The sequence below is a fragment of the Dyadobacter sp. BE31 genome (genome assembly GCF_031457695.1).
GTDB lineage: Bacteria > Bacteroidota > Bacteroidia > Cytophagales > Spirosomataceae > Dyadobacter.
This window is the reverse complement of sequence record NZ_JAVDXA010000001.1, coordinates 1-115,343: the sequence shown is the minus strand read 5'-3', so window position 1 is coordinate 115,343 and position 115,343 is coordinate 1. Positions and strand designations below refer to the sequence as shown.

The 115,343-nt window shown below is 49.6% G+C and carries 85 protein-coding genes and 1 pseudogene (1 of these 86 running past the window's edge); 46 read left to right on the top strand and 40 right to left on the bottom strand.

The window, feature by feature from the left end:
• Positions 1 to 741: the 3' portion of an alpha/beta hydrolase-fold protein gene (locus J2Y43_RS00430; RefSeq protein WP_309981765.1), read on the top strand. 300 nt of this gene lie to the left of the window's left edge; only the last 741 of its 1,041 coding nucleotides appear in the window; its start codon lies off the left edge, out of view; its stop codon occupies positions 739 to 741.
• Between the two features lie 15 nt (positions 742 to 756).
• Here the strand turns inward: J2Y43_RS00430 and J2Y43_RS00425 are convergent, their stop codons facing one another.
• From J2Y43_RS00425 to J2Y43_RS00405, 5 genes are all read right to left on the bottom strand, one after another.
• A complete protein-coding gene (locus J2Y43_RS00425) occupies positions 757 to 1,260 on the bottom strand; it encodes a PH domain-containing protein (RefSeq protein ID WP_309981766.1) in 504 nt (167 codons plus the stop codon).
• 141 nt (positions 1,261 to 1,401) lie between these two features.
• Positions 1,402 to 1,893 carry a T9SS type A sorting domain-containing protein gene (locus tag J2Y43_RS00420; RefSeq protein ID WP_309981767.1) on the bottom strand — a complete coding sequence of 164 codons (492 nt, stop codon included), beginning with the start codon at positions 1,891 to 1,893 and terminating at the stop codon, positions 1,402 to 1,404.
• 25 nt (positions 1,894 to 1,918) lie between these two features.
• Positions 1,919 to 5,110 carry a M4 family metallopeptidase gene (locus J2Y43_RS00415; protein WP_309981768.1) on the bottom strand — a complete coding sequence of 1,064 codons (3,192 nt, stop codon included), beginning with the start codon at positions 5,108 to 5,110 and terminating at the stop codon, positions 1,919 to 1,921.
• Between the two features lie 34 nt (positions 5,111 to 5,144).
• The gene (locus J2Y43_RS00410; RefSeq protein ID WP_309981769.1) at positions 5,145 to 8,318 is read right to left on the bottom strand and encodes a M4 family metallopeptidase; all 3,174 of its coding nucleotides are present in this window, start codon (positions 8,316 to 8,318) and stop codon (positions 5,145 to 5,147) included.
• Positions 8,319 to 8,343: 25 nt separating this feature from the next.
• On the bottom strand, positions 8,344 to 11,538 hold the full coding sequence (locus tag J2Y43_RS00405; RefSeq protein ID WP_309981770.1) for a M4 family metallopeptidase: 3,195 nt from the start codon (positions 11,536 to 11,538) through the stop codon (positions 8,344 to 8,346).
• A gap of 236 nt (positions 11,539 to 11,774) precedes the next feature.
• Here J2Y43_RS00405 and J2Y43_RS00400 point away from each other — a divergent pair, with 236 nt between their 5' ends.
• Positions 11,775 to 12,104: a helix-turn-helix transcriptional regulator gene (locus tag J2Y43_RS00400; RefSeq protein WP_309981771.1), complete on the top strand. Its 330-nt coding sequence runs from the start codon at positions 11,775 to 11,777 to the stop codon at positions 12,102 to 12,104.
• A 24-nt stretch (positions 12,105 to 12,128) separates the two neighbouring features.
• On the opposite strand, the gene J2Y43_RS00395 is transcribed toward J2Y43_RS00400, so the two are convergent.
• From J2Y43_RS00395 to J2Y43_RS00385, 3 genes are all read right to left on the bottom strand, one after another.
• On the bottom strand, positions 12,129 to 14,483 hold the full coding sequence (locus tag J2Y43_RS00395) for an ABC transporter permease (RefSeq protein WP_309981772.1): 2,355 nt from the start codon (positions 14,481 to 14,483) through the stop codon (positions 12,129 to 12,131).
• Positions 14,484 to 14,635: 152 nt separating this feature from the next.
• On the bottom strand, positions 14,636 to 17,137 hold the full coding sequence (locus J2Y43_RS00390) for an alpha-L-fucosidase (protein ID WP_309981773.1): 2,502 nt from the start codon (positions 17,135 to 17,137) through the stop codon (positions 14,636 to 14,638).
• Between the two features lie 120 nt (positions 17,138 to 17,257).
• On the bottom strand, positions 17,258 to 19,681 hold the full coding sequence (locus J2Y43_RS00385; RefSeq protein WP_309981774.1) for a TonB-dependent receptor: 2,424 nt from the start codon (positions 19,679 to 19,681) through the stop codon (positions 17,258 to 17,260).
• A 204-nt stretch (positions 19,682 to 19,885) separates the two neighbouring features.
• Between J2Y43_RS00385 and J2Y43_RS00380 the strand changes: the two genes are divergently transcribed.
• The 11 genes from J2Y43_RS00380 to J2Y43_RS00330 all read left to right on the top strand — a co-directional run bounded on the left by J2Y43_RS00380 (position 19,886) and on the right by J2Y43_RS00330 (position 41,331).
• Positions 19,886 to 21,082 (top strand): DUF5005 domain-containing protein, encoded by a 1,197-nt coding sequence (locus tag J2Y43_RS00380; RefSeq protein ID WP_309981775.1) that lies wholly within the window; start codon positions 19,886 to 19,888, stop codon positions 21,080 to 21,082.
• A 2-nt stretch (positions 21,083 to 21,084) separates the two neighbouring features.
• Positions 21,085 to 22,836 carry a class I mannose-6-phosphate isomerase gene (locus J2Y43_RS00375; protein WP_309981776.1) on the top strand — a complete coding sequence of 584 codons (1,752 nt, stop codon included), beginning with the start codon at positions 21,085 to 21,087 and terminating at the stop codon, positions 22,834 to 22,836.
• Positions 22,837 to 22,859: 23 nt separating this feature from the next.
• Positions 22,860 to 25,523 carry a hypothetical protein gene (locus J2Y43_RS00370; RefSeq protein WP_309981777.1) on the top strand — a complete coding sequence of 888 codons (2,664 nt, stop codon included), beginning with the start codon at positions 22,860 to 22,862 and terminating at the stop codon, positions 25,521 to 25,523.
• A gap of 102 nt (positions 25,524 to 25,625) precedes the next feature.
• Positions 25,626 to 26,357 (top strand): GntR family transcriptional regulator, encoded by a 732-nt coding sequence (locus J2Y43_RS00365; protein WP_223406884.1) that lies wholly within the window; start codon positions 25,626 to 25,628, stop codon positions 26,355 to 26,357.
• Positions 26,358 to 26,937: 580 nt separating this feature from the next.
• Positions 26,938 to 30,123, top strand: a complete 3,186-nt coding sequence (locus tag J2Y43_RS00360; protein WP_309981778.1) for a TonB-dependent receptor — start codon at positions 26,938 to 26,940, stop codon at positions 30,121 to 30,123.
• 42 nt (positions 30,124 to 30,165) lie between these two features.
• Positions 30,166 to 31,992, top strand: a complete 1,827-nt coding sequence (locus tag J2Y43_RS00355) for a RagB/SusD family nutrient uptake outer membrane protein (RefSeq protein ID WP_309981779.1) — start codon at positions 30,166 to 30,168, stop codon at positions 31,990 to 31,992.
• A gap of 412 nt (positions 31,993 to 32,404) precedes the next feature.
• A complete protein-coding gene (locus J2Y43_RS00350) occupies positions 32,405 to 33,682 on the top strand; it encodes an ROK family protein (protein ID WP_309981780.1) in 1,278 nt (425 codons plus the stop codon).
• A 43-nt stretch (positions 33,683 to 33,725) separates the two neighbouring features.
• Complete coding sequence (locus J2Y43_RS00345) at positions 33,726 to 35,135, top strand: sugar porter family MFS transporter (RefSeq protein WP_309981781.1); 1,410 nt, start codon at positions 33,726 to 33,728, stop codon at positions 35,133 to 35,135.
• Positions 35,136 to 35,153: 18 nt separating this feature from the next.
• On the top strand, positions 35,154 to 37,475 hold the full coding sequence (locus tag J2Y43_RS00340; RefSeq protein WP_309981782.1) for a PSD1 and planctomycete cytochrome C domain-containing protein: 2,322 nt from the start codon (positions 35,154 to 35,156) through the stop codon (positions 37,473 to 37,475).
• Between the two features lie 213 nt (positions 37,476 to 37,688).
• The gene (locus J2Y43_RS00335) at positions 37,689 to 39,149 is read left to right on the top strand and encodes a DUF1501 domain-containing protein (protein WP_309981783.1); all 1,461 of its coding nucleotides are present in this window, start codon (positions 37,689 to 37,691) and stop codon (positions 39,147 to 39,149) included.
• Positions 39,150 to 39,168: 19 nt separating this feature from the next.
• Complete coding sequence (locus J2Y43_RS00330; protein WP_309981784.1) at positions 39,169 to 41,331, top strand: FN3 associated domain-containing protein; 2,163 nt, start codon at positions 39,169 to 39,171, stop codon at positions 41,329 to 41,331.
• A gap of 129 nt (positions 41,332 to 41,460) precedes the next feature.
• Here the strand turns inward: J2Y43_RS00330 and J2Y43_RS00325 are convergent, their stop codons facing one another.
• From J2Y43_RS00325 to J2Y43_RS00305, 5 genes are all read right to left on the bottom strand, one after another.
• Positions 41,461 to 43,743, bottom strand: a complete 2,283-nt coding sequence (locus tag J2Y43_RS00325; RefSeq protein ID WP_309981785.1) for a hypothetical protein — start codon at positions 43,741 to 43,743, stop codon at positions 41,461 to 41,463.
• A gap of 110 nt (positions 43,744 to 43,853) precedes the next feature.
• A complete protein-coding gene (locus tag J2Y43_RS00320) occupies positions 43,854 to 45,659 on the bottom strand; it encodes a RagB/SusD family nutrient uptake outer membrane protein (protein WP_309981786.1) in 1,806 nt (601 codons plus the stop codon).
• Positions 45,660 to 45,680: 21 nt separating this feature from the next.
• Positions 45,681 to 49,196, bottom strand: coding sequence for a TonB-dependent receptor (locus J2Y43_RS00315; RefSeq protein WP_309981787.1), 3,516 nt, complete (start codon positions 49,194 to 49,196; stop codon positions 45,681 to 45,683).
• A gap of 73 nt (positions 49,197 to 49,269) precedes the next feature.
• Positions 49,270 to 50,274 carry a FecR domain-containing protein gene (locus J2Y43_RS00310; protein WP_309981788.1) on the bottom strand — a complete coding sequence of 335 codons (1,005 nt, stop codon included), beginning with the start codon at positions 50,272 to 50,274 and terminating at the stop codon, positions 49,270 to 49,272.
• 45 nt (positions 50,275 to 50,319) lie between these two features.
• Positions 50,320 to 50,988 carry a sigma-70 family RNA polymerase sigma factor gene (locus J2Y43_RS00305; protein ID WP_309981789.1) on the bottom strand — a complete coding sequence of 223 codons (669 nt, stop codon included), beginning with the start codon at positions 50,986 to 50,988 and terminating at the stop codon, positions 50,320 to 50,322.
• 495 nt (positions 50,989 to 51,483) lie between these two features.
• Between J2Y43_RS00305 and J2Y43_RS00300 the strand changes: the two genes are divergently transcribed.
• Together J2Y43_RS00300 and J2Y43_RS00295 are read left to right on the top strand one after the other, a co-directional pair.
• Positions 51,484 to 52,506, top strand: a complete 1,023-nt coding sequence (locus tag J2Y43_RS00300; protein WP_309981790.1) for a hypothetical protein — start codon at positions 51,484 to 51,486, stop codon at positions 52,504 to 52,506.
• A gap of 187 nt (positions 52,507 to 52,693) precedes the next feature.
• On the top strand, positions 52,694 to 54,886 hold the full coding sequence (locus J2Y43_RS00295; RefSeq protein WP_309981791.1) for a catalase: 2,193 nt from the start codon (positions 52,694 to 52,696) through the stop codon (positions 54,884 to 54,886).
• A gap of 54 nt (positions 54,887 to 54,940) precedes the next feature.
• Here the strand turns inward: J2Y43_RS00295 and J2Y43_RS00290 are convergent, their stop codons facing one another.
• From J2Y43_RS00290 to J2Y43_RS00270, 5 genes are all read right to left on the bottom strand, one after another.
• Positions 54,941 to 55,420 carry an ankyrin repeat domain-containing protein gene (locus J2Y43_RS00290; protein ID WP_309981792.1) on the bottom strand — a complete coding sequence of 160 codons (480 nt, stop codon included), beginning with the start codon at positions 55,418 to 55,420 and terminating at the stop codon, positions 54,941 to 54,943.
• Positions 55,421 to 55,424: 4 nt separating this feature from the next.
• Positions 55,425 to 56,222 carry an SDR family oxidoreductase gene (locus tag J2Y43_RS00285; RefSeq protein ID WP_309981793.1) on the bottom strand — a complete coding sequence of 266 codons (798 nt, stop codon included), beginning with the start codon at positions 56,220 to 56,222 and terminating at the stop codon, positions 55,425 to 55,427.
• Between the two features lie 81 nt (positions 56,223 to 56,303).
• Positions 56,304 to 57,305 carry a glycosyltransferase family 9 protein gene (locus tag J2Y43_RS00280; RefSeq protein WP_309981794.1) on the bottom strand — a complete coding sequence of 334 codons (1,002 nt, stop codon included), beginning with the start codon at positions 57,303 to 57,305 and terminating at the stop codon, positions 56,304 to 56,306.
• Complete coding sequence (locus tag J2Y43_RS00275) at positions 57,302 to 58,285, bottom strand: glycosyltransferase (protein WP_309981795.1); 984 nt, start codon at positions 58,283 to 58,285, stop codon at positions 57,302 to 57,304. The genes J2Y43_RS00280 and J2Y43_RS00275 overlap by 4 nt, the downstream gene beginning before the upstream one ends.
• The gene (locus tag J2Y43_RS00270) at positions 58,282 to 60,000 is read right to left on the bottom strand and encodes a carbamoyltransferase C-terminal domain-containing protein (RefSeq protein WP_309981796.1); all 1,719 of its coding nucleotides are present in this window, start codon (positions 59,998 to 60,000) and stop codon (positions 58,282 to 58,284) included. Before J2Y43_RS00270 ends, J2Y43_RS00275 begins: the two co-directional genes overlap by 4 nt.
• 136 nt (positions 60,001 to 60,136) lie before the next feature.
• On the opposite strand from J2Y43_RS00270, the gene J2Y43_RS00265 reads away from it, so the two are divergent.
• The 4 genes from J2Y43_RS00265 to J2Y43_RS00250 are packed head-to-tail and all read left to right on the top strand — an operon-like array spanning position 60,137 to position 64,192.
• Positions 60,137 to 61,231, top strand: a complete 1,095-nt coding sequence (locus J2Y43_RS00265; RefSeq protein WP_309981797.1) for a glycosyltransferase — start codon at positions 60,137 to 60,139, stop codon at positions 61,229 to 61,231.
• The gene (locus J2Y43_RS00260) at positions 61,203 to 62,534 is read left to right on the top strand and encodes a glycosyltransferase (RefSeq protein WP_309981798.1); all 1,332 of its coding nucleotides are present in this window, start codon (positions 61,203 to 61,205) and stop codon (positions 62,532 to 62,534) included. The genes J2Y43_RS00265 and J2Y43_RS00260 overlap by 29 nt, the downstream gene beginning before the upstream one ends.
• Positions 62,518 to 63,096 carry an HAD family hydrolase gene (locus tag J2Y43_RS00255; RefSeq protein ID WP_309981799.1) on the top strand — a complete coding sequence of 193 codons (579 nt, stop codon included), beginning with the start codon at positions 62,518 to 62,520 and terminating at the stop codon, positions 63,094 to 63,096. Before J2Y43_RS00260 ends, J2Y43_RS00255 begins: the two co-directional genes overlap by 17 nt.
• A complete protein-coding gene (locus tag J2Y43_RS00250) occupies positions 63,083 to 64,192 on the top strand; it encodes a glycosyltransferase family 9 protein (protein ID WP_309981800.1) in 1,110 nt (369 codons plus the stop codon). Before J2Y43_RS00255 ends, J2Y43_RS00250 begins: the two co-directional genes overlap by 14 nt.
• Here J2Y43_RS00250 and J2Y43_RS00245 read toward each other — a convergent pair.
• The 3 genes from J2Y43_RS00245 to J2Y43_RS00235 form a co-directional block, all read right to left on the bottom strand.
• Positions 64,143 to 65,651, bottom strand: a complete 1,509-nt coding sequence (locus J2Y43_RS00245) for an MFS transporter (protein ID WP_309981801.1) — start codon at positions 65,649 to 65,651, stop codon at positions 64,143 to 64,145. The two genes, J2Y43_RS00250 and J2Y43_RS00245, sit on opposite strands and share 50 nt — an antisense overlap.
• Positions 65,652 to 65,763: 112 nt before the next feature.
• On the bottom strand, positions 65,764 to 66,228 hold the full coding sequence (locus tag J2Y43_RS00240) for an SRPBCC domain-containing protein (RefSeq protein ID WP_309981802.1): 465 nt from the start codon (positions 66,226 to 66,228) through the stop codon (positions 65,764 to 65,766).
• 884 nt (positions 66,229 to 67,112) lie between these two features.
• The gene (locus tag J2Y43_RS00235) at positions 67,113 to 67,460 is read right to left on the bottom strand and encodes a hypothetical protein (RefSeq protein WP_309981803.1); all 348 of its coding nucleotides are present in this window, start codon (positions 67,458 to 67,460) and stop codon (positions 67,113 to 67,115) included.
• A gap of 175 nt (positions 67,461 to 67,635) precedes the next feature.
• On the opposite strand from J2Y43_RS00235, the gene J2Y43_RS00230 reads away from it, so the two are divergent.
• The 20 genes from J2Y43_RS00230 (at position 67,636) to J2Y43_RS00135 (ending at position 90,333) form a co-directional block, all read left to right on the top strand.
• On the top strand, positions 67,636 to 70,848 hold the full coding sequence (locus J2Y43_RS00230; protein ID WP_309981804.1) for a TonB-dependent receptor: 3,213 nt from the start codon (positions 67,636 to 67,638) through the stop codon (positions 70,846 to 70,848).
• A gap of 13 nt (positions 70,849 to 70,861) precedes the next feature.
• Positions 70,862 to 72,340, top strand: a complete 1,479-nt coding sequence (locus J2Y43_RS00225; RefSeq protein ID WP_309981805.1) for a RagB/SusD family nutrient uptake outer membrane protein — start codon at positions 70,862 to 70,864, stop codon at positions 72,338 to 72,340.
• Between the two features lie 41 nt (positions 72,341 to 72,381).
• The gene (locus J2Y43_RS00220; protein WP_309981806.1) at positions 72,382 to 73,146 is read left to right on the top strand and encodes a phytanoyl-CoA dioxygenase family protein; all 765 of its coding nucleotides are present in this window, start codon (positions 72,382 to 72,384) and stop codon (positions 73,144 to 73,146) included.
• 33 nt (positions 73,147 to 73,179) lie between these two features.
• On the top strand, positions 73,180 to 74,238 hold the full coding sequence (locus tag J2Y43_RS00215; protein ID WP_309981807.1) for a hypothetical protein: 1,059 nt from the start codon (positions 73,180 to 73,182) through the stop codon (positions 74,236 to 74,238).
• 54 nt (positions 74,239 to 74,292) lie between these two features.
• Positions 74,293 to 75,552 (top strand): MFS transporter, encoded by a 1,260-nt coding sequence (locus J2Y43_RS00210; protein WP_309981808.1) that lies wholly within the window; start codon positions 74,293 to 74,295, stop codon positions 75,550 to 75,552.
• A gap of 41 nt (positions 75,553 to 75,593) precedes the next feature.
• Complete coding sequence (locus J2Y43_RS00205; protein WP_309981809.1) at positions 75,594 to 76,748, top strand: sialidase family protein; 1,155 nt, start codon at positions 75,594 to 75,596, stop codon at positions 76,746 to 76,748.
• 37 nt (positions 76,749 to 76,785) lie between these two features.
• Positions 76,786 to 77,997: a sialidase family protein gene (locus J2Y43_RS00200; protein WP_309981810.1), complete on the top strand. Its 1,212-nt coding sequence runs from the start codon at positions 76,786 to 76,788 to the stop codon at positions 77,995 to 77,997.
• 25 nt (positions 77,998 to 78,022) lie between these two features.
• On the top strand, positions 78,023 to 78,724 hold the full coding sequence (locus tag J2Y43_RS00195) for a GDSL-type esterase/lipase family protein (protein WP_309981811.1): 702 nt from the start codon (positions 78,023 to 78,025) through the stop codon (positions 78,722 to 78,724).
• A gap of 12 nt (positions 78,725 to 78,736) precedes the next feature.
• Entirely contained in the window at positions 78,737 to 79,525 is a 789-nt protein-coding gene (locus tag J2Y43_RS00190) for an SDR family oxidoreductase (protein WP_309981812.1), read from the top strand.
• Positions 79,526 to 79,577: 52 nt separating this feature from the next.
• A complete protein-coding gene (locus J2Y43_RS00185; protein ID WP_146151564.1) occupies positions 79,578 to 80,501 on the top strand; it encodes a hypothetical protein in 924 nt (307 codons plus the stop codon).
• Between the two features lie 93 nt (positions 80,502 to 80,594).
• Positions 80,595 to 81,401, top strand: a complete 807-nt coding sequence (locus J2Y43_RS00180; protein ID WP_309981813.1) for an aldolase/citrate lyase family protein — start codon at positions 80,595 to 80,597, stop codon at positions 81,399 to 81,401.
• A gap of 29 nt (positions 81,402 to 81,430) precedes the next feature.
• Complete coding sequence (locus tag J2Y43_RS00175) at positions 81,431 to 82,384, top strand: aldo/keto reductase (RefSeq protein WP_309981814.1); 954 nt, start codon at positions 81,431 to 81,433, stop codon at positions 82,382 to 82,384.
• Between the two features lie 7 nt (positions 82,385 to 82,391).
• Complete coding sequence (locus J2Y43_RS00170) at positions 82,392 to 83,285, top strand: Gfo/Idh/MocA family oxidoreductase (protein WP_309981815.1); 894 nt, start codon at positions 82,392 to 82,394, stop codon at positions 83,283 to 83,285.
• Between the two features lie 53 nt (positions 83,286 to 83,338).
• Positions 83,339 to 84,118 (top strand): SDR family oxidoreductase, encoded by a 780-nt coding sequence (locus J2Y43_RS00165; protein ID WP_106596586.1) that lies wholly within the window; start codon positions 83,339 to 83,341, stop codon positions 84,116 to 84,118.
• A gap of 111 nt (positions 84,119 to 84,229) precedes the next feature.
• Positions 84,230 to 84,613, top strand: coding sequence for a Rid family detoxifying hydrolase (locus tag J2Y43_RS00160; RefSeq protein ID WP_106596585.1), 384 nt, complete (start codon positions 84,230 to 84,232; stop codon positions 84,611 to 84,613).
• Between the two features lie 11 nt (positions 84,614 to 84,624).
• A complete protein-coding gene (locus J2Y43_RS00155) occupies positions 84,625 to 85,608 on the top strand; it encodes a 3-hydroxyacyl-CoA dehydrogenase family protein (protein ID WP_309981816.1) in 984 nt (327 codons plus the stop codon).
• Positions 85,605 to 86,903, top strand: coding sequence for an aspartate aminotransferase family protein (locus J2Y43_RS00150; protein ID WP_309981817.1), 1,299 nt, complete (start codon positions 85,605 to 85,607; stop codon positions 86,901 to 86,903). Before J2Y43_RS00155 ends, J2Y43_RS00150 begins: the two co-directional genes overlap by 4 nt.
• A gap of 43 nt (positions 86,904 to 86,946) precedes the next feature.
• Entirely contained in the window at positions 86,947 to 87,822 is an 876-nt protein-coding gene (locus J2Y43_RS00145) for a 3-hydroxyacyl-CoA dehydrogenase family protein (protein ID WP_229211009.1), read from the top strand.
• A gap of 6 nt (positions 87,823 to 87,828) precedes the next feature.
• Entirely contained in the window at positions 87,829 to 88,914 is a 1,086-nt protein-coding gene (locus tag J2Y43_RS00140) for a membrane dipeptidase (protein WP_309981818.1), read from the top strand.
• A 54-nt stretch (positions 88,915 to 88,968) separates the two neighbouring features.
• The gene (locus J2Y43_RS00135) at positions 88,969 to 90,333 is read left to right on the top strand and encodes a hypothetical protein (RefSeq protein ID WP_309981819.1); all 1,365 of its coding nucleotides are present in this window, start codon (positions 88,969 to 88,971) and stop codon (positions 90,331 to 90,333) included.
• Positions 90,334 to 90,373: 40 nt separating this feature from the next.
• Here the strand turns inward: J2Y43_RS00135 and J2Y43_RS00130 are convergent, their stop codons facing one another.
• From J2Y43_RS00130 to J2Y43_RS00120, 3 genes are all read right to left on the bottom strand, one after another.
• Positions 90,374 to 91,243, bottom strand: coding sequence for an AraC family transcriptional regulator (locus J2Y43_RS00130; protein WP_106596580.1), 870 nt, complete (start codon positions 91,241 to 91,243; stop codon positions 90,374 to 90,376).
• 464 nt (positions 91,244 to 91,707) lie between these two features.
• Positions 91,708 to 92,265, bottom strand: a complete 558-nt coding sequence (locus J2Y43_RS00125; protein WP_309981820.1) for an antirestriction protein ArdA — start codon at positions 92,263 to 92,265, stop codon at positions 91,708 to 91,710.
• A 406-nt stretch (positions 92,266 to 92,671) separates the two neighbouring features.
• Positions 92,672 to 92,908 (bottom strand): helix-turn-helix transcriptional regulator, encoded by a 237-nt coding sequence (locus J2Y43_RS00120; protein ID WP_309981821.1) that lies wholly within the window; start codon positions 92,906 to 92,908, stop codon positions 92,672 to 92,674.
• A 115-nt stretch (positions 92,909 to 93,023) separates the two neighbouring features.
• On the opposite strand from J2Y43_RS00120, the gene J2Y43_RS00115 reads away from it, so the two are divergent.
• Positions 93,024 to 93,815, top strand: a complete 792-nt coding sequence (locus J2Y43_RS00115) for a sigma-70 family RNA polymerase sigma factor (protein WP_309981822.1) — start codon at positions 93,024 to 93,026, stop codon at positions 93,813 to 93,815.
• A 3-nt stretch (positions 93,816 to 93,818) separates the two neighbouring features.
• Entirely contained in the window at positions 93,819 to 94,910 is a 1,092-nt protein-coding gene (locus J2Y43_RS00110) for a hypothetical protein (protein ID WP_309981823.1), read from the top strand.
• 162 nt (positions 94,911 to 95,072) lie between these two features.
• Here the strand turns inward: J2Y43_RS00110 and J2Y43_RS00105 are convergent, their stop codons facing one another.
• From J2Y43_RS00105 to J2Y43_RS00065, 9 genes are all read right to left on the bottom strand, one after another.
• Complete coding sequence (locus J2Y43_RS00105) at positions 95,073 to 95,546, bottom strand: hypothetical protein (protein WP_309981824.1); 474 nt, start codon at positions 95,544 to 95,546, stop codon at positions 95,073 to 95,075.
• A gap of 55 nt (positions 95,547 to 95,601) precedes the next feature.
• Positions 95,602 to 96,447 carry a relaxase/mobilization nuclease domain-containing protein gene (locus J2Y43_RS00100; RefSeq protein ID WP_309981825.1) on the bottom strand — a complete coding sequence of 282 codons (846 nt, stop codon included), beginning with the start codon at positions 96,445 to 96,447 and terminating at the stop codon, positions 95,602 to 95,604.
• Positions 96,444 to 97,103, bottom strand: coding sequence for a plasmid mobilization protein (locus J2Y43_RS00095; protein WP_309981826.1), 660 nt, complete (start codon positions 97,101 to 97,103; stop codon positions 96,444 to 96,446). The genes J2Y43_RS00100 and J2Y43_RS00095 overlap by 4 nt, the downstream gene beginning before the upstream one ends.
• 262 nt (positions 97,104 to 97,365) lie before the next feature.
• A complete protein-coding gene (locus J2Y43_RS00090; RefSeq protein WP_309981827.1) occupies positions 97,366 to 97,890 on the bottom strand; it encodes a hypothetical protein in 525 nt (174 codons plus the stop codon).
• Complete coding sequence (locus tag J2Y43_RS00085; RefSeq protein WP_309981828.1) at positions 97,883 to 98,581, bottom strand: hypothetical protein; 699 nt, start codon at positions 98,579 to 98,581, stop codon at positions 97,883 to 97,885. The genes J2Y43_RS00090 and J2Y43_RS00085 overlap by 8 nt, the downstream gene beginning before the upstream one ends.
• Entirely contained in the window at positions 98,578 to 98,949 is a 372-nt protein-coding gene (locus J2Y43_RS00080; RefSeq protein WP_309981829.1) for a hypothetical protein, read from the bottom strand. The genes J2Y43_RS00085 and J2Y43_RS00080 overlap by 4 nt, the downstream gene beginning before the upstream one ends.
• Positions 98,936 to 99,259: a hypothetical protein gene (locus tag J2Y43_RS00075; RefSeq protein WP_309981830.1), complete on the bottom strand. Its 324-nt coding sequence runs from the start codon at positions 99,257 to 99,259 to the stop codon at positions 98,936 to 98,938. The genes J2Y43_RS00080 and J2Y43_RS00075 overlap by 14 nt, the downstream gene beginning before the upstream one ends.
• A complete protein-coding gene (locus tag J2Y43_RS00070; RefSeq protein ID WP_309981831.1) occupies positions 99,256 to 99,525 on the bottom strand; it encodes a helix-turn-helix domain-containing protein in 270 nt (89 codons plus the stop codon). The genes J2Y43_RS00075 and J2Y43_RS00070 overlap by 4 nt, the downstream gene beginning before the upstream one ends.
• 106 nt (positions 99,526 to 99,631) lie before the next feature.
• The gene (locus J2Y43_RS00065; RefSeq protein ID WP_309981832.1) at positions 99,632 to 100,390 is read right to left on the bottom strand and encodes a hypothetical protein; all 759 of its coding nucleotides are present in this window, start codon (positions 100,388 to 100,390) and stop codon (positions 99,632 to 99,634) included.
• A 175-nt stretch (positions 100,391 to 100,565) separates the two neighbouring features.
• Between J2Y43_RS00065 and J2Y43_RS00060 the strand changes: the two genes are divergently transcribed.
• Positions 100,566 to 100,757 carry a hypothetical protein gene (locus J2Y43_RS00060; protein WP_309981833.1) on the top strand — a complete coding sequence of 64 codons (192 nt, stop codon included), beginning with the start codon at positions 100,566 to 100,568 and terminating at the stop codon, positions 100,755 to 100,757.
• 511 nt (positions 100,758 to 101,268) lie between these two features.
• Here the strand turns inward: J2Y43_RS00060 and J2Y43_RS00055 are convergent.
• The 5 genes from J2Y43_RS00055 to J2Y43_RS00035 all read right to left on the bottom strand — a co-directional run bounded on the left by J2Y43_RS00055 (position 101,269) and on the right by J2Y43_RS00035 (position 107,359).
• Positions 101,269 to 102,282: a hypothetical protein gene (locus J2Y43_RS00055; RefSeq protein WP_309981834.1), complete on the bottom strand. Its 1,014-nt coding sequence runs from the start codon at positions 102,280 to 102,282 to the stop codon at positions 101,269 to 101,271.
• A 30-nt stretch (positions 102,283 to 102,312) separates the two neighbouring features.
• Positions 102,313 to 104,061, bottom strand: a complete 1,749-nt coding sequence (locus J2Y43_RS00050) for a galactosyltransferase-related protein (protein WP_309981835.1) — start codon at positions 104,059 to 104,061, stop codon at positions 102,313 to 102,315.
• Between the two features lie 11 nt (positions 104,062 to 104,072).
• On the bottom strand, positions 104,073 to 105,191 hold the full coding sequence (locus J2Y43_RS00045) for a TlpA disulfide reductase family protein (RefSeq protein WP_309981836.1): 1,119 nt from the start codon (positions 105,189 to 105,191) through the stop codon (positions 104,073 to 104,075).
• A gap of 172 nt (positions 105,192 to 105,363) precedes the next feature.
• On the bottom strand, positions 105,364 to 105,636 hold the full coding sequence (locus J2Y43_RS00040) for a hypothetical protein (protein WP_310226367.1): 273 nt from the start codon (positions 105,634 to 105,636) through the stop codon (positions 105,364 to 105,366).
• Between the two features lie 34 nt (positions 105,637 to 105,670).
• Complete coding sequence (locus tag J2Y43_RS00035; RefSeq protein WP_309981837.1) at positions 105,671 to 107,359, bottom strand: vitamin K epoxide reductase family protein; 1,689 nt, start codon at positions 107,357 to 107,359, stop codon at positions 105,671 to 105,673.
• A gap of 384 nt (positions 107,360 to 107,743) precedes the next feature.
• Between J2Y43_RS00035 and J2Y43_RS00030 the strand changes: the two genes are divergently transcribed.
• The 4 genes from J2Y43_RS00030 to J2Y43_RS00015 all read left to right on the top strand — a co-directional run bounded on the left by J2Y43_RS00030 (position 107,744) and on the right by J2Y43_RS00015 (position 113,607).
• Positions 107,744 to 110,149 carry a peptidase domain-containing ABC transporter gene (locus J2Y43_RS00030; RefSeq protein ID WP_309981838.1) on the top strand — a complete coding sequence of 802 codons (2,406 nt, stop codon included), beginning with the start codon at positions 107,744 to 107,746 and terminating at the stop codon, positions 110,147 to 110,149.
• Between the two features lie 55 nt (positions 110,150 to 110,204).
• Positions 110,205 to 111,500, top strand: a complete 1,296-nt coding sequence (locus J2Y43_RS00025; RefSeq protein WP_309981839.1) for an HlyD family efflux transporter periplasmic adaptor subunit — start codon at positions 110,205 to 110,207, stop codon at positions 111,498 to 111,500.
• A 140-nt stretch (positions 111,501 to 111,640) separates the two neighbouring features.
• Positions 111,641 to 112,735, top strand: a complete 1,095-nt coding sequence (locus J2Y43_RS00020; protein ID WP_309981840.1) for a glycosyltransferase family A protein — start codon at positions 111,641 to 111,643, stop codon at positions 112,733 to 112,735.
• Positions 112,732 to 113,607, top strand: a complete 876-nt coding sequence (locus J2Y43_RS00015; protein ID WP_309981841.1) for a hypothetical protein — start codon at positions 112,732 to 112,734, stop codon at positions 113,605 to 113,607. The genes J2Y43_RS00020 and J2Y43_RS00015 overlap by 4 nt, the downstream gene beginning before the upstream one ends.
• Positions 113,608 to 113,861: 254 nt before the next feature.
• Here J2Y43_RS00015 and J2Y43_RS00010 read toward each other — a convergent pair whose 3' ends face one another.
• Together J2Y43_RS00010 and J2Y43_RS00005 are read right to left on the bottom strand one after the other, a co-directional pair.
• Positions 113,862 to 114,215 (bottom strand): hypothetical protein, encoded by a 354-nt coding sequence (locus J2Y43_RS00010; RefSeq protein WP_309981842.1) that lies wholly within the window; start codon positions 114,213 to 114,215, stop codon positions 113,862 to 113,864.
• A gap of 67 nt (positions 114,216 to 114,282) precedes the next feature.
• Positions 114,283 to 114,897 (bottom strand): annotated as a pseudogene (locus J2Y43_RS00005) (recombinase family protein).
• Between the last annotated feature and the right edge of the window lie 446 nt (positions 114,898 to 115,343).

Genomic DNA, 115,343 nt, shown 5'->3' with positions numbered 1-115,343 from the left:
AAGGTGTTTAGCGCTGGTCAGGCACAGGAGATGATCATCGTTACGCCCAACGCATTGACGCGCGCGGGCGGCAGTTATTATTCCAATTCCATTACGGCGGGGAACTGGGAGGATTTTGTTTCCAAAGAACTTGTTGCCTACGTCGACCAGCATTACCGCACGATTGCCATAGCGGCAAGCCGCGGCCTGGCCGGGCATTCGATGGGTGGCTACGGCACGATCCGTATCGGCGAGCGGCACCCCGAAATATTTTCGAGTATTTACCTGCTGAGCCCTTGCTGTCTGGCGCCGGGCAACGCACGTTCTGCCGAAGCATTGGCTAAAATAGAGGCAGTGAAAACACCTGAGGATATTGCAAAAGCCGACTTTATGACGAAAGTCGCCCTGGCTTATGCCTCGGCATGGTCGCCCAATCCGTTGCGTCCGCCGTTCTATACCGACGCAATCGTTGAAAATGGAAAGCTGAATCCTGCCCTGGAAATCAAATGGAACGCCAATATGTCGCTTCCAAGCATAGATCAGTACATCACCAATTTAAAGCAAATGAAGGGCATCGGTTTCGATGCCGGCGACCGGGATCAGCCGATTGCTTCCAATATCAAAATCCTGCATCAGGTGCTGGATAACTACAAGATCGAGCACTCCTACGAAGAATACCAGGGTGATCACATCAACAAAATAGGCGAGCGGATCGAGACGAAGATGCTGCCGTTTTTTTCGAAGAATCTGGCAACAAAATAATCGAAACGGTTCCGGTTAATTGATCACCCGCGCGACAGGGCTCAATTCGTTCGTGAAAGAGTCGATATCGTCCGGCGAGAGTAGGATTGTCTTTTTGTTAGCGGTTTTAATCAATACTAAATGGTCGCGGCGGGTGATGAACCAGACCATCCTGCCATAGACTGAGTTGTAAAAATAGCCGTAATAGCCCCATAATCCGCCGACACCGAAAGTACGGATCGTGAATTGCAGGTCCTTTTTTTCAATTACCTGAACCGATTCCAGCTTTTCCCTTGCATAACGGACAGTATTGATAGGACGGTGGATAATCAACTCATGCTCCGTGATCGTGTAACCGGTTGGTCGGTAAGCATATGCCGAGCCATAGGTGATTGCGAGAATGGCGCTCGTGATAATGAGGCCCGTTTGCTCACCCCTGGTAAAGGTCTGCAATTCATAAATCAGAATCCCTGCAAACAGAATGGTGATCGCTGTGGTGATAATTTTAGTTGTGTTGTCGAGTGAAGCGCTGTATTTCATGACTGGCAGGTAGGAAGTTGATTATGCCTAAATTTAAGCAATTGACGCCAGTAATTTCCCTCATCGACCGGAGATTCAAACAGAAGCCAACTGTGCAGTGGCTTCTGTTTGAGTAACCAGAGTAAGTTGTAAAATATAAAGCTACTCCACGACCAGTTTCTCCACAGCCCTGGATTCGCCAGACTCCGCTTTCAGAATGTAAACACCCTGCCGAAGCGAAGCGATATTCAATGTGCGTTCTGACGATTCCAGGCGATCGCTTTGCATCGAATTCCCGTTGCGGTCGAGTATCTGTACATCAACAGGGTATTTCCAGCTTCCTTTCAAATTAAGCCGCACCTCTTTGGAAGCGGGATTTGGAAATACCGTCAGGCTGGTAGTCGGCTCGGTTACTTCGCTATCCACTTCTTTTTTTTTGCTGGAGTAGACAAATGCGACGACCTTGCCTTTCAATGCAGGTTTGGTCAGATCTACACTGGCTACGTGCTTGCCCGATGCGTCAACGGCAGTGAGGAAATCGCCGTTGCGGTTGATGGTTAGTGCTTTTGTATTGTACCGGAATTGTTGCGCATGAACAGCCAGCGAGCCGGTCGATAGAAGGCAGGTAGTCAGCAACAGTTGTGAGATTTTCATAGCAAGTTAGTTTAGTTATTAATATTTATTTGATATCCAGGATTATATCCGCGAACTGAAACCCTTCCTTCCACTCGTCGAAGTTTGAACCGGGGTTGAAGATATCGAACGTGATAATGTGGTTTAAGACGACTGTTTGCCCGTTGAGCAATACAGAGAAGCGGGGCTGATCGAGCGGGTAATAGGTGTTGGGCGGGAAAATCTTGGCCAGTTTGAGTCTGAGCTTGTACTTCCCTTGTGGTTTGTTGCTGCCGGCCATAATTACCCCTGAAGTCTCAGAATCGACAAGGAGTTTTGTTACCTGCATGCCATTCGGGTCCAGAAGCGCAAGTACATTGCCATTGGGGTCGAAAAGCTCGACTCCCAACTCATAATTGGACGTTCCATAAGCAGGAGGAATCGAGAATGCATCCGGGTCGTTGCGGAAGCCTTTCAGTTCGGCGGTGAAGTTGACCAGGTTGGGTGGCTGGGGCTGATTTATACTGCCCGAGCCGACGGCTGAAAAGAAGGTCGTTGGGAGCAGTAATGCAGGACATGAGGATGAATTCCTGACTGTTACTGTATAATTTTTCCCATTTGTGAGCGTACCCGGCGGTACTGGCATGGAATGGGCAGTTGTCGGTTTGTTGTCGAAGCCAGCAACCGGAATTCCGGAGCCTGCATCCTTGATGGTAACCAGATAGTTGCTGCCCGCAGCAAATGACTCGCTTGCAAACCATTCCACCTTAAAATCTTTGGTGGGGTCAACCTTGCCTAAGTCGCCCGGAAAGAATACTGCGGGATGATCGGGACATATGACGTACTCGAATGGTAGTGAAAGTGCTGTTTTCGCACCGAGCGGATTAACGGCCAGTACCCTTGCTTTTAAGCCTTGCAGATCGTTAAATATCAGTGGATCCTGGACGAACAATAGAAAATTCTTGCCTTGAGAAGTGAAAATTGATGTGAGCCCGGATGTTTTTTTGGTAAGGTGTAGTTCGAAGTGGTCAACTGTATTCATATTGAGCGTCCCGCTTGTCCATTCAAAACCTGCTGCGGCAAAGTTCTTAAATGGAAAGGTAGTTCCGTTAGCTGGGGACTTCATCGCCGGTAATGCCGCGGTTTCATCGATTTTGACCCGCCATACATTGCTGCAAACGCCAAAGACGAGATTGTTTTTGGGAAGTACGCGTATGAAGAGATTGGTCTGGTTCGGTAATGGTGGAAAAAGCAGGATAGTACTGGCTGCATTTCCGGGTAGGTTGACAGACGAGACAATGTCGGAGAAAGCATTGTCCTTCGCGACTTCCACTACAAAACCGGTTGCTCCCGGTACCGGGTCCCAGCTGACTAACCGCCCCAGGCTTCCAATGGGTGTCGGTGGATCGTTGAGTTTTTGCGTTTTGGCCTGTATGACGGATGTTGAAGGTGTTGATGTATTCACTATTAACGGCTTGGACAAAACCCCATAATTGCTTTGAAGTACAGGCTTATCCTTCCTTTTCGCCGCAACGCGAGCATAGTAGGTTTGGCCGATGGCCAGTGTCGCGTTGATATGCCCGGTTTCCGTGAAATTACCGGTATGCGGCGCATATCCTTCGTAGACAACAGAATTAAAGAACGCGTCGTTGGCAACCTGTATCAGGTAAAGCTCCGCATCTTTCTCCGACTTCCAGGTAAGTTCCGGATACCAGGGTTCTACATAGGTGGAAGTGGTTGAGGGCCAGAACTCGACCCGCTTATCGGCCAGTTTGAAGACATGTGTGGGGCTAAACTGTTGATAGATTTTGCAAAGCGGATTCAACCCTTTGCAAAAGTTGGCATCGGCCTGGGTGATTTTTGCTCTTACATATACCGTTTCATGCGGGCGAAAATAGCCGCTGGTGCTGCCTTTGTAAAATACGCCCCCGCCTGGTTTGAAAAATGTATCGAAGCTGCTCACTTTGTATACCTGCGGGCTGGTAAAGGCATAATCCGAAGCCATTTGCACTTCTACTTCCTTAACGCGTGGGTCATTGTCCCAGGAAAAATTAACTTTCACGGCAGGCCATGGCTCGATGTTGGAAGATGCATTGGCCGGATAAATGGAAAAGAATGGCAGGTTGTTGTCGCAAACGCCTACCGCACACCAGGCTTTTTCAACTGCTTGGTACTCAGTGGAATTTAAGCCGTATAATTGTTTCGCTGCATCAAGTGTGAACGCCTTAAATGCCGGGTAGTCGGAATAGGCTTTTATTTTGGGTATGGCATCCCAGATGATTTGAATCGCTTTTTCTATGCCAATACCGGTCAGGTTGCTGTATTGATATCCCAAATCATTAGTGGCCGGGCCCGCAAAACCAGAGGATAGAAGATAAAACCATTTTGTCACAACACCAGATCCTGCACCGACATTGTAGTTATCTGAGCAGCCAATGTCGAAATATTGGCCTTTGTAGGTGTCAGCCCACTTACCTGATTTCGGGTCTCTTAGATCAACCTTTTTAAAAAAAAACTCCTCCATTCGGAACCAATTATAATTTTGCGGCGTCGACTGCAATACTTTGTTCTTGACGTAAATCCCAAATATATCGGCAAGACCTTCGTCGATAGACCGGTATTCTGTACAAAGACTAGGTAAAGAGGTGATGTTACTCCTATGCATCATGACAGCATGACTGAATTCATGGGCTGCCACATCAACAGAGCAAAACAAAGGAGTATTTTGCTGTACACTTTTACCAAAAACGAAGTATTTGTTATTGACGTCAGCAGAATAGTAGGCGTAAGAATATTCCGGATACTGCGTTTCATCTGAATTTTCAATAGACACTTTAATTGGGTCTATCCCGATCGCATCCAACCCCTTCCAGCCAAATCTTTGATCAAAGATTTTCATCGCCGTCTCGAACCCGTACAGTAGTTGAGCCGCTTCTGTACTGAGGTAGGGAGTCGGATTATCAGAATACATATTGTCATAAGGAAATTTGTCCTCGAACGTGACAGTCGAGCCATTGTCCGTTCCGGACAGCCAGATGGGTGAAAAACCGTTTTCGGATAATGTCTGGAGCCGGTAGATTTTTTCGCTTTGCGGATCTGGATTGACAGTGTGTTCCAGTACTCGCATCGTCTGCATTCCCTGATAATAAGTCATGATCGTTTTGTCGACATTTTTGGGGTTGTGCAGATTTTGGGATGATGCTGTATAGTGAACTAACAGTGAGAAGGTCCATATTAAAATGCGTCGTAAATTTTTCATAATGATAGTGTTGTGTGAAATATTGGAATAAAAATCACTTTACATTGAGAATGATATCGCCAAACTGAAATCCGACCTTCCATTCATGGGAAAAAGAATTAGGATCGGCAAAATTTGCGGTAATGACATGCGGGTTAACCTGTGGTTGGCCATTGAGAAATACCGAAAAGCGTGGCTGATCGAATGGATAGTAAAGCAGCGGATTGAAAATGTCCTTCATCTTAAGCCTTAGCTTGTACTCACCCTGAGGTTTGTTAGAGGCCTGCATAATCACACCAGAGTTTTCGGAGTCCACTAAAAGTTGTGTAACCTGGTTGCCATTCGGATCGACGAGGGCAAGTAGGTTGCCATCGGGATCGATCAATTCAATACCCAGGACGTAATCCGAGGTTTCCCAGGAGAATGCGTCGACGTCGTTTCGAAAACCTTTCAACTCAATGGTAAAATTGACCAGCTTGGGCGGTTGCGGTTGGTTGGAGCCCGAGCTTATTGCCGAGAAGACATTTTCGGATAGCGGGATCCCCGCACACGAGGCTGTGTTTTTCACTGATACGGAGAATTTTTTACCATTGGTGAGCGTGCCTGCGGGTACGAGCATTGAGGTGGTTGTCGTGGGTTTGTTACTGAACCCGGGGATGGGTATGCCTGTCGTCGCGTCTTTGAGCGTGACCAGATAAGTGGTGTTCGGATCGAAAAGGCTATGCTTCCATTGAACATTGAAGTCCAGCAGCGCATCGACCACGCCAGTTTGATCACCGGGGAAAAGTACCTCTGGATGGTCAGGACAGATATTGTAATCAAAAGTGGCCGAGAACCCCGACTTGGCACCGTGCGGACCGACGCCTCGTATTCGAACCTGGATTCCCATTTTGTCGTCAAACATAAATGGATCCTTCAACGTGAAATCGAATCCCTGAGTAGAGAAAATCGAGGTGAGGCCGAAGGTTTTTTCAGTAGCCCATACCTCGAAGTGATCAACCATATTCATATTCAGTGTGCCTCCTTTCCATCCGAAAACCGCAAGGAAATTTCTGAATGGGAAATCGGTGCCATTTGCAGGGCTTTTCATCGCCGGAGCCATGGCATTTTCATCGGTTTTAATACGCCACACATTGTTACAGAGCCCGAAAGCGGAACCTTTTTGAGGTAGCACCTGCACGAACAGCTCTGTTTGATCCGGCAATGAGGGCAGGAGAAATTCGATCGTATTGATATTGCCAAGTACTGTTTGAGACCGGACGATATTGGTAAAAGCGGCATCCTTTGCAACCTGAATAACATAGCTGGTTGCACCGGGATAAGCGTACCAGGTCACCCAGAAACCAAGACTGGATACCAGTTTAGCGGGATCATTGGGCGCCTGATTTAGTGCTTGGAAAATCGAAGTTTGCGGCGTCGCGCCATGAAGTTGGATGACGTCCGACCAGGCTCCATAGTTCTTATTGATTTTAATAAAGTCCAGCCGCTCCGCCCTGACCCGCGTGTAGTAGTCGTGCCCCGCTTCCAGAATTGTATTTATTTCGCCATTTTCAGTGAAATTTCCGGTATGCGATACAACCTCATCGTAGATCAGGTTGTTGAATGCATTGTCGGTAGCAACCTGGATTCTGTAACGATCCGAATCGTCGACGGATTTCCACCTGAGCTTGGGTTTATCCCAGGGATTAACGACCCTGGACAGACTATTGTTCGGCCAGAATTCAATTTTCTGGTCTTTCAGCGTGAATGCGTGTGCAGGGCCGAATTGTTGAAAATATATACAGAGAGGGTTGAGACCCTTGCAAAAGTTCGGGTCGGCCTTCGTGATTTTTGCTCTCGCGTAAACCTTCTCTCCGGGATGGTAGTAGCCGTCAAAGGTCGCATAATTAGTCAGCAGCCCATTTGGATCGACAATCATGGAGAAGTTGTCAACGGTTACGGTTTGCAGGTTTTCGGAAAAGTCATACTTGGTGGATAACTGAAATTGCCATTCTTTCACCATGGCACCTGGCCAGGTTATGTGGCCATTTACCTGCGGCCATGGATTTGCGGAGTTAGTAGCATTTGCTGGATACATCGTGAAGCCGACTGGATTGTTGTCGCAAACTCCGACAGCACACCACGCATTCGCTACGGCAACGTACTCAGTGGAATGCAGGCCGTAGAGCTTTTCGGCAGCTTGAAGTGTGAATGTTCGAAATGCAGGATAATCTGAGTAAGTTTTTAAGAGCGGGATAGCATTCCATACGATCTGGATAGCTTTTTCCGGCCCGACACCTGACAGATTGGAATAACCATAACCTAGGTCATTATATGCACTGCCCAGGGAACCATCGCTTAATAGGACAAACCATTTTTCTGCAACACCGGCTCCGGGATGTGGGTTATAATTTTCATCACAAACGTTTACATAATATTGGCCGTTGTAAGTGTCTGCGAACTGATGATTTTTTGGGGTCGAAAAGTCTTCCGCTGCTTTAAATTGTTCAGCAAATAGCCAGTTAAATTTTTTTGGGTCGCTTTTCTCGATGAAGTTTTCGAAATAAATGCCAAATATATCGGCAATCCCTTCGTGCAGGGTATTGAATTCCGAACACGTAAAGTCATCAGAAAACATGATACCCGTTTTGTAGAGTATTACGCCGTGGGTAAATTCATGTCCAATCATTTCCAGAACATTGGTGAAAGGGGCTGGGTTGGATAGGCTTCGCAGAAAAACAAAATGCTCATTACCGGTATCCTCGGCGAACCAGCCATTATTTTTGCCGGGGACTTGTTCGTCGTCCCCGTCCTTCATGAATATTTTAATCGGAATTGCGCCGGCTCCATCGATCCCCTTCCAGCCAAACCGCTGGCCAAACGCCTTCATAACTTCCTGAAAGCCGTAAAATGTCTGCACAGCTTCTGAACTTAGGTGGGGAGTCGGATTATTATCGTACACATTGTCAAATGGTACTTTATCTTCAAAAAACACCTCACTGCCGTTATCAACTCCTTTCAGTATGATTTCAGGATAGTCGTTTTCGGGTAATGTTTGTAGTCGGTAAATTTTTGCGCTTTGCGGGTCAGCATTGACAGTATATTCCAGTGCTCGAAAAGTTTGCTGTCCATCGAAAAAACTTGTAGCAGTCCTATCGACATTTTGGGCATTGTACAGGTTTTGAGAAAGCACTATATGCCGCAGCAAGAGGAGAAAAACTCCCAACAAGAGACAACGCGAATTTTTCATAATGGATAGTATTGTGTTGGTGATGTTACTTTATATCTAAATTGATATCAGCAAACTGGAATCCGATTGACCACTCGTTGAAAATTGAACTAGGATTGGCAAAATCGACTGTAATGACATGGGGATTTACAATGGGCTGTCCATTGAGAAATACCGAAAATCGCGGTTGATCAAACGGATAGTAAAGCAGCGGATTGAAAATGTCTTTCATCTTAAGCCTTAGCTTGTACTTACCCTGGGGTTTGTTAGAGGCCTGCATAATCACACCAGAGTTTTCGGAGTCGACCAAAAGTTCTGTAATCTGGGTGAGATTGGGATCAACAAGAGCAAGCACGTTACCATCGGGATCGATCAGTTCAATACCCAGGACATAATCCGAAGTTTCCCAGGAGAATGCGTCGACGTCGTTTCGAAAACCTTTCAACTCAATGGTAAAATTGACCAGCTTGGGCGGTTGCGGTTGGTTGGAGCCCGAGCTTATTGCCGAGAAGACATTTTCTGACAATAGGATCCCCGCACACGAGGCTGCGTTTTTCACTGATACGGAGAATTTTTTACCATTGGTGAGCGTCCCTGCGGGTACGAGCATCGAGGTGGTTGTCGTGGGTTTGTTACTGAACCCGGGGATGGGTATGCCTGTCGTCGCGTCTTTGAGCGTGACGAGATAAGTGGTGTTCGGATCGAAAAGGCTATGCTTCCATTGAACATTGAAGTCCAGTAGCGCGTCGACCACGCCAGTTTGATCACCGGGGAAAAGCACCTCGGGATGGTCAGGACAAATTTGATAGCTGAATGAAGGCGATAATGCGGATTTTGCCCCCAGCGGTCCAACGGCCAACACCGCTACCTCAAAACCCGGTTTGTTAGTAAAGAGTGATGGATCCATCAGGCCCATACTGAAACTCGGATCCAGTGTTGCGAAGATGGAAACAGCGTTGGAAGGTTTCTTCTTAAAATGTAATTCGAAATGATGCACCAGACCCATATTGAGGGCGCCGGCCTTCCACTCGAATGCAACGAGAAAAGCGTTGAAAGGGAAAGCGGTGCCGTCTGCTGGTGATTTCATCAGTGGGGTAGCAGTGGCTGCCTTGGTTTTCACATGCCACGTATTGTCGCAAATGCCAAATTGAGGGCCGTTCTGCGGCAATACCCGAACCGATAGGTAAGACAAATCAGGTAGTGAAGGTAATTCGATTAAAGCGGTGGTCAGATTGCCGGCAACGGTTTTTGTACGGATAATATTCTGAAACGCATCGTCGGTAGCAATTTGAATCACATAATGACTCGCACCCGGATAAGAATACCACCCCACCCAGAATCCCAGACTGCTAACCTCGGTAGCCGGGTCGCCCGGTTTTTGATTCAGAGCTTGAAGGACCGAAGTTTTGGGAACTGAGACTTTGATCTCCTCAATTTTGGACGATGCGCCGTAGTTGTTTATTAAATAGGGCGTGTTGAACCGCTTTGCCTTTACGTGTGTGAAGTAGGTCTTTCCCGGTTCCAATGTTGTATTGAGTCCCCCCGTTTCAGTGAAATTGCCTGAGGGAGTAGTAGTTCCGGTAAAAACGATTTTTGAAAATGCTTCATCCTCACCTACCTCATACACATATTGCTCCGCGTTTTCGACACGTTTCCATGAAATCGATGGGTTGTTCCATGGATTAACGGTCCAATGGTCGCTAGGTACCATATGCCAGAATTCAGTTTGTTTGTCACCAAGCGTAAATGCATGAGCCGGGCCATATTGCTGATATAACACGCAAAGTGGATTGTACCCTTTGCAAAAATTGGCACTCGCTTTCGTGATGCGTGCACGGGCATACACACGTGCTCCCGGAAGGTAGTAGCCTGTTGCAAATCCGGAATAAGCACTTCCCCCTCCCGGCTTGATCACAACCGAAAAATTCTTGACCAGCACATTTTGCACATTTTCAGTGAAAGCCGCATTGGTCGCCATTTGGACTTCCCATTCATCGACAGGCAAGCCTTCCCACGTTACATTTACATCCACCCCAGGCCAGGGTTCAACGCCGGTCGCACCATGTGCAGGAGACATAGAAAAGGGGCCGAGGTTGTTTTCACAAATGCCCACCGCGCACCACGCGTCCATAACAGCGAGGTATTCTGTGGAGTGCAGGCCGTAAAGCTGTTCGGTTACCGTAAGGGTTATTTGTTTAAGCTCCTTGAAATTGGTTTTCGCCGTGAGGTGGTCAAGGCAGTTCCATACGATCTGGACGGCATTATTGATTCCGATTCCATTGAATTGGTAGGAATAGCCGAGGTCGTTGGTTTCTGTTCCGGTTGTACCGGCGGCCAGCAGGTAATACCAATGATCAATTACGGTAGCGTTCTTGTGTTCAGGGAAATCGCCAGACAGTGGGCATACATTCTCATAATAATTTCCAAAATAGGTATCTGGTTGCCCAATGGAGTTGGGATTGTCGAAAGCTCTCCCAGGTATACCAACACCTTTACCGTGTGTCCATGTATAGAATGCCGGTGAATTTTGTTCGTATTCATTGAGAATATAGAGGCCAATTATGTCTCCAAGAGCCTCTTCAAGTACTCTTCTCTCAGCGCAAAGATCCACGTTTTGTAAGTTAACGTTGCCGATCTTCTGATGGATAATTGCATGTATAAGTTCATGACCTACTACATCAATATTGTTGATTTGTTCCGGTTGGTTGCCGTCTGTGCGATAAAGAAATTCCTTAATGACCGGATTGTAGGCGGCAGAGGCTACAAATAATGGCTTACCTGGATTTACAATATTCCATATAATCGGTTTACCATTGACGGTCAGGTTATCAATACCAATCCAGCCGAATTTGTCTTTGATGATTTTCAGTGAGACCTCGGTCCCGAGCAGCAATGCGGCGGCGCTTGCAGCGAGTTTAAAGTCTGGAATGCCATCGTCGAAGGAGGCGTCGAAAGGCGGTTTATTAATGAAAGGCAGTACCTCAAAATTATCGGTAAGAACCCTGGCTTGCATAGACGGCAGATCATTTTCAGGCAACGCTTCCAAACGACGTTCGATTATTGTTCCGGCCTGATCGGTCGAGTACTCCATAACCCGTAAAGGCCGCGTATCAAAATAGGAGGATACAAAGACATCTTGTGTAACATTGTGCTGGTTGTAGATCTGTTGTGCTCCAACATGTGTGCATATGCCTAAAAGCCAAACAATGCAGCAAACAAGTAATAGTAGTTTTCTCTTCATAATGCGTGTAGTTTTTGTACTAAATACATATTGCAAATAGCCTGAAAAAACGGCGCATTCTGCCACTTTTCGCGGTGGTTAAGTACTAGTCTGGTGATACTTTTAACTAGTTGTCGACAGGAGTAGAAATAGAAGCGTACACAGGCTAATCAATCGGTTGCCGATTGAAAAGTGGGAATAGGAACGATGGGTAACAAACGGCCTTTATTCGTGTAAAGATTTGTCAGTGGCACCCCATGAAAGAACATAAAATTCCTATCGGTGATAATATACGTCTCGTGCGTAACAGGCTGGGGTATTCGCAGGAATACGTGGCCGGACGCCTCGGGATTTCAAAGCAGCGCTACCGGCAGCTGGAAAATGAAGAGCAGGATTCCATCACGATGGGCCGGCTTTCAGAGATCGCGGCGGTACTGGAAACCGATATTGAAACATTGGTGAGCCTGCATAAGGTGAAGTTTTTGAAAGCCGGATTGCAAAGTGAAGACAGCCAGGTACTTCACCAGTTGATCCAAACGCAACAGGAGCTGATCATCGCCCTCAAAGGCAAGACCAGCTCCGAATAAGGGTAGCAAGCAGGTTGAATGCGCTTATTCGCTCCGAAGGCTTTTCACCGGGTTGAGCAGCGCCGCGCGGATCGCCTGGTAGCTGACAGTCGCCAGCGACACGACAATGGCCAGGAAACCCGATACAGCGAATATCCACCATTGAATGCCGACCCGGTACTCGAAATCGTTGAGCCAGAGGTTCATGACATACCAGGCAACCGGTACCGCTATGACAATGGAGATAATCACAAGCGCCATGAATTCGCCGGAAAGTAACGCGGCAATGCTCATCACGCTGGCACCCAATACTTTGCGCACACCGATTTCTTTCACACGGTTTTCGGCCATATAGGCGGCCAGCCCGAATAGCCCGAGACATGATATGAAGATAGTCAGGCCGGCGAAAATACCGGTCAGCTTGGCTACCCGGCGGGTATCTTCAAATTTCAGTGCATAATCTTCGTCCACGAAATGGTATTCGAAGGGATATTCGGGATTGTAGCGGCGGAAAATGGCTTCCACTGCCGGCATGACGTCAGCAGCAGGTTTATCGGCAGTGAGTTTGATGTGGATGACATTGAAATAGCTTTGTGCCCCTTCGATGATCAATGGGCTTGGCCGATCATAAGGCGAGCGGATCACAAAGTCCTTTACCACACCAACGATGCGATACTGAAGGCCGTTGTCTTTGATCGTTTGCCCGATCGGATCTTTGAAGCCCATAATTTTGGCCGCGGTTTCATTGAGCAGGACAGCCGCAGAGTCTGAAGGGAATTTGGTAAGGTCCATATCGCGGCCCTGGATCAGTTGCAGGCCGGCGGTTTTAACGAGCCCTTCGTCTTCGGTGAAAATATCGAAATCAATTTTTTCAGCCATGTTTTTGCCCTGCCATTCGATGCCCCATGTATCGGAAGAGACGCTGCTTAGCGGGGAAGAGGTTTTGGTAACCGACGTGGCAATGCCCCCACTCAACAGCTCGCGTTTGATTTGTGCATATTGTTTACCCAAATCGCCGGTAATCCAGTGGTACACCACCTGTCCGCGGTCGTAACCCGCATCGCGGTTCTGAGCGTGGCGGATCTGCTGTACCACGATGAGCGTGGAAATGATGAGGACGATGGCAAAGCTGAATTGCACAACCACCAGTACTTTCCGGGGACTCAATGCCGAATGCGTTCTTTTAAATGCTCCTTTGAGCACACTGATCGGCTTGAACGACGAGAGGTAGAATGCGGGGTAGCTTCCGGCCACAATGCCTGTAAAAAGAATAAAGGCAAATGCGGCAGTCCAGAATGCCGGGTTGGAAACCGGTACTTCCAGTTCTTTACCGATCAGCGTATTGAATGCGGGCAGGGTGAGGTAAACTGCCAGCAGCGCGATGGTGCCGGCGATCATCGCGATCAGGATCGATTCGCCGATGAACTGGCCCACCAAAAGGCTTTTGGGCGCTCCCGCTGTTTTACGGATTCCCACTTCCTTGGCGCGTTTCTCGCTGCGTGCGGTACTGAGGTTCATAAAGTTGATGCAGGCGATCAGCAGAATGAACGCCGCAATGATCCCGAACAGTCGCACAATGGCGATTCGCCCGCCAACGACTTTCCCGTTTTCAAAATTGGAATACAAATGCCACTGGCTAATGGGGTGGAGGAATACTTCGTGCTCCTCGGTTTTGTTCGAATGGCGGATCGTGATATCCCGGATTTTTTTGGCAAATGCCTCGGGATTTGTGCCGGATTTCAGCTGAACATAGGTGTGCACCGAGTTAAACATCCAGCCATCGTAGGCGGAGCCAATCTTTTTCAAATACTCAATCGGAAGAATGTATTCAAACTTGAATGCGGTGTTGGGCGGGAGGTTCCGCATAACACCGGTGATTGTAAAATTGTCTTGGTCGATCGATATGACTTTGCCCAGTACATCCTCCGTACCGAACATTTTAATAGCCATCTTCTGTGTAACCACCATAGAGCCGACCGAGTTGAGGGCCGTCTGAGCATTTCCTTGCAGGAGCGGGAAGTCGAACATGCTCAGGAAAGCGGGATCGGTAATGATGGCTTCGCTCGAAATCTTCTTGTCGCCTGCGCGCGTCACAAACCACCGGGAATAGTTACGCGAAATGTGGGAGACTTCGGGATATTCCGTTTTCAGGGTAGGGCCGAGTACTTGCGGAGTGGAATTCCAGCATTGCAGTTTGCCGTCGAATGTCCCGCGGTTCCAGGCCTCGTAGAGGTAATCCTTGTTCTTATGGAAGCGGTCGTAGCTGATTTCATTGTACATCCAAAACAGAATAAGCACGGCGCTCGCCATACCCACGGATAACCCCAGAATATTGATTGACGAAAACGCCTTGTTTCGGAGCAGGTTCCTGAATGCGATTTTGAGATAGTTTTTTAGCATCTTTTTGTTCTTCCAGACAAATCTGGAATATTTTGAATCAAATAGTCTGCCAAAAAAATAAACAATTGATAATCAGGTATTTGAAAATATGAAACGCGCAGTCATTGTCCGGTAACGAACAATGCGCGTTCACGCCGGGACGCTCCGCCGCTTTACCGGTACAGTTCGAATTCGAGTATTCCCATTCCGCCGCCCACGTCACCTTGTTTTTCCGGTTTGAATGATCTGACTTTGAAGAAGCGTGCATCGATAGGATCGAATTTCAGATCGATGACCCGGTCTGAATTGTTCTTTTTCTCCAACAGGGTAGTCCATGTTTTGTTGTCCGGGGAGGCCATCACTTTGAATTCTGTTGAATAACTGGTTTTCGCAAAAGTGATTTTCGCCTGTTTAATGCCGGGCTCAACTTTGGAAAGGTCCACCAACAGCGTCCAGGGGTATTGGCCTCCGGCCAGTGCCATCGTTGCAAGATCACCGTCGACTGCGTTTTCTGCAAAAAATATGTGGCTTGACGGGCCGAGAGCGGCTTCATTGTTAGCCCGTAAATATGCTTGTTTACCCAGCGCCAGGTTAACTTTGGCGCCGCTGACTTTCATCTTTTGGTATTTCAAACTAAGCAGTTGACCTATCTTATCGTCCACAATAGGCCGCTTGGTGCCCTGTGGGCTTAAAATGTTGTATTCGACAATTCGATAGTCCGGAAAAGAGGGGACATTCTTAAAATCCTCCGGCGCAAATTTGTCGTCGGCATTTTCCTGAATGCTGATGATATACGACTTTCCGGCTTCCAGCAGGAGCGGGGGAATTGGCGCATATTGGTAACCGTCATCTGCCACGGGAAGCAAAGCCGTGTTTAACGAGGCGGTCAGTATGGGGTGGTCGTCTGCGAAGCGCGTAATGATGATCGAATGCCGTCCATTATTGCCCTGGAGATATTTCCGGCCGACATCCGTGAGCCGGATAGGCATGGAGCCCACCGTAATACGCATTCCCCTGTAAAACCCTTTTGGTTCGGTTTTTCCGGCGACATCCGTGGCCGCCGGGGCGGGAGCCGGTGCGGCTGAACGGGCATTGGCGGTCATCCTGTTGGAGCGGGTCAAAATGGTGAATGTCTGGTCGAAGACTTTGCTGGCAGGTTTCCCCGGTTCAACCGAAATAGCCTGGACGCGAGCAGTCTTATTGATCGGAATTGGCCCTTTGTAGAGCTTGGATGTGGTTGTTGGCCGGTTTCCGTCAATGGTATAGTATATTTTTGAACGCGCTGACGTGGTCAATACCAACTTCTGTCCTTTGTCGTAATCAACCGTGTCGGACAGGGAGGCGCGGGGCGTTTCGCTCCATCCCTGGTTCTTCTTGACAAAACTGGCGATCTGTTTCAGTTCTTCCTGGTAGATTTCCGGAAAAATGTCCCCATTTGCAGGCACTGGATAGCTAAGAATGTAAGTGGCGCCAACCTCCCAGTTTTTTTTGATGTTCCTGATCATCATATCCACCGGTTTCGGGGACCTGAGTTTAGGATCTTCCCGCCATGACCACGTGTTGTCCAGCAAATTGTCGACCTCGATGGCCAGCTTTTTTTTGACGGTAGTCGGTTTCGCTACTTCCAGCGCTGTTTCGTGTGGCGACGTGCCACCTTCATAAATAATGACGTCGGTGTTGGGGTATTGCAGCACCGTGCCCCCGTTGTACAGGCCGGTGTTGTTGGCAAATATCACTTTGGGGTTATTGGCCCGCATGATCGGGATCATCTTGTCCCATGGAAACCAGTTGTAGTCAAAGCCCTGGTAAAGTTCTGTGGCAGAGGTCATGTCGATCCAGAAGCCATCTACGCCCATGAGCACAAGTTCTTTGATCAACCCCAGGTTCAGCGTGCCGTATGTGCCGTCCAGGCCCGTATCGACGATGTCCTTGTTCCAGCCCTTGTCGGGAGCGAAGTAGGCCACAAACTTGATGCCCTTTTTATGGCAGGCATCTATCAGCTCCTTCGCGATGTTCCGTTTTGTTTTCAATTCGAGCTTGCTCGGCGTTGTCGAAGGCCAGAGGCGCACCCCGTCACCTGTATTGATCGTAACCGTTAATACCTTGCCTCCCAGGTCGATGACCTGTTGGGCCCACTCGTCCGCATTAAACTTGGTAATTCGTTTCTCAAACTGTGCGATGCCGTCCTTGCCCTTCAGCGACGGCGGTGTGAAGATTCCCCATTGTATGAATATGCCGAATTTGGCATCGGAAAACCATTTGGACCTAAACGGGGCGGCTTCAAAAACGAGTGGTTTGGTAGCGGAAGCACCTTTCGAGTCGGTTACGCGGGCGGTGAATGCATAGTTACCTTCCTTGCTGGCCATGCCCTGGATTTTTCCGGTTTTATCCAACCGGAGCCCTTTCGGTAATTCACCGTCGGCAATAGCCCAGGTGTAAGGCGGCGTGCCGCCCTCGGCTGTCAGCTGAAAGAAGGGGGATGGCCCCGCCTCCGTCCACGACTGGTAGATGATATTATCAACAAATGCGGGATATATCGAAGTCTTGGGGCTTTTGCTGTACTCGCTGGAAGATGTGGTTGTGATTTGAAGACCAGGATTTTGTCCTGAAACAGACAATGAAACCACCAGAACTGTAAACAAGATACCACTCATCCATTCAGAAATCCTTTTCATAGCATCAAGGTTGTTTTGGCAAATATGGCTAGAAATATTGTGCCAAAGTGCGGATAAAGAAAAAGTCGCCTCTTGTAAGGCGACTTTCGGTTACTCTTCGGTATTGTTTTCGATCAAAAATCAGAAGGTATAGGTGAAGTTGGCGAGAAATGACCGCGGCATCTGCGGGGCGATCGTAGACCATCCTTTGTAGTACTCCTTATCAAATGCATTGTTGAGTTTCAACCCGATGCGGTAATGTGCAGCCTGGTAGAAGAGCGACGCATTGGCAACGGTGTAGGCAGGCAACATAAAGTCGCCCGTCGAGGCGTAGTTGATCGCGTACCGCTCGCTCGCGCCGTTGAACCCGGCACCAACGCCGAAGCCTTTCAGTTTTCCTGCCGGTAGCTCGTAGTTAGCCCACATATTGTAGAGTGTTTTCGGGCCCGCTCCCAACGGACGCTTGTTCAGGATCTGCTCGTTATCGGATTTAGTCGTCTTGCTTTCATTGTTGCTGAATCCTGCACGGATATTGAACCCTTTCGCCGGATTGGCATTCAACTCTACTTCAAATCCCCGGCTGTAAGCTTCTCCGCCCTGGATTTTGTTGAAAGGCGAGGCCGGATCGGTGATTACCTGGTCTTTCACCTTGATGTCGTAGTAGCTGACGGTCAGGTTCAGTTTGTTTTTGATGATATTGGTTTTAAAACCGAACTCGATCTGGTTTGCCTGTTCAGGGCGGAAAGACTTGATGGTCTGTGGGCCGTCTTCAGGGTTCCCTACGAGTTCGGGGGCCACGTTGGTGAAGCCGTTCTGGTAGTTGGCGAAAACAGAAAGTTTGTCGACCAGTGGCTGGTACAGGATCCCGAACTTCGGCGAAAGGGTAGTTTGCTTATAATCATCGTACGCGGAGCTCGATACGCTGCCTACGTTGTCGAAATGGTCGAGGCGAAGACCCACCATCACCGACAATGCTCTGGTAATATTCAACACATCCGAAGCGTAGGCACTGTAAATGTTGTATTTCGATTTGGCATTAGCCACCGGTTGTGAGGCGAGCACCGCATCGACGGCCGCTGAGGAAAGCGGATAGGCGGTCGTTTCCACGCCGGGCGTAAATGGGTTGTCGCCGTTGGAGCCGCCGTCGGCAGTAACATTTCCGTAAAACGCATAGCCGGTGCCGTTGCTGGTAGAAGTTGCCGTGAAATAATCCAAACCTAACACGACGCGGTTTCTCAGCGAGCCCAGCTTGAAATCCCCGATGAAGTTCTGCTGGATATCGGATGTCCCGGTATATTCATTCTGCTTGTTCAGGAAGCGCGAGAATGTGTTCCCTTTCAGGATGCCGTAGTCATAGAGATAGGTGTAATAGCCTTTGGTAGAGGTGGCGCTTTTGGAAATAAGCGTTTGCGATTGCCACGTATCGGACAGTTTGTAATCCATCTCAACCCGGTAATTCTGGGTGGGGTTTTGCAAGGTCAGGTCGTTGCTGGTGAAAGACAGTTTGTAGTTGTATCCCAATTCCTTCATGTTTTTGGCGACCGACGGCGCAGCCCGGTTCAGGAAAAGGAACATCGGGTTAGTCTGCTCGGCCTGGGTAATTTCGCCGTAAAATGAGAAGGACAACTTGTTGTTCACCTTGTAGGAAAGGGAAGGTGCCACGAAAAACGACTTTCTGAAACCGGCATCCTGGAAGCTGCGCTCGGTCGTATAAGAGGTGTTCAGGCGAAAGTAAAGATTCTTATCCTTGTTCAGAGCTGTGTTGAAATCGCCGGTAATCTGGTTCAGGCCGAAAGAGCCGGTGGTAAACGACAGTTCGCCGCCCGTACCGATGTAAGGTTTTTTGGTAACCACATTGATGAGCCCGCCATACGAACTCACCGCATTGCCGAACAGCGTCGCCGAAGGCCCTTTCAGCACCTCGATCCGCTCGATATTGGCTGGGTTAATCGTCCCGTTCGTTAGCCCGGGAAGGCCATTCACGAGTTTTGGCTGCACAGAAAACCCACGAAGCGAATAGTACCCCGCGCCGTCACCACCGCGGCCTGTGGAGGTCCAGAGGTTTTCGACCCCGGCCGCGTTTTTGAGCGCGTCGTCAAAATTGGTAATGATCTGCGATTTCAAAAGGTAATTGGTGATCGTGCTGTACACCTGCGTATTTTCAAAATCCTTTAAAGGCAGCTTGGCGACGTACGCTGTGTTGCTGCGGGAGAATTTGTCCTCTCTCTCGCCCTGCACCACTACTTCCCGTAAAATTTCATCACCCTCATAAAGCATAATCGCCCCAAGTTCGACTTCATTCTGCGAAATAGTCAGCGGTAATTCCCGGGTTTTAAATCCCACGGAGGAAATGGATAAAGTGTAACTGCCATCGCTGATATTGGATATTTCAAATGCACCATTTTCGTCGGTGTGAGCGCCAAGGCTGCCACTTTTGATAACGATACTCACACCAGGTAAGCCGTTTTGCGTATTGTCAACAACCTTTCCGCTAACTTTTCCCGTTTGCGCAAGCACCAGTGAAGGCAAAAGCAACCAAATGGATAGTGATAATAGATATTTCATTTATTTAGACTTATTATAATTTGAGTGCCGCAAATGTATTTCCTGAACACAACAGTTCCAAAGGTTTTTGTAATATTCCGGTAACATCAGAGCTGAGGGAGGTATCTGACGAAGCAGTGAAGGAAAATGAAAAGTTGCCGGTTAATGAAATAATGTATATACATATGTACATATAAACTATATTTAGGAAAAATTGGGCAGCGGATGAGAAACACCACTCTGATTTTGGGGATCACATTATCTTGTCTCGGGTACGTATCCGGGCAAGGACGGGCAGGCATGCGCGAGCTGAATGTGAATGAATTCACAGCCTCGCCGGCGCCTGAATGGTCGGACCTGTTCCTGAGAAAATCGGGCTGGCTGGGCGGCGACGGCATATTTGCGATCCCATTTTCCGGCCGCGATGCTCAGAAAGAGGACAGCATTCTTTTTCTTTTCAGCGATACCGTGCTGGGAGAAATTGATGGAGCTGCATTGAAATCCGGGTTCTCGCTGGTGAACAATTCGGTAGCATTGTTGAATGGGAAATCACCCGATCCGGACAAGATCGCATTCAGGATTGCAAGCAGCGCGGAAGGGCACCGGGCTGTATTTGTCCCGAAATCGGACAAGCCCGACAAGGATACCTATTTCTGGCTGGGCGACGGTTTTGTGAACCCGGACTCGGGCAAAGATCTTTTTGTTTTTGCTTACAAAATCACCAACACACACGATAATTCCGCATTCCCGTTTAAGGAAACCGGGAACGCGGTGATCAGGATCCCCGCAGGTAGCCATTTCCCATATGCCGACCAGGAGCACTTTATGCTGCCGTTCAATGATTATCATGCCGGCGGCGAAACCATTTCGTTCGGGGCGGGAATTTATAACAACAGCCGGACAGCCGGAGAGGCTTCGCCCGATGGTTTTGTTTACATTTATGGTACCAAAGGATCAACCAAAAAACTGGTTGCAGCCAGGGTTAAGCCGGACCGACTCACGTCGTTTGGTCAATGGGAATTCCGGGGAGAGCAGGGATGGTCGAAAAGCGCAGGGGAGGCCGCTACTTTGAGTGACTCGGTCTCGAATGAATTAAGTGTGAGTATGTTGGCGCCAGGTAAATATGCATTGGTGTATCAGCTGAGCAGCATTTTTCCTGAAATCTGCATGCAGATAGGGCCAACGCCTTACGGACCATTCGGACCGAGAATCGTATTGTACAGAACGTCTGCCGATATCCGCGATCCTGATCTGTTTACCTACAATGCCAAAGCGCACCCGGCATTGTCGGCCCCCGGCGAATTACTCATTTCCTATAATGTCAATACTTTCAAATTTCTGGAAGTTTTGCCCAAGCAACCCAACCTTTATCGTCCGCGCTTTGTGCGGATCCAACTTAGCCAAAGCTCCAAATCAAAATAGAAATGTCTTCGAATTACGATAAATACCCCTTTATAGAAGTAAGCAAATCATCCGACAAATGCTTTGTGGGCTGGGCCAATATTTTTGGGGAGATAGCGCGCTTTGTTCAGCAGACAGGCCAGCCGAAGTGCGTGGTTTGTATGGATGTGTATCACGGGGTCGACACCGGCCCGGTGCGTGAGGCGATCGGGCGCTATATGCCTGCGGCCACGGTAGTCCATACCGGCGGTGCGCTTAAAAGCGTATCCGAGATCGGGGATATGGTGTACCCGTTCGTGACCGATGACCAGGTCTTCGGGAAAATGAATGACCTGGAAATGGTCGATTTTTTTGATACGGACGAGCTGCAACGGGTACGCGGGCAGATTCGCGCCATCGAGTCGGGGCTAGTGATCGTTTACGGCGAGGGCGCTGCACTTTTTGCGGATGCCGGCCTGCTTGTTTACGCCGATCTGGCGCGTTGGGAAATCCAGAAAAGAATGAAGCGCGGCGTAGTCGGTAATTTCGGAATGGACAACGCCGACGATCAGTTTGCATTGAAATACAAGCAAGGCTATTTCCTCGATTGGCGGGTTTTTGATCGGCATAAGCTCCTTTTCTTTGACAAAATAGATTTCTTCATCGATGCCTGTCAGGAAAACGAACCCAAAATGGTGGATGCACAGCTTTACCAAAAAGGACTCGATGAGGCTGTCAGGAGGCCATTCAGGGTTGTGCCGTTTTTCGATCCGGGACCATGGGGCGGGCAATGGCTGAAAAAAGTCGCCGACCTGGACCGTGGGGAGGTTAACTATGCCTGGGGATTCGACTGTGTTCCGGAAGAAAACAGCCTGCTTTTCAAGTTTGGTGAATGTATTTTCGAACTGCCTTCGATCAACCTGGTGCTTACCCGGCCACGCCAATTGCTTGGTAAGCATGTTTACGGCCTTTTTGGCGCCGAGTTTCCGATCCGTTTCGACTTCCTCGATACCATGGATGGCGGTAACCTGAGTTTGCAGGTGCATCCTACGAGGCAGTATATCAAGGAGCATTTTGGAATGGATTACACCCAGGACGAAAGCTACTATTTTCTGGAAGCCGAGGAGGACGCCTGCGTATACCTGGGTACGCGCAGGGGCGTGAAAGCAGCCGATATGATCGCAGACCTCGAAAAAGCCCAGGGCGGGTTGAAGGATTTCGATGCGGAAAAGTATGTCAATAAGCTGCCTGTCAAAAAGCATGACCATATTCTGATTCCCGCAGGTACGATCCATTGTTCCGGCAAGAATGCGGTTGTCCTCGAAATTTCGGCAACTCCCTACATTTTTACTTTCAAATTATGGGACTGGGGTAGGCTGGGCCTCGACGGAAAGCCGCGGCCGATCAATATCGAGCACGGTAAAAACGTGATCGATTGGGGCAGGGACGAGGATTGGGTGAAAGAGAACCTCTTTAATAATGTCGAGCAGATTTCCGTAAATGGCCACTCGATGGAAGAATCGACCGGGCTGTTCAATACCCAGTTTATAGAAACCAGGAGGCACTGGTTCGACAGCAAAGTGACTCATTATACCAACGGAAACCTGAATGTGGTCAATCTCGTGGAAGGTGACGAAGCCGTGGTAGAAAGCCCCGACGGCCTTTTTGAGCCCTATGTGATCCATTATGCGGAGACGTTCATCGTGCCGGCAGATGTGCCGTCGTACACAATTACGCCATCGGGCAAGAGCACAGGGAAGAAATGTGCTACACTAAAAGCCTACGTGAGAAAATAGGGGTTGGAATTTCGATTATCCAAATGTTACAAAGAGCAAAATTATTGTTTCTGATGGCGCTGGCTTTGCCGGCGTCAGCCCAGAAGAATGCGGCTGAACATCCGCAGGTTACGGATATCTGGTTGGTTTTCAAGACCCATTTTGATCTCGGTTTTACTGATTTGCCGGAAAACGTATTTCAAAGGTACCGGGGCGAAATGATGGATGGGGCGATGAAAATCATTGACGATAATGCGAAACTGCCACCTGAAAAGCGCTTTACCTGGACGGTGCCCGGCTGGCCGCTTAGCGAGCAGATCCTGGGGCCATTGCAAACGCCCGGCCGTAAGCAGAAAATCGAAAAGGCGATCCGGGAAGGTGCGATCGCCGTGCATGCCTATCCGTTCACGACCCATACCGAATCGCTCGACTACGAAGATCTGGTCCGCGGGTTGGGATTTTCTTCAAAAGTAGCCCGCGCCTACGGATTGCCATTGCCCATCAGCGCCAAATTGACGGACGTGCCCAGTCATTCGTGGGTGTTGCCGACATTGCTGAGCCACGCGGGTGTGAAATTCCTTCAAATGGGCTGCAACCCGGCGAGCCAGTACCCGCATGTGCCGCCGCTTTTCTGGTGGGAAGGGTCCGATGGATCGAGGATATTGTGCCAGTACACGGCGCTTTATGGGTCGGAGATTAAGCCCGGGGCCGATTGGCCGTGCCGTAATTACCTGGGTATGATCATGACCAACGACAATGAGGGGCCTCCGTCAAAAGAGCACCTGGATGCTATTCTTCAGAAAATTGCAACCGATTTGCCCGGTGTAAGGGTGCATTTGGGTACGTTGGACGATTTCGCCCGTGCCGTTTTGAAAGAGAACCCGAAACTCCCCGTCATCAGGGGAGATATGCCCGATACCTGGATACACGGCATTCTTGCCAACCCGAGGGAAACCAGCGTCGCGAGGAGAGCCCGGCCGATGGCTCCTGCGCTGGAAGGCTTGAATACGCAAATGAAAATATGGCAATTGCCGGTCGGGTCCATTTCGGGGCCATTGGCAAAAGCTTATGAGCAAAGTCTCTTGTACGCCGAGCACACCTGGGGAATGAATGCGGAATACGGGCCGCGTTACAGCTATGGCGAAGATTGGAAAAAATGGATGCGCGAAGCGGAGGCCGAACCGGTACCCGTTAATGGTGATTACTCTCAATTAAAGAATAGCTCGGCCCGGCACCCGGAAACAGGTAGCAAGCGAAAATGGCTGCATTCCTATGACGAGAAACGGCAATACATGATGAATGCAGCGCAGATTGTGGATGGCGAGCTGGCCCATCACCTCGAACTGCTGGCGAAGTCGGTCGGTATGGAAGGGAAGCGAATGGTCGTGTACAACCCGTTGCCGTGGAAGCGGTCGGGAATGGTTGAAATACCCTGGAAAAAAGGGGCATACTTCCTGGCCCGCGATGTGCCGGCATCAGGTTTTGTATCATTTTCGGAAAAGGAGATCGGGCAGACTGCCGGTGCTACAAGCTCAGTTTCCACATTGGAAACGCCGCATTTCAGTGTGGTTTTTGACTTGAAAAAAGGTGGGATTTCGTCACTTGTTGATAAAAAGAGCGGTAAGGAGCTTATAGACAGCAGCCAGGGGTACGTGGCGGGGCAGTTTTTACATGAGCGATTCAGTAGCAACGAGGTAGGCGCGTGGTTTAATCAATACAGCCGGATCAAGGATGGCTGGGGGCTGAATGACCTCGGGAAACCCGGCATGGCCAATGCGGCGCAGGTCCCGTACCTGGCGGTAACCCCGCAAAACTGGCATATCGATATCGCCGGGTCGGATGCGGCTGACATCGCTACGTTGACACCGACCGATACCCGAGGCCTGGCCAAAGGCTACAAGATTGTCTTCACATTTCCAAAGCACGAAGGTTATGTAGATGTGGAATGGTCTGTGGACTCCAAAACGCCGGAAAAGCATCCCGAAGGTGGCTGGCTATGTTTCCCGCTCGCGGTGAAAGAACCGGTTTTTACGGTGGGAAGGCTCGGAGGAATAATTGATCCATCGAAAGATATCATTGCAGGCACTAACAGGTATCTCATGGCGGTTAGCTCAGGCGTGGCCGTTACCAGGGCAGACCATTCCGGCGTGGGCCTCTCGCCGATCGATTCTCCATTGATCAGCCTGGGTGAGCCGGGCTTGTGGAAATATTCGGAGAAGGATATGCCCCGGAAGGCTGCTGTGTTCGTCAATATTTACAATAATATGTGGAACACCAATTTTCCGCTGTGGCAGGATGGCTCGTGGAGTGAAAAAGTGAGGATTTGGGGAATCGACGGGAAAACAGAGACGAACCAGGCCCTCGTAGGCAACGCGTGGGAAGCACGGCTGCCCTTGCTTACAGGCGCGGCCGATGGTCCCAAAGGCTCACTTCCGGCCCGGCGAGAGGGATTGGCTGTTTCAAGAAAAGGCACGCTGGTAACCGCATTCGGTGATAACCCGGATGGAGCCGGAACGGTGCTGCGCCTGTGGGAGCAGGCGGGTGAGGCCGGGGATATCACGGTTTCTTTTCCCGAAAAGTCGAAATTTACAAAAGCCACTCCGGTCAACCTTCGCGGAGAGGTGGCGGGGAAATCCGTTTCGGTGACGCACGGCAAGCTTCGTTTCGCTCTTGGGGCGTATCAGCCTGCGAGCTTTTTGCTGGAATAATGCCCCGTTGGTTGCAGGACTTTGGCGTGTTCGTTTTGCTTATTATTTCCGGGCGTGGTCAAAATTGCTATTTTTGCTTTTGTCTATCTGCAATCCGTCAATATGAAATTTAGTATCGATCACAAGAGTCCTGTTCCTTTGCATATCCAGGCAGAGAACCTATTACGCAACATGATCAACTCTCCGGAGCACCTGGATGGGAAGTTCTTGCCGAATGAGGTGGAGCTGGCAAAGCGGTTGGCCATTTCCCGGTCGACCTTGCGCCAGGCGCTCAATAAGCTGGTGTACGAAGGATTACTTATCCGGAAAAAGGGCGTAGGTACGAAAGTGACGGAGCCTGTAATTAGTTCTAAATCAAAGAACTGGCTGAGTTTTACGCAGGAAATGAATGCGCGGGGAATTATCGTCAAGAATTTCGAGCTGCACGTAACCTGGGTGACGCCCGACGAGAAGATCGCCAATTTCTTTGACATCGGTACCGACAAAAAGGTGCTGAAATTGGAGCGGCTTCGGGGTAAAGCGGAAGGGCCGTTTGTGTATTTTATCTCCTATTTCCATCCAAGAGTGGGGCTGACAGGCGAGGAGGATTTCAAACGGCCATTGTACGACATTCTCGAAAAAGATCATATGGTGATCGCTACGCTCTCGAAGGAAGAGGTGAGCGCGATTGCCGCCGACAAATTCACCGCCGCTAAACTGGAAGTTGAACCCGGAAGTCCCATTCTTTTTAGAAAACGGTTCGTGTTCGACCAGGGCGAACGGCCTATCGAATACAATATCGGCTATTACCGCGCCGACAGCTTTGTGTATACAGTTGAAAGCGTAAGAGAGTAGCTGACATAATTTTCAAATCTACTGGGGAGAGCCGCAGGTCCGGACATGATCGGACAGGCGGCCCTCTTTTTGTTAATCCATATCACTTCGACTGGGCAACGGGCTATCATAAAAGGTCAAACGAGTATTAACCAGTCACGGTAATTGTAGATACATTTATCGCCCTTTTCGCGTATAGCTCAATGGGTTTCTTGTTTTTGTAAAACAGCGTATACTTATAAAATTCATACAAAATCAATGAATTATTATTATTGATAATATTTGTATGTTCGAATATATGTTTATATGTTTGTACATATTAAAGTGCGATTACCGATAATGTCATAACCGAATAACGTGAGCCCCGCTCCGAAGGCTACTGCATTGCTTTTGTTTCAGAAAAGGGCAAAGCGGCAGGCCGATAGGACTGCCTGGTGGAGCAATTGCGGCATGGTGGCCGCGTGCAAACTGTGCAGAATGCGGTGACGTTTATCTATTACCGTTATACGTATCATCAGCAAACCCCGAAGAATTGACGATCATAACCCAGCAGGCCTTCCGGCCGGCAGGAAGGGACTTTATTAATTAAACCTTGCCTTTTATGAAACCAAAACTACTGACTGAAAATGTGCACGGTGCGTCGTGTACCTTGTGGGGGATTGCGTTGATGGGGTTTCTCGCTCCCATGACGTGGGCGAATGCCGGTCCGCTCAGTCGCGCCCCGGGCGGGCGTCCGCCAGGCGTATTAACGTCCGGCATCGCCACACATGCCGCACACCGAACCCGGGCCGAACAAGCCGTTTCGGGAAAGGTTACCGATGAAAACAATGCAGGGATACCGGGCGTCAATATCCTGGAAAAAGGGACCAACAATGGTGTGGTCTCCGATCAGGACGGGAACTACTCCATCCGGGTGAAAGACGAAAACAGCGTGTTGGTTTTTTCCTACATCGGCTACACAAGCAAGGACGTGAAGGTCGGCTCGCAGTCGGCGATCGCGGTGAAGCTGGATGTGTCGCCCCAGGAACTGAACGACGTGGTGGTGGTAGGTTACGGAACGCAGAAACGGTCGGAACTGACCAATGCGGTAGTGCAGACAACCGGTGCGGAAATTAAGAAATCCAATGCGGTGTCGCTGTCCAACTCGCTTGCGGGCCGCATGGCCGGGGTGTATGTGACGCAGCGGAGCGCTGCGCCGGGTTTCGACGATTCACAGATCCTTGTGAGGGGAGCCGGCACCTACCGTAATACCTCGGCGCTGATCGTAATCGACGGGGTGGCCAATGCCGATCCCGACGGCTTGAACCGCCTCGATCCCAATGACATTGAATCTATTTCCGTCTTGAAAGACGCCTCCGCGGCCATCTACGGTGCGCAATCGGCAGGAGGGGTTATTCTGGTTACTACCAAAAGAGGGACAACCGGAAAGCCTGCATTCGATTTTTCTACCACACAATCATGGCAATCGCCGACAATGAAAGTGAAGTCGGCCGATGCATTCCAGTATATGAAGGTGCTGAACGACAGACGAGCGCTGGAAGGAACGCCGCCGGACTTTCCCGATGCATTAGTAGACGCATTCAGAACTGGCCAGCGCCGGCCTGAAAACTGGTGGAATGCCCTTATTGGTCCGCCGGTGCGACAAACACGCTATTCGCTCACAATGCGGGGAGGTACCGACCGGGTGAGGTATTTCTTATCCCTGGGTACGGCTTCGCAAGGCGGCATCCTGCGCGGTGACAACAAATCGAAACTCAGACAATACAACGTAAGGAGTAACATCGATGTAACGGTAACCAAAGATTTTGAGGTAGGTCTCGATCTGTCAGTTCGTGAAAAATATACGCAAACACCGCAGGGTGGCGCCGGTGGGGAAGTGGGTGCGCTCGCAAGCACGAGCCCGTTGCAGGAAGCCTATATCGGCGGAGACTACCGCTATCCCGGTGAAGGATGGTCGCATTTGAACCCGGCCGCGCGCCTGCAAAGCCCGGGGTACCGCAGATACAAAGCCGACGTGGCCAGCGGAACGCTGCGGGCCAAGTACAGCATTCCGTTCGTGAAAGGATTGGCGCTGGACGGTTACCTGTCGCTGGTTAAAACGGTGGATTACAACAAGCAGTTTAATTACGTATGGCCCTATTATGAGCGCGCTCCGGACGGGTCGATTGTGAAAAAGCAATCGAGAACGGTGGAGGATATCGGTCTGCGTGAGGACTTCAAACAAAGTTTACGTACGACCGGAAACGTGAAACTCTCTTACGCCACGACGTTCGCCAGGGACCATAAAATAAATGCATTTGTGGCCTATGAGCAGATGAGCTACAACGACAACCTGTTCTGGGCGCAGCGCCTCGGCTACGATTCGCCGCTGATCGACCAGCTTTTTGCGGGTAGTACCAACCGGGCCAACTGGAATAACGACGGAACAGCGACGGAATCGGGTCGTCAGAACTTTTTCGGACGGGTCAGCTACGACTTTAAAGAAAAATACCTTTTCGGTTTCAGCGCGAGGTATGACGGTTCGCCGATCTTCCCGAAAGAAACCCGGTTTGGATTTTTCCCGCAAGTATCTGCCGGCTGGGTGATCAGCAATGAGGCATTCATTCCGAAGAATATCATCAGCAATCTGAAACTGAGAGCGTCCTGGGGGCGCCTGGGCAACGACCGGGTGAATCCGTTCCAATACATTGCGGCCTATGGCTATGACGCCGGTTGGGTGGTAAATGGGGTAGATGCCCGCGGGATTGCCGTGAAGTCGACGCCGAACCCGAATATCACATGGGAAGTGAGCGAAAAGACCGATTTGGGCCTGGAAGCAGCATTTCTGGATAACCGCCTGACGTTCGAAGCCGACATTTTCAAAAACAAAACTTCCAATATCCTCGGCAGAAGACAGGCTTCGATCCCCAGCTACACCGGCTTGATCCTGCCGGATGAGAACATTGGTAAGATGAACAGCCAGGGTATCGAATTGCAGGCGGGGTACCGGCACAACTTCTCCAACCTCACGCTGCGTATCAACGGAAATATCTCATATAACAAAAACGAGATTGTCTATTTTGATGAAACCCCTCAGGCCGAGCCTTATCAAAAGCTGGAAGGGCAGCCGTTCGGCTCGCGCCTGGTTTACAAGGCCATCGGCATCTATCGGACGCAGCAGGATCTGGACAACAGCGTGAAATATCCGGGCGCGACTTTGGGCGGGCTGATTTTTGCCGACCTGAACAACGACGGTAAAATCGACAGCAACGACCGTTACATGTTCAATACCACTAATAATACCGATGCTACCACCGGGGTTACGACGATTTTCCCAAGTACACAATACGGTGTGAGCGTAGGATTGAACTACAAAGACTTCGACCTGACGATGTTGCTGCAAGGCCAAAGTGGCGCCAAGTTCCGGCTGAGCACAGGATTCAACTCGGGTGCGGGAGGTAATGGTCTGGAATACGTAGCATTGAACAGCTATTCCAAGGAGAATGTAAATGCCGAGCTGCCGATGATCGCTCCGACCGGCCTTGCCAATTCGGACAGCGACTTCTATTACCACAAGGCAACCTGGATGCGCATGAAAAACATGCAGCTGGGTTATACGCTTCCTAAAAGCCTCCTTTCGAAAGCAAGGATTACTGCGCTGCGGATCTACGTTTCCGGGGATAATGCATTCATGCTCTTCAACTCGCTTAAAAAGTATGGCAATGGTGACCCTGAATTCCTGAGCGGAAACGGTGGCGCGTATCCTAATATGAAGACCCTGAGCTTCGGCCTCAATCTTACTTTCTAATTCAGATAACCTATGAAATATTTAGTTATAAAAAATCAGGTAATGAAGCGGGCTCTCACGATGTCGGTCGTCGGCATCATCGCTGCGGCCACTTCCTGTAACGTGCTCGACAAGAAACCGCTGGACGCGATATCGGATGAGGCGGTATTTAATGATGCGGTTTTTCTTCAAAACTATGTGTACAACATTTATAACGGTATCAAGCCGCCCTGGGCGCCTGGTACCGGTGGCTATGATGCGCTGACGGACATTGCAGTGAACCAACCCGAAACCCATGAGCGCTCGGCAGGTATCCGCAACTATATCGAAGGTAATATGACCGCGGACAATGTTTCCGATCTGGCCGCAATGCAGGATGGTACGCCGCTATGGAACTATGAGTACGGCTTTATCAGAAAGGCAAACGTGTTTTTTGAGAATATCGAGAAATCGAGCATTCCTGCCGACAAGCTGGATCCTATGAAGGGCGAAGTGCATTTCCTGCGTGCGTGGATGTATTTCGAATTGATGCGCACATTTGGTGGTGTACCTATTATTACAAACAGTTTTCAGCTGAACTCGGAGAGCTTTGATGTGCCCCGGAATACGTTCGATGAATGCGCGAAGTTTGTATTGGAAGAGTCGGATAAGGCTATCGGATTTTTGAACGGGGTGCCGGTCAATACCGGCAAAATCAGCAAAGCGGCAGCGATGGCGCTCAAAGCGAGGGTGTTGCTTTTTCTGGCAAGCCCGCTCAACAATCCCTCCAACGACATGGCTAAATGGAAAGCCGCCGAAACGGCTACCAAGGCTGTTCTCGACCTGGGCTTCACGCTGCACCCGGAGTATGCTGCATTGTTTAAAAAGCCTCTGAAAACGGACGAAACCATTTTCGGGAAGTCGTTCACGCCTGCTACCAGGATACCCGGCTGGGGTTACAATTACGACTACTGGCCCAGCGGTTTCGATGCGCAGCAACGGATCGTGCCGACGCAGAACTTCGTCAATATGTTCCAGATGACCAACGGCGAGTATCCCTACCTGGCCGACGGGGTGACGGTGAATGCGGCTTCGGGTTACGACCCGCAGAAACCGGAGAAAAACCGGGATCCGAGGTTTTATGACGCGGTGATTTATCCCGGCGCGGGACCGCTCAATATCGTAGACGGTTCGAAAAGTACCGAGCGCCTGTACGAATATTGGGAAGATGCCAATCCGAACCCGGACAACGCGCCTCCTTATATCAACCCTAACAAAGTAGACCCTAAAAACGGCCAGAACCTGTTTGACTTCGGCCGCGATTCGAAAACCTACTGGGTAAAAGGGCTCACGCCTTTCCACTGGCGGGTGCAAACGGGTTACACCTTCAAAAAGACCGACGACTTCGTCGGCCCGCGCGCGAGCTTTGACTATGACTATAATCAGGTGGTGGTGTTCATGAGGTTGACCGAGTTTTTCCTGAATTATGCTGAAATCGAAATGGCATTGGGTAACGAGGCGGTTGCAAGGGAATACATCAACAAGGTCAGAAAGCGGGCGTCGGTACATATGCCCGATGTGAAAAGTACGGGTGCCGAGCTGGTGCGCGTGTACCGGAGCGAAAGGGCTATCGAGCTGCATTTGGAGGATTCCCGCTTCTTCGACCTCATGCGTTGGAAATCGGCGCCCGGAAATGTGGATATAGCGGTGAGAGGGCTTACAAAAGTTACCATGGACTGGACGGGCGCCAAGCCGGGGGATGCTTTGGGGAAACTATCCTATACTTACGGCGTAATCCCCGAAGCCGAGGTACGGAAGCCCTGGAAAGGCGACCATTACTACCTCTTCCCAATCCCGAATACGGAGATCCGGAAAAGCAATGGCGCGCTTAAACAGAACCCGGGCTATTGATCAGGCGTAAATTCTCATAGAGTGAATTAGTAAATAGTTGAGGTATTTGGGACCAATGGCGGGGCATACCCGCCATTGGTTTTTATAGGCGGTTTCAGTAACACCTCGTGCTGCCGCCCGTGCGGAAAGGGTTTGGCGGTTGGCAGAAATGAGCCTCTTGGCGTATGTATATAGCGCCCTTTAATATGTATATACATATCATACATATTGGCTAAATTTCGACGAAAAATTTCTGTTTTTCTTTGAGCTTGTAGAACTAAAATACAAAATGATATCTGACAATAAATTTGTAATTAATTTTAAATCAGTTGATTGTATTTAATGAGTGTTATTTTTGTATGTTGATTTAATGCAACTTTTTTGACTGTTAGTGATATGTTTGTATATTTGAACATATATTACAAAGTCCCTTATGAAAGCGCCAAATGTAAGTCTGGGGTTGGATGTTGGAGGAAGTCATGTTACGGCCGGTGCCGTGGATATGTCTGTCGCCGGAGAGCGGGCGCTTTCGATGGTGCGAAAGGAATTAAATAGCTTCGGCGCCGCCACGGAGATTGTGGCTGCGATCGCCGGTTGTATCACAGAGGCACTCGCGGGCCGGGAGCCGGTTGCCTCAATCGGGATCGCATTCCCGGGGCCTTTCAACTATGCCAAAGGGATTTGTACAGTCCTTCACGTAGGCGGGAAATTCGAGCGAATGTTCGGGCTTCACCTCGGGCAGGCGCTCAAAGATGCTGCCGGTATGCCTGACACCGCAATCCGGTTTTTCAATGATGCGCATTGCTTTGCCGTCGGCGCCTATATGCAAAACTCGCTGGAAAGTAAACGGACCGTTTTTCTCACGCTCGGATCTGGCTTTGGATCGTCGTTCATGGAGAATGGCGAACTGGTAACACATCATACCGCGCTGCCCGAGTCGGGCGCATTCTACAATGAGCCTTTCGGGGAATCCATAGCCGACGATTATTTTTCTACGCGCTGGTTTCACCAGGCCTATCAGCAGGCCACCGGGCAGAATATCAGAAATGTTCGTGAACTGGCTAAAATGGATTCGGAAGTCTCGAAATGCATATTCGATGAATTTGGTGCTAACCTGGGCGGGTTTCTGCTTCCATGGCTGAAAAACTTCGGGTGCGATGAGCTGGTGATTGGCGGGAATATAGCAAAAGCGGGCCATTTGTTTCTCAATCCATTAGAAAATGAATTGAAATCGCTTGATAGTAAAGTGCATGTGGTTTTTTGTGATGATACCGAAGCATGTATCCTGACCGGTGCTGCCTGCCTGGGCAACCGGGAAGGGGAGGCCTTCGACGGTTCTGCCGGAGCTCCGGTTCCTGCCTATGACACCGATCTTTTGATTGAACGGTTGCGTCATGAAAAAACGGCGGCGATCGATGGCTTGGAAGTGCGTTCATGGGAAGTCGTCCGGCAGAAACTGCACGCCGCGCTGACGGCGGCGGGACGGAAGGTACTTTGGTACGACATAGATGCCTGTCTCAAAACCCCGCCCGCCGATGAAGGGCGTTTGGGGAATGGATTTCATTCATTAGATGATCAGAAAATGAGGGTATTGCACCCTGATACTTCCGCGGATTTGTGTATTGTTTACGGCACCGGCGCCGCCTTGTGTGGCTGGGAGGGAAAGCTGGTGAACCTGGATTCTGCCCTTGAAACGAAACCCGTTTGGTGACCAAAAGCGGATCATAGAAGAAAGCCCTTAATCAAAGAACACCTTGCAAACACAACAAGTAAAACACTTTACCTTTCTCATCACGCTCATCGCGGCGTTGGGAGGCTTTCTGTTCGGGTTCGATATGGCCGTTGTGAGCGGGATCATAGAGCCGGTCAGGACGCAGTATGGCTTGTCGGCCGCGGAAGAGGGGCTGTTTGTTTCGTTCGCTTTGCTGGGCTGCATTATCGGGGTTGCATTCTCGGGTTACCTGGCCGACAAAATAGGCCGGAAAAAAGTCCTGTTTGTAGCGGCCCTGCTCTTTTTGGTAAGTGCCATAGGGTTTTCATTTTCAAATACTTATACTATCCTCATTATATTCCGCATCATGGCCGGTGCGGGTGTCGGCGTGGCTTCCAATGTGTCGCCGCTCTACATTTCTGAAATAGCGCCCGCGCCGAAACGTGGCGGGCTGGTTACATTCTACCAACTGGCTATCACCATAGGCGTGCTGGCGGCGTACATCAGCAACTTGTTCCTGCACAGGTACTCGCTAGCACATGCAGGCACGGGAAGCGGCGTTTTGCATTGGCTGTTTGTGGAAGAGGTGTGGCGCGGGATGTTTTTTGTGAGCGTGATCCCGGCGGCGGTGTTTTGTGTGTTGCTCGTGAGGGTGCCGGAAAGCCCGCGCTGGCTCGCCAAACACAACAGGAACGAGGAGGCGCTCGGGATACTGGTCAAAATAAATGGGGAGGATGAGGCCCGTACGGAATTCGGGGCAATAAAGGAAGCCTTCGCACAAAGAGAGGGGGGCGTCAAGGAGATAATACAATATCCGTTGCGCGGCTTGCTGGTAATGACGATGATCCTCACTGCCCTTTCGCAGTTCAGTGGGATCAACGGCGTGGTATTCTACGGCCCGACGATTCTTCGGTCCGCCGGTATCGTGATCGGCGACGTGCTGTTGTACCAGGTGATGCTGGGTCTGGCGAGCATGGTGTTCACGCTGATAGCCATCTGGAAGGTCGATACGCTAGGGCGAAGGTCGTTATACCTGATGGGCTCGGCCGGGGCGGCGGTATCGCTTGCATTAACCGGCCTGTGTTTCGCCTACGGCATAAATGGGTGGGGGATGCTGATGTGCATCATGCTGTTCCTGCTTTTTTTCGCCTTCTCGCTCGGGCCGTTGAAGTTTGTCATTGCTACGGAAGTATTTCCAAATCATATCAGGGGAACCGCATTGTCCATCTGCATTATGACGATGTGGGTGTCGGACTGGATCGTAAACCTGCTCTTCCCGCTCATGCGCGACGGGCTGGGAGTGGCCAATACATTTTTCGTTTTCTCCTTCTTCTGCGTTTGCTCGTACGTGTACGCGAAGCGGAACCTGTTTGAAACGAAAGGAAAGCGGCTGGAAGAAATAGAACAGTTCCTGAGTTCGGAGACTGTGAAAGGCGAAGTAAAGATTGGTTGATTGTGTAAAAAATTGCAAATGAAAAAGAAGTTCTTGTACCTGGGGGTACTATCCGGCGCCGTTGCTTTTCTGGCGGTTTCTTGTTTCAAAAAGAACGGCGTGTTACAGTCTCAGTCGGGTAGTGAAGCTGTGAGTTATAATTTCGACATCCGGCCGATTTTGTCCGATAAATGTTTCGCATGCCATGGTCCCGATTCCAAAAAAAGGGAGGCTGGCCTACGGCTCGACCTGGCCGAAAGCGCCTATGCCAAGCTGAAAGACGGAAAAGGCGTGGCGATTTTCCCGGGCAAGCCGGAGCAGTCGGAGGTATACCGGAGGATTACTTCGGCGGACCCGTCTTACCAGATGCCGACGCCCGAGTCGCACCTGGGTTTGCTGAATGAAAATGAAATAGGGTTGGTGAAGAAATGGATCGAGGAAGGGGCCAAGTACGAGCGGCACTGGGCTTTCACCACACCGGTATTGCCGGCAGTGCCCGAAGTTTCCAAAGAAGACTGGCCCAAAAACGAAATAGACAATTTCGTACTGCGGAAAATGGAGGGGGCCGGATTGGCACCGAACGACGAAGCCGCTAAAAGCTATTTGTTGAAAAGGGTAGCGCTGGACCTTACGGGCCTGCCGCCGACCGTGGAAATGCAAAAGCAGTTCGAGGCCGACAAAAGCGACAAGGCTTACGAAAAAGTAGTGGACCAGCTGTTGGCGCAAAAAACCTACGGCGAGAAAATGGCCGTTCACTGGCTGGATGTGGCGCGTTATGCCGATTCTTACGGTTACCAGGACGACGAAGTGCGTACCCAATGGCCGTGGCGCGACTGGCTGATCAATGCATTCAACAAGAATATGAAGTACGACCAGTTCCTGATGTGGCAAATCGCGGGCGATATGCTGCCCAATGCCAATAAGGAGCAGATACTGGCCACCGCATTTTTCAGGAACCACAAATACACCGAAGAGGGTGGCGTAATCCCCGAAGAATACCGGATCGAGTACAATATCGATAAAACGAAAACTTTCAGTACCGGTGTGCTGGGGCTCACCGTCGAATGTGCGCAGTGCCATGACCACAAGTATGACCCTATTTCGCAGGAGGATTACTACCGGATGTTCGCATTCTTCAATAACTCCAAAGAGCTGGGTTTTGAAGGGGATATCTCGCAAACGAAACCTGCCAAGAATCCGATCATGACCATTTCGGATGAGGAGGCGAAGACATTACTGTCGTTCATCAACCGGCCGGATACGAGCCGCCTGATGGTGTCGGTACTGGGCGACCTCGATACGCTGCGCCCGACCCATATTCTCAACCGCGGTTCGTACGATGCACCGGGTAGGGTGGTTACCGCCTCGGCATTGCCTGCCGTGATGCGTTTCGACACCCTCAAACTACCGCAAAACCGGTTGGGACTAGCCAAATGGACCACCAGCAAAAGCAACCCGCTCACGGCCAGGGTTTTCATCAACCAGATATGGCAGGAATTTTTCGGAAGGGGCATCGTGAAAAGTACGGGGGATTTTGGCATGCAGGGCGACTTGCCCACCAATCCCGCATTGCTCGACTGGCTTGCCGTCGACTTCATGAACCACGGTTGGGACATTAAAAGGCTCGTGAAGCAGATCGTCACTTCGGCGACTTACCGGCAATCCGCGAAGGTTACCGACGAAAAATTGAAAGCCGATCCCGAAAACATTTACCTCTCTCGCGGCCCGCGCTACCGCCTGCCTGCGGAGCTCGTACGCGACATGGTGCTGTCAACCAGTGGTTTGCTGAATCCTAAAATAGGAGGCCCCAGCGTAAAACCTTACCAGCCGAAAGGCCTGTGGGAGGCTGCTACTTCGGGGCGCGGCACCCTGCGCACCTACCAGCAGGACAAAGGCGATGCATTGTACCGCAGAGGGATGTACACGTTCATCAAGCTCACCGTGCCGCCGCCGTCGATGATCATTTTCGATGCCAGCAACCGCGACCACTGTGAGGTGAAACGTTCCAAAACCAATACACCTCTGCAAGCGCTGGTGATGCTGAACGACCCGACCGTGCTCGAAGCCTCACGCGTGTTAGCCGAGCGCCTGGTCGCGAAATCGACCGACATCGAGGGTAATATCCGTTCGTCGTTCCAGGCGATCGTCTGCCGCCAGCCGACCGATAAGGAAGTAGAGCTGCTCAAAAAATATTACAATGAAGAAGCTTCCATGTTCTCGAAACAAAAAGACAATGCCGCCAAAGTTTTGAATGTAGGCGAATTCCCGCACGAGGCAAAAGCCGACAAGGTGCGCGCGGCAGCCCTGATGCGCGTGATCAACACGCTGTATAATATGGAGGAGACGATTACGAAGAGTTGAAAAATGGCTTTAAGCTATAAGCTATAAGCTGTAAGCCTTAGGCTGTAAGCTTAATTTAAGCATACCAATTGCAGCCTAAAGCCTATTGCTTACAGCCTAAAGCCAATTGCCTACAGCCTAAAGCCAATTCCCTACCGCCTAAGGCTACAAAGAACGAAATACTAAAACAAGAAGCTTACGGCCTAAGGCTTATAGCTTAAAGCAATAAAAAATATGGAAAAGCCAATATTCGATTACGGAGTCAATACTACACGGAGGCATTTTTTGTCCAAACTAAGCCTTGGCCTGGGGAGCGCGGCCCTGGGGTCGCTGCTGATACCGGATCTTTTCAAAGGCGGCGGCGGTGAACCGGACGTGAACGAGCTGATGGCCGGCCTGCCGCATTTCGCTCCGAAAGCCAAGCGGGTAATCTATTTGTTCCAAAATGGTGCCCCCTCGCAGCTCGACCTGTTCGACTATAAGCCGATGCTCAACAAAATGCATGGGCAAGACCTGCCGGAGTCGATCCGGGGTGGACAACGCCTGACGGGTATGACCGCCAACCAGGCCAAGTTTCCTTTGGCGGGCTCGATTTTTAATTTCAAACAGCACGGAAAGAGCGGTGCCTGGATGAGCGAGCTGCTCCCGCACATGGCCGGCATTGCGGACGATCTTTGTATTATCAAAACCCTTAATACCGAAGCCATTAACCACGACCCCGCGCTGACTTTCTTCCAGACGGGCGCGCAGGTAGGTAACAGGCCGAGCTTCGGTGCATGGCTGAGCTACGGATTGGGCAGTGAAAACCAGAACTTGCCGGGTTTCTGCGTGTTGCTTTCACGCGGGAAAGGCAATGGACAGGGGGTTTATTCCAAACTCTGGACCAACGGCTTCCTGGATTCGGTGCATCAGGGCGTGCAGTTCAGCAGTGGCGAAAACCCGGTGTTGTATCTCAATGACCCCGACGGAATGGACCGCACCCAGCGCCGCAAAATGCTCGATAATCTGGCCGAATTGAACCAGGGCACGTTCAACGACTTCGGCGATCCGGAAATCACCGCCAAAGTACAGCAGTATGAAATGGCGTTCCGTATGCAGACGGCCGTGCCGGAAATTACCGATATGAGCAAGGAGCCCGAATCGATCGTGAAAATGTATGGCCCGGAATGCCTTGTGCCCGGTACTTATGCTGCCAACTGCCTTCTGGCGCGGAAACTCTCCGAGCAGGGGGTGCGGTTCGTGCAGCTTTACCACCAGGGATGGGACAGCCACGGCGGGCTGCCGACAGAAATCAAAGGGCAATGTATGGATGTGGATCAGGCTTCGGCTGCATTGGTTACCGACCTCAAACAACGCGGATTACTGGACGAAACGCTCGTGATCTGGGGCGGGGAGTTCGGGCGTACCAACTACTGCCAGGGAACGCTCACCAAAGACAACTACGGCCGTGATCACCACCCGAGGGCATTCACCGTGTGGATGGCCGGCGGTGGTATCAAACCGGGCATAGTGTACGGCGAGACCGACGAGTTTGGATACAATATTGTGAAGGACCCTGTCCATGTCCACGATTTTCATGCGACTATCCTCAATCAACTGGGACTGGATCATGAAAAATTGGTGTACAAACATCAGGGCCGCCGCTATCGTCTGACGGACGTTGCCGGTAAGTTGGTGAAAGGAATTATTGCGTAAAGTACAAACCTCTAATACAGTGAGTAGAATTTTGTCGGATTGGAAAGGGTACGTCTACAACATTGCCTTTTTCCTGAATGGATTGCTCGTATTTCTGTTGTTCTTCGAAAGCCGGTTTGCCGTCCCGCAATGGATGCAGGCTTTGGGGAGAATGCACCCGCTTGTGCTGCACTTTCCGTTGGTTGTATTAATCCTTTACAGCCTGTGGGTAATGATTGTGCGGAAGCCGGATTCTCATGCCTGGAATGAAGGCCTGGCCGACAGCCTGCTGGTTATCGGTACGTTCACTGCTGCGGTAGCTGCATTCTCCGGGTTTGTGCTGTCGCACGAGGAAGGTTACGAATCGGACACATTGCTTTGGCATAAATGGCTGGGTATCGCTATTTCGCTGGCCGCGGTGGTTTGGTACGGGGCAAGGAAGTCCCTGTTGCCGTGGACAGTTGGTGCAAAAGTGGTTGCCGGGGCATTCCTGGTGCTCCTTTTTGTAGGCGGGCATTTGGGTGGAAACCTTACCCACGGTGAGGACTTCCTGATATCCCCGCTGGGGCCGTCGGCCGAACCGGTTCAGCACGTAGCCTTCGAGGAGGCCAAAGTGTACGAGCATCTGGTGAAACCGGTGATCGAGCAGAAGTGCCTTTCCTGCCATAATGAAGAAAAATCGAAGGGGGGATTGCAAATGCAGACAGAAGCCTTGCTTAAAAAAGGTGGAAAAGGCGGCATGCTCTGGGACACTACCAAGGCGGACCTGGGCTTGCTGATCAGCCGCCTGCATTTGCCGCTGGATGACAAAAAACATATGCCGCCGCGCGGTAAAGTACAGTTGACAGATGAAGAGGTGGTACTGCTTGCGGCCTGGGTCAAAAGCGGTTCGCGCTTCGATCAGCTGGTGAGTTCGCTGTCGCCGCAGAGCCCCGTGTATTCCTATGCGCAGAATGTGCTGGGCGGGGACCGCACCGAGGAGCAATACGCATTCAGTGCGGCATCGGCCGACGAGGTGAAGAAGCTGAATACCAACTATCGGCTCATCAAGCCATTGTCGGCAGGGTCTCCGGCATTGTTCGTGAACTTTTACAACAGGGCCAATTTCAAAAGTCAGGACATCGAAGGCTTGCTGCCGTTGAAAGACCAGATTGTTTCCATGGATTTGAGCAAAATGCCTGTGAAGGACGAGGACCTCAAAACCCTCGCCAAATTTCCCGAACTGCGCAGGCTGATACTGAACTTTACCGACATTACCGGTAGCAACCTAACGGAACTGAAAAAGCTGGCCAATCTGCGGGAGCTTTCGTTGAGCGGTACCGGCATTACCATGGCGCACGTCAAATCGCTCGAAGGTTTCCCGGCGCTTCGCAGAGTTTATCTTTGGAGTACGGGCATTGGCCCGCAAGACCTGGAAACTTTGAAAAAAGGCCAGAAAATTGCATTTGAAACCGGTTTCCGCAGCGATACCCTGGTAGTGGCGCTCAACCCGCCGGTAATTATCAACGAAAAGCAACTGATAGGAAAGGGGGAAACGGTCGCGATGAAGCATCAGATTGCCGGTACCGTCATCCGCTATACGCTGGATGGTTCCGAGCCCGACAGCGTCAGTTCGCCCGTTTACGAGAAGCCGATCGCAATCAACGGAAACTTAAAACTCAAAGCAAGGGCATTCAGGAAAGGATGGTACGGCAGCACACAGGTGAGCAAATTGTTTTTCAAAGAAGGCTTCCACGTCGATAGCGCGCAGCTCATTACGCCGGTAGACCAGCGGTATCATGCAAAAGGTGCCGCTTCGATCTCCGACGGCAAGGTCGGCGACACCGAGCGGGTGAGTGGTACCTGGCTCGGGTACGTCGAGAATGATTTCCAGAGTTATCTGTTTTTTAAAAAACCGGTGAAAGCCAGTGTCGTGACAGTGAGTACCTTACGGAGTTTCGGGAGCTTTATTTTTGAGCCAACAAGGATTGAAGTATGGGGCGGCGCCGATCCGAAAACTTTAAAATTATTGAAAGTGATCACCCCGGGCGTGCCGGCGAAAGACATTCCGGGTACCGAGAATATTGTGTATGAAGCCGGATTTGAGCCACAGCAACTGAGCTGCATTAAACTCGTTGCGAAACCGCTTGCAAAAATACCTGCCTGGCATTCGGGCAAAGGCAATAAAGGTTGGCTGTTTGTCGACGAAGTAATCGTAAATTAAAGGCTGTTACGGCATAGTACATGCTATTTAGTCCATTAGGTTAATCGGTGATGCATAAGTCCGCAGATCTTTGACCTGCGGGCTTTTACAATGAAAAAGGCCCGTAGCTTTTGCCACGGGCCTGATTTGTTAGCGAGCCTGTCTTTTAAGTACACAAAACTGCTTGCTGTTTCTGCCGTCAAGGTCGGTTTTGTAAAGCTTCCAGGTGTCCTTATCGAGTTCTTCGAGATGGAACTGATTTGCCGGATCGGCCAGCTGCTTTTTGACCCACCTTGGAAATGCGTTGGCAGCCCGCGCATTCTCCCATGTTCGGATAGCCTTGAAAATAGCATATTTTTCCGTGCAGGCTTCCACATCCTTCTGGTTGATTTGGAGGCTGTAAGTAGAGCCGACGCCCACGGAAATGGCCTGAATATGCTCATACTGCACCACCGTGGAACCCGCTTTGATCGGGAAGTTGCCGCCCATACCGGACGGAAAGAAATTGGCGTAGGTCACATCGCGCAGGTCCTTACCCTGGCTGGTGCTGCTGCCCCATTCCCGCGTCTCCACATCGTAAAGGTTTTTGCCCCCACCCACATTCCAGATGCTCTGGTAATGCCACGAGCCCTCCGAAAGTGTTGATCCCGTGAAGCGGATGTACGGCACGCCCAGTGCTCTGGCTTTGTCGAACATATGGTGGAAAAAACGTTTGACCGAGTAGTAGCCGTGGCCGTTGTTGAACAAAAATTCCTGGCCGTCGAAATCGTAATAGGCCAGGCCGTTTACCTTGCAAAGGGTTGCGTAGTACTCCGCGATCTGGTCCTGCAACTGCATATTGGGGATGAGTCCGTCGTAGCCGTAATTGATCGTCACTTGCAGCTTGTAAATGGTGTCGCCGGCTGCATGGCTGGCGGTAGCGGTGTTCCAGTAGCCGCGTTTCACGTTCAGCAACCGGTAGGGCGCCTCTTTGGAAATCCCCAGGTAGTAAATAAGTTCTTTGCCTATCTTGATCATATTCAGGTTCTTGCAATGGCCTTCCCAACTGGCTATCTCATCCAGGTATTTGGGATCGTTGACGAATATCAGCGTGTCGGACGCCCCGATGCTCCTGGTCAGAATGCGCTTTTGCTGGTAGCAAAGGCTGTCGCTCGGAAATAGGCTGGCATCCTGGGTACCGGGCGCGAGGGCGGTGGTAATGGGCGTGCGGCCGATGATAATACCCAGCCGGGCAGCGATTTCGGAAAGCTCCTTGTGAGATTTGTTCCCGGCCGCCATCTTCAACGGTTTTTTCTCAAAATTCTTTCCGTCGATATACCCTCCGTTACCACGGTCGGGGCGGATAAAACCCTGGTCGTAAAGGCTGATGGCCTTGAAACCCAGCTGATGCGTGTAGGAGACAGTGCTGTCGTACACGCTGCCGCTTGTGAGCACGTCGGGCGTGTAGGCGGAAGGATCTTTGACCCATTTGCCATTGAAAGTGGGGTAGGGCAAGCCTTCGGACAAAACGATATTTTGCACCACATCCAGCAGCGCTGTACTATCGGGACTGCCCCAGAATGCTACCGAGGAACCTACATAGTCGATGCCCGGCAACGGTTGCACGTCCAGGTGGTTCGGGATGTTGGCCTCCATATTGGGGATCAGGGAAAAGAATACGGTCCGCTCGGGTGCCCTGTCCCTTGAATTGTAGGCAATGGATATCCTGCCTTGTGCATCGATCTGCGCGGCGTTGCCGTACAAGATCCGGTAATAAGGTTCCTTGTGCGCGTAGAACGCTACATCGCTGATCCCGTCGCCGCCGATCGGAAACACCTGGCCTTCATGCAGGTGCGCGGGAAGCGGGAAACGCTTGTTGTCGGGGCTATGGATAATGTACTGGAAAGGCGCCGCATCGGCCACGGTTTCGGACGTGCCGCCGAGGGTGTTGTCATTAAGCGCCAGCATCCCGATGGCGTAGTTGACCGTTTCGCTGGTATCCCGTGCCACACCGATGATCTCCCCGAAAAGATTGGTGATATTGGTATGATACGCACCCCATTGCACATTGTCGATCCCGTTGCGGGGTTGCAGCGATTGCAGGGTCAGCTTGAAGTATTTTTTGTGGGGGACCAGCGAAACCGTGGCCACCGAACCATTGGTATAATGCAATGTAAATACCTGTTTGGTTTTATTAAAAATGGCTTTGGTCGGCTGGTAGTACCTGTTCTTTTGGCTGTCATACAGGGATAGCAGCGGCGACGGCTTTTCAGCGGGGCTGAACTCGCGCTGATTCGTTTTCCCCGTTGCGTTTTTCATACTCGTGATCCATCCTTTGTTGTTGATATGGATTTTGAAATAATTGGTGCTGAAATCATGCTGGGCATGGGCGAAGGATGCCAGAAAAACGGCAATGAGGGTTAGAACAACTGTTTTGGGGATCTGAAATCGCATAGCTGGGTAATGATTAATAAACACGCTTCCTGAAAGATAACCTTTATAAAAAAGCGATGATGCCTATTCTTTCAGAGTAAGCATCATCGCCCGCAGGACCTACTTAATTTTTATTCTAATGGGTTAAATGTACCGCCCCATTCCGTATTTTGCTTCAATGCGGAACTGGCTTCGAGGTTCGCCTGGCTGATCGGGTAAAACCAGTGGCTCGTATCGAGATTGAACTTGTATTGCGGGTCGCCGTCGAGGTTTTCGATGAACGCGGCCGTGAATTTCTTGCGGACGGAGGCGTCGGAAATATCATCGGTCCAGTCAATTTTTGCGCCGTCCTTCAATACAAAGTAAATGCCCTGGCGGAAGCCGGTTTTATTCACCACGTCAAATCGTTTCCAACGGCGCAAATCGCCCCACCTCTTGTTTTCAAATGCGAACTCCACGAACCGCTCCGCCATGTAGGCTTCGCGGATGCCCGCCTGCGTGGTGGCCGTAATGCCGTACCTGCCCGATGCACCCGGCGTAATGCCGGCCCGCGCGCGGATATCTTTCAATACCTGCAAGGCTTCCTCCTGCTTACCCACCTCATTGGCAGCTTCGCCGTAATGCATCAGCACCTCCGCGAACCGTATTTCCACCCAGTCGGTGGCTGCATTACCGATCACCGTGCTGGTAAGGGTATTATCAAGCCCTTTGATACAGAAGAACCCTGAAACACCGGCGCCGATCGTGACGGATTTCTGGTCGCTGGCCAGCGAAACATATTTGAAACCGCCGGGAGCGGAGGCGTCTGCGGCTTTCCTCCATGCACTCCAGTACCGGGTGCCGGTGGGGAGGTCGGGCGTGGGGTAGGGCGTGCCCCCCGTGAAAATGGTCGCGTAGAACCGGTCGTCGCGGTTGGTGACGAAGTCGGTCAGGTATTGCTCATTGTAAGCCGGGTCGGCCAGCAATTTGGCCGCGTCGAACTGCATCGGCGAGCCGTCTTTTTTGGGATAGGCATTCAGCAAAGGCAACAGGGGCTGGTTTTTGTTCGCGTCGCCCTGGGTGAGCGGCTGGGGACGGATGCCCGCCTGGTTGAAGGGATGGTCGGGATAAGAAAATTGATTGACCATGATCACCTCCTTGTTGCGCTCCTGTTTCCAGATTTGCCCGTATGCGCCCAGCAGGCCTTTTCCCTGCGCTTTCAGGAAATCGACGGCCGCTTTGTTGGCTTCGTAGGCTTGCTGCCACCGTGCCTGGTCGTTCGACGGGTTAAACATCGGGCTCGCGTACCAGAGCAGCACTTTTCCTTTGAAAGCCATGGCTGCTCCCTTATCGATCCGTCCGTAGTTGGCATTATCCCATTGCTCTGGCAATGCGGCGATAGCGGCATCGAGGTCGGCAAGAATCTGCGTCACGCATTCGGACGTTTTGCTCCGCGGTACGAAAAGACTTTCCTTATTGGCAGGGTCCTGCGGTTTCAGTATGAGTGGTACACCTCCGAATGTCGCTACCTTGCCGAAATAATCCCACGCCCGCCAGAAAAGCGCCTGGCCGGTCATTTGCTTCTTCTTCTCTTCGGAAAGTATCGCGGGCGGCACATCCGCGATTCGTGCGAGGAAAAAGTTGATCTTGTCGATATTGGTATAAACCAGGTTCTGCCCGTCGGAAGCCACGCTGATGATTCCCCGCAGGTAAGTGCCCATCGAACCGGGCGCATTCATACCCTCATCGCTGCTATTGCCGTTGACAGGCCATGACGGAATCATATTGCCGTGGATGTCCGCAAGAAATGCGGTGATCAGCTTTTCGTCATTCCAGACGTTGTCCGGGTTGATCGCATTCGTATTCTCGTAGTCGAGGTTGGGTTCACACGCCTGCGGTACCATCATAACGGCCGCAAAGAGCAATGAGAACGGAAGGTTTTTGAAATATTTTCGCATGATGAGGCCCTTTAAAATAGATCAGAATGTGACATTGACACCGAAGTTGAAGTTCCGCATGACAGGGTATGCCGTGCCGTCGCCGATTTCGGGATCGTAATACGAGAAGCCGGTGAGATTAAACAGGTTGGTTCCCGAAAAATAGAGCTTCACGCTTTCCAGTGTCTTGTTGTACAGGTGTTTAGGGATAGTGTAACCTACCGTGAGGTATTTCAGACGCATAAAACCCGCGTTTCGGTACCAGTAGTTCGACTCTGCTCCATAGGTATTGGATTGGTTGGCCGAGACCCGTTTAGGCAACGTCGCATTCGGGTTTTCGGGAGTCCAGCTGTCATCGTACCAGGCTGCATACATCCGGTTCCACTCCACTCCGCCCGCCAGATCACGGAACGACTTCTGCTGTTTCAGGCTGCCGTTGAACATCAGGTCCACGCTGAAACCCTTCCACGTACCGCCGAGGTTAAGCCCGTACACGATCGGGAAATTGCTGGCTTTGATCACCACGCGGTCGTAGGTATCGATGATCCCGTCGGGACTGCCTTGCGGGCCGCTCAGATCCTTGTAAGTCATCATGCCGAGTTCAGGGGCAATGCCGTTATAGGTATACTTCGGATGTTCGCCGTTGAACTTGTCCAGATCTGCCTGCGTACGAATGATGCGGTCGAACTGGAACCCTCTGATGACGGTCATGGATCTGCCGGTCGGGATATCAATAGGCAATGCGTTTTGCGCGTAGTCCTGCGTGACAACCTTGTTCCATCCGTACGAGGCATTCAAGGCGCCGTAGTAGCTGAATGCTTTGTGCTTTTTGTTTTCATAACCTACGCTCAGGTCGAATCCCTGTGCTTTGATCACCCCATAGTTTTCTGCCGGCAAGCTAAGGCTGAATGTCGGTGGAATGGAGAGGGTTCTCGGGCCGAGAATATCGTAAGACTTCCGTTTCCAGTACTCTATTGTCGCCGACCAGTTTTTCAGGAAGGAGACGTCGGCCGCGGCGTTGTAGGTCAATGCTTTCTCCCAGGTGAGGTTCGGGTTCACCACCGAGCCATAGGTAATACCCGTTGCTGTTTTAGGTTCTGTGCCAAAGTAAGCGGAAGTTCCCTGCTTGTAGGATTCCTGCCAGAGCCAGCTGGTCAATACCGGGCTGCCGTTCAACCAGCCTATGGCGTCGTTTCCGGTAAGTCCGGCCGACACGCGGAGTTTCAGTTGATTGATGCCGGAAGATGCCGGGAAGAATGGTTCTTTGGATACCACCCATCCCAATGAACCTGCGGGGAAGAAGCCCCACCTTCTGTCGGGCGCGAAGTTCATCGAACCGTCCTTTCGGAACGAGAAGGTAGCGAGATACTTTTCGTCGTAATCGTAATTGAACTGGCCGATGTATGACGCACGGCCATTCACGTAGTCGCTGCTTCCGCCCGCATAGTCGTCGGCACGTGCGCTGCTGGCTGCCCACCACTGGTCGGTCGTGTATACGGGGAAGGTCTCACGGCCCGCATAAATACCGCTTCCGCTGGTTTCCGCTTTCTCATACACCAGAATGCCCTGCACGTGATGAATGTTGTTGAAAGTGTTTTCATAATTGAGTTGGAGGTCAAGCTGGTAGTCCTGACCCCACGACACGTCGGTCCGCAGGTAATCCTTAGCAATGTTGGTAGAAGCCTTGGTACCGATGATGCTCGCGTCGTCGGTATGGATAATGTGCTTGTTGGCGCCGTCCCGCTTCATGATATTCATCTGATAGCTCTTCTGGAAAACCTTGCGGCGGTAGCTGCTGAAATTTTTGCTGAAAATGGCCTTCGCAGTAAGCCCCTTGATGACCGGGATGTTATAAGTTGCGTTCAGGACGACCTGCGGTCTCAGGAAGTTGCTCTTGTCGTACCCACCGTGCCCATTGACGGTCCCGCCCACGTTGGCGATCCAGCCGTAGTCGAGCAGTTTGCCGCTGTCGGTATACACCGGCTGGTCGGGTTGCCACACGAGCAATTTCCGGTAAAGCGACTGAGGGCCTTCCCAGGTAACATTCCCCTGAAGGTTGTTGCTGAGGCCCAGGCCGACGAAGAATTGCAAATCCTTGGTTGCGTCGACGGTGGTGTTCAAACGGATGTTGTATTTGTCGTAAGTCAACGGTTTCAAAAATCCGTTCTGATTCACATAAGAGGCACCCGCGAAGTATTTCACTTTTTCGGTTCCGCCGGACACATTCAGGTTATGCTGGGAAGTGGAAGGGTTACGCCACACCGATTCCAGCTGATCGTAGCCCCATCCGTTGTTGATGGTCTTGTAATGGTCGATCTCCTCCTGCGACCATGCCCAGCCAGCCGGGTCGGAATTGCCGTTGATGCGGTTGTACAGTTCGCCTGCCTGCACGGCGCTGGTCAAAGGCACATTTTTGGTGCGGGTATCGAAGCCGGTGTTGAAAGAATAGTTGAAAGATGGAACGCCCGTCTTTCCCCTTTTGGTCGTGACAAGGATGACCCCTCCGGCAGAACGCGATCCGTAAACAGCCGCCGACGCGGCATCCTTTAACACGGATATGGTTTCGATTTCGTTCGGACTCAGGTTGTTGAAATCCTCCCAGGTTCTGATAATGCCGTCGATTACATACGTTACCGGCTGCGCATTGAGTGAAGAGCCTGTTCGGATGCTGATTTGCGGGTTCGTACCGGGTATACCGTTGGGTGTGCCTATGTAGACGCCCGCGAGCTTGCCGGAGAGCAAATTACCCGTGGAGGTCGTCGGGATATTCTGCATTTCTTCGGTGACATTCATCGTAGCGACAGAGCCGGTCATCAGCGATCGTTTTTGGGAACTGTAACCGGTAACCACGAGCTCTTCCAGGGCTTTGGTATCGGTTGCGAGGGTTATGTCGATGCGTGTTTTATTCCCGACAGTCACTTCCTGCGATAAAAATCCCACGAACGAAAAAACAAGGACCGCTTCCTTGTCGGCCGCTTCTACCTTGAATTCGCCGTTCTCGTCGGTAATCGTTCCGCGTTGTGTACCCTTCACCACCACGCTCACGCCGGGTAATCCAGCGCCTTTTTCATCGGATACCTTGCCTTTGAGCACGATTTCGACTGCGGCGCCGGCTGTTTGTCCGCCCGTCGAGGCGACGAAGGAAAATTGGCTCAGCGGGCTGTCGGCCGGCTGGCCGGGGGCATCGGATACCGGTGCCTGCTGGGTTTTCTTGTCAGCTTTCAGCGGCTTTACCACGATATACCCGCCGGTTTTGGATTTCCGGTATTGCAAGCCCAGCGGTTTCAGGATCCGGGCAAGGGATTTTTCCGCATTGGCCTGAAAATCCAGCGCACTCACCGGTACTTCGTAGCCTTGTACGACGCTGTCGAAATAGAGGATATCGACTTTGTAATGGGTTTTGAAATCCTGTAATACTGATTTCAGGCTTCTGGTGGATTGCTGGGCCACGAACGGAGGTTGCCGCTGCCCGATGGCGGCGAGCAACTGCGCATGGCCGGGCGAACCGGCACCAGCGGCAGCCAGCACGAATAGAAGGGATCGTAACGGTCTTTTCATAGAAAATGGGTTTTAAGCAGGGTAAGAAAAGATTAAGGGGTTGGTATAGCAGTATAGGTTTAGATGAATGGCATTAGTAATCGAGCGTGATGACTTTTCCATCCTCGGAGCGGGAATAGGATAGTCCGGAATCGTCGGCCAGTATTTCGAAGAGTTCTTCGGCATTCAGCGCAGTGAAAGAGCCGGAGACCGTCTGAGCGGCCAGGGTAGAGTCGGGAATTTGGATTTTGAGCCCGAAATTGTCTTCAAACAAATCGCATATTTCGCGCAGGCTTTCATTTTCAAATACAAAGCGATGGGCTTTCCAGGCGGAGTAGTTGGCCGGGTTGGCCGTTTTCTTCACGGATGCATGGCCGGGGGCGTCGAAAGTGACCAGGTCGCCGGGCCGCATCACGATCTGATCGGTTTCGGAGCCTTTCAGGTAATGCAGTTTTACCTTACCCTTGTTCAGCACCACGCGTGAGCGCCGCGGTCGCGCATATACGTTGAACTCCGTGCCCAGCACTTCCACATCAAAATTCTTTTCGGTGTGCACGATGAATTTCTGATGGTTCTCGGTGTGGGTAATGGCGAAGTCCGCCTCTCCGGTCATGTACACATCCCGGGTGGTTTTTCCAAAACCGAACCGCGGGACCCGAAGCGTGGAGTTGGCATTGAGCACCACTTTGCTGCCGTCGGCCAATACCAGCCGCTCGATCTGGCCGAAGCCGGTGGTGTAAATCTCATAACGCACATGGTCACGCGCGAGCCAGCCGCCCGAAAGCAGCAGCAACGTGACCGCGGCCGCAACGAGCCACGATTTTCCCTGGGCCGGTAGCCTCAGTCTCGGTTGTGCCGGGGCGGGCTCTTCGACGGCTTCCACCGCCTGGTCGTCGATGCGCGAGAAATGGCGGGAAATCGCACGATCGACATCGGCATTGTACTGAATGTTCTGATTTTCCCATTCCACCAGCCAGATGAACAATTGCTCCCTGGCCTGCGGATCGGCGCTCCATCTATCGATCAGGTCCTTTTCAAATGCCGTTGCATTTCCTGAAAAATAATTGAAAATCAGCTCTTTACTTATTGGATCTTTCATGGTTAATTTTTGCGATAATGTGTTCCATGCCGCCTCGGGCAGGGATTAGTTGAATAGGGCGAGCAGCGCGAAGAACCATTTGGCCTTGATAATCCTCCTCAGTTCCTGCATCGCCGTGTACATTTGTGACTCTACCGTCCGGTAGGATACGCCCAGCTCCGCCGCGATCTCACTGTATTTTTTCCCTTCATACCGGTGCATGAGGTATACCCGGCGCTGCTTTTGCGGAAGCGTGTTGATGGCGTTCTGTACGTCGTTGTACAGATCTTCATATTGGGTAATATGGTCGGGCTGTTGTTCCGGCTGGAGCGTTACGTATTCGGCATGTTCCAGCGAGGTATTCCGCTTCATTTCGAGCCGGGCGTAATCGAAGGCGCTATACCGGACGGCCGAAAACAGGTAGTTGCGGAAGGATGTTTCCACAGTCGCGAAAACCTTATCCCTGTGGAATTTGTAAAATACCTCCGATACAATATCCTCAGCGATTTCCTTCGACGAGACATACCGCACCACGTGGCTGCACAACGGCCGGTAATACCAGCGGAAAAGCAGTTCGATCCCCGTATTGGTGTCCGATTCAAATGCCTTTTTCAGCAACATCTCCGATTCGGCCGGAAATTCAGGCCGGCGCGAAAGCCTGTCCGGGCCTTGGCCGGGAGGTGCGGGCTGGCCCGGACCATCCTCGTGATGATCAGACAATTCCAAACTATCCATGATTAGCGGGTTAAAAAGTACCGACAGCAGGCCGGTTCAGGCGGCCTGTTATAGTAATGTCGTTCTCACCGGCCGAAACACTTAGAAGAAAAATAGATTTTTTATTAAATAATCTGCAAATGTATGAATGTTCGGACAAACTTCCGCTCCGGAAAACGGTCTAAGAGATGTGTTTGGGGCGGTTTAAATTGGCCATCGGCAAATTAAATTGACCCAATGGGCTAATACACTGATTGTTAATGTATAGGTGAAATTTGGTTACAAGGACATTTGTTTATAAATTTAGGGACAAGCACCTGATTAGTTTGCATTGCCGGATGAGCTTCGACGACAGTTCAGTAGCATTTTCTTCAAACTAAGACCACAATGACTGCCCAATGAGATCCGGGAAGCGGGCCGCGATCATTATTTCAATCTCTTATTCATCAAAATATAACTCGAAGGGACCATCAGGCTCCCGATGGATTGTGACCATTATAGATCAACGTTTTCGATATGAACAAAAGGGTAGATGTCAGCATCGCATTTTATGGTAAACCTTACCAGGCCATAGTTACCATAAAGTCACTGATGGAACACAGTGGCGCGCACATTGATAAAATCTATTTTTCGAGGGAGAGAAAGCAGCCCCACAACGACTATGTCGGCATTTTCAAAGTCATCGATTACTTCCGGAATGATCCCGACGTGCGACTGGTCGTTCAATATCCCTACCATCATTTAGGCCTGGGCGTGATGGATATCGAGCGGGCAAAAACCGACACACGCTGGCGGCAGAGCATCATGTACCAGTATGCTTTGGAAACTACGGACAAGCATTATCTGTGCATTATGCATAATGATATGCTCTATTCCAAAGATATGATCGGCGACATGCTCCGGGAGTTTGACGCCGGTGCCTCCAACTTAGCCGGTGTCGGGTCAATCGGGCAATGCTGGTCTTGTCCTGCCGGTCCTGCGTGGGCGAATAAATGCAACTCGTATATCTACCAGGAATATGTTCCGTCTGTGGAGGAAGCGCTGGAAATAACGGCGGCCTACGCCACTCCGAGGCAAAAACTTCAGATGGACATTATCGAGCGGGGCAGGATTCATATCATGCCGGAATGCCGGCTAAATGAGTATTGTGCACTTATCGATGTAGACAAATACCGGCTTGAAACCGTCCCGAACGGCAACATAGGCTGCTATGGCGGAAACTGGGGAGGGGTAGATACAGCCACCGTCTGGTCTCACGACATGTATAAGAAAGGGTATGTTTTCAAGCATTTGTGTTTGGAGGATTATGCGCTGCACGCGCCGTTCGATCGAACCGGGAGCGGCACCCAGGCCAATACCAGCCGGGATATTTATCAGAATGCCGAAAGAAATGCCAAAGCCTACATCGAAGAACATTTCGGAGAGATCAGGGAGACGCCTTACGTCGCTCTGGCGAATTTGTTTGATTCCCTGAAAAGGAACGTGTGGCTCGGAATTATCCATACATATGGATTTTTGAAACGGGTATTGGGTAAATAGGGCATTGTCGGCATTTGAGTGCTGTTGTAAATGAATTTCCACACATTGCTTTTTCTGTCGTGCTGCCACCCCTGCAAATCCGGTTCTGCCCGTTGGAACAGGAATTGCTTTCAGCCCTCAAATTTCGTGTCGGACAAACCCGGTAGTCGGGCGTTCAGCGGATTTGTAACAACCAAAAAGGGGCATCATGGCAAAAAGAAAAGCACAACAGGATCCGGCAGTCGACCAGCCGGACAACGATAAGATCAAAGATCTTGAGCAATTCATGGAAGATTCATCAGGAGCATTGATGAATACGAATACCGGGGTGAAGATCAACGATGATCAGAACTCGCTGAAAGCAGGCGAGCGCGGCGCATCACTGCTGGAAGACTTTATTCTTCGCGAAAAGATCACCCATTTTGATCACGAGCGCATTCCCGAACGCGTGGTACATGCCCGCGGATCGGGTGCGCACGGGGTTTTTAAACTTTATGAACCGCTACCGGAATACACCAAAGCGCAGTTTCTCAACGATACATCCATCGAAACGCCCGTTTTTGTGCGTTTTTCAACCGTGGCAGGCTCGCGCGGCTCTACCGATCTGGCGCGGGATGTGCGCGGGTTTGCGGTGAAATTTTATACACAGGAAGGTAATTTCGACCTGGTAGGCAACAACATGCCGGTCTTTTTCATCCAGGACGCGATGAAGTTTCCTGACCTGGTTCATGCCGTGAAGCCCGAGCCGGACAACGAGATACCGCAAGCGGCTTCGGCGCACGACACGTTTTGGGATTTCATCTCCGTCATGCCCGAATCGACACACATGATCATGTGGCTCATGAGTGATCGCGCTATTCCGCGCAGCTACCGCATGATGGAAGGTTTCGGGGTGCATACGTTCCGGCTCGTAAATGCGGAGGGCAAGAGCTGTTTCGTGAAATTTCACTGGAAACCCTTGCTGGGGGTGCATTCGGTAGCTTGGGACGAAGCCCAGAACATTTCAGGTAAAGACCCTGATTTCCACCGCCGCGACCTCTGGGATGCCATCGAAAGCGGCAACTTCCCTGAATGGGAACTGGGGTTGCAGATTGTTCCCGAAGAAGATGAATTTAAATTCGACTTCGATTTGCTCGATCCGACCAAAATTATTCCCGAAGAGCTCGTGCCGGTGCGGCGAGTAGGCAAGCTGACGCTGAACCGTAATCCTGAAAACTTTTTTGCGGAAACCGAGCAGGCGGCATTCCATATCGGGCATGTTGTTCCGGGTATTGATTTTACCAACGACCCGCTCCTGCAAGGACGGCTTTTCTCTTATACCGATACCCAACTGATTCGTTTGGGTGGCCCCAACTTCCAGGAAATCCCGATTAACCGCCCGATTGTACCTGTACACAACAACCAGCGTGACGGGTTTATGCGGCAGACCATCAACCGAGGAAAGGTAAGTTATGGCCCTAACTCGATCGGCGATAATTTTCCGTTGCAAGCGAAAGTTTCCGAAGGCGGATTTGCTTCCTACCCCGAGCGCATCGACGCTCGCAAGGTGCGGGCGCGGAGCAAGAGTTTCCTGGACCATTTCAGTCAGGCGAAACTGTTTTTCAACAGCCAGTCGGAACCTGAGAAAAATCATATGATTGATGCTTTCAGTTTCGAACTGGGGAAAGTCCAATCCAACGCGGTGAGGCAACGGATGCTGGGGATATTGTCGCTGGTGGACAAAAGGCTGGCGAGCGAAGTGGGCTTTGCACTGCGCCTGGCCATACCGGAAATTCCTGAGCAGCCCATGAACAGAAGCATTCCGGCGGACGCCGATCCTGCCGACTATGAACCCGTGGTGAAAAAACCATCCGTGGCAGCGTCGCCTGCGCTGAGCATGGCAACGAGTCCGAAAAATAGTATTCAAACGCGTAAAATCGCATTTATCGCCGCTGATGGTGTCGACGGGAAATCTTTAAACACCGTCAAAGCCGCGCTGGAAAATGCCGGGGCCATTGTGGAAGTGGTTGCACCTCGGCAGAATTTCATTCTTTCCGAAACGGACAAAGAAGTGCCGGTCAATCACAGCCTGTTAACCGCGGCTTCGGTATTTTACGACGGTGTATATGTGCCCGGTGGCGCCGACAGCGTCGCGACCATTGCGGCGGATGCGGATGCGGTGCATTTCCTGAACGAAGCATTCAAACATTGTAAAGCCATTGCGGCGGACTCCGCTGCGATACCGGTGATCGAAGCTACCTATTTTGCAAAGCAGGTACCTGCCGAATGCACCGACGAGTCGGTGCTGCTGGATGGGATCGTTGTTGGGGACAAACCCTCGACGCTCGCCGATCGGTTCATTCTGGCGCTGGCGCAGCATCGCTTCTGGGAGCGTGAGAAGCCCAGAAAAGTTCCCGCTTGATTGAGAATGGGAGTGTATTAAAAAAGCGGCTGCGTAACACGCAGCCGCTTTTCTTTATGCTTCCTGGCCGAGCAGAAAAGCCGCCTCCTGATTGCCCTGCTGAATGGCGATGTCGTAGGCCGTTAGTCCGCGTGAATCCTGAATAAGTGGATCAGCTCCACTTTCGAGCAACAGGCGCATCACCTCGTTTCGCCCGAAAAGCACTGAGAACATCAGCGCAGTTCCACCATTACCATGCTGCCGGTTGAGGTCGGCGCCATGCATGAGGAGCAAGCGGGCAATATCGGCGTAGCCTTTGAAGGCGGCACCCATCAAAGCCGTATTTCCGCCGAAGTCGGCTGCATTCACGTCCGCGCCGTGGCGCAGCAGCAATGCGGCCGCATCGTAACGATTGTTATAACACGCGATAATGAGCGGCGTGTAGCCTTTTTCGTCCTGGACGTTCACGTCCGCTCCGCGGTCGATCAGTTCGGTGAGCACGGCCGTCTCTCCCAGACGCGCTGCGTGCAATGTAATTCCGACGATGTTTTCCACGCGGTTACTGCTGCTCTACCGGCTTTTGTTGTTCGTTCATCTGATGTGCTACTACGCTGTCGGGCGTAAGATTGCTCACCGCGATCTGCACTTTGTTTTTCAGACCGGACACTACTTTGTCTTTTCCCTCCATCAATGCCTCGTAACCGTCCCTGGCCACGTCGGCAGGGTCGGCCAAATCGTCTTCGTCCTGAACGGCCTTACTGTCTTGCATATCGGCTTTGTTGAAAAAATCGGTGTCGGTAACGCCGGGCATCAGGGCCGTGAGGGTGACGCCGGTATCCTTCACTTCCTCCCTGACAGCCTCGGTAAACGAAAGCACAAATGCCTTCGTGGCATGGTATACCGCCTGCCACGGGCCCGGTAATTTGCTGGCAATGGATGCGAGATTCAGGATTTTACCTGACTTACGAGCTGTCATGTCCGTTAAAAAGCACTTGGTAAGGACCACCAGCGAGGCAATATTCAGGTCGATGATGCCCAGTTCCCTGTCGATGTCGGTTTTATCAAATTTGCCATAAACACCCTGGCCCGCATTGTTGACCAGCACGTCTATTTCAAGGCCGCGCTGTTTGATATCGGCATAGAGGGCGAAAGCCTGTTCCCGATCAAAGAGATCTTTGGGAATGGGTAGTACTTCCACACCGAATGTCCGCAGCTGCGAGCTGGTTTCGTCCAGCTCGGCAATGTCCCGGGCCGTAATGACGAGGTTGTAGCCGTCGCGGGCGAAAAGTTTCGCAAGTTCAAGCCCTATTCCACTGGTAGCCCCGGTGATCAGGGCATATTTTCCATTGTTTTCCATGATATCGCGTATTTGAATGAAAGGGTGATTTGGGTTAAAAACCATGCCGGAAGCATGGGGAGCGAACTCAGTGATTTGCTTTTAACCGGCGTAAACATGGCGTTCTTCCAGCAGCATCAGCATTGAGTTCAGCACCACATCGAAATCCTGGCAGGTGTTCCAGTTGATGGTCTTGTGCAAAGCTTTGTTCAAAGGCCCCCAGCGTTCGGGTTCCCCGTCCATGCTGATCACGATACTCGGCGTGCCGGTAGCCGCTGCAATATGCGATACGCCGGTGCAGTTGCTGATCAGCAATGCGGATTCCCGGATCAGCTGCGCGATCTCGCCCGGCCCTGTCCGACCCGTGAGGTCGATGGCCGGGTAGTCCATCGCTTCAATAACCTGCCGGGTAACATCGGCTTCGCCAGCTGTACCCGTAACTACTACCTGGTAGTTCATGCCCGCACATTCATCGGCCAGGCAGGCGAAATGCGAGGGTGGCCACTGGCGCCATGCGCCGCGCGAGCCCGGATGCACACACACATAGTGTCCTTCTTCGAGCATCGGATTTTGGGCGTGAAAACGGGCTGCTTCTGCTTCTGTAACCGGATATTCGAGATGTGTGCCGATTGCCGGAATGCCAAGGTGTTCCATCAGCCGCAAATGCCGCTCTATTTCCGAAATGCCGGTCGGGTATTCAAGAAATCGACCGGGGTCACGATAATTCCCTTCGCTATGAAAGCCCGCCACGGGACCGGCGCCCAGGCTTTCGAGCATTTCGTTAACGATGCTGCCATTGCCTTGCATTTGCAGGATCAGGTCGAAGGGATTCTCGTGCATGGCATGCCGGAATTGCTCCCATTTCGCGGGGTCAATCGCTTGCTCCGGGAGTCCTTCATAACCGGGGAAATGGACGAAATCATCCAGGTACGCCGAAAAGCGCTCGCGGAAGGATCTGGCCCAGGGCAGCCCCAGCAGCGTAATTTCGGCTTCGGGATAGGCGTGGCGTAATGCCCGCAGCGCAGGTACGCAACAAAGCATATCGCCGAGTTGCAATGCCCTGAAAACGGCAATGCGGTGTGTCGTTTGAGGTGGAAATGTCATAGGAAAAAGACTTTGTATCGCAGTGCCCCGCGAATGGTCCAGTAAACAGACAAGTAAGGAATAGCCAAGGAAGTAACCATCATCTCCGTGCGATGCGAAAGCGAAGCGTCGGTTCCGTTGAGACGTTTAGCCATAAAATACAGCAGCGCGCCGGCCCATACCAGCAGGGCTATTCCGCCGACGGTCGGTGAACCCAGCACGAACCCGAGCGCGGCAACGATGCTCGCCAGGATGATCACATAGTAATTCCACACCGGGCCTCGGGCAATTCTGCTCCGGTACAGCTCCGGGTGTTTTTTGAAAAGCAGTGCATTGAACATGCTTTTACGCTGCTCGGCGATGCTTACACCCCAGGAAGTCTTTCGGACGGGGTGACAAACCACTGCGTCGGACACACGGAAAATCGGGATCTGGCCGGTCAGCAGTTTGAATTGTAAATCCGAATCCTCCCGCCAGGCTGTGGGAAACGCTTCGTCGAAACCGCCTGTCAGTTCAAGGGCGCCCCGGCTGCAAGCACAATTGGCGGTAATGAACTCCGCAGTGGATAAATAGGCGACATTTTTTTCGTAGTCGGTAGGGCAATCGCGCACGGGTACGGTTACCTGGCCGGTGAAGGCAACGTACTGCTGGTCGTAGAAGCGATAGGCACGCCAGAAGGCGGCGAGCCAGCCGTTCTCAGGGATGCAGTCGTCATCGGTGAAAATCACCAGGTCGCCCGCCGTTCTGCGCCAGCCGTAGTTGCGTGCGGCGGCCGGACCACGCCGGGCCGGTAAACTGTGGAATGTAATGCAGAAGTCGGGGTATTCGCTGGCAAAAAACTGTACGATGGCTTCTGTCTGTGGATCGGGACCATCCGACACGACCGCTACTTCAAAAAAACATCCCGGATAATCCTGCCTGTGTAGCGCCGTCAGACACCTATACAAAAGTTTAGGGCGTTTGAATGTCGGTATGATCACGCTCATGCTGGCTGTTATCATGGCTTTTCAAGGATAAATGAGTTGATAATCAATGCGTCGAATGGCGATGTCCAGAAGCACTCGATGGCGTCTCTGGGTGAGCACACGATCGGCTCACCGCGCGTGTTGAATGAAGTATTCACCAGCACAGGAACGCCGGTAAGTGCCTTGAATTCGTTTATCAGGTCATAGTAGAGCGGGTGCTGATCGCGGTTGACGGTTTGCACGCGCGCGGTGCCGTCGGTATGGCGCACGGCGGGAATGCGGTCGGCTTTATCCGCTTTCACGGGGTAAACAAAAAGCATGAATGGCGAGACCGCTGCCCCCTCAAACCACTCGTGTGCATCGTCTTCGAGGACTACCGGGGCTACCGGCCTGAAATCCTCCCGATCTTTGATATCATTGAGCCGCGCCTGCATCTCGGGGTGGATCGGGGAGGCGAGAATGGAGCGGGCGCCAAGCGACCGTGGACCGAACTCCATCCGCCCCTGGTACCAGGCAATGATTTTATCCTCAGCCAGGATCGCCGCTGTTTCTTTCGCGACGTTCGTCAGCCGTTTGTAAGGCATTTTGGCCCATAACATAAATCGCTCGATCTCCTCATCGGAATAGTCGGGCCCCCAGTACACATGCTCCATCGGTGCGGTATAGCGCGGTCCTTCTTCGCGCGTGTTCAGGCGCACGTCCAGCCATTGGGCAGCCCCCAATGCGGTGCCGGCATCCCCGGCGGCTGGTTGCACCCACACATGCTTGAACGGCCCCCGGTCGCGGATCACCGCATTCATGACGCAGTTGAGCGCAACGCCTCCCGCCATGCAGAGGTTTTGGGCGCCTGTTTGGTCATAGAGCCATTGGGCCAGCTTTAAAACCGTTTCTTCTAATGCCTTTTGCAGGGAATGCGCAATGTCGTAATGCAGTTGTTCGAAAGGATCTTCTTTCCGGCGCCCTGCTCCCCACCATTGCTCAGGGTCGAAATCGTCGATGGTGTACTGGCCGTCGGTCCCTACATGGATCACCGACCGGAAATCTTCCAGGTAGACCGGCCGCCCGTAGGACGCCAGCGCCATGACCTTGTATTCGTCGGACGAATGCAGGAAGCCCAGGTAAGTGGTTATCTTTTCGTACAGCATCCCCAGTGAATGCGGCATGTCCACAGAATCGATCTGGACCAGCGAGTTATCCTTTCCGATAAAATAGCCGGTGGTTGCCTGCTCGCCCCGGCCATCGAGTGTGAGCACGGCGGCTTCATTGAACGGCGAGGGGAAAAATGCGCTGGCTGCATGAGCCACGTGGTGGTTGACATATGCCCATTTACTGGCAATGTCGCCGCCGTTGGCCAGTCGTTTCTGTAAATGGTGCGGGTAGCCGTCGCGGAGTTGTTCCGGCGCTTTGCGGATGTAGTTCAGAAAAAGTGTATCCCAATCCTGATACACATCCGGCGCGGTCAGCACATCGGCTGCGTCGTCGAATGCGCTTTTATAGACCGATGATTCGGCGACGCCTTCCGGATCAAATGAATAGGCGATGCGGTCCACGTCCTGCAAGGTTATGCCTGCGGTCTTCAGGCAGTAGTCAATGGCGTGGAAAGGGAGTTCCCAGGTAGAGAATGGTATGGGGCGTTTGCCATGTTTGATGTGGGTAAAACGCTCTTCTTCGGCGGCAGCGATGATTTTTCCGTCTTTTACCAGCGCGGCGGCGGTATCGTGAAACGCTGCATTGATTCCAAGGATGTACATAGGCAGGTCTTTGGTTTGTGAATGTTGGCCGCTGGGCACAACTACCATGCCAGTTCAAACTGTGGATATTCTTCCATGTCGCGGATTTCCGGGACCTCTTCATATACGTTGCGTTTGGAAGCGTTTCGCACGGTTTATGCGCTTCTCACCCTCCAACGGCCTGATGTACAAAAGAGCGCTTGTCGCCAATGGCATCGTTTTTGACAAGGCGCGGCCTGTTTCACATCAACGATTACATATGAACGGGAATAACAGCGGCCGGTTAAGGATTTTTACCTGGCACATTCATGGGAGTTATCTTTATTATCTTTCAAAGGGCAATTACGACATTTTTATTCCCGTCAACGGCACCCGGAGCGAGGGGTATTACGGGCGCGGCGAGACATTTCCTTTCGGTCCCAATGTGATCGAAGTGGACGCTGCGGACGTGCGTAATAAGGAGTTCGACTGTATCCTGTTCCAATCGGAACGGAATTACCTGATTGACCAGCATGATATCCTTGCAGACTGGCAGAAGCGGCTTCCGCGCCTCTATGTGGAGCATAATACGCCTGTTCAGCACCCTACCAACAGCCGGCACGTAATGACCGACCCGGCCGTGAAGATGGTGCACGTGACCCATTTCAACAAGCTTATGTGGGACAATGGCGGCTCGCGCAACGTGTGCGTGATCGAGCATGGGGTATGTATTCCGGAAGTTTCCTACCGTGGGGATATCCCGCGCGGCATTGTGGTGATCAATCACATCGAGCAACGCGGACGGATCACGGGCTGGGATGTCTTCGATGAAGTCCGGAAGCACGTGCCCTTAGACCTGATCGGCATGGGAACCAGCGGCTCGGGCGGGCTGGGGGAAGTGCTCAATCCGCAGTTGCCGGAGTTTATCAGTCATTACCGCTTTTTCTTCAACCCGATCCGCTACACGAGTTTCGGCTTAGCCGTTTGCGAAGCGATGATGACCGGCATGCCCGTAGTCGCGTTGGCGACGACCGAGTATGTGACGGTGATCAAAGACCGTGAATGCGGATTGATAGATACCAATATCGACCGCCTGATCGAGGGCATGAACAACCTCATTGCCGACCCGGTTTGGGCGCGGCAGCTCGGCGAACAGGCCAGAGAGGTAGCCACAAGTAAATTCAGCATTACCCGGTTCGTGACGGATTGGGAAAACACTTTCAGACAAACTATTCAACACAATTATGAAAAGGGAAATAGCATTTATCAGTGAGCATGCCTCTCCGCTGGCGATATTAGGGGGAGTGGATAGCGGCGGGCAGAACGTGTATGTCGCCGAACTCTGCAAATCGCTCGCCAAACTGGGTTATATGATCGACATTTTTACGAGAAAGGACCGCGCCGAGCTTCCCGAGATTGTTTCATGGCTACCGGGCATCCGCGTGATACACATCGAGGCGGGCCCCGCTACGGACGTGCCTAAGGAGCACCTGCTGGGTTTTATGGACGAATTCGGCAGAAATATGATCGGTTTCATGAAGCGATTTCAAATAGAATATGAATTGGTACATGCCAATTTCTTTATGTCGGGCCTGGTGGCGTCCTACGTGAAACGGCGGCTGGGCATTCCCTATGTGATCACATTTCACGCATTGGGAAAAATCCGGAAACTGCATCAGAAAGAGCAGGACGCATTTCCCGAGGAACGCCTCGGCATTGAACAGATGATCGTCGACGATGCCGACTATATCATTGCCGAATGTCCGCAGGATAAGCAGGACCTGGTGGAGCATTACCAGGCCGACCCGTCGAATATTACCGTTATACCGTGCGGCTTCAGCGGCGACGAGTTTCATCCGGTAGCCAAGTCGGTCGCACGCAGGCAACTGGGTCTGGAACGGGACGAACTGGTATTGCTGCAATTGGGCAGGGTGGTGCCCCGCAAAGGGATCGATAATGTGATCCGTTCGCTGCGCTACCTCCGCGACATCCCTAAACTGCGATTGCTCGTTGTGGGGGGAGCGACGGACGTCCCCGATTTCGAAAATGATCAGGAGTTTATCCGCCTTCGTGACATTGCACGGGCGGAGGGTGTGTTGGCGCAGGTCGAATTTACCGGTCGCCGGAACCGGCAGCAGCTCAAACAGTACTACCAGGCGGCAGATTTCTTTATTTCCACACCCTGGTATGAGCCTTTCGGCATTACTCCTCTGGAAGCAATGGCATGCGGTACGCCGGTTATCGGCTCTGCGGTAGGGGGAATCAAATATACAGTCAAAGACCGGGAAACGGGTTTTCTGGTGCCGCCGCACGATCCACGGGCGCTGGCGCAGGCCGTACGTGAGGGCATTTCGTGTCCCGACAAATACCGGGCATTGTGCCGCAATGCGCTCAAACGCGTGAACGCATATTTTACCTGGGAACATGTTGCGCGGAAAGCCGACGATCTCTATCACCGCGTCAATCTGCGCACGGTGTCACGGCCCGCCGCTTCCTTACTTTATATGCGGAACGCCGGCGTCATGCGGCAAGCCGATTACCGCAACAGCATAAGAGCCTATGCAATACCACGTTAACAAGGCGGTTTTTCTGGATAAAGACGGCACGCTGATCCGCGACGAGCCCTATAATGTCGATCCGGCCAAGGTAGTTTTTGAAGATGATGTATTCGAAGGCCTGCGGACTTTGCAGGCCGACGGATACCGCCTTGTAGTGGTGTCGAACCAGCCGGGGCTCGCGATGGGACTATTCTCTCAAATCGAGCTGGATGCGCTGATACGGTATTTCGAAGATGTTTTTGTAGAGAATGGGTTAGTACTCTCGGGATTTTACTACTGCCCGCATTTGCCTGCCTCCGCGGAGCATGGGTGTGAATGTCGTAAACCAGGGCCGGGCTTGCTGATACAGGCCGCGGCAGATCTGCACATTGATCTTCCACATTCCTGGATGATCGGGGACATTCTCCATGATGTGGAAGCGGGTAACCGGGCGGGTTGTCACACCGTGCTGATCGACAATGGCAACGAGACGGAATGGCTGGAAGGCCCGTACCGTGTTCCGCATTACACCACCCGCTATTTCAAGGACGCCGCCGACTATATTACCACCCAAACCATTGCCGAAAATGATGGAGAATAGTTGTCTAAGGCGTGTACTTTGCATCCGCGCCGACAATATGGGCGATGTTATCATGTCGTCGCCGGCCATGCGTGCGCTCAAAGAAACCTTCGGAAGCCAAATTACCTTACTCACTTCCCGGGCGGGGGCATTGGTAGTTCCTTACCTCGATTGTGTGGACGGGCTCATCACAGCCGATTTACCCTGGGCCGGGCATGCCACGGCCGTAGATTATGACCTGCCTGCATTGGCGGGTGAAATCGCCTCGATGCATTTCGACGCAGCTATCATTTTTACAGTGTACAGCCAAAGCGCGCTTCCCGCAGCTTTGCTCGCGTACATGGCGGGCATTCCCGTGCGCGTCGCCTACGCGAGGGAAAATCCTTACGCATTGCTCACTAACTGGCTTCCCGACCATGAACCTTACGAGCGGATCGGGCATCAGGTAGAGCGCGACCTGCATCTGGTTCGGAGCATTGGTGCCGACGTTGCCGATGACCGGCTTTTTTTAACCCGACATGCACAAGCACTGGAGGGATTGAAGGACAAACTTTCTTCCATCTCTATTCATTATAATACATCCTATTGGGTGCTGCATCCGGGTGTTTCGGAGGAGAAACGAAAATACCCGGCAGAATTGTGGATCGAAACCGGCAAGCTGTTGAGAGCGAAGTTGGGTTTGCCATTGTTAATATCAGGGTCGGCATCCGAGAAAACGCTCGCGGATGCTATCGCTGCCGGTATTGGCAGCGGCGCACGGTCGGTTGCCGGAGCATTGTCGCTGGGTGAGTTCATCGCGTTGGTGGACAATGCAACTGGTGTAATTTCCGTCAATACTTCCACCATTCATATTGCAGCAGCCGTGCATACGCCCGTGGTTGTTTTATATGCACAAACCAATCCCCAGCATACGCCCTGGAAATGTCTTCATGAAGTATTGCCTTTTTCAGTCCCAGCCCATTTGCAAAGCCGTAATGCCATCATCCGGCACGTTGCCGAAAGCCTGTATCATGAAGTAGTTCCCTATCCGGCCCCGGCGGAGATTGCAGGGGCGATGGAGAGACTGCTTAGCTCAAAGGCGGCCCATCCGGGCCTTGTTGAACAGGAGCGTTACTGACGCGTTTGCCTTTGAACAATGTATTCAATGAGGATTGCCAGTTGAGGAGCACATCAATGATGAAGAAATCGCGGAGATTGCTTCGGATACTGGTGCGCAGGATGCGCTTGACGATACTTTTATGCACTTCGCCTTCCTCCCGAACACGTGGCAGCAGCTGAATAGCCACGACAGTGAGTACCGCCCCGATCAGGAAAAGGAAGTTCCATTCGTGCAAGAGCAACAACCTGAAACTTTTTTGCAGGGTCGGCCCGGTCCATTCGGCCATGATGCGTAGCTGCCGCAGTGTAAAGTAATCGGCCAGAAAGCCGCCAATCATGGGTGCAAGCGAGGAAAATACAGAGGTAATGATGTTTTTGACAGAAAGGTAAATAATGGCTTCCCGCGATGGAGCGAGTTTAAGCCCGATGTTGGTCAATGCGAGGTTGATGCCCGCATTGCTGGCCCCGCTGAGCATATGAATGAGCGCCAGCAGAACCATGTTTGAAACGAGGCTGTAATAAATCCCCACAAAACACCACGCGATCACGCACAGGAGGTAAAGCGGCGCGCAGATGGCGATGATCGTTTTGTTGCTGTAACGGTCGGCAAAGACGCCCCATAATCCGATGGTGGCAATGCTGCTCAGTTGGCTGAGGATCGTCAGCGGGACAATGTACAGCAGCGTAAGGCCGAGGGTTTTCAGCATAAACACCGTAAAAAACGGCGTTGCGATATTGACCGCGAAAAGCCATGCCGAATTAAATACCAGCAGCTTTCGGAAGTTGAGGTCTTTCAGCGGGCGCACAAACATTCTGAGAATGTTGTCGCGGTCCAGAATCGACATTGGTTCCGGAACCGTAGAAAGCAGCCATGCTCCCGAAAGGCCGATGATACCCGCCAGCGCGAACATGATTGAGTAGGTTGTCAGTTCAAACTGGGGATAATTTTTACGGATACTATCAACGGCAATCGCCAGGATAATGCTCAGGATCACATTCAATATCTGTGCATACCGGCCACGTTTGGAGAAATATACGCCCAGCATTTCGCCGGGGACGAGGTCTTTCATCCATGCATTCCAGCTGGGCCCGGCAATGGAGCCGAAAAGGTAGAAGAAGAAAAGAAAAAACAGCAGCAGGTTCACCGGTGCTTCTTTCCCAAACACAAAAGGCAACAAACCGATCAGCAGAAGCGGCACCCGTGCTAATATGGAGCATATGACCGACACCGCGCGACGGTTGTTGTACTTCCGGATCAGCCAGATAGACGTGAGCTGAAATACATTGGTCAACGTAGGCAGGGAGGCCAGTAGCCCAATTTGAAAGTTATTGGCGCCGAGCAATAGTGCAAATGCAACCAGGAAGGTCCCACCGGTGAGGGTGGTCATGGCCTCGGTAGTCAGGCCTTCCTTTAGAATGGTGTTCAATCCACTGTTGATCTCCTGTTCGGAGAGTCGTTCCTTGGGTCTTAAAATCATAGGCGTGAATGGATATCTACTCCGTTTTACACCCGCGTTCGCGGTTCTGGATCGGGCAAACCCATAAATAAGCGTGCCACAGGATCCGGGAAACGCGAAGGACGATGACGGGTTAGCACATGCCATCGGGCGCCTGCGATTCGGCCAGTTCTTTGATTACTTCGAGCGCATTTGCCCAGCAAGCCGATACTTCGTTACAGAAATCGTCTTCCACAGTCACCTCCACACGCATTCTAACCGAGCCATCTTCGGGAGTCAGAAGATACTGTTCAAAAAACTCCCGGCTTTCCTTGGCGTCGTCACTTTCATAATCCTCCACACCGTTCGTGATCATGCCTACGTTCTGCATGCGTATTTTTTCAAAGGGCCGGGCTACCCTGATCCGGGTAATCAAACCGGTTTGAGCATCATCGACGAAAACTGCCTTGCTTCCTTCCTGCCAGTCGGTTTGCGCGATCTTCCGTCTACCCAAAGCGGCAAGCCAAACAACGTTGTACTGCGCTTCGGTAATGACCCGCCAAATTCTTTCGGCGGATGCGTTTATAGAAATCGACTTTTGAACGAGCTTGCGTGCCATGCGTGCAAAGGTTTTGGGTGGATGAGAAAAACCTTTGAGAAAAGAATGTGCCGGGGAGCATTAATTTGCTGAATAGGGAGAACCGTTAAAGATCCTTTCGGTTCGAGCCTCCGAATCTATATTGAGTGGTTTGATTTGCTAAGTAAATTTCAGTTAACTGTGTATGATCTTTCATCAGCCCGGAAAATAAATTTGTCCCGCTAATTGTCCCGTAAACGAAAAACGCCCCTGCTGTTACCAGCAGAGGCATTTTGCAGAGAGGAAGAGATTCGAACCGTCTCTCAACTTGCTTATAATGAGTTATTTGAAAAGCTGATTTTTGCCTGCTCCCGAATTGCTCACCTGATTTGTGATTGGCAATTGATTCCCCGAAGTTACAATTTTTCGTGCAAATTATAAATCGTTGTAAAGGTTATAAGTTCCGAAAGTGATCCAATAATAAGCTCCCCCCATGGTTCTGAGAATTCAAGATGGCACCCGATCTATTCATCCGGATACTTATTTTTTAGGAGAGCTTTTATTTCTTCCCGGAGATAGCTCACGACCGGCTCTCCGCTCTCTCGCACTTCAAGCCAAATGGGTGACTGGTTGTTTAACAGAAAAATGATGTCTTCAAATTCGGTACTCCAACGTTCATCATTTCTTCCGCGGCTTTCAAAAGCTTCGATCTTTGAGGCCAAAAAGTAGACAGGCCGAAAGTATGGGTTGCAGTACTTTCGTGAAGATTCACACTCATCCCGTTATGAACTCCTGCCGTTTACATCGGTTGGTAAAGCCCAGGATTGTCTCTGACGCTCGCATTACATCGACGGTCACGCCTTTAATTTTATATCCGCAAATCACTCCAGATTCTAGGTCATTTAAAAGCCCTTGCTGCGCAGCTGCTATTCTAGTGCGGCATAGTCGACGTGTCCTGTTAAGTCGATCAAAATATCGATATCATCTGTCGGACGAACCTCGTCAGTCATCCGGTCAGTGCAAAGCGATACCGTCGCACCGCCTACAAAAGAGCCGTTGGCAAATTCTCCCAGGGTATTATGGACTATTTTGATTCGGATCATATTGTCTTTGTGACTCATGCAGATATTTCCTAACATCTTCAATGCAAGTTGTATTTCGCTGCGTTTTCCAACGCGTAAGATGTCGATGCTGGCAAGATGCTTGCAGAGTTCTTTATCTTTAGTTGCCGCTATTACTGCCCTCTTACATCGTGGCGAGATGCTTTGACCCATTGACTCTTTTTGTTTTGTACCGACTTCCTATTCCACTCTGAACCAATGAAAAGTGCTTCGAACCGGGCGGCTGAAAAATAGTATTACAAAAGCAAACAAAAGTAGAGGATCGAGGTAATGGCAAAATCTAATTTTGGATTTGTTAGTTCATGCCAAACCTTCTAAGCCCAATGCTATGCAAAAGAAAATATTACTACATCTCTTTCACCGGAAGCCCTGTTTATTATTTTTATTGATTTGCTTTTGTGTACCTGCTGCTCTCTCTCAAACGGCAGTTCGGGTTTCGGGGAAAATTGTTGACGAAAATAACGAAGCACTGCCGGGCGTGAATATTCAGGTGAAAGGAACCACTACCGGCGCCAGCACAGATGTGGATGGAAATTATACCGTAAGCGCCGCCCCCGGATCTTCCCTGATATTCTCTTTTATAGGTTACCAGAGTCAGGAGATCCCGATAGGTAATAGCTCGGAGGTTAATGTGACATTGAAGGCAGACGTGGCGGTGTTGCAGGAAGTGCTGGTGACGGGATACGGGGTGCAGTCGCGCGAAACGTTGACAACGTCTATCTCGAAACTCGACACGAAGGTGCTTGAAAATGTTCCTTTTGCCAATGCGGCCTCGGCTTTACAGGGTACCGTGTCCGGCGTGCGGGTCCAAAGTACATCCGGACAGCCCGGCGCGGCTCCGCGCGTGATCGTACGGGGAGGGACCTCTATCAACAACCCCAATGGGGCCAGTCCGCTATACATCATCGACGGGGTGATCCGGACCGATATGAATGATATCAATTCGGATGATATCGCTTCCATGCAGGTATTAAAAGATGCGGCTTCCACCGCAATTTATGGGGCCAGGGGATCCAACGGGGTGGTAATCATCACCACCAAAACGGGCAGATCAGGGCAGACGAGGGTCAGCTATTCCTATGACCTGACTACCTCCAAGCCTGGTAAAATGTTCGAGCTGGCCAATGCACGGGATTATCTGACGATCAACAGGCTAGGTGTTTTTGGGGCTGCGAAGTTCGGAGATTATACTTCAAGGCTGACCTTGCCTATGGGTTACGGAACAGGGAATGACCTGACCAATAACACCGCATTTACAACCCAATACCTGACACCTGCGAACGAACATAAGTTGAAGGAAGGCTGGCAGAGCATGCCGGATCCAGCAGATCCCACCAAGACACTGATCTTCCAGGACACCGATTTCCAGGCATTGAATTACCAGACGGGCATTTCCCATAACCACAACCTGTCCGTTTCCGGCGGTACCGAAAAAGGATCATTTAATGCAGGGGTGGGGTATATGACTGCCGATGGGACCGTAATCACGACGAAATACGACCGCCTCAGCTTTAATCTGAACGGGGATATCCAGGTGAAGAAAAACCTCACTGTATTTTCAAAAGTGATTTTTTCAAGGTCTTCAACGAACACACCCTACGGTTCCACCGCGGTTACGTTCTATCGAAACGCCGGTCTGGCGCCGACGGCTAAATACAGGTTTGAGGACGGTACTTTGGCTCCCGGTACCAACAACGGTATCGGAAACCCGGAATACCAGATGAATACCAGGAAGGCCGAGAATTCAAATGAAAAGCTGACGGTGACGCTGGGTTCGCGCTGGAATATCCTGCCCGGTTTATCGTTTGAACCGCAAGTGTCACTTTATAATGTCAATGGAGATGGATATACGTTTCAGCCGGGATTCTGGAACGGGCCGCTTGCGTTTGTGGATGCACGTGCAGCCTCCGCAACCAGTTCCAGGTGGCGCCAAACCCAGGCGGATGGTGTTTTTGCATACACCAAGTCATTCAAGGACCATAACCTCGACGCAAGGGCAGGGATATCCTATTTCGGACGTACCAATTCCAGTCTGAGCGCCAGCGGAAGAGGGGCCTCGACCGACCTGATCCCGACCCTGAATGCTTCTGCGGAAGCAACGGCAGTCAGCAGTTCCATCAGCGACCAGCGTATCCTGGGGTATTTCGCGAGTGCCAATTACAATTATCAGACGAAATACCTGTTGACGTTGAATGTGCGCTACGATGGTGCGTCCAATTTGGGGGAGTCGCATAAGTGGGGCTTTTTCCCCGGAGTTTCCGTAGGCTGGAACATGCACAAGGAAGATTTTTGGGCCGGAATCTCCCGCGGCGTTTCTCAAATGAAACTGAGAGGTAGTTATGGTGAAAATGGAAATATCAGCGGATTAGGGGATTTTACCGCCCAAGGTGCCTACGGCGTGGGATCCAGATATGGAGGCGCTGCCGCAATCCAGAATACAGTCATTCCGAACAAGGATTTGAAATGGGAACAGTCTAAGACTTTCGATATAGGTGCAGACCTCGGTTTCCTGAACAACCGGCTTACCCTGATCGTGGACTATTACCGGCGCGTAACAAGCAACCTACTGACAAGCCTTCCTTTGCCGCAGTCTACGGGATTTGCCAGTGTGCTTACCAACCTGGGCACACTTGAAAACAAGGGTTTTGAGATTGAGCTCGGCGCACGCGTACTTCCCGCCAATTCTCCCTTTCAGTGGAGTGTGGCTTTCAATGCTTCCAAAACGAAGAATAAAGTATTGAAATTGCCCTATAACGGGGTGGAGAATAACCGTGTCGGCGGTGTGCTGATATGGGACGATGCGCGCCAGGATTATGCCTGGAAAGGGGGAATTCAGGAAGGCCAGAAGCTGGGGGAAATGTACGATAGAAAACAAGTGCGCATTTATCCCACCGATGAAGATGCGAAAAACGGTCCGATCGCTTCCTACATCGTAGGTGCGGATAAAACCCAGTACGGGGGGGACGTTGAATATTACGATGCGGACAAGAACGGCATAATCGATTCGCGGGACAAAAGGTATATGGGGAATGCCTATCCCCTGTGGACGGGAGGGTTGTCGAATACATTGAGCTATAAGAATTTCAATTTTTATGTGCGGCTTGACTATACCACCGGCCACACGATCTTCAACTGGGGCAGGATGTTCCTGGACGGAAATATGTATTCGGACGGCAACCTGACTCAGCGAATGGTAGAGCGCTCCTGGAAAAAGCAGGGTGATATTACTGATATGCCCAGATCGTATTGGGGCGGCGAGAGGGTTCAGCGTAACCTGTTCGACGGGGTCACCACCTCAGGCAACTCGATGTACAATGAATCCGGCGACTTTCTGGCCATTCGCGAGGTAACGCTGAGCTACTCCGTACCGTCGAAGATATTGAACAAGCTGAAACTGGCCAGTTTGAGATTCAACGTAACCGCCAACAATATTCACTACTTCACCAAATACCTCGGCCTGAACCCGGAAGAGGGCGGCGTCGACGATGGGCGTTATGCAATGCCTAAAAACATCATTTTCGGAGCCAATATTTCATTTTGATAATCAGGAAATTATGAAAAAACTGAGACTTATACTCTTTACCCTGCTTGTGTGTTTTTGCGGAGCTTCCTGTGATGTTCTGGACGTGGCACCTGTCAGCGTTATCACCACCAATTCTTTCTGGAAAACGCAGGAGGATGCGGAAGGGGCATTGAATGGTATGTATGTAAACCTCCGGAACGTTTCCGGCGCGATTTACACTCTGGGCGAACAGCGGAGCGAGGTTTTTGAAGGCGGCATATACGGTAGCGGACGGAACGATCTTTTTCTGAACGAGCTCAGCGGCGACCAGCCTCACCATCCCGATTGGAGCGGCTTTTATGCCACTATCAACTCTGCAAACCTGATCATTAAATATGTTCCAGGCATTACATTCAAGTCGGAGGCGGTGAAGAACAGCATACTGGCGCAGGCGTACAGTATGCGGGCATACACCTATTTCGTGATGACGCGGACCTGGGGGGACCTGATCATCCGGACGGAGCCAACCGAAACGTCCGGCGCGGAAGTAACGATCAAGGAGCGCGCACCCCAGGCAGAAGTGTTTGCGCTGATCAAAAGCGATATTGAGATGGCGCTCACTCTTTTTCCCGACAATAATTTTGCAGCCGGCCGCTCTAAATGGTCCCGCGCAGCGGTAAATACCCTGAAAGCGGATGTGCACTTATGGACAGGCAAAAGAATGAACGGCGGCGCGGCCGATTTCACGAAGGCACTGGCCGCAATCGCAGAAGTGGAAAAGGCGGATGTTTCGCTCCTGCCGAATTACGCAGACCTGTTCGAATATGCCAACAAGGGTAATAAGGAAACCATCATGACGATCCGATATCAGGATCTGGACGGTGCCTCGAATAACCAGTTTTGGCTCCACTGGATTATTGATAGCGCGATACCCGCAAATATCGATGCTGCTACCAAGGCATTAATCCAGCCGGTGGGCGGCGGCCAGGGGCTGCTTGTGGTCACTTCGCTTGTTCGTAACCAGTTTACCGAAGACGACACACGGAAAAAAGCCTCCTTCCACGAAATTTTCACCTATGATGCGGAGGGTAAACCAACCTTTTACACGACTCTGTCTATGAAAGGCCGAGGGTTGCTGACGGGCGGCACGAGACTCTTTCTGAGCGATATTGTGCTTTACCGCTACGCGGACGTCATATTGCTCAAAGCAGAGGCTAAAAATGCGCTGGACCAGGATCCTACCGAAGAAATTAACAAAGTGCGCCAGCGGGCTTATGGAGCAAATTACAGCAAACACGTTTTTGTAAAAGGGGCGAAACAGGCGAACGATGATGCGATTTTGAAAGAAAGGCTTTTCGAATTGCTATACGAAGGAAAAAGATGGTGGGACCTGGTACGCTTCGGCCAAGTGTTCGATTTGGTGCCGAATCTGAAGGCTCGAAAAGGACAGGACCATTTGCTATTGTTCCCGATCGCGAATACGGTATTGAGCCTTGAACCGAAAGTGAAGCAAAATCCGGGCTATAATTAGCCTTTGAGCATTGATTGCATTCATTTTAAATATAGTGAAAAATGGATTTTAGATTGATCAAAAGAAAATTTGAAGAAGACGGCTATGTCTTTCTGCCTGGATTCCTTTCAGAGGAGGAAGTGGCGGAAGTGAACCGCAGACTGGAAGATTTTATCGAAAATACGGTTCCCGGACTTCCTGTGAACGATGTATTTTACGAAGATAAAAACGATCCCGCCACGTTAAAGCAGATTATGCACGTGTCTGACCATGCGCCCTATTTCGCGCCAATGCTGAATGACAGTAAGTTCAGCCGGATCGCGGGGGAGCTGCTGGAAGACACCGTAGTGCCGAAGATTCTGGAGTATTTTAACAAACCCCCGAAAATCGGAAAGCCTACCCCTCCGCACCAGGACGGCTACTACTTCATGCTCAAACCCGCCAAGGCGGTGACGATGTGGATGGCCCTGGAAGACGTGGACGAGGCCAACGGTTGTGTGCGTTACGTACGGGGATCACATAAATTGGGAATGCGCCGGCACGGGAGAACACAGACCCTCGGCTTCTCGCAGGGAATCACGGATTTCGGCTTGCCGGAGGATCTTGAAAATGAGATCGCATTCCCCGCCAGACCGGGCGACCTGCTGATCCATGACTCGCTGACCATCCACCGCGCCGATGGTAATCAGACGGCCGATCGTACTCGGAAGGCGCTGGGGCTTATCTACTTCGGCGCGTCGGCGCAGGAAGACGTAGAGGCCAAGGCGGCCTATCAGGCACAATTGCGGCAGGAAATGCGCGAAAGAGGCGAGTTGGTTTCAGAGTGAATTGATCTCTATTCAGTTTTAAATTTATCAGGAATGATTAGAATAAAATGGTATTTACTGGTCTTGCTTTTGACAGCCACCAGCTTCGCATTTGCGGGTACAGGACTTCCGGCCGATTCGATCCGGGTCACCCGGGTTTGGGACAAAGAGCCGCACAACGCTTTTCCTGATCTGGTTCAGTTCAAGGATTATTTCTATATCACTTTCAGGGAAGGTGCGAACCACGTCGGGAATGAGAACAATGGAAAAGTAAGGATCGTGAGGTCGAAAAACAGGAAGGATTGGGAATCGGTGGCCTTGTTTGACATGGACGCCGAGGATGTGCGCGAAGCCAGGCTGTCTGTGCGGCCGGATGGCACCCTAATGGCCATCGTCGCCGCGGGTATCTTCAAAGATGGAAGGTATCTCACGCTGGCACCTTACGTTTCTATCTCAGATAAATCGGGAACCCATTTTTCAGAGCCCGAAAAAACGACTTTCAGCAAAGAAATTACGCCCGCGCTGGACTGGATCTGGCGGATTACCTGGCACAGCGGGGTAGGGTACGGGATCATGTACACGGCCGATTACAAGACCGTCGACGGAAAGCGGCTGCGCACGATGTCGGCCCGGCTGCTCAAAACCAAAGACGGTAAGTACTACGAAAATGTACCCGGGTTTGACCTGGACGGAAGTCCCAACGAATCGACGATCCGTTTTGATAAAAATGACAAAATGTATGTGCTGGTAAGGCGCGAAACCGGTGACCAGATGGGCGTACTGGCAGTAAGTGACTTTCCCTATAACCAATGGAAGTACAACAAGCTGACTGTCCGGCTCGGCGGACCGAATTTCCAGTTCCTGGGCAGCGACAGACTGATCATAGGCTCCCGGCTGCATGAAGGGAAAGAAGCTTCTACCGCATTGCACGTGACGGACCTGGAAGGTAAAATACTAAAAACCATGAAGTTGCCGAGCAACGGAGATAGCAGCTATCCGGGGCTGATTGTAGAAAAAAACCAGTTGTACGTAGCCTACTATTCCAGCCACGAAGGCAAAGCGATTATCTATCAGACCCAAATCCCTTTGAAAGACCTGCAAACCAGGCGCTAAGCGGTGCATGCATTCAATCGGTATTTACTTCTTTCTCAACAAACCCACTTCCCTATGTCAACAGTCGAGGCCGCACCATTAAAAGCTGAGTATACATTGCCTTCAGGGGCGTGGCGGATTGTTATTTTATTGTGTTTTGTAGGCTGTCTCAACTACCTCGACCGCACGATGATCAGCACTATGAGGACTTCGATCATCGAGGCAATGCCAATGTCCGATGCTCAGTTCGGGTTGCTGACTTCCGTGTTTTTGTGGGTATATGGTATTCTAAGCCCCTTTGCAGGCTACCTGGCCGACCATTTCAACCGGAGCCGGGTGATCATAGGCAGCTTGTTTGTTTGGTCCGCGGTGACCTGGCTCACCTCTTATGTAACAACCTTTGAGCAACTGGTGGCGACGCGCATTTTAATGGGTGTAAGTGAAGCCTGCTATCTTCCCGCAGCAGTAGCACTGATCGTCGATTATCACAAAACCGCCACGCGCTCCCTCGCATCAGGCATTCATATTGCCGGGGTAATGGTGGGACAAAGCCTGGGATTTGTCGGCGGTTGGATAGCGGAAGACCATGACTGGACAGCACCTTTCAGCGTATTCGGGCTGGTAGGGATCGGGTATTCCTTTGTATTACTCTGGCTACTGCGCGACGCGCCGGAAAGCGATCAAGCGGAGGAAAAAGCGGACGAGCCGAAAATCGAATTTTTTCAGGCACTCCGCAGTCTTTTTGGTCAGTGGTCGTTTATACTGCTCGTTGTTTTCTGGTCTTTGCTGGGGATTATCGGCTGGATGGTGATGGGATGGATGCCAACTTACTACAAAGAGCATTTCAACTTGTCGCAGGGCATGGCCGGGCTTTATGCCACGGGTTATCTTTATCCCGCTTCCATCGCCGGAGTAATCCTAGGCGGCTTTTTATCCGATCGGTTTGCAAAAGGGAGTGCCAATTCGAAATTCCTCATACCCGTGATCGGACTATGCATTGCGGCGCCGAGCATATTTATCGCTAGCAATACCTCGGTACTGCCGCTGGCGATCGTCATGTTTATGGTGTATGGGCTCACCCGTATGTTCAGCGACGCGAACCTGATGCCCATTCTATGCCTGACCGCCGACCCACGCTATCGTGCAACCGGTTACGGCGTGCTCAATTTTTTTGCCTGCGTGATCGGCGGGATTGGTTTGTATGCAGGCGGGGTTTTGCGTGACATGCAGGTTGACCTCGGCCAGATTTTCCAGTTTGCCGGTGTTTTGATGTTTGTTTGTGTAATGATCCTTTTGCTGATCAGAAAGCGGACAAATGCAGGCGCGGCCTCATAAGTAATTGTTTCAAAAGCATCTATTCCTAAATCCTTTTTAATATGAATACCAACAAATTCTCCCGTTTACTGCTCTTCGGATGTATGCTTGCTTCCGGTAGCCTGTCTGCACAGGAAGCCGCTAAACCCGCGTCCGGGCATACTCAGAAACCGATGCTCATTTCAAAAGGCGGGGATGCGGGTGATTACCAGGCCTTCCCCGATGCTTGCCGGCTCAAAAACGGGGATATTGTAGCGGTATTCTATGCAGGCGACGAACACGTGACAAAGCAAAGTGAAAGGTATCCGAAGGCTGGCCGCATTTGCCTGGTACGCTCCAAAGACGAGGGGAAAACCTGGTCGAAACCCGTTACGATTTACGATGACAACGACGATAACCGTGATCCGCATATTGCCCAACTGAGCAACGGTTCGCTGGTGGTGAGCTTCTTTTCCTTGCGTTATCCCAGTTTTGGGGCAAAGGAATATAAAACACTGGGAAGTCCGCAGCTGCTGTGGTCGCGGGATAACGGCAGGACCTGGGACAAGGAAGCAACCTTGCTGGAAACCGGTGACATAGACTGGCTTTCGTCAGCCCAGGTGCGCGAAATGCCCGATGGTACCACCATCCTGCCGGTATACCACCAGGAAGGCAGAGGCGGTTTGAAAGCCTGGGGCGGGGTAATGCTTTCACGCGATAAAGGCAAAACCTGGGGACCGGTGATTACAATCGGCGAAAAGGCTAACCTTCCCCTGGCGGCGGAAACCGATGTCATACTACTCAAAGACGGGACGCTCTATGCCGCATTGCGCGCACAGCAGGAAGTACCTATGCATTTTGCAAAAAGTAAGGATATGGGTAAAACGTGGTCGGATGTGGAAGACATTGGTTTTCGCGGACACTCGCCGTCGTTTACCCGCCTGAAAACGGGCGAAATACTGCTCACTACCCGGGCATTCACCGATGCGCCTTCCAAAAAAGGTTATACCGGCCTGCGGATCAGCCGAGATGAAGCTAAAACCTGGGAAGGGCCTTATATGGTCGATGAAACGCTGGGGGCTTATCCTTCCACGGTTGAGCTGAAAGACGGCTCGGTGCTGGTGGTTTATTATGAAGAAGGGCAAGGAAGCGGTATACGTGCCTACCGGTTCAGGGTTCCTGCAAAAGCGGCGCCATTTGCAGAACCCAGGCGGCTGGAAATGCTGACCGGCAAATGACACCTCTCCTTTTGCTTTTAACCTAACCCGCATTTATATGAAATTGAAAGAAATATCAGCGCTGTTACTGCTCTTTTCAGCAATAGAATATCAAGTCCCGGTCCGCGCGAACGCTTACCCCGGTCCCGGCGCGCAACTTACTTTTACCGACAGCATTCCAGGCGTACGTAAGGTAGAGGATGTGGTGATTTACCGGAATGAAAAATTTCACGCCGCATTTCCTTCCGTGATTAAAAAGAAGAACGGGGAGATCGTGCTCGCATTCCGCAGGGCACCCGACAGAAAGGTATTTGGCGAGAAAGGTACCAACCACGTGGACCCGAACAGCTACCTCGTGTCCGTGAAATCAAAGGATGGCAAGACCTGGACATCCGAGCCCGAACTGATCTATTCGCACCCGTTCGGCGGTTCACAAGATCCTTGCTTGTTGCAGTTAAAGGACGGGACTATCCTTTGTGCAAGCTACGGCTGGGCATTCCTCCGGCCCGACGGTATGGAGAATCTGAAAAAACCTTATCTTCTGGCAGGAGGGGCCGTATTCCTGGGAGGATATGTACTCCGCTCCACAGACGGCGGCAAATCCTGGCATGGACCATTGTACCCGCCGCATATTGAGCCGGAGATCAACTATACCGCCATGGGCGAAAAACTCCCGGCTTACAATAGGGGCGCAATGTATGAGGGGAAAAACGGGCGGATCTTCTGGGTAGTGGCAGCAACCGATCGGCAGTCGCCGAATAGGACCTCCAATCATTTATTGATCTCGGACGATAAGGGGCTAACCTGGAAATACTCGGCGCCGGTTGCCGTGGACGAAGAGGTTTCGTTCAACGAAGCTTCCGTTTACGAGACGCCGAAAGGGGATGTAGTGGCCTTTTTACGAACGGCCGGTTTAGGCGATCAGGCTTGCATTGCCCGGTCTGTCGATGGCGGAAAAACTTTTACCGCCTGGGAAAAAATGGGTTTTCAAGGTCATCCGATGCAAGCACTGCGGCTTCCGGATAACCGCGTATTGCTCTCTTATGGTTACCGCCACAAACCATTGGGCATACGGGCGCGTATATTAAATGCCGAATGCACAGACTTTGCCACCGCCCCCGAAATCGTGTTGCGTACCGACGGCGGCACTACCGACCTGGGGTATCCCTGGGCTGTCCAACTGGACAAAAACCGGGTGTTAGTCAGCTACTATTTCAACGTGCCCGGTGGGCCGCAACATATTGCAGGGAGTATTCTGGAAATCAGGTGAACGCTTTTTTGAACCGACTTTGCGTATGATTTGCAAATGCCTTCACCTCCGGATAGCCGCCGCTCAACTGCTGCTGGTAGCCGGGCAGACTTTCGGGCAGACCGTGGCATGGGACAGTACCGTCCGGCCGGATATCTATGCGCCGCGTGTTGCGCTGATAAGATCCTTCATACATTCTCCCAAGGACATTGTTTTTCTTGGAAACAGCATTACGTTCTGGGCAGAATGGCAAGAGTTGCTGGGCAACAAGCATATCCGCAACAGGGGCATTCCGGGGGATACGAGCTACGGGATTCTCGGCCGCCTGGACGAAGTGACGGGAGGGAAACCTGCGAAGGTGTTTCTTATGATCGGCATCAATGATCTGGCCCGCAACACACCGGCAGCAGTGGTGGCGAATAATTGCAAACGCATTGTAAAAAGGATTAAAACCGAATCGCCCGGGACACGGGTATATCTGCAAAGCCTGCTTCCCACCAACGATTCTTTCAACAAGCTCCCTAACCACTGCAACAAAGACGCGCTGATACTGGAAGTAAATAGCGCCCTGGCAGTGTTGGCGAAAGAAGAAAATGTCGGTTTTATAGATCTGTATACCCATTTTTCAGACTCTGCAGGGAAGCTGAAAAAAGAGCTGACCTGGGACGGCGTGCATTTGACTCCCGCAGGGTATGTACTGTGGGCAGATTTGCTTCGAAAGGGTAAGTATATAAATTCAAAACGATAAACCGCCTTTGCGATGGCAAATACTGAAATTCCTATTCTAAATCTGAAAGACAAGCATATATGGGTTTTTGGAGGGGCCGGCTATCTCGGACAGGCTGTCGTTTCGGCCCTGGATAGATGGGGTGCTAAAGTGCTGTGTGCGGATCTGGACGATAGAGCGGCGGTTTTTGCGGAAAAGGAAAAACTCGTGAATACCACCTGCGCCACGCTGGATGTAACCCATACCGAAGCGGCTGAGCAGTTTGTCGAGAGGCAGATTGCTGCGCTTGGCGTGCCCGATGGGTATGTGAACCTTATCACCGCGAGCACCGCTAAGAAAATGGAGGAACTGTCGGCGGAAGATTTTGATATAGTAAATCACGGTGGGCTCACTGCCACTTTTATTCTTACCCGCGCTTTGGGTATGGAAATGGCTGCCCGGCAACGTGGCAGTATCGTGTTGTTCTCGAGTATGTACGGTTCGGTGTCGCCCTACCCGGATGTATACCAGGAGCCCATGAACAAAAACCCGCTCGAATATGGCGTGGGAAAGGCGGGTATCAAGCAAATGACGCGCTATTTTGCTGTTCACTGGGGCAAATACAACGTGCGCTGCAATTGCATTTCCCCCGGGCCGTTCCCTAATCCCGAAGTACAGAAAACGCATGCGGCTTTCGTTGCTAGGCTTGCCGGTAAATCACCGATGGGGCGCATCGGACAGGCGTCGGAAATTGTCGGCTCGGTGGCCTTTTTATTATCCGATGCCGCTTCCTATATCACCGGGCAAGACCTGGCAGTGGACGGCGGGTGGACCAGTTGGTAACATCAATGCAATATTTATGAAGCTTCTTTCAATCGTTTTTAACCTAATTTTTATGACCGTGTTGCTGGGCGCTTGCAATAGTAAAAAGCAGGATTTTCAAAGTTCTGTCGAACTTGAAAAGCAATGCATTGCGGCTTTGAGGGATGTGTTGGCAGCGCAGCAGGAATGGGTAAAAGTCCATGCAGCTGAATACCTGATCTGGGCGGGGCATCCCGAGGGTATCCGGGAGGCTTATATAGAGGAAGAGCGAATGTGGGCTGCAAAGCCGCAGTACCGCATCGGGATCTGGCGTGTGCTGGCGCAGGTGGCCACAGCGGACGTTGATAAGCAAATCTGGACAGACAAGATTTTAGGGGTTTTCCTGGACTCTACGGCCACCGACCGCATTCATGCTGCCGAAACGTTGGCAAAACTGGGGATCTCGCCTTTAAAAAAGGACTGGAAACTGACCGAAAACACACTTCAGAGCGAGATAAAACCACTGGCACTATACACCTTATGGAGTACTGCATTTACCTCCCCGGATTCACGTGCGACGGTCAAAGCCCGATTCCTGAAAGCAGCGCTGAATGCGGATACTGAAGCCGCGGACAAGGTGATTCCCGCCTATGCCCTGCGTCAATTGAAGGGGATTTCGCAGGAAGAATCAACGATGCTGGCCGTGGCAGCATTGGCGGAGCCTGCGGATTCACCGGCAAGGATATATTTGCTGAGCGCGGCTTTTACCAACAACGATCATAATCTGGGCCAGTTAGAAAAGTTGCATGCCGCGCTGGTAAGCTACAAAAGCGCGATATCGAAGGGTGCTATTTTGGAGATGGCCGCCGCTTTGGCTGAAAGGGGCAAAGCGGAAGATATTTCCATATTAACGCCGCTGCTTACGGGTGCCAGTCAGCTGGAAAATGAGTCGGACCGTGCGGATGTAGCCGCGGCCGCTGCACATGCCATTTTACAAATCGGAAGCCGCACAGAGTAGGTATAAATGTCTTTGAAAGATAGTATCAGAAATAGGGATGAAAGTAAAAGACCGGCCCTGAGCCGGCAGTTAATTTTGTAAAAAGATAAAACCATGAAAATGCGCGAAAGCAGGGTCCTTAAAAAGCTGAGAGCAGGGGAGATTGTAAGTTGTCTCAAAATCAATCTGTCAGACGCCCGCGTCGCTGAAATTGCCGCTATTTCCGGTTTTGACTGCGTTTGGACAGACCAGGAGCATATCGGTCAGGACTGGTCGATACTGGCATCCAATATCTGGGCTACCAAGGCACACGATACGGATATCCTGGTCAGGGTTCCAAAGGGAAGTTACAGCGATTTTATACGCCCTCTTGAACTGGACGCTACGGGTATCATGGTTCCGCACATTATGAATCTGGCCGAAGCCGAGCTGATCGTCGGTATGACACGCTTTCACCCTACCGGGCGCCGGCCAATCGACGGCGGCAACTCCGACGGGGCTTACACGGCGCTGGATTTCAACGAATACCTGGTGCAGGCGAACCAGCAGCGGTTTGTGATTTTTCAGATAGAAGATCCGGAACCACTGAACGAACTGGAAGAAATAGCGGCCCTGGACGGTTATGATATGCTGTTTTTTGGCCCCGGGGATTTCAGTCAGGGAATAGGTGCCCCCGGTGAATGGAACCACCCCGAGCTGATCGCCGCCCGAAAGCGGGTGGCGGAAGTGGCACAAAGGCACGGAAAGTTTGCCGGAACGGTAGGCGGGCCCGGGAACGCCAACGAGCTGATTGCAATGGGGTACCAGTTTATCAGTATGGGCGCTGATGTGGTGGGTATTAAAAATTATTGCCAGGACCTGGTGAGCGCTTTTACAAAATCCTCGGCTGCGGGATCGAAAAATTCCTATATGAACACCTGACGAAATTATCACTTTAATATTTACAAGAATTGAAGAAAAGACTGCTGGGAAATACCGGGATAGCGGTTTCTGAAATTGCTTTCGGCGGTGTAGAAATTGGCATGCCATACGGCATCGGTGTGGCGGGTAAAGAAGATATGCTTTCTGAAAAGGAAGCTATATTACTGTTGCATGAAGCGCAAGACAGGGGGATCAATTTCTTCGATACTGCCCGGCTTTACGGTGAAAGCGAGTCAATCATTGGGAAAGCTTTCGAAGGCAGGAGGAATGACATTGTCCTCGCTACCAAATGCAGCCATTTTCGAAAAGACGGGAAACTGCCGCCCGACTGGGAGCTCAGGCCGTTTATCGAGCATTCGTTACAGCAGAGCCTGGAAATGCTCAAGACAGACTACCTGGATGTTTTCATGTTGCACCAGGCCGATGTGGAAATTTTGCAAAATGAAACCATTGCGGAAGTTTTTTCGGAACTGAAAGAAAAAGGCATAATCCGGGCCACCGGGGCGTCGACCTATGCTACCGAAGAAACTTCCCTGGCGATCGGCAGTGGGAGATGGGATGTGATCCAGCTGCCTTTCAATCTCATGGACCAGCGGCACGGGTCGTTTTTTCAGAAAGCATCCGAAAATGGGGTCGGCCTGGTCATTCGCTCCGTTTTGATGAAGGGATTGCTGAGCGACAGGGGCAAAAACCTGCATCCCGCCCTGGCCGATGTGGAGCGGCATATCCAAAGCTATCATACCTGGACAGGCGACCGTTTCCCGGATCTGCCTACGCTCGCTACCCGGTTTGCATTGTCATTTGAAGAGGTATCCTCGGTGTTGGTAGGGATCGACAAAACAGCTTATCTGGAAAAAGCCCTCGCTACGGCAAATGGCAGCTATATGCACGCAGCAATGCGAAAAGAGGCCGAAAATCTCGTATATCCCGATCCGGAATTCCTAAACCTCCCGCATTGGGACCGGATGGGGTGGTTAAAGTAAATCGAATATGTTGAAACTTGGAATCATTGGCATGAGCCCCGGCAATGCCCATCCCTACTCCTGGTCGGCGATCATCAACGGGCAGTTCGACGGGGAGGAGATCACACGGATCGGCTACCCCGCAGTGGCCGCTTATCTGGAAGCTAACCGCGATACGCTGGGCTTGCCGGCGGCAAAGGTTACGCATGTATGGGCGCAGGAGCGCGAAATCGCTGAAAGCATTTGTAAAGCGGTCGGGGTGACAGTTATTGTAGACGAATTGGCCGAAATGATCGGTGAGGTAGATGCAGTGATCCTGGCGCGCGATGATCCTGAAAACCACAAGGAAATGGCGCGGCCCTTTATTGAGGCAGGCATCCCGATTTTCATTGACAAGCCGGTTGCATACTCTGCCGAAGATCTGGATTGGTTCTCGGCCCAAAGCGCGGCCGGCAGTTTCATTATGTCCTGTTCGTCGATGCGTTACGCAAATGAAGTGCGGGTGGCCAGGCAGGAGCTGAAATCGCTCGGCAAGCTGGAACTGGTCACCGCTGTGGGCAAGAAAGACTGGAAGAAATACGGGATACATTTACTCGAAGCCATTTTTGCTATCCTGGACGATCCCGAAGTGCGCTCGGTCAAAAGCATCGGCGAAGCGGACCGCGAAATCGTACACCTCCGACTTGAAAACGGGCCGGACGTGACGCTTCACCTCTTCAACGAGATATCGGGCACCTTCCAGGTTTCGCTCTTTGGCCGGAATGCCTGGAAACTGATTGATATACGCAACTCTTACTCCATGTTCCGCGACAACCTCATTGAATTTATCCGGTCGGTGGAAGAAGGAAAGCCTAGGCTGGACTTCGGCAAAACCGAAAGGATTGTGAGGGTGATTGTGGAGGGTAAGGGAGGAATTGGCTGACAGCCGTTAGTCAAAAGCCGTTAGCCGCCCGCCAATAACTGACAACCAAAAAAATGCATATCAAAGACCTATTTAGCTTAAAGAACAAAGTAATCCTTGTGACCGGAGGGTCGGGGAATTACGGGAAATGTATTGTGGAAGGTTTGGCCGAAGCGGATGCTACGGTAATCACTACTTCCCGTGACATTGTCTCTGCCCGGACTACCGCGGCGATTTTTACGGAACGCGGCCTGGATGTACATCCGATGCAGGCAGACCAGAGCGATCATGAATCGGTATTGACTTTGAAGCAATACGTCCGCGATACCTTCGGCAGGCTGGACGGGTTTGTAAATAATGCGGTTTCCAGGCCAATGAAAGGATATAATGCACCTTTGAGCCAGTTTGAGGAGTCTATGCATACAAACGCGACGGGGATGGTGGATTTATTAAGGGAAATGACAGATCTGATTATTCAGAGCGGTGGCGGAAGCGTGATCAACATTGCTTCGATGATGGGTATGTTCGGCCCGGACCTCTCCAATTATGACGGTACCGAGAATATGGGCGACCTACCACCCGATTATTTCTTCCACAATGCCGGACTTATCAACCTCAACCGGTATATGGCGCAGATGCATGCGGGGAAGAATATCCGTTTCAATTGCATTAGTCCTGGCGGGCTCTTTAACAACCAGCCTGCTGCATTTCTTCATAATTACATCAAAAAGGTGCCGCTGCGCCGCATGGCCAATCAGGATGATATCAAAGGCCTGGTTGTGCTGCTTGCTTCGGATGCAGGTGCTTACATCAATGGCGAGAATATTCTCATGGACGGCGGGTTGAACGCCTAAAACAGCGGATAAAAGATAGTATCAGTAATCCACACAAAAGTAGGAGAACGCAAAAGTGGGTGATATGTACTTTTGTGATGTAGTTGTTTTTTGAAATAATATTTCGTTTTTATGACAAATATAATTCATCCCGATCGTGATCCTGCTTTTGCTACCGGTGCTTATTCTGATGGTATTGTGGTAGATGGATTTCTCTTTGTGAGTGGTCAGGCTGCCGTGGATTTTAAAACCTCTCAATTTGTACTCGGTACGATTGAGGAGGAAACCGCGCGCACGCTGGATAATATCGCAGCGATTATTAGTGCCGCCGGCGCCTCTATGGAAAACGTGGTCAAATGCACGGCTCACCTGGCCGACATACAGGATTTCGACAGGTATAATGCCGTTTATGCCACCTACTTCCCCGGCATTAAGCCTGCGCGTACAACCGTGCAGTCTGTTCTGGCAGAAAACATCAAAGTGGAAATTGATTGCATTGTAAAACTGCCAGCCTGAGCGCCGCAAGTATGGATGAACAATCGAATGTTGCGGCAATACCGGTGGGAGTGGTGGGCCTGGGATTGATGGGTAGCAGCATAGTCGCTGCGCTGCTGATTTCCGGACACCCGGTAAAGGCGATCGCTCCGATTGCTTCCGACGCAGAAAATGTACATGAAAGGATCTATACCCAACTTCATTATTGCCAGCAAGCAGCGCTGACAGATTCGGATGAAGATCTGAAAGCGAGACTCGAAATATCTCAGGATTATGCAGTACTGGCAGACTGCCAGGTTGTAATCGAATGTGTAGTCGAAAAGCTGGCCGTCAAATCGGAGGTTTACAGGAAAATCACCGACGTAGTCAGCGCCGAGTGCATCATCGGCAGTAACACTTCTGCGCTGCCCATTAGCGAGCTGCAACCTTATGTGTCCAATCCGGGCCGCTTTCTGGGTATTCACTGGGCCGAACCAGCGTTTATGACGCGTTTTCTGGAAATCACCTGTGGTAAGCTGACCATGCCAGTTTTCGCCGAGCGCATATTTACATTGGCTCACCAATGGGGCAAGGAACCCACCCTTTTGAAAAAAGATATACGCGGCTTTATTACGAACCGGCTGATGTATGCGGTGTATCGTGAAATATTCTATCAGATGGAAAGCGGGAATGCAACCCGGGAGGATCTTGACAAGGTATTTCGCTACGATGCAGGCTCATGGATGACTTTAATGGGCGTTTTCAGGAGAATGGATTATCTGGGGCTGAAAGATTACGCTGCTGCCCTGGATAATATTTTCCCGCAGCTGAGTAACGCGGCCGGCGTGCCGGAAATGATGCAGGTAATGGTGGCTGAAACAGCCCGGGGCATACACAATGACAGGGGACTGTACCCCTATGGGCCCGGTGAGGGCAAGCAGTGGGACGAGGCATTTACTCGGTTTAATCTTGAAATACATAGCCTGGCTGCCAAGTATTCGGAAGAGCAGGTGAAAGGGCATTTATACAAATTATGAAAACTTACTCAAAATCCGCCGCCTTGCTGGAAAGGGCCAGGAAAGTACTTGCCAGCGGAGTTTCTTCTGAATTCAGAAAATACAACCATCCGCATGCGCTGTTTTATACGCACGGGAAAGGAAGCAGGATCTACGATGTCGACGGGAATGAATACCTTGATTTTACTCTTAGCCAGGGACCGCTGATCCTCGGGCATTCTCACCCGGAGGTTTTGAAGGCGGTCGGAGAATATTCCGAAACGGGGCAATTGTTTGCGGGCCAGCATTTGAAAGAAATAGAATTGGCCGAAAAACTCAATGAACTCATTCCTTCTGCCGAGCTGATGCGTTTTTGTCTGGACGGTTCTGAGGCAGTGCAGACAGCTTTCCGCGTCGCGCGGGCAAAAACCGGGAAAAATAAATTCCTTCGCTTCGAAGGGCATTACCATGGCTGGATGGATAATGTATGCTGGGGTATTTCCGCACCTTCGCCGGAAGCACTGGGCAGCCGTGAAAAGCCGCATGTATTCCCCTGGACGCAGGGCCTGCCCGAGGGGGTAGAAAATGACTTTATCATTTTACCCTGGAACGACCTCAGCCTGGTACGTAAAATCGTGGCTGAGCGGGCTGCCGAAATCGCGGCGATCATCACAGAGCCGATTATGTGTAATAATGGATGTATTGAGCCTATCCCGGGTTTCCTGCAGGGGTTGAGGGATATTTGCACAGAAAACAATATTGCGCTCATATTCGACGAAGTGATCACTGGCTTCCGGATATCCCTGGGAGGCGCACAAACGTACTTCGGTGTGACTCCCGATCTGTCGATTTTCGCCAAGGCCATCGCCAGTGGTTACGCGATCAGCGCAATTGTTGGTAAATACGAATGGATGCAACTGATTGAGCAGGCGAAAGTGATACATGCCGGCACGATGAATGCCAATAACCCGACCGTAGCCGCGGCGCTGGCTACCATAGAGGTTTTGGAAAATGAACAGCCGCACGAGAATATGATCCGGCTGGGCCGCAAACTCATGGAAGGGCTGAGGTCCGCCGCCGCCGCAACTGGTCACGCCATGCTGGTGGAAGGCCCTGGGCCGATGTTTGCGATCAGTTTCACAAGCCTGAAAAAAACTGCCGATTATCGCGACACGCTCATGGCAGATAAGGCCAAACTGGGCAGATTCATCGCAGGTATGCACGACGAGGGCATCCGGGTGATCGGTCGGGGCTTGTGGTACATCAGTGCGGTGCACAAGGATGAAGATATTGATCGGGCTGTCGCTACCGCGGAGAAAGTTCTCAAAAATATTTGACAAGAAGTATTAAGCTGGAAAAATGACAAAAGGGGGACAACAATTGGAACCTGTATTGCTGGTAGGTGATCATATGCTCGCGAGCGGCATCGCAACTTGCCTGCAACAATCGGGGCTTGTTTTTACAGCGGAGAGAGACATTTCTGAGCTGACCTGGCATCAGGCAGGAGAACCGTTTGCACTTGCAATATTAGTCACGGAAGAAGACCTGGCTGTTAAAAAGCAGCAACTGAGGGTATTGGAAGACAAGCTGGGCGGAAATACGATCATTGCAATCAATACGGAAACTATCGGGCTGGACCTGTTGCAGGAAAACGCGGCATTTCCCAGGCGGATCATCGGGCTGAACTGGGTGGAGCCGGCCGATACCACCTTTTTTCTTGAAATTATCACGAATCAGGTAACCGATGAAGGTATAGCCGGGCAAATTAGCCAGACCGCTGAGAAGTGGTGGAATAAGGATCCGTATATTATCAAAGGGAACGCCGGTGTTCGTATGCGACTGATGGGCGCGCTGATCCGGGAGGCTTTTTATCTGGTTGAAAATGGTTTCGCCACAGTAGAAGATATCGACCGCGCATGCCGGAATGATGCCGGATATTATCTGCCGTTTGCGGGGAATTTGCGTTACATGGACCTGATGGGGACTTATGCTTATGGAATGGTTATGAAAGACCTCAATCCGGAGCTTTCCAACTGCACGCGAATCCCCGACTTTTTCAGGCAAATGTTGTCGGAACGGAAATCCGGAATGAGCAGTGGAGCAGGTTTTTACGCGTATGCGGCCGGAGAAATGGAAAAATGGCAGGAATTGCATCGGAAATTCAGCGTTCAGGTAAGGGAACTGATTGAGAAATATCCTTTTAATTACAGCACGGAAGAGGTAGCGGAAGTTCGTAACGGATTTAATTTTCGGTAAAAAACGATGAGCAGACTGATTTTCGACGCCCACCTGGATTTGTCTATGAATGCCATTGAATGGAACCGGGACTTGACCCGGCCACTGGCTGAAATACGGCAGCGCGAGATGCACATGTCGGACAAAAATGACCGCGGCAAAGGGACCGTTTGTTTACCGGAGCTTAGAAAGGGCAATATTGGTCTGGTAGTAGCAACCCAGTTGGCGCGTTACACCCCGCAGGGAAGTGCGCTGGCAGGCTGGAATTCGCCTCAGCAAGCCTGGGCGATGACGCAGGCGCAGCTGGCCTGGTACCGGGAAATGGAGGCGATTGGCGAAATGGTCCAGATCAGGAACCTGACGGGATTAAATGCACACCTGGCGCTTTGGAATGATCAGTCAACGGCGGCGGAATTGAAGCCTGTCGGCTATATTTTAAGTCTCGAAGGGGCCGATTCCCTGGTAGATATTTCTTATTTGCAGAGAGCTTATGACGACGGCCTGCGGGCAGTTGGCCTGTCGCATTTCGGCCCCGGGAGGTATGCTCCGGGGACAAAGATGCAGGGGCCGGTGACGCCGGCGGGGTTTGAGTTAATGCGTGAAATGTCCCGGCTGAATATGATCCTGGATACCACGCATCTGACAGACGAAGGCTTCGAGCAGGCACTGGATTGTTACGACGGACCTATCTGGTCGAGCCACCATAACGTCCGCAAAATTGTGCCCAACCAGCGGCAACTTGCCGACCATCAGATTAAAAGGTTGATTGAGCGGGGCGCTGTGATTGGCGGTATGCTCGATTGCTGGGCCATGGACATCCGTTTTATCGATATGGTTTCCGACCCCTGGCAACTGGATATCCGGCTGGAACATCTGGTTGATCACTGGGATCACATTTGCCAGCTGGCGGGAAATAGTCATCATATTGCCATAGGGAGCGATCTCGACGGCATTTTCGGCACAGAGCAATCACCCTGGGACCTTAATTCGATTGCGGACTTACAGAAGTACGAATCCATTCTCGAAAGAAGAGGCTACTCGGAGACAGATATCGACAACATCTTCAGCGGAAACTGGCTCAGATTCTTGAGGGAGGCGTGGAAGGATGATTGAATGATTGAATGAGAGAATGAGTGAATGAACGAGACGCCCAATCCAATCAAACCCATGCTACAATCCGGAGCTGCACAAGTTAAAACTACCCCTCCGCTGGGGACCCGCATTAATGGGGATTTTATCACGCATTATGCGACTTACATTCATGATGATCTGTATTCCAAAGCGCTCGTCCTGAAATGCGACGATACCGTCGTTGCTTTGGTGGTGGTGGATATTTGCGTAATGCCGAGAGAGTTTCTCGATCCTGTTAAAGCGGATATAGCCCGGATAACAGGCATTCCGGCTTCCCACATCCTGATTTCGAGTACGCACACGCACGCGGCGGGTTCGGTAGCGGATGTGCATCTCGGCAGCGTTGACCCAGCTTATGCGCAGAAGTTGCCGGGGCTGATTGTCGAATCCGTCCGGTTGGCTATCCAAAATCTCCGCCCTGCACAGCTGGCATTCGGAAGTGTACAGGCTCCGGAGCATTTGCTTTGCAGGAGATACGAAATGCAGACAGATTACCGCCCGTTCAACCCGGTTTCGGGCGGGGATGATCTGATTAAGACCAATCCATTTGGCGCAGAGAGCAGCATTTTCAGAAGTATTGCACCTACCGATCCGGAGCTGGGTTACCTGGCAGTACGGGGTACGGACGGTCGTTGGATTGGCTTACTGGCAAATTATTCGCTGCATTATGTGGGCGATTGGGAAAATGGGACGATTTCAGCAGACTATTTTGGGGTATTTGCCAGGACACTCGGCGACAAACTCCGGGCAGGGCCGGAGTTTGTCGGAATGATGAGCAACGGTACCAGCGGAGATGTTAATATCTGGGATTTTATGTACCCCGAGCGGTATCCCAAGGCGCATTTTGCAAAAAGCAAATTGATAGGTTCTGATCTGGCGAGCCGGGTTTTTCAGAGTGTGGATACATTGGAATGGAAATCGGATGTATTGCTGGATGCGACTTTGGAGAATGTGTCTATTCCCGTTGCCAAACCCAGTTCCCGCGAACTTGAAACAGCAGCCGGGCTCCTGGCCGGCGCGCGTTTTGAAACCATTGAACCGGATCAGGAAGGGTTGAAGCAGATATATGCGAGAGAGCAGATATTGCTCAATGAAATGCCCGACCGGCGCGAATGTCCTGTGCAGGTGATCAGGATAGGCGATGGAATGATAGGTGGACTGGCAGGAGAGTTTTTTTCGGAAACGGGACTGTACCTCAAAGAAAATTCCGTGGCAGCGCATTATTTCACGATCAGCATGGCCAATGGGAACGTAGGTTATGTGCCTCCGGCGGAGGAAATCGTCAAGGGAGGATACGAAACCTGGCGCTGCCGTTACAGCTGCCTTATGCCGGGAGCGGAAGATACGATTCGTGAAAAGCTGCTGGTATTGGCGAAAAGCCTCGCCGATGCCCGCCGCTAATACTATATTTCAGTAGTACTACCAGCGAAACCACACGACTTTATCGGATTGCCAGCGTTTTGCGGTAATCGCTCGGCGTCATGCATTTCAGTTTTTTGAATTGCCGGTTGAAATTCGCCAGGTTATTAAAGCCGCATTCATAAGCTACTTCCACCACGTTCCGGTCATTTTGTGACAGTAATTTGCAGGCGTGACCAATCCGGACCGTAGTAAGGTATTCTACAAACGTAACCCGGAACTGTTCCTTAAAAAAATTACAAAATGCAGTGACGCCCATGCTACTTACGGCGGCGATTTCACTGAGACTAATATCCTTGTCAAAGTTTTGCATGATATAGCCGGTGATTTTTTTGAAGCGGTCGGAGGAATCGTAATGGAAGTTTTGAACGAAGCGCGGGCTAGCCAAAAGATCATATTCCGACGTGGTCGACATGATATCGAATATCAGGAAAAGGTTGGACAGTCGCTGTAACCCACTCATTGGGGGCATTTCACGGATCAGTTTGTTGATCCGGGTACGCGTATCACCGCGTAATGCAAGGCCGCGGTCGGCCAGGGCGAGGACTTTTCTCAAATTATCGATTTCCGGAATATTCATAAAATCTTCCCCCAGAAAATCGTCGGTAAAGTGGATCACCAGTGCATCGGCTTGCTCTTTCGCTTTTCGTTCCAGGTAAACAGGATCATTCACCCATACGTGTGGCAGCAGCGAACCCATGAAAACGAGGTCATCCTCTTCAAAATAGCCGATATGGTCACCAACCATCCTTTTACCTGTACTCTTATTGACCAATACAAATTCAAAATGCGCGTGGTAGTGCCAGGGCGCGGGAAAGAAATCGCCTTTTTCGCGAAACACAATGAAGGATTTATCGACATCCTGAGGCAGATGGAATTCAACAGCTTTCATAGTCCAGGGTTTTAGTGCCTATGTAAACTAATACAAAATTTCAATCAGCGCCAGTTTGTGAAAGATAGTATCAGAAATAACGATAAAAATAGCAGGTGAGCTGGTTCTGGCGGTGGTTTGGAATCTACGGGGCGGATTCTTCCAGGTAATTAGTGTGATTATTTAAGCTGTGCGCAGCAAACACCCGCTGATGATCTCGGGACTACTCAGCGGGGATATATTCTCAACACTCATGCGGATTCAATCGGTATCCCGATATTGCGAAGATCTGTTTTCCCACAAAACAATCTGTCAGAGGACGATCACGCCCTGGGGGCTCATGCCATTATGTGATGTCATACTTCAAAGCTGGTTTTTTGTTCGCGATTTGCAAACAGAAAACAACTAATTGCCCATTTACCGTAATGTAAGTCTAATAATCGATGGAATAACAGTCAGTGACGGTTACTCCATTGAAAAAACTATTAGTAGTCTACGAAAACATGACCTTCATATTCGCTGCATCCATCTAAGAACAGGTCTTTCGCGAAAGCTTCGTAGTCAAAATATTTTTCGAGCGCGGATGGTACGCCTGAAAGTAGTCCTGTCTCTTCGATGTATTGGTAGGTGTATTCAAGTGTAGCATCTTTCCCTGAACCGCCGAAGAATCCTCGGTAGCTTTCCCGGAATCCATCAAGTTGGTCATCTAATTCGTACCCGTTGGATGGCCAATAGTTAGTCTGTTTGCAGTAAATCTCGAATGCTTCGGCAGTCTCATGATCCATTTCACCGATGGCCTCGAAATATGTAAATGCCTCTTTATGTAGGCTGCATTCTGATATCAAAAAATCCGGGATGTTCTCCCAGTCCTGGAACATCAACTCCGGGTCCAGTTCATTTCGATGAAATTCGTAGCAGTCTTGCAGGAATTCTTTGAAGTCAGCGAAGTCCGTCAGGTCAAACCACTTACCAAACAGTGACCTATTGTTGTACTGGCTGTAGGTTCCCACATAGATTTTAGGAGTACTTTCAAGATTTCTCATGATTGAAAGGCATTTAAGTTGCTTTGGCCCCGGCTCTGTGCTCAGGGCAATCGCTGCCTATCGATCAAAGAAAAAATGACGGGGCTTGTCCCTTGGTTGCAAGCCTTTCCGGCGGTTTAGGGTGCGGCTGGCTGCCGAGCGATCAGCTAAAAAGCCGGATAACGGAGTGCAGGCTTGCAACCGTTATTTTTTGCTTTGTAATTTTCGTTTGCACTGAACACGTTAATTAGATTCCAGCTTATCGAGGTAGTACAAGACCTAGTATGGAAATCCGCGTAAGGGAATTAAGGAGCATGCGGAGGCATGGATGTAAACGATTATAGCCTCAAAACGGACTTTGCGCCGGTTGCCTTCAAGCTACGTCCAATTGTTTTGATTGGCTGCCTCCCAGGTGTCGAATTAATCATTAAAGAGGTTTGAAGACGGGGGTGAAAAAATCACTTAGCTCGACTGCGAGCGCTTCTGCCAAGCGGACCATTGTGTTGAATTCTACATTCTTCTTCCCGTTTTCAATTTTGCTGATTTCGCTCCTTTCCATACCGATAGCTTCGCCTAGATCAAGCTGTATCATGTTGCGATAAAGCCGAATTTCTCTGACGCGTTCCCCAAATCGGATGATTTCCTTCGAATAGCGATCTTTCACCTGTCATGCATTTTGCGAAAGGTGGGGGCAAATGCGAAAAAATAAAGTGGGTTATAACTCACAATTCTAATGATTTGCCTATATTTGTAACTGTTGGGCTATAAAATGTCTAGTCATGGCACTTCATGAACTCTCCCGAACGTCCGCTCGTAACGAGCAATACCTGCTGCTTTTTCGCAGCGGTGATGAGCGTGCGCTTAATTATTTTTATAAGCGGACTTATGATAGCCTGCTGTATATTGGTAGAGGTTTGGTCAATGACGAGTTCCTAGTAAGCTGCATTCTACACGAATGTTATCTTAAAGTTTGGGCACACCGCGATAAGATTGAAAGCCTCCCTCACGCATACCGGTTTATTCGCCTCAACCTTCGTTGGCAGGTGTTAAAGCAAGTGCAAAAACCGGCATACCAGATTTACCGGAAAATGACCGAAATAGACCATTTAGAACCTTTTCTGGGCGAAAAGCCAGATTTGGACAGCTACTTCGCGGACGGCGCCGAAGGGAAAAGGTGGAATGAAATTTCGAAGGCTATTTCTTTTCTTCCCAAAGAGCGCCAATTGATAGCCAGCCTTCATTTCCAAGATGGGCACAGCCCACGGGAGGTAGCGAAAAGAATAGGGGCAAATACACTGCGCGTAACCAGCGAAATCCAAAAAGCCGTGGAGGATCTTAAAAAGATCGTAGCGCCGAAGGCAACTGTTCCCGTATTGCAAGTGAAACAATCCTATCCCTACGATCACATCCTGAGCAGTGAGCAGGCAGCGGTGTTTGCACTCAGACAAGATCAGAAGAAGTCCTTCGCCGATATCGCCTCAATACTAGGCTATCCGCAAACCCAGGTACAACAGTACTATATCAAAGCATATCAGCTTGTAAAAAATCATTGGAAGCAAAATGGGCGTTAGGTTATGGAAAAGCTTTTCACTACCCGTAAGATCCGGCTTTTGATCGATTCGGACGACATCGATCAGAAGAACAAGATTATCGATACGCTCTACCAATGGCGCTACATCTGCTTCAAAGCCGCCAACCAGATCTATACGCATCATTACGTCCAGGAGCAACTCAGGGAGATGCTTTATTTGACCGAAGGTGTAAGGGCCAGGCTTTCTGACATCAAAAAGGACGAATACGGAATCCTGTCAACATCGAGAATGAACACCAGCTATCAAGTGCTTGCGCAAAGCTATAAGGGCAGTATCCCGATGCACGTTATGAGCGCGCTGAACGGTAATCTGGTTGCCAGTTTCAACAAGATGAGCAAGGCGCTGGCCAGCGGCGAAAGCGCCTTACCCAGTTTCAGAAAAGAAATCCCGATCCCGTTCAAAGGAACCGATGTCAAAAAGCTAAGAAGCAGCAAAGAAGGGGCAGTGTTTCACTTTTCGTTATTCGATTTTCGGTTCAGGACATACTTGGGAAAAACAGGTCATGACAAGCGAGAAATGCTTCAAAGGCTACTCGCTGGTCAGGTCAAGCTTTGCACCAGCTCGCTGGTCCTTGCCAAAGGAAAGGTTTTCATGCTCGCCGTTTTTCAGACAGAACGGCAGGAGCAACAGCTTGATCAGGACATCATTGCTGAGGCGAGTTTGTCGCTTGATTACCCGATCATCGTTTCAGTCGGCAACAAACGCTATACGATCGGAACCAAAGACGAGTATCTCTACAAGAGACTTGCGATCCAAGCGGCCATCCGGCGGAAGAGAAAGTCAATGGCCTTTATGAACCAAAGTAGCCGAAGGCAGCTCAGGAAAACGTGCATCGATCAGCTGATACAATCAGAGAAGCGGTATGTCTCGCAAAAGCAGCACGTATACAGTAAGAGGTTAATTGATATATGCCTTAAAAATAAAGCAGCGACTCTGCTGCTCGTAGACCAGACAGAGAAGGAGCAGCAGGCAAAGGAAGACCCGTTCCTTTTCCGGAACTGGGGTTATTACGGCCTGAAACAAAAGATAGAGCGAAAAGCCGAGAAGGTTGGGATTGCTGTGCTGGTAGAATGAATTTTCACAGAGGCTGCTTGTACAGCCGCAGGATGAAACCACTGGTGGTTTCATTAAGTGCCCAGAGGCACATACAACTGGGTTAGCTTAATTAATGGTAAGCAAACGTGACCCGATACTAAGCAGGTAACCACGACCGGTTACCTGCATTTTTATGTAGCTCTATTCTGCATCAACCGCGGCCTTAGGCTTTCTGCCACGAGGCTTTCCGGTATATTCAGGTTTGGGCGCTTCGGTTTCGATCACGAGCTCATAGCCTTTGGTAGTTTGATCAAAATCAAAGGTAGAAATCTTAAAGATCAGCTTTTCGCTTTCGAAGTTGACGTTACCTTTTTTCAGAATAACGGCTAATGGAATTACATGGCCTCTGCCACTTTTCTCAAAGGAAAAAGTTTGATCGGAACTTGCTGCTGGAACAAGATATACGGATTTAATTTTTCGCTTTCCTTCCTGGGTTCCAATTTTGAATTGGGTAGATTCGGGATCAATTCCCAGGTCACGTAGTGCGGATGCCGGGAAAACAAGCTTGCCGGAATTAGATATGTAACCTGTCGGAAGCGGTGCAGCCTTTTCGACTACTTTGGTTTTGGAGACGTTTTCCTCCGGGGAAAAGAATTTAATTGCTTTCAATTTCATGGGTGTAATGGGTTATTTTTGGCTAAAATAGGCTATTCTTTGCGAAAACCTGCATCTATAAACCCAAACCGCGTTTTTTCTGTTTTTTGAGATCCGGTTTTAGCTCCTTTTTAAAGTCAATCTCTAAATTTTGAGCCAACCGCTTTTCAAGGGATGAAAAGGAATATTCTCGGCCCAAATCAGAGCCCTTGATCTTAATTTTCTTCTGCATATTAAAGAATGCAATGCCGCGTCCGATGTAAGATTTATATCCCGCATTTACGAGTCCCTTTTTAAGCTCATCAATAGATTCTACGTTATCCAAGAGCTTATCAATCGTCTGTCTCAGCTTCAAATGTGCATGGTCGGTTACCGATAGTTCCTGTTTCCTTCGCTGGTTGATGCGCATATCAGGTGCTTGAACTAATCCCAATTCATGCTCCATTTTGCGAGAGAAAGTCCCGATCCGGGCGTAGTTCTTAAAGTGGTCGGCCGTATTTTTCCCGTTGTGGTTAAGTCGGTTTAAAACGATGTGAAAGTGCAGATTACGGGTGTCCTCATGCTTGAAGACGAGCATTTGGTTCTCTTCAAACCCGAACTCCTTGGCAAACTCAGTAGTGATGCTGGTGATGGTCTCGTCGCTAGGTCTTTCACCTGGCGCGAAACTAAATGATTGATGCCAGATGTATTTGGTCAGCCGCGTATTTCGCGAGTGGTTATCCTCAAATTGTTTGATCAGGTAATCCAGGTCTAGTTTTCCATCTGGCTGTATTTTAATTCCCAGGTTCTGTATGTAGACCAGTTCTCCACGAACTTCTTCCGTATCCAGCTTTCTTTGCATTTTCGCCGAAACCTCTTTGTCGTAGTAGCAGTACTCGATAAGCCTTTTAGCGCTACTGCCTAAACTTGCTTTCCCAATCATACCTTCATCTTTTTAATTAACGTATTAAGAGCACTTTCAATCTCGTGATGGACAGCGCTGGCGTCAGCCTTCACTACTTTCCAGGCCGGTTCCAATTCTGATAGTGGGGCCTGGTAATAGGCCTGATACTTATCGAGCAGGTCACTTGTAACCCGGGCGTTCAACCGGCACTCTTCAATAAGTTGCTGCTTGCTTTCAAGCTCGTCAGGAAACAAGGACAGAAAATTAGTCAGCTCATTTAACCATGAACGCAGGCTACCAAGTGTCTGCTTTATGCTACGGATCTCAAAGGATTCAAATACCCACAAGGTGATGAGCTCAGCAAGCAGCCGGACACGCTGACTGCTCTGTTGCCATTGGGCGGAAAGCATCTGCTGATCTTTGGTCTTGAGAACTGCCAGAGACAGGATTCCCGAGAGCTGTTCCAGAATCCGGACGGTGTCAGTGACCGGTTTTGGGAGCGATCTTTTCTGCGGCTTTTTAAAAGGGACATCCAGCGCTAATGTCAAGAAATACTGACTAGCGGAAAGCCCGCTTTTTTCTATGAGCTCATTAATCTGCCTTTTCTGATTATCGCTCACCCAGACTGAAAAGTGTTCTCTTTTGGTAGTGCCCTTTTCCTTGGGCGGTCTGCCTTTCGTTTTCTGATTTTGCATATGTCTTATAATAATGGCTATGAGCCGGAGGCGAATAGCAGGGGTCCAGGGGTTTCTCCTGGCCAGCTCCGCCGGGGAGTCGCTTTTTGCGACGTACCGGCGATAGCTGGCTAGGGAGAAAACCACTGCCCACGTTCGAAACTGTTCGAAAGCGTTCGCTTCCGTTCTAAAAAATTCGGATTTGTTTGAAAGTGTTCGAATTCGTTCGAAAGCGTTTGAAGTTGTTCGCTTTTGTTCGAAATCGTTTGAAAAACAAGCTGTCCTACTCGGCCGCTAGCGGAACCAGCACGCGTTTACCCTGGGAGTCATAAACGTAGTGCTCACCGATCTGGACTTTCCCTTTTTTAGGTAAAGGCGTTAGTTGCAGGTACAGCATCTTATCGTATTCGACGATTTTTCCTTGCTCCATGATCTGTTTATAAGCCGGCGCATTCTGGTACTCGTCCAAAATTCTTTGCCGCTCGACATACTGCTGCCCATGGCGTATCAATACATAGAACAAAACAGATATGACAATGCCTGCAATTGAATAAGGAACGCTTACACCTAAACCATAAAATAGTGCCTGGTTACGATCTTGAAACTGCAGGAACCGTTTCCTGCCTTTTAGCTCTAATGCGGCCCGGTCGATGGCTGCAATGGATTTACCGACCCTGATTTCCAGGCTTTGAAAATGTTCCTGGGTTTCAGTCAAGAACAGGGCTGACCAGTCGTCGATCTCATGTCCATACTTGGCCGCATATTTACCCCTGGTCTGGGTAAGGCGGTTTGGCTCCGGACTATTCATCGCTGAAATTTTCTTTAAGTTCCTTTTTCAACCTGAGCCTTGCGCCTGGTGGGTAGTCTTTCAGCGAATAGCCATTACGGATGCCGTCGAGTATCTGTCCACCCAAAAGTGAAGCTGGCTCAAAATCGCCAAAGCGTCTGAGGTCAAGCCTTAGTGTGGTGCAGTTATCTTCGAGCTCTTTGGACAAGCCTGGGAATTGGTTAAAGCCAAGAAGGTTTTGCCAGATTACGATCTGAAATTTTGACCTTAATGCTGCCCTCATTTTTTCCAGAAACTGTATGCTTGCCAGATACGCTCCGCCGCCACCGATGACGATATGGAATATGGCCTCAATACCCAGCTCATCACACCATTCCTCTAAATCGATATCACGAGTGATCAATGCCGGTAACTGCTCACTTTCCGGAGCTCCGAAATCCATAAACACTTTCTCGAAGGGGCTATCTACCAGGCTTTCTACATAGCCAATGAATAGATCACGCATTAACCTCTCGCGGTTGTCTAGCAGAGAGAAAGCTTCAAACCGGTCTTGTCCCAGAAAAGCGAGTTGTCGGGACGAAGTTTTTGTTGAGCTGTCAAGGTCAACAAAAAGGGAAGTGCTGTCTGTTTCGGAGAGAGCTCTCAGATAGGTATGCAGGCTTTTGCCTACACCGCCTTTGGCCTGTACGATGAAGTGAAACTCTTTTTTCATTGTTTGTTTGAATGTTTTGATTTGAACTTAAATTGGTCTTCTAGTTTGATTCCATCCGGATCGGTGACCTTGAAAGCACTGTGTAGGATGTTCTCAGTGTCTGGCGGTTGATCCGGCTTACGTATTGTCTTATCCACAGTTCTGGGAATCCGCCTAGTTTTTTTGTCCTTGAAGTAAAACCGACAGTAGCGTACATCTTCTGCTGTGATAAGTCCTGGCCTGCCCAATTTGGCATTAATCATATCAGCAATCCTGGCGCGTGTCAGACGGGCAAAAAGATCCTCTCGGAAAAGCCCAAACAGGGCCTCTCTGCGTTTTCGGTCTTTCTGCTCAAAAAGCTCAATCAGAAGCTGCTCATCGATCATCATCGGAGTCGACAGCTGTCCCGGTCAATACTATACGACTACCTTGTTGCGGGTGAAAAGAAGGATGATAGTCCAGGTAGCCGTAGCTGACCAGCTCCCGCAAGCATTTGTGATAGGTCGCCCCGGATTTGATTCGGGAAAAGCCCATCAACTTCCTGCGACTGGCATGAAACGGGAGTTGTCTGATGCCTTTGGCGTAGTAAAGAAGCGCTGTGTAAAGGCTGATGTGGTAAGAGTTCAGCCGGTCATCGGATTTGACGGCTTCAAGGATGGCCACATCCATGGCAGCACTTGCATCGCGGAGTCCTTTCATCGCCTCGTGCCGTTTTGGTTAAGCATAGCGGCGATGTCGCGCTGACTGTAAAAGAAGCATCCACCGATCTTGGTAAACCGGAGATGCCCCTGGATGCGAAGGTTCTGCAGGGTGCCCGGTGAAATGCTTAGCATCTTTCTGACCTGGGCGCTTCTGAGCCAGGTGCTATCCGTTGGCTTATCCTGCGAAAGGATTGATTTGAGCTCTGCAATGATTTCATTTTTCAGGTTTTGCAGATCCTCCCTGGTGATCATCTCTACATTCATTGTTCTGCAAGTTTAATGTGAAACATCCCGGCATAAAGACGGCCGGCTGTTTGCAAAAATGAATGCAAGAGGGCTGATTCTAATGACCAAACTTGGCAGCTGGTCATCACTTACCCGGCTTTGGTTTAGCCAAGACAATTTCAAATAGCCGCAAATCATCAGGTACTTGTGTGCCTTTAATGGTAGGTGTTTTTTGGACGGGAAAGTAGTTACGGGCTGTTTCTTTAGGAATTGGCTTGTAGTTGTGCGTAAAGTACTTACTAAGCAATTTGTACCAGGTGCTCTGTCCCTGGAAGTTGAAAAGCCTACGCCCGTCAGGAAGGACCAGGTTTTGCAATTGATGGATAAGATGAATGAAGGTGGGCAGGTACTTGTCTCGAATATCGATCTCGGTGCTTGGTTTGTAATCGCGAAAGGTTTTGAGCTGATCTTCTAACTCACTGATCTGCTCTTTCAGCCCGGCGACCTCTTCGTTTTTTTCTGCTATAACTACCTCCAATGCCGTCGAAGAATTCCACTGGTCGACTGCTTCCAGAAACGTTTGGAATGCCCTTAGCTGCTCAATTTGACTTTTTGCGCGGAGTGCTTTTCTGGAAAACGGGTCCATGAGCTTCAAATGTACGATCCTGGTTGGAACGATATCGGAAACGTAGCGATGAAAATCTTGTTCCGCACCCGGAAAGTTTTTTAAGTAATGCGCAAGATGGTAATTGTAAAAGTCAGCAAAATCATTCTCTCCCAACTTGTAAAGTTTTAGAAAGAAATGATTGTCATGAAAAGAACTTTGGATAACCGGTGTTCCGATCTCGAACTTGTGCGGTTTGAAATTCCAGGGATCACGGATTTTGAAATAGGAGTGTAGCATGGTCTTTTAACCATAAGTTAGAAATCGCTGTAAAAAAAAGCAAGTCGGGTTAGATATTCCTCTTTGTCAGGAACGCTGGAGTACTTTCGAAGGAATATCTATCAGGTAGCCCTAATCTTTTGGTAGTCCTACGGCGATAAACATAGAATCTAGTAAGTAACATAATGCGTGGCAAATGGCTGATTATGAAAGTGTCGCTATCTATCGTGGGCTTTATTTCTGGAAAAAGTACAAGGACTTTATTCAGCTGAATGCTGTTGAAAATAGGACAAAACCGAGTGTATGTAAACCTTGTTTTGATAATGGATTTTATGTTAAAGATGAAAACATGATGCAAGACCCGAATCAAAATATTTATGCAACTTAAAAAAGTACAATGATGAGCCTATCTGATCTCTCAATCCCGTTTCAACTCGCCGCTATCGGCATCTTCATGGTTACCTGCCTACTTTTTGGCCTGGCTTTGATCAATCAGTTTGAAAGAGGGAGTAGACCGAGCTGGGACAGATTCGGTCCTTCTGCGGTAGTATTGGTGATCTCAATCTCGTTATTGGGAACGCTGAATAGATTTGTTTACAAGTTATGATAAATGAAAAATGCCTGGAGACCAACCGGGCGCTTCTCATTTTTTTCAGAATGGATTTTAGATACAACGCTTCCATTACAAAGTGTGTCTACACTGTATCCTTCATTACGCCTACTATTACACCTCCATCCAGCTGAGCAAACTGCCTTGGAAATCTCCGGAAGTACTTTGCTACCAATCAAATCCCATACCACAATCGGTTTCAGATGTACAGCACTTTGAGGTTACGGTCAACGGGATATTCCGAGCTCTAAAGTGATGATAGGAAAGGTAGTGTAATATCCGTTAGATGTTAAGTTAAGAGCAAGAGCTCCATCCCATTCAAAAAATTCTCGGGAGAAGATTTGATATATTTTTCAATGCTCATTTTTCCGGCAATGCCTGTCAGCGTTATGGAAAATGCCTCCTCATTTGGAGTTGCATAGTTAACAGCTGCTGGTTGGATACTGGAAAAGTAATAAGGACTTAAAATTTGACTGACAAATCCCAACGTACTTATTTCACTGCCGTTTAACTTTCCCTCCATCTGAGATACCATAACGAAATATTGATCTATTTTTGGTCCCCATCCGACCTGGTCCCGATTTGCGTAAATCTTACAGCAAGTCAAAAGGAAGAGCAATGGCTCCTGTTGGTACAATTTTCCTGCTGACAAAATCGATGAAAAGAAATCATCGACAATAGAAGTTAAGGTAGCTAAAGAATGCTGCACCGAGGTAGAATTTATCTTCATAGCCGAGAGTTCATTCAGGATGACGAACGCATGCCCTAAATCAACTAACGTATTTTCACCCAGTACTTGCTTTCCCAAAGGTAGGGAAGCAATGGCCTGTAACTTATCCAATACCTCATCGGATAATAAAACGATACATTCCCGTATAGGGATACGTCGAAATCTGTGTGTCCCTTGATTTTTACTGTTAAAGCGCTTAATAAAATAGATCAATCTTCCAAGTGTACCGGTAGACAGCGACAAAGAACGTGTCCCTGAGAAAATAACGGACTTATACATCGTATCGTCAAAATCCGATAGAATCTCATCAGTATTGATGTCGATGAATTTATTTTGGGCAAGCCATTCTATTCCCCAACCTATTCCGGCCAGGCCGTCAGAAAAACTAAGATTGGCACAATCTGCTATATCGTCAGAAATTCCGTTGAGTATATCTGTCGCGAATTCGTCTAAATTAGCCTGTGGGTAAATGGTCTTTTGCAGGTAGCATAAAATCACACCACCGGCTTTACCGGAGTAAAGACCTGGGGAAGCAGTTATGAGGTTTAGCTGAAAATCCTGGATTTCATTCATTGTATTGTCTATGAAGATTGCATATACACATCAATTGTTAGCGACCGGTAACTTTCTGACCCACGGCCATCCATCTATATACTCCTGCAGATCGGTCCTATCCAGGTCACAGATTTTCAGATATTCTTCGAGGAATAGTTCCCGTTTGCCATTCCCGTAAGATGAATTTTCAAGCCTGTCATGCGATAGATGATACAAACTTCCAGGAACACGCGACACCTTCATCCCCAGATTTTTAACCCTCTTCACCCTTTCGATATCCTCTGGGCCCCAACTGGTAAAGTATTCATTTTCCATCCCTGCAAGCAAGTAGTCCATCTTATTCAGAAATACCGCTCCGCCGCAGCAGCGCTCGCCGCTTGATTTGAATTTCCCCTTGTTCATTACAAGAAGGTCACTCTCCAGGATTTTGGCGAAGATCGCTTTGAACAGCAAATCGACGCTCAGGAACTCTCCTGAGTAGGGAAGCACCAGGGATGCATCGCCATCCCTCAATATTTTTACCGAGTCAATGATCTGATCCACCGGCAAAATCACGTCCGTGTCGTACAACACTATAAAGGGGGTTTGCGCTTTTCCAATAAGGAAGTTATTAATCTTCGTACGGTGAAACGCAGGACTGGCATTCAAATCAAAGAAATACTTCACCTCATTGTTCACAAAACTTGCATCAAATTTAGATACCGAATCAGATTCCATGATCATTATATTGGTATCAAAATACTTTGTGAGATACCTGCATATGATGTCAATATTTTCTGCCCGGCTTTCCGAATCTATTCTTAGAGGGATAAGAAACGTCACATCCCGTAGATCATATCTTCTACCTTTGCTTGAACCGACAATCTTCTCAATTTCCAGGACAACCTGGTACCCGCATGTCTCGCTACTTACCATTTTGATGTCACTGTCAAAAAACGGTGAATGGTGACAGTAGTTCCCCTTACGAAACTTCAGCTTGTCATTTTTCGGGATATTTCCGGTATAATGCAAAATCTTTGTCCTGTGCCACTCGCTAGTATGATTATGGGCCCAGCAAAAATCTAATTCAGGGTGAGTAGCAGTATTCATACCATATAACCAAAGATTCCAGAGCACGCCCCACATGTCTGCATACCAGGCATCGACCGTGGCCCTTTGAAGCGCTGCTTCATTTAGCCCCAAGCTTTTCCTTTTGTCATTATATTGTTCTATAAGCACAAAAAGGGCTTCGCTGTCACGCTCTACTTTTTCCCAAAAACCAGTGTTGACTTTTTTTAGCAGGTACTGTGCGCCACCGACCTGTTGATCATACTGGTAGATGGTTTCCACCGGTATTCCCACAACCCGGCTCATGGCAGAAAGCAGCTGGTCGTCTGCACCACTTAAGATATAACGGACATCCAAATAATCTACCGTCCGGGATAAATAAATAGTATTATCTATACACAGACGTTCCCAATGCGGCAATTCGCGAAATATTATATCTGAATCGTGGTAGAATATGACCTCATCCGATAGGTCTGGAAAGTGCTCGAAATGCTGCTTTATTATATGTGGACGGATCGAGGACAAATAGCTATTCTGAAGCCGTTGATCTGGATAAGCAAAAAATAGGCAATAGTCCCTAAATCCAACCATCAAGTCCTGAAAGGCTTTGTCCAACCCTCGCGACGGATCAAAAGCGATAAGTACATGGATCTTATTTCTTGGGATTCCAAGGTTCCTGAAATTTGTTAGCTGAACCTCCAGTTGCCATGAAAAATAAAAATCATCAGGTTGTGCGGATAAGAAAATCATAACCGGATCATCTATAGCTCATTTTTACCGACAGGATGTATCAAAGCAGATACCTTACTGAATATTCCGTTTTTCCCTTCCTCATAACCCAGTTGTCTATGTACCACTCGGTTTTTATCATCTAACAGCACCCACACCGGAATCCTTGATAGTTCAAATTTTTTATCTAATACTGCCTGTGCCGTGTCCCTTACTACATATTGACTCCAGGACATATTCTCTTTGGTCAAAGCCTTTTTCCAGCTATCCTTATTGTGGTCAATCGAGATACTGACAATCGAAAGGTCTTCTGGGAATTTATTGTTAAGTTCCTTGATGTGGGGAATCTCCATGCGACAGGGACCGCACCAGCTGGCCCAGAATACAACTAAGGTCCACTTCGACGAGTTATTAATAATGTGGGATGTCCTGGTCCCATCCTTGGATTCAAGTGTGATATTTGAAGGAAATCCCTCCCCCTCGCTTCCAGGGGCACTAATGTACATGTTCAAATCCTTATAGGTCCCGCTACCTTTTACGGACTCGTCAAACAGCGATAAGTAATGTTTCAGCTCAGTCTCCGAAAACCTGCTCTTATTGGAAAAGAAAGAATGTAACAACTCGATCGAATTTGGATACTTTCCGATAAGCTCTTCGTTGAATGATCGACTATTATCGCCATACCGGGGACTCAGGTGCCTAAACACGAACTCCGTTTGTTTGTTTACGTTTATAACGCTCATCAAAAATGGCGCAAACGACATATCGATTTTTCGGGACGAATCTCTTACAAACTCCTGGTCACCCTTGTCAAGATAGATGTTAGATTCAATGTAGTTGTCAAAAAAAGGGTTAACAAATCCTAAGGGCCGAAAATAGCCGTCCTCGGATTGAAATTGAAAGCAGACTTTAAATGGGGCCGCGTCATTGCTTTTAGTGATTGAGAATTGAAACCTTCCCTTTTTTACTTCGGCGGAGTCGATAATTTGCTTTTCATCAAGGTTATACATGTAGACCTTCTTACCTTCCAAAACGTGGTCTGTGGACACAAAGTCCCCACTTACTGTAGAAAATTCTCTGTCTGTCGCCATTTTGCAGCTGCATATCTGCATTGTTAGGAAAATTGCCGAAAAAATAGTTCTCCATCTCATAAGAAAAATCGGTCAGGTTGGCCATCGCACGACGGCAGGGTTGTCAGCAAATAAATTGGGATGTGCCAATAAGCGCTAGGCCTTATATGCTAAATATAAGGCCTTTTACGTTCAAGTCAATGTTTTTCACATTCGACATGAAGAGCGTCTCGATAACTCCAGCACTAATGCTCTAACTTCCGCAATTATATGTGCCAGAAGAAGTCGTATACGGACCATACGCGGTATCACAGGAACAAGGCATCACGTGACCTGTTCCTCCGCCCCATCCACTGGCACAGTTTCCCCAATAGGTATATCCCGCGGCATACACAGAACACACGTTATTTGAACATGATCCCCCAGATGAAGCAGGCGGATCACCACCCAAGATGTTTTTTAGTTGGTCACGCGAAAGAATTTCATCAAAATCAAAACTACCGACATTCAATTTTAACTTTTTCATGTTTTCAATTGTTTTAAGTGATTGAAATATTTGACTATGATAAACTGGAATTATCCATCTTTAAAAGGTATTTTAAATCTTCCGAACTATAAATCTGCGGCAACAGATGCCCATCCACAAACAAAGTTGGGGTTGACTCTATACGATTGTTATCGCACCATGTACGCATGAGCTCGATATTCTCATTCTCATTTACGTCATTGTTAGTTACCGGATAAACACCGGAAAACCTCACGTAGTCTTTTATATCAGAGGAGTACCAGTCATTAAGCGCCTTCCGAAGTGAGAGCTCGTCCTGGTTCGCCGCTATTGCCAGAAAATGTCGTACCGCAATTGCCTTGTCATCGTCAGGCCTGGTAGTAGCGTTAAAAACTATCTGCAATTGCAAATCTTCATTTGATGAAAGTAGCTCTTCCAGAATGGAGTGTGATTTGGCGCATGGCGGGCAATATGGATTGCACACTTTGATGATCTTGTGCTTTGCCTTTCTATTTCCAAGTACTATTCCAATATTCCCCGGTTCTTGGCTGATTATCTTCTGGTCCTTCAGGAGCGAGTTAAATACGTTTGGATTTCGAATAAGCTCAGTAAATCTTTTCTTGTAATTTTGCGATACTTTTAATTTTTTCAAAAGCGGCAGAATGACTGATAAAGAGATAAATGTTGCAGATATACAGGTTAATGCTGTAATGATAAATTGGGTATCAATACTCATGTGCTTAAAATTCCCGCCCGACAGGTTAATAACAAATAGGCCAACGAGAATTGCTTGAATTGTCAGGCACAAACGACACCATTGCTTCACTATCCTTGCCTGATAATAAAGAGAAAACACCGTAAACGGCAAGGAAATCAAGCTTAGCCAAGCAACGAGTATTTGCGTGTTGGAATTAGAACCCAGCGTTAAGAGTAGAAAACTGTTGCTTGCAAAATAGAAAAAACCCACAGAGCTCCAGCTCTGTCCGAATATTTTCGACTGCTTTGATGTTAATACAGCTTTACAATCGGTATTCCTGCTGCTGGTGCAAATCTCCTTCAACACCGGATTAAATTCATCGAATTCATACAATAGCAGAAGAAAACTGACAATTGAGCCCAAACACATCAGGACTAAGTTCAGAGAAGCAGTCAGAGATCTTATATTTGAATCGGTAAGGTAGTAGACGCAAGCAACTATCGTCAAAATTGGAATAGACAGAAATGAAATAAAGTATGAACCTTCACTCCATTTTTCAGCTGTATTCTTTTCATTGTGGTCTTTCTCCCCTGCATTTTCCCCTGCCTCAGCCAATAGCAGAACACCCTGGTATATTTCCTTAAAATGTTGAAAGCTGTAGTATGTCCATCGGTGATCACGTGGTACAAATAACTTAACCTTATTATTGTCTATTTCACTAACAAGGACAAAATCACTTCTGGATTGAATAGAGTCTGTTACCTCATTATTAGAAGACGAATTAGATTTTAAAGGTGTTACCTGGGCAATAAAAGGAGGTGCTATATTGATTGCCCTATCGGCCGAAGTTTTTACCGATATATTTTCTATCCCGAAATCTTCCAGGACATCCGATACGCTTAACAAACTTGGATAGTCAGGATGATCCTCAAGACTTTGTTTAAGGCTGGATTTAGTAACCGGAGCTTTAATAAGCTTAGTTAATTCATGTAGCGTCTCTGTTATTTCTCCGCTTGGGAAAAACAATGATCTAAGATAATTTAACATCACAAAGAAAATCGTTGAGAGTACTTATTTACCCGAATGTCTGTCACTATGGTGATAAAGATATTCTTAAGTAAATGGAATAAAAAAGAAAATTCTATAATTTTTTTTCAAGAAAAAATTTGATAAATCATAAAAAAAGAGTTTTGTACAAGTGAGGTTACAAGCGTTCAATACCAAATGTTCAACTAAAAACTTGATTTTTATTGAACTGGCCCTATATTCTCCCTTTGATTGGTTTTAATCTAGCATACTTGGTGACTTTTTTTAGTACAACAAGTTCATAAGCGAAGCCAATGTTCCAGATACCGTTTAATAAATAGAGCTGTTTTAAAAGCCAATTTAATTTTCATACTTGCAGCTGTAACCTTAAACCTATATCCGCGGATGCCATCATTTCCATATTATAAACAGCGGGATCAAATGGACTGTGGGCCGACATGCCTGAGAATGGTGGCCAAACACTACGGGAAGCACTATTCATCTCAAACCCTAAGGGAAAAATCGCAAATAAGCCGGGAGGGGGTTTCCATGCTTGGCATTGCAGAAGCTGCGGAAGCAATTGGTTTCCGCAGCGTAGGCGTCAAGGTAACTTTAGAGAAACTTTTAGAACAAGCGCCATTGCCATGCATATTGCATTGGGGCCAAAATCATTTTGTTGTCCTATATGGCATAAAACGGTCAAAAACTATTTTGAGCCGCCAACGCCTAAAAGAGACATGGGGTGGAAAGCGACCTACAGTCGAATTGGATTCGTACATAGATAAATCTGTTGATCAGGATCAGGTAGGGGAAAATGTAATCGAAAGGTCAGCTGATAGCTCAGTGATGTTTCGTGTAGCGGATCCCGGAAGGGGCCTGATAACATATACGCTCGATGAATTCGAAAAACTCTGGCTTTCCAACCAAAAAAAAGGAAGCAGCGAAGGCCTGGCATTACTTCTTGAACCGACTGCCCGATTTGATACAGAGGAAGGCGAAGAAGAGACAGGGCTACAGTTCAAACAACTTTTTGGCTTCATATGGCGGTACAAACGGCTTGTACTGCAACTGGCGTTAGGGATGGTGGTTGGCAGTATGCTGTCTTTATTATTCCCATTTCTTACCCAGTCAGTCGTTGATGTCGGGATCAATACACAGAATCTATCATTCATCTACATTATATTAATTGCGCAGTTTGCCCTTCTCTTTGGATCTGCAACAGTTGATTTCCTGCGAAGTTGGATATTGTTGCACATAAGTACCAGGCTCAACCTTACCATTCTTTCCGAATTCCTTTCAAAGTTGATGAGGCTTCCGGTATCTTTCTTTGATGTCAAAAAGTTTGGCGACATCATGCAAAGAATAGGCGATCATCAAAGAATTGAGGCTTTCTTAACGAATCAAACACTAGGCGTACTATTTTCCTTTGTTAATCTATTCGTATTTGGCCTTGTTTTGGCCTATTATCATCTGTCCATTTTCCTTGTAGCAATCGGGTTTTCCGTACTTTATGGAGTTTGGGTTATATTGTTTTTAAAACAGCGGCGGGTACTGGATACTAAACGTTTTGCTGTATCATCCCGCAACCAGAGCCAGATTGTACAGCTGATACATGGAATGCAGGACATCAAGTTATCCGGTGCAGAGACACAAAAAAGATGGGAATGGGAACGCACGCAGGCTAGCCTGTTCAAATGGAATGTTAAAAGCCTGGCCTTCTCTCAGTACCAGCAAGCGGGGGCGCTTCTTATTAATCAAAGCAAAAATATCGCTATTACATTCCTTGCAGCGAAGGGTGTTCTGGATGGCCAGATAACCTTAGGTGCGATGATGTCCATTCAATACATTTTAGGCCAGTTCAATGCGCCGATTGAACAAATGATAACTTTTTTGCAACATATGCAGGACGCACAAATAAGCCTCGAACGTCTGAATGAAGTACACAGCCTTCCCGACGAAGAACCTGCTTCCGAAGCAAAACGCAAGGAATGGGACGCAAACCTCGATATCAGGATATCAAATCTCAGTTATACCTACCCGGGTGCCGGAAATGACCCGGTGCTACGCAATGTTAATCTTACCATTCCCCATGGAAAGACAACGGCTATCGTTGGTACGAGCGGAAGCGGTAAAACGACCTTACTAAAATTGCTTCTGCGCTTTTATGAAATACAAAGCGGCTCGATCTCATTAGGTACAACAGTAAAACAGAAAGATTTTGTTATCGACAACAGCACACTCGCAGATCAAAGTTCTCCGATAGGGACTGAACTTGACCTGAAGCACATCTCACACAGGGCGTGGCGGCAGCAGTGCGGGGTTGTTATGCAAGAAGGATTTCTATTTTCGGACAGTATAGCAAGAAATATCGCCGTAAATGATGAAGTGATTGACCAGGACCGGCTTTATCATGCAGCAAACGTAGCTAATATTCACCAATTTATTGAATCCCTGCCGTTAGGATATCACACAAGGATCGGAGCTGAGGGGAGTGGTATTAGCCAGGGACAAAAGCAGCGTATCCTGATTGCACGATCGGTATATAAAAATCCGCAACTTCTGTTATTTGATGAGGCCACCAATTCCCTGGATGCAAATAATGAAGCTATCATTATAAAAAATCTGGAAGAGTTCTTTAAAGGACGGACAGTTGTGGTAGTCGCGCACAGATTAAGCACTGTTAAGCATGCCAACCAAATTGTAGTGTTGGAGAAAGGGGAAATCGTAGAAATCGGAACACATGCCCAACTGATTGACAAAAAGGGAAAGTATTTTGAGTTAGTAAGTAATCAATTAGAATTGGGTACTTAGGAACCGGCAGGATTTGCCTGGTGAATTATCATATACTCATTAAACAGAACACAGGATGATTCAAAATGCGGAACCGGTCAGGGCCTTTCATGAGGGCCATAGCGAAGAGGTCCATGAAATCATCAGCAGCCCGCCATCGTGGCTGGTTAGCTGGGGTATTACCGTTTCCTTTGGCCTTCTGGTACTCCTTGGTATTGGAGTCTGGCTAATTCGTTATCCGGACATAGTGACAACACCCTTTACATTGACAGCGGCCAGCCCGCCCAGGGCCGTCATAGCAAATATAGACGGCAGATTGGAAAGGCTGTTGCTCTTTAATGGCGCAATCGTCAAGGAAGGACAGCACATCGCCTACTTAGAGAGTTTAGCTGACTATAGCGAAATCATTCTTTTAGAAAGGACCCTTAATGAAATTAAACGTAGGGCTAGGGCTGGCGCTCTTGCATCTATAAGCAATTTGCGAGTCGATAACTTTAAGAATCTGGGAGAGGTTCAAGAAAATTTTGAAACATTCAGTAGACAACTTACGGAACTAAGCACTGTTTTGGGTGAAGGCTTTCTTCAAAAAAAGAAGCTTCTTCTTATACAGGACCTGGCCGATCTGAAAAAGATGGAACAAAATTTAAAAGAGCAATTAGAAATACAGGGAAAGGATTACGAGCTGGCAAAAGACGAATTTCAGGTACAGGAGAAACTGTACCATGGTAAGGTAATATCCACGCTGGAGTTCAAAAAGGAAAATTCCAAGGTACTTTCACGTGGCTTACCAACAAAAAACATTGCAGCCCAAATCATCCAGAATGGCTCGGCCCAAACGGCGAAGCAGAAAGAAATTCTCGAACTGGACAATGCTGTCAGTGAGCGAAAAGCCTCTTTCCTGCAAGCCCTTGAAACCCTATCAAGCCATTTGGACGGGTGGAAGCGGAAATTTATACTTAGGGCTCCCGTTAACGGGAAAATATCTTTCTCAGCGCCCTGGCAGGAACATCAACCCGTTACCTCAGGGCAGGAACTGATGACTGTTGAGCCGTTAACAGGCAAACTGCAGGGAATTGTCAAAGTCCCTCAGGTCAATGTAGGAAAATTACACAACGGCCAAAAGGTACTTATAAAGTTGGATGGCTTCCCTTATCGCGAGTTTGGATTTGTCGAAGGCAGACTGGAACAGTTGTCCCTGGTCCCTGGGAAGGACAGCATGTATTGGGGGTATATCGAGTTACCTAATAATTTACATACGGTATATAAGCGCAAGCTTAGCTATCGCAACGGGATGAGTGGCACTGCCGAGGTGATCACAGAGGACAGACGGCTGTTGGAGCGGCTGGTAACCGCTTTTACCATTCAGAGATAACCTCATTAAAACTCTGCTTGGCTGGATTATCTGTATCGTAGGTAAGACTTGGAATTTGTTAAAATTAAGATGCCCGCAGTTGGTTTCAAGTACAAATTAAGATAGCATTAGTTTTCAAAATTTCGACATATAGCAAGGAAATGGATAAGACGGAAGAGCGGAGTATATCGATCTGTACGGTATCAATGAACAGGTTATATCATTTAAGAGAGACGCTACCCAGAAATATAGATGACAACGCCGGATATAAAAGATTGCAGCTCGTGCTGCTCGATTATAATTCAAACGATCAATTAGAAGATTGGGTACGAACGCATCTCCACAACCATCTTGACAGCGGGCGATTGGTGTATTATAAATACCCCCACGCGAAGGCATTTGATATGGCTCATTCAAAAAATATGGCTATAAAGTTGGCAGACAATGAAATTATCTGCCTTGTTGACGCAGACAATTACACAGGTCCGGGATATGCGAAGTATGTGAACTCAGTCTTCAACAAAAACCAGGAATCCTTTATTACTTCCATCGCGAAGGGTAAAAGCATTAACCCGGTAGACGTCTTAGGGCGTGTCGCCCTAAGAAAGAGCGATTTTATGGCTATCGAAGGATTTGACGAGTATATGAGCAACTATGGTCATGATGACTTCGACCTTTGCAGCAGGCTCGAGTTACTCGGTAGAAAACGTGTAGTTCTTAGGGATTCCAAGTACTTAATGGCTATTACGCATACCGATGAGGAAAGAACATCGAACCACAAGCTTGCTTCCAATCTTGCCCATCTATATATCTCCCACGTTTCTTATTGCAGGACAAAGGTCCTATGCCTGTTTAAAGACAATACCTACAAACATGGAACAATCGTAGACAACAGGTATACGCGATCCCAATCTGTAAGCACTGCTTTCAGAGGGGCGATAACAAGGGAATTCTCGCTGGAAAATAGCTGGGAATCTGGGGCATGGATGGCAGTTGACAATGCGATAACTATTAATCCGGACAACGAATCCGATAAATTTAACGATGCACATTCGCGCAGGAAGATTAATTTAGACAATTACTTTCTAATCAATGATGAAGAAATGAAAAACAGGTTCATTATCATTGTTTCAGCGTTAATCAACAAGGAAAAGTTACTAGGCAACAAAAAAAGCAAAGCTGCTAGTGTTAACGGCGGGGTATTTGGTGAAGGTGAAGTATTTAGAAATTTCAGTAACGAGCCCATTTTTGTATGATAGTTGAGCGTAGTGCCAAAAGAATAGCAGCCAATGCCTCCTTGTTTTATGCCGAAGAAGCTTGGCCGGTATTAATAGAAAAGGTGCTTTTCCCTATCCTTTGTAGTTATGAACGATACGAAGGTTTCGGGTACATAGTTCACTTTAGCACGGACCGAGGAGATGGCATTCACGTCACCATTTTTAGCAATGAAAAACGGCAGTTAAGCGAAATATTATCAAAAATCAAGGATAATGCCTCGTTATTCTTCTCTAATACCCCGTCTAGGATTGTAAGACAATCAAGATTCCTCCCGATGTTTGCCAATTTTAACAACAATAGTGTACATTTTGGTATCCACCTGTTTTTGCCGAAAGCGCCTTACACTTCTTCCGGTGTATATTTGTCAGTGTGGGAAAAAGTATCAATGACTTTGTTAAAACAATTAGCCAAAACAGATTTCTCTCTTGAAAATCTGTTTTGGCTTGCTATACAGATTATACTGCTCCTGTCCCTGAAAAGTGATAAATTTAGAATGGGATTAATTAAAAATATCAAAGAGCAAAGCAGAACGGGGAACATTCCCGATATATTTGAACAAAGGTATAAGGAGAGTCAAAGACTGCTAAATGAAATTATGAACGACTCTCTTTCTATGAGAGACGGGAAATTCGATGACGAAAACACTTTCATAAACCAGATATGCCTCGAAGTTGAATTTCTAGAAGGCTCGGATGTTAAGGGTGGAATAAATCCCGAAATAATGGACGTCGAAATAGTATTGTTCATAGTTATTAACCTCAGAACCATACTTGGTTATAATCTCAGTAACTCGTTACTTGCTGATTTCTTCTTGTATCGAACCTTGCAAGACTACCCCAATAGGTTATGACTTCAAACTCTTACCTTGATCAGTGGTATAGCCTGTGAAAAGTTTCACAAAATACCCATTATAGCCTTAGGATTTCTGCCTCAATCCTTTAAATAAAGGATTGAAAGACGCATTCTGTGTCCGTCATTACAGTGCCCAAAGTCATTAATCTAAAAATATCTAGATTAATAGTTAGATTGTAGTATTTAGTACCTGGAACAGCGTTTCAGGTACTTTTGTGAATGTGGTTCTTTTAGAATGCTGGGGAATTATGTTTAGCATGATTCAGGTATTCGCTGAATCATGATTTGAATATTAGCTAAATAGAGCCAGTTGACAGAAGAAGTTACGGTATGTTCGTAATCCTTGACAATGCGCCTGAAATAATTGGTCCAACTAATGCTCCGTTCAACCACCCGCCGCTTGGCTACAGGTAGAGCGTAATAACCATAAAATTGCGTTGACGACATGTCGTAAATTATGTCGGCGTTTGCGTTTAAGGTCAAAAAAAGGCGAAATTGCAGCCCCATTGAGGGGCGGTCAGTGGGATCCACTGTTTGGTCATCATTTTGCATCTTGGTCGATACAAAAGTGGCACGACTCTCACTATTTCTCAATTCCCCAGCCATTCTTATTTATATTGATTTTAGAGTTCTTTTAGCAAACGGGCAGAGAATTACGCCGGGCGTCGCTACGCTAAGGATTTTGCTCTTTACGGGTAGAACGGTCAACTGGCTTGATGATCACTCCGGCATATCGGAGTATCTTATAAAAGGTCGGCCGGCTGCCAATCTGAAATGAGTTCATGATCTCGGTTGTCGACTGTTGTCCTAATTCATAGAGATTTTTTACCGAGGGGGCCATCTTCTGGTATTTTACAGCTAATCCTTTCGGCCGCCCACCTTTCCGTCCCCGGGCCCTGGCTGATTCCAATCCGGCTCTTGTCCGCTGAACAATGACATTTCGTTCATGTTCAGCAAGCGCGCAAAATATTTGGAATACCAATAGGCCGCCCGGCGAAGTCGTATCGATGGGATCATTGAGCGACACCAGGTGAATCCCTTTACAGGCTAGGTCTTAGACCAGCTCTATCAGCCCGCGTGTCGAGCGCCCAAGCCGGTCCAGTTTCCGGATGACGATCGTGTCCCCCTTACGCAAAAATCCCATCATTGCTTCAAATTCGGGCTTGTTAGCCTTCATGCCGGATATTTTATCTTCAAAGATCCGCTCGCAACCGGCCTGTCGTAATGCATCCGTTTGTGAACCTAATGCCTGTTCCTGGGCGCTGACCAGTGCGTATCCTACTCGCATGACGTTGGTGCTGTTTTGTATCTGTTACTTACTAAATGCGATATACGGTACATTCATAAAGTAGATAAGTTTCGGATACAAACTTTTCATTTGATTTCGATGCCTTTTCGGTCAGGAGCCGCTGTACCTGTAAACGAACATTTTTTAGCCATACCTAATGAGCCAAATTATGTCGGTAGGATTTCATTTTTTTCCGACAAGGTGCTCTAACTCGCCGGTGCTATATCTGTCTGCAAACCTCGAGGTCAAGGTGCGTGTCAAAACCTGTCTTCCTGATGCCGCCGCATAGCGGTCATTGGCGCTGACCAAGGTTAGTGTTCCCAAGTAGTTTTTTACTTATGTTCGATTTTACGGTCGTGGCTGTTGCACAACTATGTGGATGTCACATAAGCGACTGACAGTTAATGGCTTTCACCATATAGCGAGGCGGCACCTTCTTCTTTTAG

Bases quoted from the DNA above. Each gene is read 5' to 3' on its own strand.
- J2Y43_RS00425 (WP_309981766.1), bottom strand. From the start codon at position 1,260: ATGAAATACAGCGCTTCACTCGACAACACAACTAAAATTATCACCACA.
- J2Y43_RS00420 (WP_309981767.1), bottom strand. From the start codon at position 1,893: ATGAAAATCTCACAACTGTTGCTGACTACCTGCCTTCTATCGACCGGC.
- J2Y43_RS00415 (WP_309981768.1), bottom strand. From the start codon at position 5,110: ATGAAAAATTTACGACGCATTTTAATATGGACCTTCTCACTGTTAGTT.
- J2Y43_RS00410 (WP_309981769.1), bottom strand. From the start codon at position 8,318: ATGAAAAATTCGCGTTGTCTCTTGTTGGGAGTTTTTCTCCTCTTGCTG.
- J2Y43_RS00405 (WP_309981770.1), bottom strand. From the start codon at position 11,538: ATGAAGAGAAAACTACTATTACTTGTTTGCTGCATTGTTTGGCTTTTA.
- J2Y43_RS00400 (WP_309981771.1), top strand. From the start codon at position 11,775: ATGAAAGAACATAAAATTCCTATCGGTGATAATATACGTCTCGTGCGT.
- J2Y43_RS00395 (WP_309981772.1), bottom strand. From the start codon at position 14,483: ATGCTAAAAAACTATCTCAAAATCGCATTCAGGAACCTGCTCCGAAAC.
- J2Y43_RS00390 (WP_309981773.1), bottom strand. From the start codon at position 17,137: ATGAAAAGGATTTCTGAATGGATGAGTGGTATCTTGTTTACAGTTCTG.
- J2Y43_RS00385 (WP_309981774.1), bottom strand. From the start codon at position 19,681: ATGAAATATCTATTATCACTATCCATTTGGTTGCTTTTGCCTTCACTG.
- J2Y43_RS00380 (WP_309981775.1), top strand. From the start codon at position 19,886: ATGAGAAACACCACTCTGATTTTGGGGATCACATTATCTTGTCTCGGG.
- J2Y43_RS00375 (WP_309981776.1), top strand. From the start codon at position 21,085: ATGTCTTCGAATTACGATAAATACCCCTTTATAGAAGTAAGCAAATCA.
- J2Y43_RS00370 (WP_309981777.1), top strand. From the start codon at position 22,860: ATGTTACAAAGAGCAAAATTATTGTTTCTGATGGCGCTGGCTTTGCCG.
- J2Y43_RS00365 (WP_223406884.1), top strand. From the start codon at position 25,626: ATGAAATTTAGTATCGATCACAAGAGTCCTGTTCCTTTGCATATCCAG.
- J2Y43_RS00360 (WP_309981778.1), top strand. From the start codon at position 26,938: ATGAAACCAAAACTACTGACTGAAAATGTGCACGGTGCGTCGTGTACC.
- J2Y43_RS00355 (WP_309981779.1), top strand. From the start codon at position 30,166: ATGAAGCGGGCTCTCACGATGTCGGTCGTCGGCATCATCGCTGCGGCC.
- J2Y43_RS00350 (WP_309981780.1), top strand. From the start codon at position 32,405: ATGAAAGCGCCAAATGTAAGTCTGGGGTTGGATGTTGGAGGAAGTCAT.
- J2Y43_RS00340 (WP_309981782.1), top strand. From the start codon at position 35,154: ATGAAAAAGAAGTTCTTGTACCTGGGGGTACTATCCGGCGCCGTTGCT.
- J2Y43_RS00335 (WP_309981783.1), top strand. From the start codon at position 37,689: ATGGAAAAGCCAATATTCGATTACGGAGTCAATACTACACGGAGGCAT.
- J2Y43_RS00325 (WP_309981785.1), bottom strand. From the start codon at position 43,743: ATGCGATTTCAGATCCCCAAAACAGTTGTTCTAACCCTCATTGCCGTT.
- J2Y43_RS00320 (WP_309981786.1), bottom strand. From the start codon at position 45,659: ATGCGAAAATATTTCAAAAACCTTCCGTTCTCATTGCTCTTTGCGGCC.
- J2Y43_RS00315 (WP_309981787.1), bottom strand. From the start codon at position 49,196: ATGAAAAGACCGTTACGATCCCTTCTATTCGTGCTGGCTGCCGCTGGT.
- J2Y43_RS00310 (WP_309981788.1), bottom strand. From the start codon at position 50,274: ATGAAAGATCCAATAAGTAAAGAGCTGATTTTCAATTATTTTTCAGGA.
- J2Y43_RS00305 (WP_309981789.1), bottom strand. From the start codon at position 50,988: ATGGATAGTTTGGAATTGTCTGATCATCACGAGGATGGTCCGGGCCAG.
- J2Y43_RS00300 (WP_309981790.1), top strand. From the start codon at position 51,484: ATGAACAAAAGGGTAGATGTCAGCATCGCATTTTATGGTAAACCTTAC.
- J2Y43_RS00295 (WP_309981791.1), top strand. From the start codon at position 52,694: ATGGCAAAAAGAAAAGCACAACAGGATCCGGCAGTCGACCAGCCGGAC.
- J2Y43_RS00285 (WP_309981793.1), bottom strand. From the start codon at position 56,222: ATGGAAAACAATGGAAAATATGCCCTGATCACCGGGGCTACCAGTGGA.
- J2Y43_RS00280 (WP_309981794.1), bottom strand. From the start codon at position 57,305: ATGACATTTCCACCTCAAACGACACACCGCATTGCCGTTTTCAGGGCA.
- J2Y43_RS00275 (WP_309981795.1), bottom strand. From the start codon at position 58,285: ATGATAACAGCCAGCATGAGCGTGATCATACCGACATTCAAACGCCCT.
- J2Y43_RS00270 (WP_309981796.1), bottom strand. From the start codon at position 60,000: ATGTACATCCTTGGAATCAATGCAGCGTTTCACGATACCGCCGCCGCG.
- J2Y43_RS00265 (WP_309981797.1), top strand. From the start codon at position 60,137: ATGCGCTTCTCACCCTCCAACGGCCTGATGTACAAAAGAGCGCTTGTC.
- J2Y43_RS00260 (WP_309981798.1), top strand. From the start codon at position 61,203: ATGAAAAGGGAAATAGCATTTATCAGTGAGCATGCCTCTCCGCTGGCG.
- J2Y43_RS00255 (WP_309981799.1), top strand. From the start codon at position 62,518: ATGCAATACCACGTTAACAAGGCGGTTTTTCTGGATAAAGACGGCACG.
- J2Y43_RS00250 (WP_309981800.1), top strand. From the start codon at position 63,083: ATGATGGAGAATAGTTGTCTAAGGCGTGTACTTTGCATCCGCGCCGAC.
- J2Y43_RS00245 (WP_309981801.1), bottom strand. From the start codon at position 65,651: ATGATTTTAAGACCCAAGGAACGACTCTCCGAACAGGAGATCAACAGT.
- J2Y43_RS00240 (WP_309981802.1), bottom strand. From the start codon at position 66,228: ATGGCACGCAAGCTCGTTCAAAAGTCGATTTCTATAAACGCATCCGCC.
- J2Y43_RS00235 (WP_309981803.1), bottom strand. From the start codon at position 67,460: ATGGGTCAAAGCATCTCGCCACGATGTAAGAGGGCAGTAATAGCGGCA.
- J2Y43_RS00230 (WP_309981804.1), top strand. From the start codon at position 67,636: ATGCAAAAGAAAATATTACTACATCTCTTTCACCGGAAGCCCTGTTTA.
- J2Y43_RS00225 (WP_309981805.1), top strand. From the start codon at position 70,862: ATGAAAAAACTGAGACTTATACTCTTTACCCTGCTTGTGTGTTTTTGC.
- J2Y43_RS00220 (WP_309981806.1), top strand. From the start codon at position 72,382: ATGGATTTTAGATTGATCAAAAGAAAATTTGAAGAAGACGGCTATGTC.
- J2Y43_RS00215 (WP_309981807.1), top strand. From the start codon at position 73,180: ATGATTAGAATAAAATGGTATTTACTGGTCTTGCTTTTGACAGCCACC.
- J2Y43_RS00210 (WP_309981808.1), top strand. From the start codon at position 74,293: ATGTCAACAGTCGAGGCCGCACCATTAAAAGCTGAGTATACATTGCCT.
- J2Y43_RS00205 (WP_309981809.1), top strand. From the start codon at position 75,594: ATGAATACCAACAAATTCTCCCGTTTACTGCTCTTCGGATGTATGCTT.
- J2Y43_RS00200 (WP_309981810.1), top strand. From the start codon at position 76,786: ATGAAATTGAAAGAAATATCAGCGCTGTTACTGCTCTTTTCAGCAATA.
- J2Y43_RS00195 (WP_309981811.1), top strand. From the start codon at position 78,023: ATGATTTGCAAATGCCTTCACCTCCGGATAGCCGCCGCTCAACTGCTG.
- J2Y43_RS00190 (WP_309981812.1), top strand. From the start codon at position 78,737: ATGGCAAATACTGAAATTCCTATTCTAAATCTGAAAGACAAGCATATA.
- J2Y43_RS00185 (WP_146151564.1), top strand. From the start codon at position 79,578: ATGACCGTGTTGCTGGGCGCTTGCAATAGTAAAAAGCAGGATTTTCAA.
- J2Y43_RS00180 (WP_309981813.1), top strand. From the start codon at position 80,595: ATGAAAATGCGCGAAAGCAGGGTCCTTAAAAAGCTGAGAGCAGGGGAG.
- J2Y43_RS00170 (WP_309981815.1), top strand. From the start codon at position 82,392: ATGTTGAAACTTGGAATCATTGGCATGAGCCCCGGCAATGCCCATCCC.
- J2Y43_RS00165 (WP_106596586.1), top strand. From the start codon at position 83,339: ATGCATATCAAAGACCTATTTAGCTTAAAGAACAAAGTAATCCTTGTG.
- J2Y43_RS00160 (WP_106596585.1), top strand. From the start codon at position 84,230: ATGACAAATATAATTCATCCCGATCGTGATCCTGCTTTTGCTACCGGT.
- J2Y43_RS00155 (WP_309981816.1), top strand. From the start codon at position 84,625: ATGGATGAACAATCGAATGTTGCGGCAATACCGGTGGGAGTGGTGGGC.
- J2Y43_RS00150 (WP_309981817.1), top strand. From the start codon at position 85,605: ATGAAAACTTACTCAAAATCCGCCGCCTTGCTGGAAAGGGCCAGGAAA.
- J2Y43_RS00140 (WP_309981818.1), top strand. From the start codon at position 87,829: ATGAGCAGACTGATTTTCGACGCCCACCTGGATTTGTCTATGAATGCC.
- J2Y43_RS00135 (WP_309981819.1), top strand. From the start codon at position 88,969: ATGCTACAATCCGGAGCTGCACAAGTTAAAACTACCCCTCCGCTGGGG.
- J2Y43_RS00130 (WP_106596580.1), bottom strand. From the start codon at position 91,243: ATGAAAGCTGTTGAATTCCATCTGCCTCAGGATGTCGATAAATCCTTC.
- J2Y43_RS00125 (WP_309981820.1), bottom strand. From the start codon at position 92,265: ATGAGAAATCTTGAAAGTACTCCTAAAATCTATGTGGGAACCTACAGC.
- J2Y43_RS00115 (WP_309981822.1), top strand. From the start codon at position 93,024: ATGGCACTTCATGAACTCTCCCGAACGTCCGCTCGTAACGAGCAATAC.
- J2Y43_RS00110 (WP_309981823.1), top strand. From the start codon at position 93,819: ATGGAAAAGCTTTTCACTACCCGTAAGATCCGGCTTTTGATCGATTCG.
- J2Y43_RS00105 (WP_309981824.1), bottom strand. From the start codon at position 95,546: ATGAAATTGAAAGCAATTAAATTCTTTTCCCCGGAGGAAAACGTCTCC.
- J2Y43_RS00100 (WP_309981825.1), bottom strand. From the start codon at position 96,447: ATGATTGGGAAAGCAAGTTTAGGCAGTAGCGCTAAAAGGCTTATCGAG.
- J2Y43_RS00095 (WP_309981826.1), bottom strand. From the start codon at position 97,103: ATGCAAAATCAGAAAACGAAAGGCAGACCGCCCAAGGAAAAGGGCACT.
- J2Y43_RS00090 (WP_309981827.1), bottom strand. From the start codon at position 97,890: ATGAATAGTCCGGAGCCAAACCGCCTTACCCAGACCAGGGGTAAATAT.
- J2Y43_RS00085 (WP_309981828.1), bottom strand. From the start codon at position 98,581: ATGAAAAAAGAGTTTCACTTCATCGTACAGGCCAAAGGCGGTGTAGGC.
- J2Y43_RS00080 (WP_309981829.1), bottom strand. From the start codon at position 98,949: ATGATGATCGATGAGCAGCTTCTGATTGAGCTTTTTGAGCAGAAAGAC.
- J2Y43_RS00075 (WP_309981830.1), bottom strand. From the start codon at position 99,259: ATGAAAGGACTCCGCGATGCAAGTGCTGCCATGGATGTGGCCATCCTT.
- J2Y43_RS00070 (WP_309981831.1), bottom strand. From the start codon at position 99,525: ATGAATGTAGAGATGATCACCAGGGAGGATCTGCAAAACCTGAAAAAT.
- J2Y43_RS00065 (WP_309981832.1), bottom strand. From the start codon at position 100,390: ATGCTACACTCCTATTTCAAAATCCGTGATCCCTGGAATTTCAAACCG.
- J2Y43_RS00060 (WP_309981833.1), top strand. From the start codon at position 100,566: ATGGCTGATTATGAAAGTGTCGCTATCTATCGTGGGCTTTATTTCTGG.
- J2Y43_RS00055 (WP_309981834.1), bottom strand. From the start codon at position 102,282: ATGAATGAAATCCAGGATTTTCAGCTAAACCTCATAACTGCTTCCCCA.
- J2Y43_RS00050 (WP_309981835.1), bottom strand. From the start codon at position 104,061: ATGATTTTCTTATCCGCACAACCTGATGATTTTTATTTTTCATGGCAA.
- J2Y43_RS00045 (WP_309981836.1), bottom strand. From the start codon at position 105,191: ATGAGATGGAGAACTATTTTTTCGGCAATTTTCCTAACAATGCAGATA.
- J2Y43_RS00040 (WP_310226367.1), bottom strand. From the start codon at position 105,636: ATGAAAAAGTTAAAATTGAATGTCGGTAGTTTTGATTTTGATGAAATT.
- J2Y43_RS00035 (WP_309981837.1), bottom strand. From the start codon at position 107,359: ATGTTAAATTATCTTAGATCATTGTTTTTCCCAAGCGGAGAAATAACA.
- J2Y43_RS00030 (WP_309981838.1), top strand. From the start codon at position 107,744: ATGCCATCATTTCCATATTATAAACAGCGGGATCAAATGGACTGTGGG.
- J2Y43_RS00025 (WP_309981839.1), top strand. From the start codon at position 110,205: ATGATTCAAAATGCGGAACCGGTCAGGGCCTTTCATGAGGGCCATAGC.
- J2Y43_RS00020 (WP_309981840.1), top strand. From the start codon at position 111,641: ATGGATAAGACGGAAGAGCGGAGTATATCGATCTGTACGGTATCAATG.
- J2Y43_RS00015 (WP_309981841.1), top strand. From the start codon at position 112,732: ATGATAGTTGAGCGTAGTGCCAAAAGAATAGCAGCCAATGCCTCCTTG.
- J2Y43_RS00010 (WP_309981842.1), bottom strand. From the start codon at position 114,215: ATGGCTGGGGAATTGAGAAATAGTGAGAGTCGTGCCACTTTTGTATCG.